Genomic DNA, 112,674 nt, shown 5'->3' with positions numbered 1-112,674 from the left:
GCGGAGCTCTTCAGCCGCATCGAGGCGCTGCCGTCGGGTGACAAGGATCGCAAGGTGTACGCCGACCAGGCCACGAGGGAGCTGGTGCGGCACTCGGTGGCCGAGGAGGAGTACCTCTACCCGGCCGTGCGTGAGTACCTGGTGAACGGAAACACCATGGCGGACCGGGAGATCGAGGACCACTCCGAGGCCGAGCGGATCATGAAGGACCTGGAGGGGTGCGAGGCGGGCGACCCCGAGTTCGACCGGCTCGTCGACAAGCTGATGGGTGAGGTCCGCGCCCACATCGCCGACGAGGAGGAGAATCTCTTCCCGCAACTGCGGGTGGCCTGCTCGGCGGAGGTTCTCGACGACCTGGGTGACAAGGTGCGGATCGCCAAGAAGTCGGCGCCCACCCGTCCGCATCCGTCCGCTCCGGACACCCCGCCCGCCAACAAGCTGCTGGCCCCCGGGGTCGGGTTCATCGACCGGCTGCGGGACACCCTGAGCGGACGCGGCAAGCACGACTGATCCGCCCCCGGGCCCCAGACCGTCAGCGCCCGCACGCCGTCCGCCTCAGACGGTCAGGGGCTGCCCGGGCCGGAGACGTTCCACCAGTTGGAAATGGTGGAGTGCGGCCACGGGAGCCAGCAGGTCGGGGTGGCGCAGCAGGACCGCGGCGTGCCGGTCCGCCTCGTCGGGTGCGAGCAGTCGGCGGAACCCGGCAGGGAGGGCGGTCGTGGGGCTGCCGTCGGCGAGCGCGGCGACCGCCCGCCCGGCCAGGTCCGGGTCGGTGAGCAGACAGGCCGCCCAGCTCGCCACGACCTCGTCGACCCAGGTGCGCCAGGCCTGTTCGTCCGCGTCGCGGACCAGGGCCTCGTCCACGCCGGTGATCCGGTCGAGCCGGGCCGAGCCACCGGGTCCGGCCAGGGCGACCAGGGCGGCGTCCATCTCGGTCGGGTACCTGAGCCAGGCGGCGACCGTCACCGCCTGCCGGGCCTGTGCCTCGCACAGGGCGGCCGCCAGGGCGCCGCCGCCCGACGGGTAGGAGCAGGTCAGCCACTGGGCGGTCGCCGCGATGAGCGGGGAGAGATCTGCTGGCACTGGCGGGCCGCCCGACGCGTGTGGTGGGACACAGGAGTGCGGACGACGGTAGCCCGCACCTCATGCCGTACGACATGGCCCGGGTCTCCCCGGTGACGTGGCTTCGACCACATCGCGCTGCGACCCGATCGGGTCCACCGCGTCGGGTCTCCCCCTCTCGGACTGCCACCACCCCGGCACCACCGCGACCTCATATTTCGACACAATTCCCGAATGTTGCGGAACGGGAGGGGACGCAGAGACGGAATACCGGGATCGTTTTCGCCGCCCAGGTGCGGTCAGGGCCCGTCGTGGCGCATTCTTGCTGTGTCGCCCGCGTGATGGCGCACGGACGAGGTAGGACCGATGACTGGGAGTTCCCAGGACGCACAGCCGAAGCCCGGGCGGCTGGCGGCGCTGCTGATCGATGCCTCGACCGAGGCGGTCAGCACGGCCGGCGGCCACGCGGGAGGGGTCTATCTGCGCTCCGCCACGCCCGGACTGCTGCGACTCGCCGTGCTCGCCGGGCTGCCCGGACCGCTGTTCCGGCCCTGGTGGCGGCTGCACGTGGAGAGCCCGTTCCCCGTGGCGGACGCCCACCGGCTCGGCGTCCAGGTGGTGCTGCCGAACGCCACCGAGACGATGCGCCGCTACCCCCAGTTCGCGGCCGGTCTGCCGTTCCAGTTCGGCTCCCTGTACGTGCCGGTCATGGCCGGAGCCGAGACGTACGGCGTGCTCACCGTGCTGCGCCCCGCCGTGGCGGACGCCGCCGAGGTGCTGTCCGAGCGGGACCGCCTGACCCGGCTGGCCCAGGACCTGGGCGCGGCCCTGCGGAGCCTGGACGACGACAAGGCCGGCCCGGTCGCCTGGGAGCACGATCCGCTCTGTGTCCGGCCGCCGGTCGGACGTCCGCCGCTCGCCCGCATCGGACGGTTCGTGTGGTCGCCGCGGACGGACGCGGTCACCGGCGACCAGGGGCTCGACATGACCGGCACGGCCACGGGCGACGCGGGTCCGCACGTGACCGGCACGGTGACCGGGGACGAAGGGCTGCACGTCCTGCTGGGCGTGCCGTCGGCGGAGTTCGCCGGCACCCCGGAGGCGCTCGCCCACGCCGTGGCCCCGAACGAGGCGGAGCGGATCCTGCTCGCGCTGCGGGAGACGGCCGTCGGCAGGCCCCCGCCGCTGCCCCTGTATCTGCGGGGGGCCGACGGTGAGCTGCGGCTGATGGACCTGTGGAGCCCGTACGAGGCCACCGGGTGGAACCCGATGGACCCGGCCGCGCCGGACGCCGCGCCGCACACCGCGGGTCCGGTGCGCGGCATCGTCCTCGACCCGGGTCTCGGCGCGACCGCCGACGCGGCGGCCGACCTGCTGCCGGACGGGGTGTTCTGCCTGGACCGGGAGGGCCGGGTCGTCTACGCCAATCCGCGCGCCGCGCACCTGCTGGACCGGCCCCGCACCGAACTCCTCGGCCGGGCCCTGTGGGACGCCGTGCCCTGGCTGGGACAGCCCGACGTCGAGGACCATCTGCGGGCGGCGCTGCTGTCACCGGACCCCGTGCACTTCCATGCCGAGCGGCCCGCCACGGGCGGCGACGGCACCGGGCCCTCCTCGGAGCGCTTCGAGGGCGACTGGCTGGCCCTCTCGGTCTATCCCGGACCGGACCGGCTGACCTGCACGGTCCGTCCGGCGACCCGGGTCGCGGAGACCGTTCCCGCCGCCCTCGCCACCGGCACCGGCTTCGCCCCGCCCGCACCCGAGTACCGTCCGATCGTCCTCGCCATCGCGCTGACCGAGGCCGTCACCGCCCGCCAGGTGTCCGCCGTCGTGATGCGGGAACTGCTGCCCGCGTTCGGCGGCAGGCGGCTCGCCATCTACCTCTTGCAGGACCGGCATCTGTACCTGGCCTGGGAGAGCGGCTTCCCGCCGGGGTTTCTCGCCCCCTTCGAGGGGGTGGGGCTGGATGCGCGGCTGCCCGGTGTGGAGACACTCACCACCGGCCGGCCACTGTTCTTCGACTCCATGCAGCAACTGGCCGCCGCCTACCCCGGCATCGAACTGGACGCCGAGGAGGGCGCCCGTGCCTTCCTGCCGCTGATCGCCTCCGGCCGCCCGGTCGGCTCCTGCATCCTGGGCTTCGACCGGTCGCGCAGCTTCAGCACCGAGGAACGCACGGTGCTCACCGCGCTCACCGGACTCATCGCCCACGCCATGGAGAAGGCACAGCGCTACGAGACCGAGGCCGCCCTCGCCCGTGGGCTGCAGCAGGCCCTCCTCCCCCGGCGGCTGTCCTCGCACCCGCTGGTCGAGACGGCGGGACGCTATCTGCCCGGCACCCTGGGGATGGACGTGGGCGGCGACTGGTACGACGTCGTGGAGTCCGGCGACGGGCTCGCCCTGGTCATCGGGGACGTCCAGGGGCACGGGGTGCAGGCGGCGGCGACCATGGGTCAACTGCGCAGCGCGGTCAGGGCGTTCGCGCTCGGTGACCGGCCGCCCGACGAGGTCATGAGCGGCACCAACCATCTGCTCATCGACCTCGATCCGGGGCTGTTCGCGAGCTGCTGCTACATCCGGCTCGACCCCGCCACCGGCCGGGCCCTGGCGGTCCGGGCGGGACATCCGCAGCCGCTGCTGCGGCAGCCGGACGGCCGCACCCAGGTCCTGGACCTGCCCGGTGGAGTGGTCCTCGGCGTGGACCCGCGCGCCCACTACCCGGTCACGGAGCTGCGGATCGAACCCGGTGCCGTCCTCGCCCTGTACACCGACGGACTGGTCGAGAAGCCGGGCGGCGACATCGACGACGGCATCGGCGCGCTGCGGGTGGCCCTCGCCAAGGCGGCGTCACCGGCCTCCCGCCCCGGCGGCCGGGCCCTGGCCGGCGTGGCCGACCGCCTGACCGCCAAGGCACGGCACGCCGTCGACCGCCCCGACGACATCGCCCTGCTGCTCGCCACCCGCCGTACGACACGGTAGGCCCGGCGGCCCAGGACACGGCTCCCGTGCGCACCCCCGCCTACCGCCGACAGGGCCACCACCGCGTACACCGTCCCGCGCACCCGCGCTCACCCCTACGCGTCCCTCGGCCGCCGCGAGCGCCTCCGGAGGCCTCCGTCATCGGGAGCGCGGCCCGTCACGCTCTGTGACGCCCCTCGCCTCCTGAGGCGCGGCAGTGTAGACATGGGCACATGGTCCGGCTCTTGGGTCGATCCGGGGCCCGTTCGACCCGTCGCCCCAGCGGTCCGCGCCCTTCGTATGCGCCTGACCGCGCTCAAGGGGCGCTCGACGGCCGGCCCCGGCATGCCCGGCGGGCGCCGGGTGACCCCGCCCGGCCGCAGCGCGGCGCGGGCCGGCCGGGGTTGCGGTCGGCACTCGGCGGACGCAGCGTCGCCGGACAGGTGTTCGTCCTCCAGGTCGTGATCGTGCTGCTGCTGGTCGTCGCCGCGGTGGGCGCCCTGGTGCTCCAGGTGCGGCACGACAGCACGCAGGAGGCCCGCAACCGTTCGGTGGCCGTCGCCGAGGCGTTCGCCAACGCGCCCGGCACCCGTGAGGCCCTGGGTGACCGGGACCCGTCGGCGATCCTCCAGCCGCGCGCGGAGGCGGCCCGCCTGGCGACGGGCGTCGACTTCCTCGTCGTCATGAACACCGAGGGCGTCCGCTACAGCCATCCCAAGCCGGACCGCATCGGCAAGAAGTTCGTCGGCACGATCGCCCCCGCGCTGGCCGGGCGGACCGTGACCGAGGAGATCACCGGAACCATCGGCCCGCTGGTGCAGGCCGTCGTCCCGGTGAAGGCGGACGACGGCAAGGTCGTGGGACTGGTCTCGGCGGGCATCACCACCGAGAACGTGGGCGGCGCCGCCAACCAGCAGCTCCCGCTGGTGCTGATCGCCGCCGCGGCGGCGGTCGTCCTGGCCATCGCCGGCACCGCGCTGGTGAGCAGACGTCTGATGCGGCAGACGCACGGCCTGGGACCGCACGAGATGACCCGGATGTACGAGCACCACGACGCGGTGCTGCACTCCGTACGCGAAGGCGTCCTCATCGTCGGCGGCGAGGGCACGCTGCTGCTCGCCAACGACGAGGCGCACCGGCTGCTCGACCTGCCCGAGGACGCCGAGGGACGGCATGTGCTCGACCTCGGGCTCGCCGCCGACACGGCCGGTCTGCTGGACTCCGGGCGGGTCGCCACGGACGAGGTGCACCTGGTCAAGGACCGGCTCCTGGCGATCAACCAGCGGACCACCGACAGCCAGGGCGGTCCGCCCGGCACCGTCGCCACCCTGCGCGACTCCACCGAGCTGCGCGCCCTGTCGGGCCGGGCCGAGGCGGCACGGGAGCGCCTGAACATGCTGTACGACGCCGGGGTGGCCATCGGGACCAGCCTGGACGTGACCCGGACCGCCGAGGAGCTGGCGGAGCTGGCCGTCCCCCGGTTCGCGGACTTCGCCACGGTGGACCTGTTCGACGCCGTGCTGAGCGGCGGGCAGCCGGAGACGACGACCGCGCTGCGCCGCACGGCCGTGAACGGGATCCGCAAGGACGCCCCGCTCTATCCCGTGGGCGAGCAGATCCGGCTCGTGGACACCTCGCCGCAGGCGCGCGGGCTCGCCGCGGGAGCGGCCGTCGTCGAACCGCGGCTGAGCGAGGCGCCGGGCTGGCAGGCACAGGACCTGGAGCGTTCCGCGCAGGTGGTGGCATACGGCATCCACTCACTGATCGCCGTGCCGTTGCGCGCGGGCAGCCTGGTGCTCGGGGTGGTCAGTTTCTGGCGGGCCGAGAAGCCGGAGCCGTTCGACCTGGAGGAGGTGGCCCTCGCCGAGGAACTGGTGGCCCGGGCCGCGATCTCCATCGACAACGCGCGCCGCTACACGCGCGAGCACAGCATGGCGGTGACCCTGCAGCGCAGTCTGCTGCCGCGCAGGCTGCCCGAGCAGGACGCCCTGGAGATCGCCTACCGGTACCAGCCCGCGCAGGAGGGGGTGGGCGGCGACTGGTTCGACGTCCTGCCACTGTCCGGCGCCCGGGTCGCGCTGGTGGTGGGTGACGTCGTCGGACACGGGCTGCACGCCGCGGCCACCATGGGACGGCTGCGCACGGCGGTGCACAACTTCTCGGCCCTGGACCTGCCACCGGACGAACTCCTCTCCCTGCTCGACGAGTTGGTCGGGCGGATCGACCAGGACGAGACGGAGGAGGGCGCCAACGCCCCCGTCACCGGCGCGACCTGTCTGTACGCGATCTACGACCCGGTCTCCCGGCGGTGCACGATCGCCCGGGCCGGCCATCCGCCGCCCGCCCTGATCCGTCCCGACGGCAGCGTCGAGTACCCGGAGGTGCCGGCCGGTCCCCCGCTCGGGGTCGGGGGCCTGCCCTTCGAGACGGTCGACCTCGAACTGGCCGAGGGCAGCCGCCTCGTGCTCTACACGGACGGGCTCGTCGAGGACCGGGAACGGGACATCGACGAGGGTCTGGAACTGCTGCGCACCGCGCTGGAGCAGGCCGGCGGCTCGCCCGAGGACACCTGCCGGGCCGTCCTCGACTCCCGGGTCACGGCCCGTGCCGTCGACGACATCGCGCTGATCGTGGCGCGTACCCGGGCGCTGCCCGCCGACCGGTTCGCCGAGTGGCGGGTACCGGGCGAGCCGGCCGCGGTGGGCGAGGTGCGCGCCTCGGTCAGCCGCCAGCTGTCCCGCTGGGGCCTGGACGAGCTGACGTTCACGACCGAGCTGATCCTCAGCGAACTGGTCACCAACGCGATCCGCTACGGCGGCGACCCCATCCGGGTCCGGGTGCTCTACGACCGCACCCTGATCTGCGAGGTCTTCGACAGCAGCAGCACCTCGCCCCATCTGCGGTACGCGGCCATGACCGACGAGGGCGGCCGCGGCCTGTTCCTCGTCGCGCAGCTCTCCGAACGCTGGGGGACCCGCTACACGCCCGAGGGCAAGGTCATCTGGGCCGAGCAGCCCCTCCCGCCGGGTTGATCCACTGCGGATTCACTCATAAAGCGCGCTTATGGGCTCATAGACCGGACCCGGGTACAAACTAAGGCTTGCCTTAGCTTAGGCTTCCCGTCGAGTCGCTTGTCACCGCTCGAAGGGAACCTGATCATGCCCCGCCCCCTGCGGGTAGCAATCGTCGGAGCCGGTCCCGCCGGAATCTACGCCGCCGACGCCCTGCTCAAGTCCGACGTGGCCGCCGAACCCGGCGTGTCCATCGACCTCTTCGAGCGGATGCCGGCCCCGTTCGGGCTGATCCGCTACGGCGTCGCCCCCGACCACCCCCGCATCAAGGGCATCATCAACGCCCTCCACCAGGTGCTCGACAAGCCGCAGATCCGTCTCTTCGGCAACGTCGACTACCCGACCGACATCAGCCTGGACGACCTGCGCGCGTTCTACGACGCCGTGATCTTCTCCACGGGCGCGACGGCCGACCGCGAACTGTCCATCCCCGGCGTCGAGTTGAACGGCTCGTACGGCGCGGCGGACTTCGTCTCCTGGTACGACGGCCACCCTGACGTGCCCCGTACCTGGCCGCTGGAGGCGGAGAAGGTCGCCGTGCTCGGCGTCGGGAACGTCGCCCTCGACGTGGCGCGCATCCTCGCCAAGACCGCCGAGGAGCTGCTGCCGACGGAGATCCCGCCGAACGTCCACGAGGGACTCCGGGCCAACAAGGCGCTGGAAGTCCACGTGTTCGGCCGTCGTGGCCCGGCGCAGGCGAAGTTCAGCCCGATGGAGCTGCGGGAGCTGGACCACTCCCCCACCATCGAGGTCATCGTCGACCCCGAGGACATCGACTACGACGCGGGCTCGATCGAGACCCGGCGCGGCAACAAGCAGGCCGACATGGTCGCCAAGACCCTGGAGAACTGGGCGATCCGCGACATCGGCGAGCGTCCGCACAAGCTCTTCCTGCACTTCTTCGAGTCGCCGACGGAGATCCTCGGCGAGGACGGCGAGGTCGTCGGCCTGCGCACCGAGCGCACCGCGCTGGACGGCACCGGCAACGTCAAGGGCACCGGCGAGTTCAAGGACTGGGACGTCACCGCGGTCTACCGCGCGGTCGGCTACCTCTCCGACAAGCTGCCGAAGCTGCCCTGGGACATCGACTCGGGCACGGTCCCGGACGCGGGCGGCCGGGTCGTCCAGGAGAACGGCGAGCACCTGCAGTCGACGTACGTCACCGGCTGGATCCGGCGCGGCCCGGTGGGTCTGATCGGCCACACCAAGGGCGACGCCAACGAGACGGTCTCCCACCTGCTGGACGACTTCTCCCACGGCCGTCTGCAGACTCCGGGTTCGCCCGAGCCCGAGGCGGTGGACGCGTTCCTGGCGGAGCGCGAGGTCCGCTTCACCACCTGGGAGGGCTGGTACAGGCTGGACGCCGCCGAGAAGGCGCTGGGCGAGCCGGAGGGGCGCGAGCGCGTGAAGCTGGTCGAGCGTGAGGACATGCTCAGGGCGAGCGGCGCGTAGTGACGCCGGGGCGGTGACGCCCGGTACGACGACGGCCTCGACGGTGCCGGATCTCCTTCCGGTCCCGTCGAGGCCGTTCTCCGTGGCCGCTCTCCCCGGCCGCCGCTCAGCGCACGGCCAGATCCCTGCCGCCCACCACGGCAAGGGCCGCGACCAGCAGGGCGAGCACGCCCGTCTGGCCGAGGGCGCCGCCGAGGTATCCGGCGGGCATCGGGACGTCGAGCCAGGGGTACACCGCGGCGACCCGTACGGCGAGGATCAGCAGGCCGAGCGCGGCGAGCGCGACCCCGCCCGCCCCGCCGATCGCGGTGCCGTGGTCCGTGCGACGGCTCTGCCACAGCAGCCAGCCGAGCGCGCCGACCGCGAAGCAGGTGGCCGGCGCCCAGACCGCGTCGGCCGCGATGGGCAGCAGCACGACGGAACCGCCCATCACCACACAGCAGGCCAGGAGGACGAGCCCGGGCGAACCGGCGGGCAGCACGGCCGGCGGGGCGTCGCGGTGGTGGCCCGCGCAGAGCGCGAGTGCCGACAGCCAGGCGAACAGCGCGACGGCGCCGGCGTACCACGGATCCGGCAGGAGCGTCTCGCTCACCAGGGGAGCGAGGAACGGCCACAGCGTGGGCAGCGCGGCGAGCAGGACGGCCGTCCGGGCGAGGCGCGCGCGGTCGTGCAGCAGGGCGAAGTAGCCGGCCGTCCACAGCAGCGGCAGGATCCACTGGGCGCCCGCGACGACTCCGGTGGGCAGTCCGCCGGTGGTGAACTCCGACAGGAAGATGTCCCACTGCGTGGGTCCGTGGGTCGAGGCCCAGGTCAGCGACAGGATCCGGTCGGCGACCGCGGACGCCGCCTGGAGCAGCACGGCGAAGAGGGCGAAGAGGCGGACGGCCGAGCCGAGGCGCTCGTAGGACGGTGGCGCGCCGGCCGCGCCCAGCCTGCTGCGCAGCGCGAGGGCGGCGATGCTCGCCACCTCGCCGAGGGTGGGCCGGCTCTGGTCCTGGGTGTCCCGGTCGACGTCCCAGAGGTAGATCTCGACCATCTCCTCCTCACGCTCCCGGCGGTAGTAGGCCGGCAACAGCCTCAGGACGGTCCGGTAGCGCGTTTCGAGCAGTGTCGTCATGCGAGGCCTCCCGCGAGTCCCGGTCCTGCGGCGGGTCCGGGGGCGCGGCGGCCCTCGGCGATCCGTTCCCTGGCCGCGCTGGCGCCGGCCGCCATCCGCTCCGCCTCGGCGGCGAGGGCGCGCACACCCTCGTCGGTGAGGCGGTAGTAGCGCCGGAGCCGGCCGTCGTGCACCTCTTCGCGGTCGAGGACGATCAGCCCGTCGGCGGTGAGCCGGTCCAGCACCCCGTACAGCGTGCCGACGCGCAGGTGCACGGTGGCGTCGGACAGGTCCTCGACCTCCCGCAGGATCCCGTACCCGTGCCGCGGCCGGTCGGCCAGGGCGGTCAGGACGAAGAACGCCGCCTGGGTCATGCTCTTCTTCGGTGCCATGCGGACAGGATATATCGGCTCCCGATATATCTCAGCCGGGTGAGCCATCCGGGCGTGTCACCGAAGACGTCGTCGAGGACGGGAAGGCGGCCCTCGTCACGGTGGAGGCCTTCGACCGGAACGGCCCGGGACCCTTGACCCGGGGCTGAGCCCCGGCGCCACGACGACCAGGGCCCGCCCCGATGCGGATGGTGGGCGGACCCTGCTCGACGGGTCATTCTGGCGGTCGGACCGGACCGGCGGCACGGGTGAACGCCGGTCGTCGTGGGTGCCGCGCGCACACCCCGTGCGCGGTACCCACGCGGGACCGGCACTACGGCAGGATCGAGTCGACGTATCCCCCGTCGACGCGCACCGCGCCGCCGGTCGTGGCGGAGGCCTGCGCGGAGCTGAGGTAGACCACCAGGTTGGCGATCTCCTCGGGTTCGATGAGGCGCTGGAGCAGCGACTGGGGGCGGTGCTCGCGCATGAACACCCGCTGGGCCTCCTCCCAGGGCAGGTCGCGATCGACCAGCTGGTACACGAAGTCCTCGACGCCCTCGGTGTGGGTGGGCCCGGCGATCACCGAGTTGACCGTGACCCCGCTGCCGGCGGCCTCCTTGGCGAAGCCGCGGCTCACCGCGAGCAGGGCCGTCTTCGACATGCCGTAATGGATCATCTCGGCCGGCACGACGACGGCCGAGTCGCTGGCGATGTACAGGACCCGGCCCCAGCCCCGGTCCCTCATCCGGGGCAGGTAGGCGCGGGTCAGCCGGACCCCGGCCAGGACGTTCACCTCGAAGTAGCGGCGCCATTCCTCGTCGGTGATCTCCAGCGCGGGCTTGGGCCCGAAGATGCCGAGGTTGTTGACGAGGATGTCGGCGTCGGGGAGCACCTCGACGGCCCGGGCCGCGCCGTCCTCCGTGGCGACGTCCGCGGCGACGGGGACGAACTCCCCCTCCGGCACCCGTGAGCGCAGCGCGTCGACGCTCTTGTCCAGGCGGCCGGCGTCCCGCCCGTTGACGCCCACCCGTGCGCCCGCGCGGGCGAGACCGGCGGCGATGGCCGCGCCGATGCCCTGGGAGGAGCCGGTGACCAGGGCGGTGTGGCCGGTGAGGTCGAGGTGCATGCGTCACTCCTTGCTTCTGGTCCTGCGGTCCGGTCGGTGCACGCTGTGCTCCTGCCCACGATCGCCGACGCCGCACGTCGCCGCAGACCGGCCCGATCCCCGAGGCCCACTTGATCTCGGGTGGGGGTCGGCGGTGATACTGGCCGGGCACGTGCCCCCACACTCAGATGGACTCATGCCGACCTCCCGCACCGCCCGCCGCACGATTCCGCCCACCGTATGGCTGGCCCGTGGCCGCCACACCGGGCCCGATCCGCAGGACGTCGTCCGGCACCGTCTGCGACGGCTCCAGGACGACGGGACCATCGACGACCACCACGGACCGATCGAGACCGAGGGCTCCGACGAGCCGGTGTTCGAAGCGCGCTGGCGGGTCGCCGGGGACGTGACCGTACGGGCCCGGCTGTCGCTCGCGGTGTCCTCGGACACCGGACAGGAGTGGGTGCTGGTGGCGGAGGCGGAGCGTCCGTGGGACCCGTCGTGGCTCTCCCCCGCCACCGTGTTCTGGCCCGCGGCACCCGATACGCCCTGGGACCACGAGACGGCCACCGGTCTGCGCCTGCGGGCCGCCAACCGGCTCCCGGAGGACGACAAGGAGATGCGGCGTCTGTTCAAGGACGCGGCCCGCGGCAGCTGGGCGATCAACGTCGTCGTGCACGAGGCGATGACTCCGGACGAGCCCGGCCGGCAGCCCCTGTCCGGGCTGCTGCCCGCGGGACTGCGGCACCGGGTGGTGGAACACCGCGCCGCACCGCAGCAGTTGCGGGCCGTGAACTGGGCGCTGCGCCCCTTCGACGTGGAGGTGCCGCGGGGCGGCGCCGTGGTCCTGCCCGGGACTCCGGTCCCGCCCGACCTGGCGGCGGACGACTTCTCCGTACGCAGTGTCTTCCTGGACGGCTCGGAGCCGGCCGAACTCGTCGACGTCCTCACCCGGTACGCCGCGGCCCCGATACCGCTGCCGGAGGGCGCCGAGGAGGCCCTCACCGCGCTGCGCGAGCAGTGGCGGCTGCTGACGCTCGAAGAGGAACTCGCCCGTGAACGCGAGCTCGTCGCCGGCTACGTCGAGGCACTCGACGCCATGACGCAGTCCCGGGACCTGTACCGGGAGGCCGCCGAACGGGCCCACGAGGCGCTGGCCGCCTACCGGGAGTCCGCGGCCGGCGACCCGCCTCCGCTGCCGGCCGGCCCTGCCGGGTCGCCGCGCCGGCAGCTGACCCGGACCCTGGAACGCCTCAGGGACACGGCCAAGGGGCTGCGCCCGGCGCCCGCCCCGGACAGCGGGCCGGAGCGCGACGGCTCCGGCGACCGCTGACCCGGAACGGGCGTCGGGCGCAGCCCCTCGGGGTTGTGTCCGGTCAGTCCGCCATGTGGCCGGTCCCGGCCATCGGCCGGGCCGCGGCGGTACGCGGCGACTGCCAGGCCAGTCGGGCGAACAGGGCCGTCAGCGCCGACAGCGCGGCACAGACGGCGACCGCGCCGACGAGCCAGGCAGGGGCGAGGGCGAGGTCCAGCGCCCGGGCCAGTCCGGCCGAGTGCAGCAGCCTGCCCTCGAACAACTGGCCCGCGGCCAGCCCCGCCGGTACGACGACCGCCGGCAGCAGGGTCGGCACGGTCGGCCGGACGGTGACCAGGAGCGCCAGGAACACGCACAGGACGGACACGCCGAGGGCGAGGCCGTAGACCCGGGCGGACGCGCCGTCCCGGTCCAGCGGGAAACTGAGCACCCCGCACACGACCAGCACCAGGACGGTGACTCGGGCCGGCCGCAGCGCGGGCCCGTTGCGCCGGTACCGGGGCGCCGCGGAGCGGTCGCGTGCGCGGGCCGGGTCGGCCGGCGCGGCCGGTAGGCGGAGTCCGGCCGGGACGCCGTCCGTTCCCGGCTGTTCCCCGGTCGCGGCCGCCCACCGGCCCAGTTCCGTCTCCGGCGGCTCGGCGTGGAGGTTCTTCTCCTCGGCGAGCCGCCCGATGAGGTCCACGAGTTCCGCGACGGGCCGGCCGGCGGCCGCGGCCCGCACGGCCTCCTCGCCGCAGTGCGGTTCCAGGGGGGTCCGGTGCAGCAGGGCCAGCAGCCGGGTGACCTCCTCCACAGGGCGGCACTCGGCGGCGGCACGGATCGCCTCGTCCGCGCTGGCGGCGTCACGTGGCGGCCGGGTCAGCAGGGTGACCAGCCGGGTCACGTCCTCCACGGACCGGCCGACACCGACCGCGCGGAGAGCGGCGACCGTGGCCTCGGCGTACTCCGGCGACTGCTCCAGCAGCGTGATGAGATGAGCGATGTCCTCCAGCGGCCGGTCCGCCACGGCGGCACGCACCAGTTCGCCGACCGGATCGCCGTAGGACGACGCGACCCGGTCGTCCTGGGGGCCGGTCTGTGCTGTGGGAGGTATCGCGACTGGGTTCGATTGGGCTGATGACGAGCCGGTGGTCATGCTCTGCTCCAGGGGAAGAGTGCGGCCGTTTCGATGTCACCGACGTGCGGCACGCGACGTTACGAGACCATTACTAAGCGCACCGACCGGGGTGTGCCACCCGGGCGACCCACGAGGATGACGGACGGCTCGCCCCCTGACGCGCGTGCCGCCGGTTCCCGTCGCCGGCCCGTTCCGCGTGCGGCGGGCCATATCGGGGCCGCATCCGGGAATCCGACAGGAAACGGCGCGCGAGGCCGCGCCGGGAAGAGGGGGGCGGGTCATGGACTCGACCACGACGGCGATCGTCGTCTTCGCGGTGCTCGCGGCACTGCTGCTGACGGTCGCCGTGTTGCTGCTGGTGCGGCTGGTGCGGGTGCGCCGGAGCCTGCGGCAGGCGGGACTTCCGACCGGGTCCCGCTGGGTCTTCTGGGGTGCCCTGGCGTACTTCGTGCTGCCGACCGATCTACTGCCCGACCCGGTGTATCTGGACGACATCGGCGTCCTTCTTCTGGCACTGCGCTCGCTGCGTGCGGCCCCGGCGGACCCCAAGTCGCTGAGCCGAACGGACCGCGATTACACACCGTAAGGAAACCAATCACCCGTTCGATTCGTATAAGTCTCTGGAAGCCCGAGAGAGTCGGCGGACTGAGCAAGGCCGCGGGGTGACCGCCGTTTGATCGAGCAGCACCGGCGAGGGAGAGACGATGCAACCGTTCGCGCTCAACTACGCACGTCCGGCAGCGGAGTTGGAGGCCACCACTCCGTACGTCTATGACTCCGGACTGCAGTTGAACGTGCTTCTCGACGGGCGGATAGCCGCCCGCGACCACGGTCTGATGAGGGAACTGGGCACCACGACCTCCACCGCGGGTTCCAAGACGCACTTCGACGACTGAACACGGCGCCGACGATATGACCGTGTTGATTCTTACCTGCGAAGAGGACGTGACCGCCGACATGGTGGTCGTGCACCTCAACGCGACGGGGGTTCCGGTGGTGCGCCTGGACCCGGCCGAGCTGACCGACGGGGTGGCGCTGTCCGGGGAGTTCGTGCACGGCAGGTTCCGGGGCCATCTGTCGGCCGGGGGGCGCCTGGTGAGCATCGGCGGGCTGCGGTCCGTCTGGGTGCGCAGGCCGGGCGTCCCGGCCGCGCGGGCGGCCACGCCCTCCGCCTGGCTGACCGAAGAGGCCTCCCAGGCGCTCTACGGCCTGCTCCGCGGCTGTGACGCGCGCTGGATGAACCATCCCGACGCGGCCCGCCGGGCCCGGCACAAGCCCTGGCAGCTACGGCTCGCCCAGCGCTGCGGTCTGCCGGTGCCGGCCACTCTCATCACGACGTTCCCGCAGGCCGCCCGCGAGTTCGCGGAGCGCTACCCGGACCTGGTGGTCAAGCCGGTCTCCGGGGCGCATCCGCAGGACCCGCCACGGGCGGTGCCGACCAGCCGGGTGGCCCCGGACACCGACTTCTCCGCCGTCGCGTTCGGTCCGACGCTGCTGCAACGGCGGGTCGCCAAGCAAGCCGACATCCGTCTGACCGTCGTGGGCGAGCGGATGCTGGCCGCCCGCAAGTTCGTCGCCGACGGCGCGGACCCGGCCGAGGTGGACGTCCGGTTCGCGCCGGACACCGGCCCCTGGCAGCCCGTCGAGGTGCCGACGTGTGTCGCCCAGGGGGTGCTGGCGTTTGTCCGGGACGCCGAACTGGCCTACGGCGCCTTCGACTTCGCCGAGGAGGCGGACGGGACGTGGTGGTTCCTGGAGTGCAATCAGTCGGGGCAGTTCGGATTCGTGGAGGTGGACACGGGTCAGCCGATCGCGCACAGCGTCGCCGAGTGGCTCGCCCGGCCCGGGCCGCAGCCGCAGGCCCATGCCAACGGCGCGGGCTCGGCGGTGCGCTGAGGGCGGGTCAGTAGGGGCGCGGACCGGGCAGGGCCGCCCGCTGCCAGCCGGCGCCGGGGGCCGCCTGACGGTCGGTGGGGAGGGAGGAACCGAGAGAGGGGCCGAGGGAGGACTGCAGCGGACGCATGACGTACTCCAGCTCCCTGCTCACCCGCTCGGCCTCCCTGCGTGCCTGGGCGGGAACGTCGCCGCGCTCCGCGACGAGTCGGTCGTAGATGGGGGAATCCTGAAACACCCGTCAACGCGCCTTTCGTGTCACTGCCCATGCACTTGGGCACGACTGTCGAGTGTAGGCGCCCCCGCCCACCGGCACGCACATTCCGCCGGAGGGCTTGACGCCGGCCCCGATCGCTGTTCCGCGCTCAGGCTCCGGTCGTGGAGCCGGGCCGGACGATCATCAGGACGGTGACGGTCGCCCAGAGCAGGTTGAAGATGCCGGTGAACATGGCGAGTTGCACGGTCCCGGCGCGCTCCACGGGCCGGTGTTCGCCGAGCTCGCCGAGGAGTTCCTGCTGGCGGGGCAGCACGAAGGCGACCAGGACACCGGCGGCAGCGGCGGTCAGGGCCATGGACGTGGTGAGCCAGCCGTCGCCCAGGACGCCCATCGCGGCCGCGGTGGCGAGCCCGAGGACGGGCACCGCGAGGCCGATGCCGGAGTAGACCCGGCAGATGCGGTGCAGCAGGCGTACGGTGCCGATCCCCGCGATGTCCCCTTCCGCCGCGTCCACCTGGACCCGGCGGGCGGCGGGCGGGAACATGCTGGCCGCCACGGTGACGGGGCCGACGGCGACGATGGCCGCCAGGACGTGCAGGGTCAGCAGGAACTTGGTCATCGGGTGCGCTGTCCTTCAGGGTGCGGTTCGACGGTGCCCGCTCACCCTAGGAAGCGCGTCCGTGATCACACAGGGGCAGAAACGACAGCTTCCAACGGGTTCTCGCCAACGCCTCCTTCAGGCATCGGACCGCCGCACCGCGGGTCGGGCCGGGGCTCACGCTGTTGGCGGGAATCCGCCTATCGTGGCGGTCATGCACACGGTGGCGATCCTGGTTCTCGATCATGTGGTGCCGTTCGACATGGCGGCGCCCATGACGGTCTTCGACTGGACGCGGCTGCCCGACGGGCGCCGCCCCTACCGGGTACGGCTGTGCGCGGAGTCGCCGGAGGTACGGGCCGACGGCGGTTTCGGCCTGCGTGTCGAATGGGGTCTCGACTCCCTGGTGGACGCCGACACCATCATCGTGCCGGGCTGCTCCGAGGCGGCCGGTCCGCCCTCCGCCGCCGTGGTGGCCGCACTGCGCCGGGCCGCCGCGTCGGGCACCCGGATCGCGTCGGTGTGCGTGGGCGCCTTCGTGCTGGCGGAAACGGGCCTGCTGGACGGGCTCGCCGCCACCACGCACTGGGTGGCCGCCGATACGCTGGCCCGCCGTTTTCCGCGCGTGGAGGTGCGGCCGGACGTGCTCTACGTCGACAACGGGCAGATCCTGACCTCGGCCGGGGCCGCCGCGGCCCTCGACATGTGTCTGCACATGATCCGCCGGGACCTGGGCTCGGCCGTCGCCGCGCACGCCGCCCGGATGTCCGTGATGCCGCTGGAACGGGAGGGCGGGCAGGCCCAGTTCATCGTGCACGCGTTCCCGCCGGTGCCGCAGGGCTCGACCCTCGAACCGCTCCTGGAGTGGATCGAGGACCACCTGGCCGACGAGATCACCCTGACCGCGATGGCGGCCCGCTCGGGGATGAGCGAGCGCACCTTCAGCCGTCGTTTCCGTGAGCAGACGGGCACCACGCCGTTGCAGTGGTTGCTGCGGGCGCGGGTGCGCAGGGCGCAGTACCTGCTGGAGAACAGCGACCATCCGGTGGAACGGCTCGCCCGCCAGGCGGGGTTCGGGTCACCCACCGCGTTCCGCGAACGGTTCCGCCGGGTCGTCGGCACCACTCCGCAGGCCTACCGCTCCGCGTTCCACGCGAAGACGGATGCCCACGCGACGACGGATGCCGTCCCGGCGGCACACTCCTAGGCCCTGTCGGCCCAGCCCGCCGGCCACCGGGACGGCACGGCGTCACACGGCCAGCCGCAGACCGATCTCCTCGTCCGCGTCAGCGGCGGTGGGCGGCGTGCGCCCGGCGTCCGCGAGCAGACCGTCCGCCTTCTCGACCGCGTCGTGGATGTCGGCGGTGCCCATCATCACGCACAGCGTGTAGCTGACGTCCTCCAGTTCACGTGCCGTGGCCTCCCTTTCCCGCTCCGCCTGGGCGATCCTCAGCGATGCGTAACGAGTCAGCAGCTTCCTGACGACCTTCGTGTCCGGAACGAGCACGTAGCGCCCCTCTCTCGATTTTTCGCTGCGTATGCCCGAACCACGGCGAACCATTCACATCTACCGCCGACAGGGGCGCATTTGGCGTGAATCCGTTACGTTCCGTCCTGCGCCCCCACCTACGCGGTCGTCCAGGGCCGTGCGCCGTCAGGCGACCGGTCCGCTGTGCGGCGCCGTGTACGCCCCTTCCCCGCGCGGGAGTTCCTCGGCGGTGCCGGTCTCCGGTCGGGACGGGTGCGGGCCGGTCGTCACTCGCCGAGCGTGCGGGCGAGTTCCGTGGTCGCGCGCGCGATCTCGGTGTCCTCCTCGGCCATCAGCCCCCGCAGGGCGCCGCGCCGGTCGTGGACGGCCTGGCGCGCCTCGCGCTCCCACACCACGGGGTTCTCGCGGTGGTTGAGCAGCTTGGGGTAGACGGCGGCGGTGCTCTCCCACTGCCGGGCGTCGGCGATGTTGTTGAGCAGCTGGATGATCTCGGCCCGGCAGGCCACATGGGGCAGTTGGGCGAGTTCCCAGAGGAAGGGGACGGTGGCGGCGGTGGCCTGCTCGACCACGAAGCCGTACTGGCAGATCCGCGTCCGCAGATCGGCGAGCGCGGCCTTGGCGGTCCGGGGATCGCCCCAGGCCACGCTGCTCAGCAGCAGCGGGATGGCCGCCGCGCAGCCGGTGGAGTCCTGGATGTCCCGCCACGGCACCCGGTCCAGCGCCATGAGGGGCGCGGTCCGGGCCACCCCGGTCTTCGACCCGTGGTGGTCGTTCCGCTCGGTGCTCGGTCGGTGCGTCGGAGCGGTGGGCATGGCGTGGGGCCTTTCCGCGGCAGTCATCTCGGACGGTCTCAGGGGGGAGGGCAGGTCGAGAGCCTGGCCCAGACGGTCTTGCCGGCCGGGGACTTGAGGATCCAGCCCCACTCCTCGGCCAGGGCGTCGACGATGCACAGCCCGCGGCCGTGCTCCAGCAGGTCCGTGGCGTCGGCGTCGGTGACCTCGGGCGCGTTGTCACCCGGGTCGGAGACGGTGACCACCACATGGGCGGGGTCGAGCAGGAGCCCCAGCCACACCTCGGCCTCGCCCGCCGGAAGGTGCGGCATCGCGTGCGCCACGGCGTTGGCGGCGAGTTCGGTGATCACCAGGACGGCGTCGTCGCTGCGGTGGTCGACCGACCAGCAGCGCAGCGTGTCCCGGGTGAAGGCCCGCGCCAGGGCGAAGCCTTCGCCGCTGCATCTGATGCGCAGGGCGGCGGAACCCGCCGCGGCACTCGGGGGCGCCGGCCTCGGGGTCGGTCGGGCGTCAGGGACCACCGGTCGCGGCCACGGTGGAGCACCGACGGCCATGGCTGCTCCACCTGCTCCCGGCGCAGCCTGGTCCGGCTCCCGGATCACATGGTTCGCAGGTGCTGACACGGCATCTCCTTGATGCGACGTCAAGACGAAGCGCCTCCACGGGGGTTGACGCCGCGGCTATTATCCACCCTGAAGGCGCTCTCGTGCAATTGCACGAGAAATTGCACGGGATACGGGTGGGGCGGGAGGGGCCCGACGCCACCCCGCCCCGGCCCTCCGGGGCAGCCGGGCACAGAGCCCGGCGAAGAACGTGAACAGCAAGGAGAGTGCGGTGCCACCAGTGCAGAACGGAGTGCGGGCCAGTTCGTTGGACGCCCGCTGGATCAAGAGCCGGCACAGCAATGCCGAGGGCAACTGCGTCGAAGTGGCCACTCTGGTCGAGGGAGGCATCGCCGTGCGCAACTCCCGCTTCCCCGACGGGCCGGCGCTCGTCTACACGCCCGCCGAGGTGGCCGCGTTCGTCGCGGGTGCGAAGGAGGGCGAGTTCGACCACCTCTTGTGAGGTCTGCGACCGGGAGGGATCAACTCCCTTCCGTGTACGGGTGGATGCGCAGTGACACGGTGGAGTGAGATAGTGTGAGTCGTCTCTATGCCGGTTCACTGGGAGTCTGGATGTCCCCCGAGTCGCAGCGCATCTCCCGACTGCAGCCTTACCTGGACCGGCCCGAGCCGGCTCCCACCCTGCTGAAGATGCTGGTCGGCGTGCAGCTCGCGGGTTTCCGCGAGGATGCCGGCCTTCCGCAGGAACAGGCCGCCCGCAAGCTCGGATTCAGTGCGGCGAAGCTGTCCCGCATCGAGTCAGGAAAGGGCCGCAGGCCTCCCGCGGAGGCCGACGTCCGCGCGCTGCTGACGTTGTACGGCACCGAGGAGTACGAGGCGTCGGTGCTGCTGCAGTTGCTGCGGCGCGCCGGTGAGCCGGGGTGGTGGCAGCGTTACGACAAGCGGCTGATGCCCGAGTGGTTCGACCGGCTGGTCGGCCTCCAGGAAGCGGCGGCCTCGATCCGTACGTTCGAGATCCAGCACGTTCCGGGTCTGCTGCAGACCCCGGACTACACGCGGGCGGTGGTGGAGCGCGGTCTGCCCGCGGCCGCCGCGGGCGAGGTGCGTCGCCGTGTCGAACTGCGCACCCGGCGGGCGGAGCTGCTGCTGCGCGCGGACGCCCCGCAGCTGTGGGCGGTCATCGACGAGTCGGTCCTGCTGCGTGTGCTCGGCAGCCGGGACGTGATGCGCAAGCAGTTGGAGCACCTCGTCGAGATGGCCGGGCGGTCCAATGTGACCGTGCAGATCGTGCCGTTGGACGTCACCAACGCCTCGGCGCCGTCCATGCCGATCACGTATCTGCGCTTCGGCGGCCTGGATCTGCCCGACGTCGTCTACCTCGAACACATCAAGAGCGCGAACTTCCTTGAGGACCGCGACGAGACGGAGGAGTACCGGCTGGCGCTCGACCGGCTGGCCGACGAGGCGCTCGAACCGCGGGACTCCCTGGAACTGCTGCGCGCGACCTTGAAGGAGCGCTACGGCGGCTGAGGCAGGCCTCTTTCGATCCACGGACGGCAGCGCCCCTCACGAGCGGGTCTCGTGAGGGGCGTTCCTGTGTGTCGGGCCCTGATGCCGTGGACCCTTGATGTGCGACGGGCCCTACGGAAGGCGGCCCACGCCGCCGAACTCGATCCACTCATGGGTGAGCTGACGGGGCGCCACCTCGGAGTCCGGACGCCAGGTGGAGACCTCGACCAGGCCCGGCTCAAGGATCTCCAGACCCTCGAACCACTCGGCGACGTCCTTCGGCTCCCGCACCCGGCCCCAGTGCCCCTGGGTCGCCTGGTCCATGAAGTCGGTGACGAACTTGCGGACCTCGGGGTCCTCGCTGACCAGCTGGCACATCACCAGGAAACTGCCCGGTGCCAGACGCTCCGCGACCCGGCGGGACACCGCGAGGGGGCCGTCCGTGTCGCTGTCGGGAATGCAGTGCATGACCGAGTTGAAGAGCACCGCGACCGGCTGGTCGAAGTCGATCAGGCGCTGCGTCTCGGCGTGCGAGAGGATCGCCTCCGTCTCCCGCATGTCCGCGTGGATGACGGCGGTGCGCTCGTCCTGCTCCAGCAGCGCGCGGCCGTGCACCAGCACCATGGGGTCGTTGTCGACGTAGACCACGCGGGTGTCCGGGTCGATGCGCTGGGCGACCTGGTGGACGTTGTCCTGCGTGGGCAGGCCTGAACCGTGGTCCAGGAACTGCCGGATGCCGTGGTCCGTCGCCAGCGTCTTGACGACGCGCTGGAGGAAACGCCTGTTGTTCACGGCCAGCCGACGGGTGCTGGGGACGACCTTGTCCAGTTCCTCGCACGCGGCCCGGTCGGCCGCGTAGTTGTCCTTGCCGCCCAGATAGTGGTCGTACATCCGCGCGGCCGTCGGGACGGTGGCGTCGATCGACGTGGACAGCTTGTTACCGGTCTCCATCTTTCCCCCAGCTTCGCGCCACGCCAACTGGCCTGGCAGGACAGGGAGTCCATCCTAGGGACCCTTCGTTCGCCAATGCCAGTCCGTGCCGCTTCCCGATCTCAGACGGCGTCCAGTTCGGCGTGCTCGTCCGCGCTGAGGACCAGGTCCACGGCGGCGGCCGAGTCGAGGATCGTCTCGGGGCGGCTCGCGCCCGGGATCGGGACGACGACCGGGGACTTGGTGAGCATCCAGGCCAGGCAGACCCGGTGCGGACTGACCCCGTGGGCCTCGGCGATCCGCGCGAACGGGGCGTGGGAGGAGCCCAGTTCACCGGCCCGGGAGATACCGCCGAGCGGGCTCCAGGGCAGGAAGGCGATGCCGAGTTCGTCGCACAGGCGCAGTTCCGGTTCGCTGGAGCGGAAGGCCGGGGAGAACTGGTTCTGCACGGAGACCAGTCGGCCGCCCAGGATGTCACTCGCCAGCCTGATCTGATCCGGGTCGGCGTTGGAGATCCCCGCCATCCGGATCTTCCCCTCGTCGAGGAGGTCGCGGATCGCGCCGACGGACTGGGCGTACGGCACCGCCGGGTCGGGCCGGTGGAACTGGTAGAGCCCGATGGCCTCCACGCCGAGCCGACGCAGCGAGGCCTCGCAGGCCTCCTTGATGTGGCCGGGGCTGCCGTCGAGCGTCCAACTGCCGTCACCGGGGCGCAGATGCCCGCCCTTGGTGGCGACCAGGACATCCCCGCCCCGTGCGTGGGAGGCGAGGGCCTTGGCGATCAGGGACTCGTTGTGACCGACGTCGTCGGCGTGCAGGTGGTAGGCGTCCGCGGTGTCGATCAGGGTGATGCCGGCGTCGAGTGCGGCGTGGATCGTGGCGAGGGAGCGGGCCTCGTCCGGCCGTCCCTCGATCGACATGGGCATGGCGCCCAGGCCGATCGCGCTGACTTCGACGTCACCGATGCGGCGAGTGTTCATGGGCTCGTGACCTCTTCCGGCTGTCGCGCGGTACCGATGGCGACCGACGCGCCGGACAGGGGCTCGCGGCGGCGCCGGACGCTCTCCAGCCTCGCTGGCCCGCCCCCGGAGGTCCAATAGAAGAACGAGAACGGATTCAGCACCGGGGGCGCTGAATCCGTATCTCCGTGCGCAGGCGCGAGGCCGGGAGGCGCGCGTCCGGGTCAGGAGGTGCGCGAGGCCAGGTACTCCTCGACTCCGGGGGCGCGGTGCGCGTCCTCCACCGCGACGAGTCCGCCGGCCGCCGCGCCGTCGGGCCGCAGCACGTACGTGGACAGGCTCGCGGGCCGGGCCACGTCGGAGAAGTCCTGCGGGCTGCCGAGGCCGGTGTCGGCGTTCTTCTGCGCGCGGTGCGCGGCGACCACGTCCTCGCGGGCCAGGCTGCCCGCCGCACACGCCTTCTTCAGGTCGGCGCCCAGGAGTTGAGCGGCGTTGTACCCGGACAACACCCCGGAGTCGACCGGGGAGCCCGGGTACTTCTTCCCGTACGCGGCGACCATCCGGCGCACCCCGGGCAGGTCGGAGCTGACGGCCGGCGCGGCGCTCACCACGTGCAGCATGGCCTTCAGCGCGGCGGCGGCGGGCGTCTTCATCAGCTGGGGGGCGAAGCCCGGCGCGCTGCTGACGATCGGCACGCGCAGCCCCCTGGAGGCCGCCACCCCGGTCAGCGAGGCCGTCTGGGCGGGTCCCGCGCTGATCAGGACCGCCTTCACACCGGCCTTGCGCAACGCGGTCACCTGCGCGGACAGATCCGAGTCGGTCGCCTTGATCTTCTGGCCGACGACCTTCATCCCCGCCTGTTCCGCGGCCCAGCGGGAGCCTTCCAGCGCGTTGGCCCCGTAGTCGCCCTCGAAGTAGACGTGGCCGATCGTGTCGCCCTTGGCCAGGCCCTTGGTCCGGGTCAGGAAGTCGACGGCGGCGATCATGTCGACGTCGTAGGTGGTGCCGAGGACCTGTACGGCGTCCTTGCCGAGGAGGGAGGCGGCCCAGGCCTGCGGGAAGGTCAGCAGCTTGTCGCGCTCGATGTCGTCGAGGAGCGCGGCGACCACGGGCGACCCGATGACCTGGGGCAGCGCCACCACGTCCGCGGAGATGTCGGCGTAGGCGGCGACGGCCTTCTGTACGTCGTAGCCGTGGTCCTTGACCACGATCTCGACGTCCCGGCCGCAGACACCGCCCTTGGCGTTGGTCTCGTCGGCCCACATCTTCTGGGCCTGCACGATGCTCTTGCCCAGGGTGGCGTAGGGCCCGGTCAGGTCGGTGAGGGCGCCCAGCCGGACGGTCGTGTCGGTGACGCCCGGGCCCGTCTTCACGCCGTCGGCGCCGTCGCCGGTGTCCTGACCGTCGGCCTTGGCGCTGCAGCCCGCCAACAACAGGGCGACGGCCGCGGCGGCGAGGCCGGTGAGGGGTTTCCTGCGGTGCGTGACGTTCACGGGGTGTGCTCCTTGGCTCGTACGGCTGAGGGGTCGGCGGTGGCTCCGGGGGACGAGGTCGCGCTGTCCGGTGGGCGGTGCGGCGGGCGCCGGGTGCGCAGGCGTCGGCTCAGTCCGCGCAGTCCGTCGGGTGTGTACAGGAGGACCAGGACGATGGCCGCGCCGTAGAGGTAGCGGGCCGCCTCGGTCGGGCCGACCCCGGCGTCCGTGGATCCCGGCGCGGCCACCAGGGGCAGTTGGTCGGCGTAGCGGGTCATCAGCAGCGGCAGCGCGGTGACGAAGACGGCTCCGGCGGTGGCTCCGGTCACGGAGCCGAGGCCGCCGATGACGATCATGGCGAGGTAGTCGACCGACAGGGCCAGGGCGAAGTAGTCGGGCACGACCCGCCGGAAGGCGAGGGCCAGGAGCACTCCGGCGAGGCCGGCGTACATCGAGGACACGACGAAGGCCGCCGAGCGGTACCGGGCCACGTGCACGCCCATCACCGCGGCCGCGGTCTCGCTGTCGCGCAGCGCCGTCAGGGCACCGCCGGGGCGTCCGCGCAGCAGGCCGCGTGCCGTGAACCAGCTGAGGGCGAACAGTGCCAGGCCGAGGTACCAGAGCCGTTCCTCGGCGCCGAACGGCACGCCCAGGAGGACGAGTCGGGGATCCGCGTCGGTGAAACCGGGCAGCGGGGGGACCGAGCGGCCGTTGAAGCCGCCGGTGACGGAGTCCGCGGTGAGCAGGACGTGGTGGCCGAGGAAGACGAGGGCCAGGGTGGCGACGCCCAGGTAGATGCCGCGTACCCGGCCCGCGACGGGGCTGAAGAGGCCGCCCGCCGCCCCGGCGAGGAGGACCGCCAGGACGAGGGCGAGCGCGGGCGGGAGACCGGGTCCGGGCTCGCCGGCCAGCCAGACGTACCCGTACGCGCCGACGGCGAGGAAGAAGGCGTGGCCGAGGGAGAGTTGGCCCGCGGTGCCGGTCAGCAGGCCGAGGCCGATGGCACCGATGGCGGCGGCCAGGGAGAACAGGCCGATGCGCAGCCAGAAGGCGTCCAGGTAGAAGGGCAGGACGCACAGGACCACGACGGGCAGACCTCGCCCGCCCCAACGCGCCGCGCGGGTGCGGGCCGTGGAACCGGACACGCTCGCTCGGGTGCGGGCCGTGGAGTCAGACACGGACCGCTCCTCTCGCGCCGAAGAGCCCGGTGGGGCGTACCAGGAGCACCAGCACCATCACGGCGTACGGGGCGACGTCACCGAACCCCTCGCCCAGGACGTGCAGTTCGGACTGGTAGCCGGCGACCAGGGCCTCGGTGAGGCCGATCAGGACACTGCCGGCGAGGGCGCCGCCCGGGGAGGTCATGCCGCCGAGGATCGCGGCGGGGAAGGCCTTGAGGGCGATCTGGCCGGTGGTGCGCTCCAGGCCGGGCGCCGGGAACGCGACGAGGAAGACCGCGGCCAGCGCGGCGAGGGCACCCGCCAGGCACCAGGCGAGGGTGCGCACCCTGACCAGCCGGACGCCCATCAGGGCGGCCGCCTCCAGGTCCTCGGCCGCCGCCCGCAGGGACAGTCCCCAGGCGGTGAACCGGAAGAGGGCGAAGACCGCGCCGATGACGACGGCCGAGACGGCGATGGCGGCGAGCCTGCTGTCGGCGACGGTCACCGGCCCGAGGTCGTGCACCGAGTCGCCCCAGGGGTCGCCCAGGGTGAGCAGGTCGCCGCCGATGCGCCGGGCCAGATCGGTCACCAGGAGGATGTCGATGCCGATGGTCACGATGGTCTGCACATGGGCGGCGTGCGGGTCCGGATCGCCGCGCTGGAGGAGGAAGCGGTCGATCGCGCCGGCCACGGCCGCCGTCGCCAGGACGGCGAGGGCCAGGGCACCGGCGAATCCGAGGTCGTCGTGGAGGACCGCGGTGAGGTAGCCGCCGAGCAGGAGCAGGGAGCCGTGGGCGAAGTTGAGCACGCCCGACGCCTTGAAGATGACGACGAAGCCGAGGGCGACGAGGGCGTAGACCGAGCCGAGGGCGAGTCCGTTGAGGAGGGTGTCGAGGAGGGCGCTCATGCCACGTCCTCCTCGGGTGCTCCGGTGCCGAGGTAGGCGCGCAGCACTTCGGGGTCGCGCCGGACCTCGCCTGGGGTGCCGTGGGCGATGCGGCGGCCGAAGTCGAGGACGGTGACCTCGTCGGCGAGCCGCATGACCAGGCCCATGTCGTGCTCCACGAGGACGACGGACAGGCCGAGTTCGGCGCGGACGTCCCGGACGGCGTCGGCGGTCCGTGCGCGTTCGGCGGCGTTCATGCCGGCGACCGGCTCGTCGAGCAGCAGCACGCTCGGCTCCAGGCACAGGGCGCGGGCGAACTCCACCCGCTTGCGGTCGCCGTACGACAGCAGAGCAACCGGTGTGTCGAAGTGGCCGCCGATTCCCGTGAGTTCGGCTATCTCGCGGGCCTTGGCCAGGTGCTCGCGCTGTTCTCCGACGACCCGGGGCAGGCGCAGGGCGCTGGCCGTGAAGCCCGCGCGGGAGTGCACGTGCCGGCCGAGCATGAGGTTGTCGGCGACGGTTCCCTCCGTGGTGACGATGTTCTGGAACGTCCGCGCCACGCCGAGGGCGGCGATCCGGTGCGGGGCGAGCCGGGACAGTTCGGCGTCGCCGAGCGTGACGGTGCCGGCGGCGGGGCGGCACAGGCCGGACAGGACGTTGAAGCAGGTGGACTTGCCGGCCCCGTTGGGTCCGATGAGGGCGTGTACCGATCCGGGGACGACGGTGAAGGACACGTCGTCGAGCGCGGTGAGCCCGGCGAAGCGCACGGTGACGTCCCGTACGCGCAGTACGGGAGGTTCGGCGGCACGCGGGCGCGGGGCGGAGCGGGTCACGCGACCCCCTGCCCGGCGTCGGACGGCCGGTCGGTGCCGGACAGGTCGGTACCGGTCTCCTCGCCGAGGTAGAGGCGGCGTACCGCGTCGGTGCGGGCGAGTTCGTCGGCGGGCCCGGACAGCCGGATCTCGCCCACCTCCAGGACATGGGCGTGGTCCGCGAGCGAGAGCGCCAGGCCGGCGTTCTGTTCGACCAGCAGGACGGCGGTGCCCTGGGCGTTGATCTCGCGGACGACCTGGGCGATCCGGTACACCATCTTCGGCGCGAGACCCAGCGAGGGTTCGTCGAGCAGGAGCAGCCGGGGCGCCGCCATCAGGGCGCGGCCGATGGCCAGCATCTGCTGCTCTCCCCCGGACAGCAGGCCGGCCGCCTGGTGGGTGCGTTCGGCGAGCCGGGGGAAGAGGGTGAACACCCGGTCCCGGCCCTCACGGACCGCTGCCGGGCCGCGCCGGCCGAGGCCGAGGGCGCCGCTGCGCAGATTCTCGTCGACGGTGAGTCCGGCGAACACCCGGCGGCCCTCGGGTACCTGGACGACTCCGGCGCGGACCGCGGCGACCGGGTCCCGGCCGTCGAGGACGGTGTCGCCGTAGCGGATCCGGCCGCCGGTGATCGCCCCGCGGTGCAGCCGCAGGGTGCCCGACACCGCGCGCAGCAGGGTCGTCTTGCCGGCGCCGTTGGCACCGAGCAGGGTGACGACACCGCCGTGCGGGACGGTCAGGGTCACGGAGCGGAGGGCGGACAGGGCACGGCCGTAGGTCACGTCGAGCTCCCCGACGTACAGGGCGGGTTCCTCGTCCGGTGGTCTTGCGGGCATCGCGGCGGCTCCTCGTATCCGTGCCGGGCGGCACGGGCTGCGGGGGAAGGGAGCCCACGACAGCACGGGCGTCGGCAGCCGGTACAGGACTTGGCGCGCGCTCGCTGCGCCGTCCCAGTGCCCGCCCGGAGAGCCTGTGCGGATGCCCAGGGGGTACGGGGACGGCGGGTGTCCTCAGTCGCGCAGCAGCCGGCGGGCGGTGAGGGCGAGGCTGATCTCCACCACGTCGGCGGGACGGGCCAGGGAGCGTCCCGTCAGGTGCTCGAAGCGCCGCAGCCGGTTCAGCACGGTGTTGCGGTGGCAGTAGAGCCGCTCGCCGGCCCGTTGCGCGGAACCGTCGCAGGCCAGCCAGGCGACCAGGGTCTCCAGGAGCACCGCGCCGTCGGCCGGCTCCAGTCGTCGGAGCGGGCCGAGCACCCGGTCGGCGAGGGCCCTGCCGAGTTCCGGGGCCAGGACGACGAGGGCGTCGGGCAGGTGCTCGGACAGCCGGACCGCGCCGCCCCCGGCCGGACAGAGGCCGAGCGCGGTGTCGGCCTGCTGGCGGGCGTCGCCGATGCCGGCCAGCCCCTCCACGGCGCCGCCGACGCCGATCCTGGCGCCCGTCGCGGGGCCCGGAGGCCGGGGCGCGGGTTCCGGCGGGCCGCCGCCGCCGACCAGGACGATCGCGTAGTCCACCTCCACGCCGGTGTGCCAGTGCACGCGCAGCCCTTCGGGCACGGCCGCGGTCCGGGCGGCGGCGGATCCCGAGGGGTCCTCGCCCGCGACCGCGACGACCGCGTACCGCCCGTGCTCGGGCAGGTCCAGCGCCTGCGCGGTCTCGGGCAGGTCGGCGATCCGGCTGGTCCCGTCGAGGAGGGCCGCGGCCAGCAGCCGTACCCGGTTCTCGCGCCGCCAGGTCAGCTGCCGCTCGACCTGCCGGTAGGCGTCCGCGACGAGGGTGCAGTGCTCGTCGACGAAGTTCCAGACGTCGGACGCCACGTGGACGAGGAGGCGTACGTCCTCGGGGGCGGTCCGGGAGGTCTCCTCGACCAGCCCCTGCCACACCAGCGACCCGCCGAGGCGGAACGCGTGCAGCAGGGCGTCCAGCGGCAGGCCCTGTTCGGCGCGGGCGGCGCCGATCTTCCACGAGCAACGGCGGGCGGCGTCCCGGGCGTTGCGGGGGTCCATCAGCGAGGCCACGCTGTGCCGCAGCGACCGGTGCACCTCCTGCCAGGTCCCGACGGGGTCGCCCTCCAGGGCGGCCCGGTAGGCCGGCTCCTGGTCCTGCAGAACGGCCACCAGCCGGTCCGTCAGGTCGGGCAGGTCGTCCAGCAGTACGCGGGCGGCGCGGTGCAGGGCATGCAGCGCGTCGGCGTCGGTGAGGGACCGCACCCGCCGGGTCCGCGGATGCGGAACGGGCACCGGTCCCGGGCGGAGCGCTGTTCGTGGCCGTACGGCATGGTGCATGACGGTCCTCCCCCAGGTTCGGCGGCGCGGCACCGCGCCCGCGGCGGACCCCCTGCCGGTCCACGGCTCTGGCCGCGGCGCCCGCCACCCGAGTCGTCCTGCCCCGAAGGATGGCATACCGTCCGGTCGGTCCCTAGGGTCGTGCACCGGTCTGTTCCCCGGCCTCTCCCGTCCGGTCGACCAGCCGCGCCAGTTCGATCCGGGAGCGCAGACCGAGGGCGGCGAAGACGTTCCGCAGGTGGCAGTCGACCGTGCGGGTGCTCACGGCCAGCCGCAGCGCCACCTCCCTGTTGGTGGCACCCTCGGCGACGTACCGGGCGATGCGCAGTTGCTGGGGTGTCAGACGGGACAGCGCGTCCGGGCCGCTCGGGCACGGGGCGGTTCCGTGCGCCCGCAGCTCGGCTCCGGTCTGCCGCGCCCACACCCGGGCACCGCAGCGGTCGAACCCGACGAGTGCGGCCCCGAGGCGGTCCCGGGCCTCGCGCAGCCTGCGTCTGCGGCGCAGCCATCTGCCGTACAGGAGGTCGGTGCGGGCCCGTTCGAAGTCGCCGCCCGCCTCGTCGTGCAGGACCAGGGCCCGTCGGTAGAGCGCGTCCGCGTTCTCCGGGACGGCCAGCAGGGCGCGGCAGCGGGCCAGTTGGGCGGGGGCCTGCGGGTCGGCGCCGAAGGCCGCCCACCGGGCGAACTCCTCGACGAGCGTCGGGGTGTCGTCGCGGCATCCGGCGAGCACGGCGGCCTCCACATAGCAGGGCACGGCGAGCATCCACACCGCGAAGTGCCCGCGCCGGGGGCCGGGTCGCACCAGTGGGCCGAGCCGGTCGGCGGCGTCGAGGGGACGGCCGCCTCCGAGGTCGGCGCGCGCGGTGGCCCACTGCGCCAGGGTGGCCGCCTGGGCCAGCCCGTGCCGGCGGGCGATGGCCAGCGCGGCGGCGGCATGCCCGGCGACCGCGCCGGTGTCCCCCTCGATCGACGCGGCCAGGGCGAGCACGGCGTGGTGGTGGGCCGCGGTGTTGCGCTGCCCGGCCCGCAGCGCGATGCGCAGACCCTTGTGGGCATGGGTGCGGGCCTGCGCGTGCCGGCCCGCACGCAGCTCGGCGTAGGCCAGGTACTCCAGCGCCTGCGGCACCAGCGCCGCCGCACCCCTGCTCCGGGCTCCCGCGAGGGCCCGGGCGCCGGCCGCGCGGGCCGCCGCCATGTCACCGAGCAGAAGTGCCGCGGACGCCGACCGCAGCAGTCCTTGCGGTTCCTCGTCGGTACGGGCGTGCTCCACCACGCGGCGCAGGGGTACGGCCGCCCGGTCGAAGCGTTCCTCCAGCAGGCCGCGCATGCCGAGGGCGTGGTCGCGCACCGGGTCGTGTCCGTCGCGCTCTGGCCGTGGTCCGGCATGCCCTGGTCCGGCGGTCCCCGGCGGGCGGGCCGGGGCAGGTGCGCCGTCGGCGCCCGCGAGGGCGAGCGCCTTGAGACAGGCGGCCCGGTCACCCGCGGCCCACGCGGCGTGCGCGGCGGCGAGGGCGGCGTGCGCGGACCGCTCGGGGGTGCCGGCGTCGAGCAGGGCCGCGGCGAGCAGGAGGGAGGCATGGGCGTCCCCCACCGGGCCGTCGCGCAGTTCGGCCAGCCCTCGCACGAGCGCGTCCCGTCCACGCGTGGCGACTGACGCTGGTGCTGGTGCTGGTGCTGGTGCTGGTGCTGGTGCTGGTGCTGCGAGGGTGTCGCGGGCCTGCCGGTCCGGGCCCGCCGTCGTCGGCCGGTCCGACAGGGCGGCCGAGGTCGGCGCGGGCCTCTGTCCGGTCATTCCCGCGACGTTACGGACCGCTGTCGAGAGGCGGAAGGCGTGCGTCCGAAGGGAGGGACGGCTTGTGCCGGTGCCCAGCGTCACCGGTCGACGCCCGTGCACCGGCACAAGGCCGTCGGAAGGGTCAGGAACAGTCAGGAGCGGTCAGGAGCCGTGCGGGCAGTTCCCGCGGTACTCCTCGATCGTCACGCTCGGCCGGGGCAGCGGGCACAGGAACTGCTCGTAGCGGGTGTCGTTGTCGATGAACCGTTTGAGCCAGGACACGCTGTACTTGGCGATCGTCGTGTTCGACGTGTTCGGCGAGAAGTGCGTGGCGTTGTTCAGCTCCAGATAGGCCCGGTCGGTGGACGCGGGCAGGCTGTCGTAGAAGGGCTCGGCGTGGCTCGCGACCGGCGCGACGGTGTCGCCGTCCGCGCCGACGATCAGGGTGGGTGTGCTCACCTCGGGCCAGGACTTGTCGATGTTCCAGGGCGTCAGGGGGATCGCCGCCTGGAGCGCGGGGCGGGACTTGGCGGCCTCCAGGCTGCCACCGCCGCCCATCGAGTGCCCCATGACGCCGAGCCTGCTGCCGTCGACGCGACCGCGCACCGAGCTGCGTTGGGTGAGGTGGTCCAGGGCGGCGAGCAGTTGGCGGCCTCGTGAGTCCGGCTGGTCGAGGGTGGTGAGGGTGTCGATGGTGAAGACGACGAACCCCTGGGAGGCCAGGCGCGGTCCCAGCCAGGAGATGGAGGACTGGGTGCCGGTGTAGCCGGGTGAGACGACCACGGCTCCGAAGGTCCCGTCGGCGGTGCTGGTGGGGTAGTAGACGGTGCCGCCGCCGAACCCGGTGACGGTGGCGCGGGAGACGGTCGTCTCGGAGACCGCGTAGGGGCCGCGCGGTGCCTCGATGGAGGCGTCGGTGGGTGCCGGGCCGCGCTCGTAGGGGTTCTCCGCCGCCTGGGCACCGGGAGCGGCGAGGGTGCCGAGGCCCACCGTCGCGACGATCGCCGCGAGGGCGCCGGTGAACCGGTGGGCCCTGGGGCGGCCGTGCGGGGCGGGCCGGGTGGCCCGGGGAAGGGGGCCGGGCCGCGGGTGCGGGTGCGCTTGCCGGTGTTGGTGCTGGTGCGCTTGCTCGTGCACGACGAGTCGTCCTCTCGGTCGTGGCGAGCCGCCCGGCCGGGCCCGGCGCACGTGCGCCGCCGGGGCCTGTGGGGGGACGGCCGCCGCTTGCCTGCCGTGCCACTGTCGGGGGGCGACCCCGCGTCGGGGATCGGCAATGTCACCGGTCTTGTGACGCAGCCCCAGAGACGTGCGCGGTGCCCGGTACCTCGTTCCCGAGCCGGTCGCACGTCCGTCCGGTGCGTGTGGCACGCTCACCCCGACCGGTCGGCCGTCCGCCACCGGTCGTGACGAGGTCGTACGGCATGGAGAGGCGACGGCATGCGCATCGGACTGCTCGGTACCGGACCCTGGGCCCGGATGGCCCACGCCCCCGCTCTCGCCGGGCACGCGGGACTGGAGTTCGTCGGGGTGTGGGGCCGCCGCCCGGACGCGGCCGGGGAACTGGCCGATCTGCACGGCACGCGCGCCTACGACGACGTCGACGCGCTGTTCGCCGAGGTGGACGCGGTGGCCGTGGCCCTGCCCCCGGCCGTACAGGCGGACCTCGCGGCACGGGCCGCGCGGGCGGGGTGCCATCTGCTGCTGGACAAGCCCGTCGCCACGACCGTGGAGCAGGGGCGGGCCGTGGTCGAGGCCGTCGAGGCGGCGGGCGTCGCCTCGGTCGTCTTCTTCACCGCGCGCTTCCAGTCGGAGATCGACGCGTGGATCACCGAACAGGCGGCTGCCGAGGGCTGGTTCACCGGGCGGGCCGAGTGGCTCGGCTCGGTGTTCACCAGCGACAGCCCCTTCGCGGACTCGCCGTGGCGGCGTGAGAAGGGCGCCCTGTGGGACGTGGGCCCGCACGCCCTGTCCGTGCTGCTGCCGGTGCTCGGCGATGCCCGGCGGGTGTCGGCCGCCGCGTCCGGCCCGGGTGACACCGTGCACCTGGTCCTCGACCATGTGAGCGGCGCGTCCAGCACGCTGACGCTGAGCCTGACGGCTCCGCCCGCGGCGTCGGGGGCCGGCGTCGAACTGCGGGGCGCGGCCGGGGTGGCACTGCTCCCGGAGAGTTCCGAGGAGGTCGGCACCGCCCTCTCCCGGGCCGCCGACGCGCTGCTCGACTCCGCCCGCACCGGCCGCCCGCACCCGTGCGACGCCCGGTTCGGCCTGCGGGTCACCGAGATCCTCGCGGCGGCCGAAGCCGCGCTGGAAGGCAACTGACCCGCGGCGAGGCGCCCCTCCCCCGCCCGCTGCTCACCCCTGGTCGTCGAACGGCTCCTCGCTCCACCGGAACCAGGCCCGGTCGCCCTCGATGTGCAGCAGGAACTCGGGCACCGGGCCGTCCGGCGAGGACAGCGTCACCCGGCGCCGGATCTCGTCGCAGACGGTCTCCCACTCCTTCCAGTGCCCCTCGTCGTCCTGCCCCGCCAGGGCGAGTTCACGGGCGAACAGCTCCTGGAGGGCCGGGTACACCGGACCGGCGGTGAACCGGCCGGCCGGCCACGGGAAGTCGGCGTCGTCGATCAGGATCTCCCCGACCGTCTCCGTGCCGCTGCGCACCCGCCACACCTCGCCGTCGAACCCCACCGTGCCTCCGTCCCCGTCTGCCACCACCGGACCGCCTGTCGACCGGACCGCCTGTCGATCCGCCCCGTGATCCACCCGCCGATCAGCATGCCACCCGGCGCCGACAGACGGCACGAACCGTCCGCCGGCGCCGGGCATCAAGCACGAGGCACCACACAGGTCAGGTCAGATCAGGTCAGGTCACCGAGTGCGCGGGACCTGGAAGTTGAGGCGTTCGCGTACGACGGGGAAGCCCGCCCGGGTGAAGTTCGCGGCCATCGGGAAGTTGCCCTGGTCGGTGGCGGCGGAGACGACCTCCGCCCCCTGTTCGACCAGGAAGTGGGTGCACTCCGCGAGGAGGTCGTAGGCGTAGCCACGCCCTCGCTGGTCCGGCAGGACCCCGATGAAGCCGACGCAGGGGCCCGACGGGTTGTGCACCGGGATGTGGATGCCGACCGGGTCTCCCTGCGGGGTGTGGGCGATCCGCCACCACTCCCGCGGCGACGGGCACCAGTGGAAGAAGTCGAGTTCCTCCTGTGCCGCCTTCTCGACTCCGCCCTCCTCGATGGCGAGCAGGCTGTGGGCGTCCAGGGTGACGGAGTGGATGCGGCGCAGGGCGGCGCGGAAGACCTCGTCGTCCGGTTCGGGGCGGAACACGAGTCGGCCGGGCCGCTCGGGCAGTCCGCATGCGGGTGTCCACCGGTAGATGAAGCGTTCCACCAGAAGTTCGTATCCGGCCCGGCGGGCGGCCTCGAAGCGGGTCTCGGCGGCGGCGCGCACGACGGGGTCCTCGCGCCGGCCACCGGGCAGGTTCAGTTCGAGTTCGACCTGCCAGGGTGCGCTGCGCAGGAGTTCGGCGCCCGCCTCCTCCTCGCCCTCGGCCACGTCGAACCAGTTGATGTTGAGGGGTTCGGTGTCGTCGGGGCCGCCCCACCAGGCGCCGCGCGCCACGACCTCGCCGTCGCGCAGGGCGACCCGCTTCCAGTCGGGGCGGTGCCGGGTGAGCCGGTGCCCCTCACGGGCGCCGAGCGGATCGGGCAGGGCGTCGAAGAGAGAGACGTCGCGCTCGTCGAGCGCGCGGATGACCAGATCGGTCATGAGTATGTCCTTCGGGATGCGTACTGCGTGGAGCGCTCCCGGTCAGACGAAGCACGCCGGGACAACGGAGAGGGAGCGCTGGATAAGGGTGAACTGCACGGCACTCGCCTCCTTCCGTCGGTCTCGGGGCGTGAGGCCTCACCGTACCCCGATCACGCGGTCCACAGGGCCGAATTAAACGCGCGCGGGCCCATGGGACCCGGAAGCCGCCGTCCGTGACATCGAGGTCGACCACTTCGCCTTCTCCGTCCAGGGCCCGGCACCCACGGGGACACGTCGGACGCCGACCCCGTTCCAGGGCGCTTCCCACGCTGCTGCGTCGGCCCTCCGCATGCGCCGCGGGGGCCGACGTAGCAGCGTGGGACGGGTGAACACAGTGCGCGGCCGGGACCGGCGTGGCTGGCTGCGCGGGGCGCCGCCGCCGCTCTGGGTGCGGGTGCTGCCCGCCGCGCTGCTGGTGGGTGTGTGCGCGGCGACCCTCGTGAGCGGTGAGGCGCTCGACATCGGGTTCGTGCTGGGTGCCATCCCGCCGCTGGCCGTGCTGTCGTACGGCCCGGCGGCGACGGCGGTGCTCGGTGCCCTGGTGGTGTCGGTGCTGTTCGTCCCCGCGCTGCGGCTGAACGACCCCGGCAGCACCGACCTGCTCACCGTGTGTTTCGTGGCCGCGCTGAGCGTGTTCGTGTCGTTCGTCCGCAGCCGCCGGGACGCCCAGCTGGTCACCGAGCGGGCCGTGGCCCGGGCCGCGCAGCACGCCGTGATGCCGCCGCTGCCGCCCTGGGTGGGGCCTGTGCGGTGTGCGGGGCTGTATCGGGCGGCCGAGCGCGGGACGCTGGTCGGGGGTGACTTCTTCGACGTGCGGCAGGGGCCCTTCGGGGTGCGTGCGGTCATGGGGGACGTGCAGGGGCACGGGCTGTCGGCCGTCGCGACGGTGGCCTCGCTGCTGGGGGCGTTCCGGGAGGCGGTGCTCGACCAGCCGGATCCGGAGGCGGTGGCCGCCCGGCTGGACCGCAGGCTGGTCCTGGACGCGGCCGGGGTGCCGCACTCGGAGCTGTTCGCGACGGCCGTGCTGCTGGAGTTCGCCGCGGACGGGCGGGCGGTGCGGATCGTGGCGTGCGGGCATCCCGCTCCCCTGCTGCTGCGGGACGGGCGGGTGGTCGAGCCGGCGGTCCCGGTGGGCAGTCCGCTGGGGCTCGGGCTGTCCGGTACCGCGCCGCCGGTCGGCCGCACGGTGCCGTTGTCGCCCGGGGACCGGCTCTTCCTCGCCTCCGACGGGGTCACCGAGGCCAGGGACACCACCGGCGCCTTCTATCCACTGACCGAGCGGCTGGCGGCCTTCGGCGTGCCGGGTGCCGACGACGACCCGGCCGCGCTGGCGTCGCGGGTGTGGGCGGACCTGCTCGGGCACAGCAGGACCCTGCACGACGACGTCACGATGCTCGTCCTGGCTCCCGGGCGTCCGCGGGGGCCCTGAGGTTCTCCTGCTCCCCCTCGGTGTCGATGTGCGGGAGGAACCGGTCCAGCGTGCGGGGTGTCCACCAGGCGTGGTTCCCGAGCAGGGTCATCACCGCGGGCACCATCAGCAGGCGTACGACGGTGGCGTCGATGAGCACGCTGACCGCGAGGCCCAGGCCCAGCATCTTCACCACGATGTTGTCGCTGACGACGAAGGCCGCGAACACGCTCACCATGATCAGCGCGGCGCAGGTGATGACCCGGGCGGTGATCTCCAGGGCGTGGGCGACCGAGGCCTTGGCGTCCCCGGTGCGCAGCCAGGCCTCGTGGACGCGGGACAGCAGGAAGATCTCGTAGTCCATGCTCAGCCCGAAGATGATCGCGAACATCATCATCGGCACATAGCTCTCGATGGGCACCTTTCCGGAGACGCCGAGCACGGGCCCGCCCCAGCCCCACTGGAAGACGGCGACGACGACACCGTAGGACGCGGTGATCGAGAGGACGTTGAGGACGGCGGCCTTGAGCGCGACGAGCAGGCCGCGGAAGACGACGAGGATGATCAGGAAGGACAGGGCGACGACCACGCCGATGATCAGGGGCAGCCGAGCGGCGACGATGTCCCGGAAGTCGACCTGGGCCGCGGTCGTCCCGGTGACATAGCCCTTGGCGTCCGTGCCGGAGACCGCGTCGGGCAGGGTGTCGTCGACCAGCCGGTTGGTCAGGTCGGTGGTGTCGGCGCTCTGCGGGGACTTCGCGGAGTAGACCGTGGCGATGAGGACGTCGCCGTCCTTGGTGGGGGTCAGCGGGGTGACCGTGGTGGCGCCCGCGACGGCGTCGAGGGTCTTCTGCGCCTGCGCGGAGAGGGTGTCGCGCTGTGCGGACGGCACGGAGGTCTGGTCGATGACGACGGTGAGCGGGCCGTTGGAGCCCGGCCCGAAGGCGTCGGTCATCAGGTCGTAGGCCCGCCGGTCGGTGAACGACCTGGGGTCGGCGCCGTCGCCGATGTGGCCGAGCTGGATGGACAGCACCGGGAGGGCGAGGACCACGACGGCCGTGACTCCGGCGGCCAGGTAGCGCCACGGCCGCCGCTCGACCCGCTGGGCGTAGCGGTGCCAGGTGCCCTGCGGTGTCTCGCCGCCGGCGGCGTCGGTCTCGGCGACGGGGCGCCGGACCCGGTAGCGGTCGATGCGGGTGCCGATCAGGCCGAGCAGCGCCGGGACCAGGGTGAGGGCGCCGAGGGCCGCCGAGACGACGGTGACGGCCGCGGCCAGCCCGAGTTTGCCGATGAAGCCGACGCCGGACGCGGACAGCCCGGCGAGGGCGATGATCACGGTGCAGCCGGAGACCAGGACGGCCCGGCCGCTGGTGGCGGTGGCGTGCCCCGCGGAGCGCACCGGGTCGGCGCCGTCGATGAGTCCCTGCCGGTGACGGGTGATCAGGAAGAGGGCGTAGTCGATGCCGACGCCGAGGCCGATCATCGTGGCCAGGGTGGGCGAGACGGTGGCGAAGGTGAACGCCGCGGCGAGCAGGCCGAGACCGGCGAGCCCTCCGATGACGCTGATCAGCGCGGTCAGCAGGGGCAGTCCGGCCGCGACGACACTGCCGAAGCCGACCAGCAGGACGACGATCGCCACGCCGAAGCCGATCAGCTCGCTGACCCGGTCGTCGGCGGCGGGCCGGGCCAGTTCGCCCAGCGGACCGCCGTACTCGACGTCGGCTCCGGCGGCGCGCAGCGGCTCGACGGCGTCGTCGACCCCGTGCAGGTAGTCGTCACCGAGGGTCGAGGGCTGTACGTCGAAGCGGACGGTGAGGTAGGCCGTCTTCCCGTCGGACGAGAGCGGGCCGACCTTCGACGACTGGCCGGACAGCGGGTTCTGGACGGCGAGGACGTGCGGCAGTTTCTGCAGGTCCTCGACGGTGGTGGACATCTGTGAGGTCAGCGAGCCGAGGGACTTCTGCCCGTCGTGCAGGACGATCTGGCTGCTGTAGCCGCCCGCCGCCGGGTCGTGGCTCTTCAGGACGTCGAGGCCCTGCTGGGACTGTGCGCCGGGAAGGGAGAAGTTGTCGGAGTAGGTGCCGCCCCGGGTGTGGTTGAGGACCTGCAGCGCCGCCAGGGCGACGAGCCAGGCCACGATCACGATCACGAAGTGGCGTGCGCACCACTCCCCCAGTCGCCGCAGTCCCCCCGGAGCGGCGGTTTCCCCTCCCGCTTCGCTGGATCCCGTGGGTGACATGGGCCTGGTCTTCCTGGTCGGCCGGGTCGTCCGGTCCCCCCATTAGACGCCCGGGTGATCGCCCGGGCATCCCGGGCCGGACGGGCGTTCAATGGTGGTGTCGGGCCCGGTGCGGGAAGGCCGGGGCCGTGCACCCGATCCGGATCCGAGGAGCTGCCATCATGCCGACGTCACAGCCCGACGCGACCGGGCCGGCCGAGGACCGTGCCACCCCGGACGCCCTGCTCCACACCCGCACCGGCACGGACGTGTCGCCCGAGGACGTGGTGCTGGCCGCCGGCCGGGACCTCACCCCGCGCAACCTGGAATGGGCCCGCCGCAAGCTGGAGGCGGAGGGGCCGGCCGCACTGGAGAAGCTGCTGCCCTAGCGGTTTCGCCCGGGCAGTTGCCCGGGCGCCCTATCGAAGCGGGCACCGGGACTGACAGACTCCCGAGGGTGCCCGACTTCGACATGCTCGTCATCGGATCAGGTCCCGGCGGCCAGAAGGCCGCCATCGCCGCGGCCAAGCTCGGCCGCCGGGTCGCCGTCGTCGACCGCCCCGACATGGTCGGCGGCGTCTCCATCCACACCGGCACCATTCCGTCCAAGACCCTGCGCGAGGCGGTGCTGTACCTCACCGGCCTGACCCAGCGCGATCTGTACGGCCAGAGCTACCGGCTGAAGGAGGACATCACCGTCGGCGACCTCACCGCGCGCACCCAGCACGTGGTCGGCCGCGAGGTGGACGTCATCCGCAGTCAGCTCTCCCGCAACCACGTCTCCCTGTTCGCCGGCACCGGCCGGTTCGTCGACGACCACACGGTGGCCCTGCGCGAGGTGACGGGCCACGAACGGCTGCTCAGCGCCAAGCACATCGTGATCGCCACCGGCACCCGGCCGGCGCGGCCCGACAGCGTGGAGTTCGACGGGCGGACCATCATCGACTCGGACAACGTCCTGGCCCTCGAACAGGTGCCGCGGTCCATGGTCATCGTGGGCGCCGGTGTCATCGGCATGGAGTACGCGTCCATGTTCGCCGCCCTCGGCAGCAAGATCACGGTGGTCGAGAAGCGGGCCGGGATGCTCGACATGTGCGATGTCGAGGTCGTGGAGTCGCTCAAGTACCACCTGCGGGACCTGGCCGTGACGTTCCGGTTCGGGGAGACGGTGGCCGCGGTCGAGCGGCATCCGCGCGGCACGCTCACCGTGCTGGAGAGCGGCAAGAAGATTCCGGCCGACGCGGTGATGTACTCGGCGGGACGACAGGGCCTGACCGACGAACTCGACCTGGACAAGGCCGGGTTGGCGGCGGATCCACGCGGCCGCATCACGGTCGACGAGCACTACCGGACCCAGGTGCCGCACATCTACGCCGTGGGTGACGTGATCGGGTTCCCGGCGCTCGCCGCGACCTCGATGGAACAGGGAAGGGCGGCGGCCTATCACGCCTGTGGTGAGCCGGTCGCGCAGATGCACAACCTTCAGCCGATCGGCATCTACACCATCCCCGAGATCAGCTTCGTGGGCCGGACCGAGGACCAACTCACCGAGGACAGTGTGCCGTTCGAGGTGGGCGTGGCCCGCTACCGCGAGCTGGCCCGGGGTCAGATCATCGGCGACTCCCACGGCGTGCTGAAGCTGCTGGTGTCCCCCGAGGACCGCAGTCTGCTCGGGGTGCACTGCTTCGGCACGGGCGCCACCGAGCTCATCCACATCGGCCAGTCCGTGATGGGCTGCGGCGGCACGGTCGACTATCTGGTCAACGCGGTGTTCAACTACCCGACGCTCGCGGAGTCCTACAAGGTCGCCGCCCTGGACGCGACCAACAAACTCCGCCTGATCGACCGGATCGGGGACTGAGAGCCTGAAGGTCTCGTCCTCAAGCGGCTTAACGGAGTGCGGTGTTCGGCGACCTCGGGAGGTTACTTCCCAGCCGATCCCGGAAGGTCGAAGAGTGCCGCTATCATCACACGCACACGCGGTGTGACCGTCCGTCCACGCAGCGACCGCACGGTATCCGCCATCCCTGCTTTTCCACCGCCCCCGGCGCGAGGCCACCCTTCTCCCGCCGGGGGCGGAGCAACCCCCCACTCTCCAGCGCCGCCCGGGCACCACCGTCCTCGCGTCGTGCACGACGGAAAGCAGCACAACCATGAGCAACTTCAGGGGCCGAGGGCTGCAGGCCAACGCCCTCGGCACGTTCGACACGGTGGTGATGGCCGTCGCGGGCAGCGCCCCGGCCTACTCGTTGACCGCGACGACCGCGGTTCTGGTCGGCGCGGTGGGCCTGGCGAGCCCCGCCGCCCTGTTGTACTGCGCGATCCCGATGCTCGGGATCGCGCTGGCGTTCAGCTACCTCGGCCGCATCGACGTGAACGCGGGCGCCAGTTACTCCTGGGTGGGGCGCACGCTCCATCCCTTCCTGGGCTTCCTCAGCGGCTGGGCGCTGGTGATCTCGACGACCATCTTCATGGTCGCGGGTTCGCTGCCGGCCGGGTCGATGACGCTGTCCCTGTTCGACGAGCAGCTCGCGGAGAACACCGCGCTGTCCACGGCGGTCGGCGCGGCCTGGTTCCTGGTCATGCTGTCGGTGGTCCTCGGCGGGGCCCGGCTCACCGTCCGGGCGCAGCTCGTCATGTCCGGGGTGGAGCTGGCCGTCCTGGCGCTGTTCGCCCTGCTCGCCGTCTTCCACAGCGACAACGCCCGGGCCTTCGACTGGTCGTGGCTCGGCTTCGGCCACTTCGACGGTGTGGCGGGCTTCGCATCGGGTGCGCTGATCGCCGCGTTCTACTACTGGGGCTGGGACGTCACCAGCAACCTGAGCGAGGAGACCCGCAACAGCCGCCGCACGACGGGGCTCGCCGGCCTGATCGGCCTCGGTGTCGTCTTCCTGCTGTTCGAGGCGTTCACCATCGCGGTGAACGTGATCCTGTCCTCGCCGCAGATCGAGAGCAACGACGCCAATGTGCTGGCGGTGCTCGGCGAGGAGCTCTGGCCGGGCTGGGGCGGCAGGCTGCTGGTCGTGGCGGTGATGCTGTCGACCATCGCCACCCTGGAGACCACCCTGATCCAGGTCACGCGCTCGCTGTTCGCGATGGGCCGCGACCGGACGATGCCGTCCGCGCTGGGCCGGGTCCACCCCCGCTGGAACACCCCGTGGGTGGCCGTCGTGGTGGTCGGCACGGTGGCGGTGACGATGCTGATCGCCTCCAACGCCCTGGGCACGGTCGGCGACATCCTCTCCGACGCGATCTCGGCGATCGGTCTGCAGATCGCCGTCTACTACGGTCTGGCCGGGCTCGCGGCGGTCGTCGCCTACCGCAAGCTGCTGCTGAAATCGGCCGCGAACTTCTTCTTCGGCGGCGTCTGGCCGCTGTTCGGCGCCCTGTTCATGTTCTGGGTGTTCGTCGAGTCGCTGAGCGAGCTGAGCGGCGCCGCGATCACGATCGGCATCGGCGGTCTGGCCGCAGGTCTGGTCCCGATGCTCTGGTACTGGCACCGGGGCAGCGACTACTACCGGCCCGCGAAGCTCGACGCCAGCCGTACCGTCGAGACGGACTACGTCCTCGTCGACGGCTCGACCACGCACTCCCGTGCCTACGAGGGTCCGTCCACCGACTTCTGAGGGAGACCCCGATGGCGCGAGACCGCTTCGCTCCTGATTTCGATCCCGACTGCGGGGACAGTGCCCTCAGTTCCTCCAAGCACGACATCGTGATCGGCCGCTGGCAGGGGCTGCGCGACCTCCTGCGGGTGACCGGCCCGGACTGGCTCGCCCGCGGACACCGGGTGCGGACGCTGGCGCAGGCCTGTACGGGCAGTTCGACGTCGGAGTCGTGGCTGGCCGCCGAACCGCACGGCGCCGACGCGATGGTGCTGTACGCGGCGACCGAGACGGCCCGGGCGTTCAACCTGGCCATCGCCGCGGGCCGGGGCGTGCCGATCGACCGGCGCCGCGTCGACGCGGCGGTCACGGCGTGTCTGCGCGCCGCCGACTCGTACCCGGACGACCCGACGCCGTGGATCTCGCTGATCTCGGTGGCGCGGCTGTACGAGTCCGGGGTGCGCCGGCAGGAACTGGCGCGCTGGTGGGACGAGTTGCACGGCCGGGACCCGTACAGCGTGGAGGGCCACCTCCAGGTGCTGCACTACTACGCGGCCCGCTGGCACGGCTCGCACGGCCTGATGTACGACTTCGCCCGTGACGCGGCGGGTGTGGGGCCGGCCGGCTGCGCACTGCCGGTGCTGGTGCAGTACGCGCGGGTCGAGGAGTTCCGGCACTCCCAGGAGGCGGTGGAGGGAGGCCGCCGGGCGTCGGTGGGTCTGGGCCAGCACTGGACCAACGACGGCGCGGTCGGCGACATACGGCGGACCTGGCAGCGCTGGATCATGGGACGGACCCGGGACGTGATCGAGCCGGGCGAGCTGCGGGACGTCAACTACCTGACGCACGCGGCCTGTTGCGCGGGCCTCGCGGATGTCGCCCCGCCGCTGCTGCGGATGCAGGGGCGATGGGCCACCCGGACGCCGTGGTCGTACACCGGGGAGCCGGAGAAGCAGTTCGCCAAGTGGCGCAAGGAGTTCAAGCTGCGCACCTGACCGGGTCCGGGAACCCGGAGGGCCTCAGGAGACCCGGGAACACGGAGTGCTCCGTACCGTCCGGGGCGGGACGGTACGGAGCACGGTCGTGGGGTCGGCGCCCGCTCGTCAGCAGGTGCGGCCCACGTAGTGGGCGCCGTTGATCTTGCCGGCCGAACCCAGCCAGGTCTCGCCGGGGTAGACACAGCGCTCGTAGTCGGGCGCGAAGGCGACATCGACCTTGATGACCACGTGGGAGCCGTCGGAGGTGCAGTGGTTGTAGAAGGCGTCCGAGCCCGTCTTGTAGAACCCGCAGGGGTTCGCGGCCGCCGGGGTCGCAGTGGTGGTCGCCACTCCCAGGGAGGCGACCACGAGGGCGGCGGCACCGAGGGCGTTGGTGAACAGACGACGAGTACGCAAAGGAATCTCCTTGGCCGGTGAAGGGGGGATCGGACTGCCGCCCCAGGATGGCCCCTGCCTCCGCCGTCGTTGATCACCTGCCGTGCCCGTTCACCCGGCGAATCGTTCTGTCACTGGGCCACTGGGATGATCTTGCCCGGTTCGCCTCGTCAGGAGCGCGCCCGGCCCTCCTCCGCCCGCGCCGCGAGGCCGGCCGTCCACTTCTCCTCGATCCGGGCGAACCGCCACACGCCCAGGGCGATGATCCAGGTGGCGACGAACAGGCCGACGATGGCGAAGCCGAGGACGCCCAGGTCCAGGCCGGCGATCCAGTCCCAGAACACGCCGTGCAGGCCGAGCCTGTCGGCGAGCAGGCCGAGGAGTTCGACGGTGCCGATGAGGAGGGCCACGGCGACGGACAGACCGGTGATGGTGAGGTTGTAGTAGACCTTCCGGACCGGCTTGGAGAACGCCCAGCCGTAGGCGAAGTTCATGAAGGTGCCGTCGATCGTGTCCAGCAGGGACATGCCGGCCGCGAACAGGACGGGCAGGCACAGGATCGCGTACCAGGGCAGGCCGGAGGCGGCACCCGAGCCGGCCAGGACCAGCAGGGCGATCTCGGTGGCGGTGTCGAAGCCGAGGCCGAAGAGCAGACCGAGCGGGTACATCTGCCAGGGGCTGGTGATCGACCTCATGACGCGGCCGAGGAGCCGGTTCATGAACCCGCGGCTGTTGAGCTGCTCCTCCAGGGCGGCCTCGTCGTAGTGGCCCGAGCGCATCCGGCGGAACACCTTCCAGATGCCGGCCAGGACCACGAGGTTGATGCCCGCGATGACGTACAGGAAGGTCCCGGAGACCGCCGTGCCGATCAGACCGGTGACGTCGTGCAGTCGGGAGCCGTCGTCGCGGACCGGCCCCGCGAGGGCCTTCACCCCGAGCGAGAGCAGCAGGGCCAGGACGAAGACGACACTGGAGTGGCCGAGCGAGAACCAGAAGCCGACCGACAGCGGCCGCTGTCCCTCGCCCATCAGCTTGCGGGTGGTGTTGTCGATCGCCGCGATGTGGTCGGCGTCGAAGGCGTGCCGCATGCCGAGCGTGTACGCGGTCACGCCGATGCCGATACCGAAGGACTTCTCACCGATGCTGTAGTGGTGCGGCGCGACGATCGCGACCAGCGTGACCCAACCGATCACATGGAGGGCCACGATCACGGCGGTCATCCCGCCCACCCTGATCCACTCCTGCCGCGTCATGGAGCCAAGAACGCGGCGCCGCACCGAGCCCCTCTCGGGGGCGGTCGCGGGGAGGAGGGGCGGAGCGGAGTCAGGGGCGGCCGTCATCGGGAGGAGAACCTTCTTCTGGTCGTACGGCCGCGTCCAGCAGCCTTGTGCCATCCTCCGGCAGCTGCAAGTGATGTGCAGTAAAGCCCGTGACAGGTCTTCCCCACGACTGGGGAAAGCGCCCTGTCACAGGGCCGCGGTCACGCCGTGGCGTACGGCCGTCCGGCCGGCCCCGGCGCTGCTCGACCCTTTCGCGGCTGAGGAAGGACGACGACCCCGGGGTGAAGAACTCCGCTCCCAGCCGCCCGTCGGTGCCGTTCCCCGTCATGGCCCCCTCGTCCGTGAACCGGCCATCGGAGTCCTGCCAGAAGTGGCCGGACGGGAATCCGCCCGCGCGGCAGGCGTCTCACAGTGCCTTGCGTCGGACGAGGATCGCGAGTGTCAGGAGGCCCGGGAGCAGCGGCAGCCAAACGGTCAAAAGGCGGTAGCCGAGCACGGCGGAGGCGGCCGCGGCGGCCGGTGCTCCGGCGGCGGCCAGGGCGAGTCCGAGCGCGGCGTCGAGGGAGCCGAGGCCGCCAGGAGTGGGCAGCAGGGCGGCGGCGCTGCTCGCGGCGAGGTAGAGCAGGGCCACCAAGGCCGGGGACAGGGGCAGCGCGACGGCTCGGGTGACGGCGATCAGCACGAGGGCGTGCAGCCCGGCGGACGCCAGCGAGCCACCCCACAGACAGGCCGCGCGGCCCGGTCGGGCGTGGACGGCCGCGATGTCCGCCAGCACCGCGCCGAGGGCGCGGCGGCCTCGGGGCCGGCGCCGGACGCCGAGCAGGACGGCACCACCGAGGGTTACGCCGACGACGGCCGCCCCTCCGCCCCAGCCGGGCGGCACCCGCAGGACGCCCGGGCAGGCGGCGGCGAGCACGGCGATCAGGGCGGCCTTCGCGAGCCCGCCGGCGGTGGCCTTGACCGCGACAGCGGTCGCCGAACGCCCGGCCGGCAGCCCGCACCGCATGAGGAAGCGGAGGTTGACGGCGCCCGCGCCGAGCCCGGCGGGCAGCACCTGCCCTGCGGCGCAGGCCGCGAACTGGGTGGCGACGAGCCGCCTCCGGGGCAACCGCCGGAGCACGGCGCCCTGCAGGGCGAGCGCCGAGCAGCACCAGGTCGCGACCGCGGCCGTGGCGCCGGCCAGCAACCAGCCCTGGTCGGCCACGGCGAGCCGCAGCGCGCCGGTCTCCAGCACGGACCAGTGGCGCCGGACCAGCCAGAGGGCGGCTGCCAGGGCGCCGAGAGCCAGGACGGTCGGCCAGTAGACGCGCCCGCGGGCGGGGGCGACGACGACCTGCTCGGACGTCATACGACCGGTCCGCCTCGCCGCTCACCGACGACCATGGCGTCCGTGCCGTGGGTCATCGTCCACCCCTCACCCGGTGTTCGTCGTGGTGCTTCCCGGGCCCCGCGGCCGGTCACGCCGTGGGTGATTCCGGGGAAAGCATGGTCAAAATAACCCGCTTCGGACCGGTGCGCAGGGCGCCGCTGGGCCAGGTGCCTGAAGGCCCCGGGCGATCAGCGGGTACGTCGAAGGGGGTGCGGGCGCCGGCGTGCGCGGTCCGATGCCAGTCGTGCGTAGTCCGTGTCAGTCGTGCGGGAACGAGTGGTGTTCGTGGGCCATCAGCCAGTGGCCGCCCTGCGGCCTCCCCCGTGCACCAGACTGCCCCGCGAACCCGAAGTCATCGACTCGGCGCCGGATGGCACACTCGGACGCGTGCCGCCGACCTTCGACGACCTCCTCCGCCGCGCCGACGCCCTCACCCGCCACGGCCACCGTGCGCTCCTCGGCATCGCGGGCAGCCCGGGCGCGGGCAAGACGACGCTCGCCGAGCAGCTGGTACGGGCCCTCAACGGCGCCGGTGAGCCGTGGGTGGCGCACGTTCCCATGGACGGCTTCCACCTCGCCGACGTCGAACTGGACCGGCTCGGCCGACGTGACCGCAAGGGGGCGCCCGACACCTTCGACGCGGCGGGATACGCGGCACTGCTGCGGCGGCTGCGTCTCCAGGAGCCGGACGGCGACCTCGTGTACGCGCCCGGCTTCGAACGCGTGCTGGAACAGCCGATCGCGGGGGCGATCCCGGTGCCGCCGACCGCCCGGCTGGTAGTGACGGAGGGCAATTACCTGCTGCTGGACACGGACGTCTGGGCGCGGGTGCGGGGCGAGCTGGACGAGGTGTGGTTCTGCGAGGTCGACGAGGAGGAGCGGGTACGTCGACTGGTGGCCCGGCACGAGGAGTTCGGCAAGGGCCCTGACGAGGCGGTGGCCTGGGTGCTGGGCTCCGACCAGCGCAACGCCGAGCTGGTCGCGGCGACCCGGGAGCGGGCCGACCTGGTGGTGCGGGGCGCCGTGGGGTGGCCGGATGGGGTCGGACATCACCGTGCCGGCGGTGGACCGGGAGCGGTGGGAGCGGACGCCCGCGGCTGAGCGGGAGGACGTGCCGCACGAGGCCGCCTGTCCCGAGGGCGACTTCGGCACGGCCGCGGAACCGGAGGCGGGTTGAGGGTTCCCCGCTGCGCCCGGGTTCCGTGGAGCGGCGGTACGGGTTCCGCGGCGCCCTCGGTCGGTACCAGCCGCACTTCTGGGCGACGGAGGGCTGGGGCAGGGCCCGGGAGGTCGTCCCGCCGGCGCTGGGCGAGCGCCTCGACGCCTCTCTGCCGGGCCTGTTCCGGTGGGGCGTGGACGGGGACGGCGGGGAAAACAAGGACGGCGAACCGGAGGCCGGGCACTTCCGCTCGGACGCCGAGCCCTGGCGCCCGCTCCGGGCACACGTCCGTCCGCCGCCCGTCGTGGCCGCGCTCGGCACCCACTGGGTCCGGACCGAACCGCTGCTCGAAGAACCGCGCGGGATCCACGACACCCGCGCCTCGCAGCCACGGGGGCGGGTGCCGGACGTCGACGCGGTCGACACCCTGGTGCGTCAGTGGGCCGAGGCGGTCGACGGGACCGCGCGGCGCGACTGGGGGCTGCCCGTCCGACACGGACGGCCCCGGGCCCGAGGGTCCCTCAGCGGCGCAGTGACAGCGTCGGTTCCGCGTGCGCGTCCTCGGCACCGAGGACCGCCGTGAAGGAGTCCGTCCGGATGGTCAGGCCTGCCTCGTCCCGCTCGACGGACACCGTGAACGGCTCCTCGGTTCCGTAGCGCACCGCGAAGACATGCAGGTCCTCCGGTGCGTCCGGGACCGGACCGGCCTCCAGGGCCGACGAGGCGACCAGGTGCCGCCAGCCCGCGTCCGGGTTGCCGTAGCCGCGCGGGTCCTCGGCGAGGGCGAACGCGGCCTGCTGCTGGGTGAGCTCGGCTCGGGTGTCGAAGAACTCCGCGCCCTCGCCGTCCGGATGGGTCAGGCGCAGGGTGCCCGCGGAGGACACCGCCGCGTGTGCCGTACGCCGGACCTGGTCGCCGTCGTCCTCGGCGTACGGCAGGCCGGCCAGCAAGTACGGTGTCCCGTCGAGGCGTTCGACCGCGACCGTCGTCCACAGGGTGGTGCCGTCGGTGACGTACAGGGAGCGCACCCGGCGCAGGACGTGGTCGCGGCCGACGACCGGCTTGGTGACCAGTTTGGCCGTGAGGCCGTCGGCGCGGACGTCGCGGACGCGGACCTGGCCCATGGGGCGGCAGAACAGGAAGCCGTCGGTGACGGGGCCGAAGCCGTGCTGGCGGTCGACGGCCGCGGCCAGGCAGTACGTGCCGGCGGCCTCGATCACCGCCGGGGTCATGTGGTCGTCGAAGGCCACCGAGACCGTGCCCGCGCGCAGTTGGTGCCGGGTGGCCGCCGGGGACGGCTCGCGGTGCCAGGGCGTGGTGTCCTGGATCTGCCAGACCAGCATCCACGCGAAGTGGCCGTCGACCCCGCCGTCCGCCTTCACCGCGTGCCGGGCCCAGCGGCTGTCGCCCCGATAGCGGCCCAGGTCGGAGCCGATCCGGGCGCCGAAGTAGCGCAGGCCGAGGACCGACTCGAAGGCGGAGTGCTGCTCGCTGTAGCGGGGGCCGCCGTTGTCGAAGCCGCCGCCGGTGAGGCGGGCGTCGAGGTAGCGGGCCAGCGCGTCCCCGTCCTCGGCGAACACCTCCTCACCGCTGACCAGATGGGCCTGGGCCAGGAACGACAGGGAGATCGGGCCGTAGTTGTTGTCGTAGGCGCCGCCGTGCTCGGGGGGCAGCAGGGCACCCCGGTCGCGGACCCGGTGGGCGCGGATCTCGTCGGTGTACAGCTGGAGCGCCCGCGCGCGGACCGACTCCCGCTCCGGGGAGGGGAGATGGCGGGCCAGCATCAGGCCGCCGACGACGCAGCCGATCGCCTGGTTGCCCGCCTCCTGGGGGTTGAAGAAGGTCGCCCCGGTCAGCCAGCTCCAGTAGCCGCGCGCCGTCTCCACGAGCCGGGTGCGCTGCGCGTCGTCGACGAGGCCGTCCGCCGCGTCCAGCACGTTGACGGCCTGGAGCAGCGCCCACACCGTGCTCGGCCAGTCGCCGATCGGGTGGGCGCCCGCCGCGAGGGTGTAACGGGCGTACGGCAGCCGGGAGTCGCGCACCGTGAGGTTCGGGTAGCCGGGGTTGTCGTCGACGTACACCCGCTCGTCCAGGTGGAAGGCGAGGCTGCGGCGCACCGCCTCGGGCAGGCGGGGGTCCTTGGTGCGCTGCCAGGCGAACGCCAGCAGGGAGGTGATGCCCAGCGAGGTGTCGCCGATGTCGTCGACGCAGTCGGGGTGTTCGAGGTTTCCCTCGGGCGTGATGCGCGCGAGGGCCTGCTCGATGACGTCGGCGAGGACCGCGTCGTACGCCTCGGGGCTGTCGGGCAGGTCGTGCAGGGGGCCGCGCTGGTGCGTGAGGTGCACGGGAGGGGACGTGAGGTCCACGGGGATCAGCCCTTCATGCCTGGGACGGCCATGGCGTGGTTCGTCGGGGTCACACGACGGGGGCGGGCCGGCGGGCGCGCAGCGCGACGGTCAGGGTGTGCGGGCCGAGTCCACCGATATGGACGCGGTTGCCGGTCGTCGCGTCGGTGCCGCCCACCACCGTGTAGTCCTGACCCGGGTCGTACCGCAGTACGTCGCTCCGGTCCGGCCCGGCGAGCGGTTCGCCTGCCTCCAGGGCGGCCTCGACCCGGATCTCGTCGTCACCGACCCGGTAGGTCATCGGCCCGCCCGTCAGGCACCAGCGGTCGTCGCCGATCGGTAGGGCGCCCTCAAGCACGCCGCCCGGCCGGAAGGTCAGTTCGAGGGCCCAGGGCACCCGGGGACCGCTGATGTCGATCCGCAGGTCGGCGCCGTCCTCCCGCAGGTCCACCTCGACACGGGTCGTGTGGGAGACCTCGTCCCGAGGCCGGTCGGGGAAGGCCATCGAGGCCGAGAAACGTCCGTCGTCCACCAGCCGGTAGACGCCGTCGTCCCGCCTCTCGTCCTTCGGGAGCGGCTGGTAGTAGGCGGCCGTGAGGGTCTGGGTGAGCCGGTACCGGTTGTCGGCGGGCCGTCGCATGTCGGCGGCGCGGAACGGGCCCAGGTCGAAGAAGCCCCGGGAGAGGCGGACGGCGTCGAGGACGGCGTCGCCGGCGAACAGGCGCAGGAAGGTGGGGTTGCAGGCCAGGCCCGAGCGGATGCGCCGGTGTTCGGGCACGTCGGAGCCGCCGTACACCACCGTGTGCGCGGTGGCCGAGGCGCGTGCGGCGAGGCCTGCGGTGGAGAGGTACCGATCGCGCGGAAGTGTCTGAGCCGCCGGAGCCGGCAGGGGGCGGCACAGGTCCGGGGTGAGGAGGGTCTCGGCGAGCAGGTCGGGGTCGTCGACACCGCCGGCCGCCGCCAGTCGCGCCGCCCGGGCGAAGTCGCCCCGGCCGGTGCGGATCGCGAGCAGCCGGTAGTGCGGCAGGTAGGGCGCCAGCGGGAACGGGTGGTTCTGGTCCTGCCGTCGCGAGTGGACGGTCTCCACCGTGCCGTCCGGCCTGATGAGGTCCAGGGTGGTGGCGAGATTGCGTTCGACGGCGTCCAGCAGGTCGGCGCGGCCGAGCACGCCGGCCAGCAGCAGCAGCGACGGGTTGGACACGTGGGCCGCGTAGTTGGCGCTGCGTTCCGAGTACAGGCCCTCCGCGTCGATGTCGACGCCCTCGGAGAGCCACTCCTCGACGCGGTCGAGCAGCCGGCCGTCCGGGAAGGACCGGTGCAGCCGGGCCAGCGCCGCGCACAGCTCCCAGCGGTGGTTCGGGGTGTGCACCCCACCGGTCAGGAGACTGCCGGTGGTGGCGCCGGCGATCTCGGCGAGCGCGGCCGTGACCTCGCTCAGTTCCGGCCCCCCGCCGGCGGCGAGGACGTGGGCGTCGCACACGTCGTTGACGGTGAAGCCGGAGTCCGGCGGCGACTGCACGTTGTCGCCGCCGGCGAAGAGGCCGCTGGTGGTCTGCGCGGCCCGCAGGGCACGCAGGTGGGTCATCGCGGCGGCGACGGCCCGCCCGCTGCCGTGCAGTGCCGAGTCCGGGGACCGGTAGGCCGCGACCAGGGTCTTCACCCGGCGTGCCAGACCACGGTGCGGCACACCGGCGGGGTCCTCGTCGGGGCCGGCCGCCAGTGGGACGGCCGTCCGGTCGGCGGCGTCGGCCACCGCGCGGACGAACTCGTGGTCGAGCACGGTGGGCACGGTCAGTCCTTCAGTCCGGCGTTGATGTCGGCGCTCATCACGTAGCGCTGGAAGACCAGGAAGATGGCGATCAGGGGGATCATGGAGATCACCGACGCACCGAGCAGGACCGACCAGTTGATGTTCTGCGCACCCACGATGCTCTGGATGCCGATCTGCACGGTGAACTTGTTCGGGTCGTTCAGCATCAGCAGCGGCCAGATGTAGTCGTTCCACCGCCACTGGAAGGACAGGATGGCGAGGGTCAGCATGATGGGCCGGGAGATCGGCACCATGATCCGCAGGAAGATCGACAGTTCGCGGGCGCCGTCGATGCGTGCCGCTTCCACGAGTTCGTCGGGAACCGTCAGGAAGAACTGGCGGAACATGAAGCATCCGGTCGCGGTGAGCACGGCCGGGAGGATGATGCCGGCGAACGAGTTGTAGAGGCCGAGGTTGCGGACCACCAGGAACTCGGGGGCGAGCATGACCTCGGACGGCAGCATCGTGGTGGCCAGGATGCAGATGAAGAAGGCCTTGAGCCACCTGTTGTCGTACTTGGCCAGCGCGTACCCGGTGCAGCAGCTGACTCCCACGGTGAGGATCGTCGTGATCACGCACACGATGGCCGTGTTGATGAAGTACTGGGAGAAGTTGGCACTGCGCCACGCGGCCTCGTAACCCGACAGGGTGGGGTTGTGCGGTACCAGCGTGAGCGGATACGAGAACAGGTCGCTGGCGGGCTTGAGGGAGCTGAGGATGAACCACAGCACCGGCAGCCCGTACAGGCACGCCAGGATCCACAGCAGTGTCGTCGCGGGCACCGCCCGCCGGAGCCCACCGCTGCCCGCCTTGTAGGGCCGATTCTTGGAGACGGGCCGTCCGGCGTCGGCGTCGACCGGGCGCGGCATGTCTGTGGTTGTCATCGGTTCTCCACCCGCCGGTTGACGATCAGCTGGATGATCGCGACGGCCATCAGGATGAGCATGAGCGCGAAGGACGCGGCACTCGCGTAGCCGATCTGGCCCCGTTTGAAGCCGGTCTCGTAGATGTACTGGACCAGCAGGTTGTTCGACGTTCCGGGTCCGCCGTTGTTGAGGGCGACGAACACCGGGTATTCCTTCATCGCGTTGATCGTGTTGAGCAGGATGACGATGAACGAGGTGGGCGCGATGCTCGGCAGCGTGATGCTGATGAACTGGCGCCAGGGGCCGGCGCCGTCGAGCGAGGCCGCCTCGTAGTACGACACCGGCACGTTCTTGATCGCCGCGATGAACAGCAGCATCGAGAAGCCCGTCCAGGCCCAGGACGCCGCCATCACCACCACGATCAACGACAGGTCCGCGTTCGACTGCCACGGAACGGCACTGCCGCCGAGCTTCTCGATGACGTAGTTGACCAGTCCGAAGTTCTCACCGAACAGCCATCGCCACAGGACACCCACGACGATGGGCGACAGAAGCCACGGGATGAAGAAGATGACGCGGGCGACCGACGCGCCCTTGGCGTGCTTGCTCACCAGCAGGTTGGCGGTGAGCAGCGAGACCGCGAAGTTCAGCGGCACGAAGAGCACGGCGTACAGCAGCGTCCGGGTCAGCGCGTCGTAGAAGGTGGAGTCCCCGAACAGGTTGTGGTAGTTGTCCAGTCCGATGAACTGGAACGCCCCCACCCCCGTGTAGTTCGTGAAGGAGTAGACGAGCCCGATCACCGCCGGCCAGACGAAGAACAGCGCGAAGAGCACGACGTTGGCCGCGATGAGGACCAGTGGCGCGAGGGTGTAGGTGCTGCGTCTCCTGCGCGGGCTCACGGACACGTCCGAGGCGCGTTTTGTCATCTTCCTGACTCCGTGCTGTGGAATGGATTGCTGTGGGCTCACGCCATGAGCCCGCCATCACGTGGCGTCCACGGGCCGGGCGGCGGTGTACCGACCCCGCCGCCCGGCCCGGTCGGCCTACGATCCGCCGCCGACCTGCTGGTTGTAGCCGGCCACGATGTTCTCCAGGGCCTTGTCGGCCGACTGCTGGCCGTTGATCGCCTTGCCGAGCTCCGTCTTGGTCGGGTCCTCGGTGAGGCTCTTGCCCTTCAGCACCCACTTCGTCTGCGCGCTGTTGAAGTACCCGGAGATCGGGGCGTAGAGCGGGATCGACTCGTTGTAGAGCTTGAACGCCGCCTGCGCCGCCTCGGACTTGAAGGGGTACTTCGGGTTCAGACCGCTCTCGACCGGCAGGAACCCGGACGCCTCGCACAGCGCCTGGTAGTGGGCCGGCTCGTACAGCCAGGACAGGAACTTCGTCGCGGCACCGGCCGCGTCGGCGTTGTTGTTGAAGCCCACCGTCATGCCGCCGCTGTTGACGTCACTGGCCTGTACCGGCTGGGCGGGAGTCGGGACGCTGGCCCAGTCGAACTTCTTGATGCTGTCCGCGAAGGCGGGAACCTGCCACACGCCGGACCAGTAGGCGACGACGTCACCGCTCTGGAACATGGCCGACGGGTCGGCGCCGCTCGTCCACACCGACTTCGGCATGGTCTTGTCGTCGTTCCATCCGACGAAGGTGTTCACGGCCTTCTTGGTCGCCGCGTCCACCGAGAACGTGCCGGAGGAGTCCGCGTGGACGTACTTGCCGCCCATCTCGTACACCATGGCGCGCAGCCGGGACGGCGACTGGTCGAACGTCAGGGAGTACTTGGCGCCGGTCTTCTCGCGGACCTTGTTCGCCGCGGCGATGAAGTCGGTCCAGGACCAGGTCTTCTGGGGCGAGGCCGGGACGGAGACGCCGGCCTTCTTGAAGAGGGTCTCGTTGATGAACAGGCCGGACGCGGTGACGTCCGAGGGGATGGCCAGCACCTTCCCGGACGAGTCCTTGGCGAGGAAGTTGGCGTTGATCTTGTTGGTCTTGTTGTTGGCGATGGACTTGAGGTCGATCAGCTTGTTCGACCAGATCGGGTCCAGCGCCGGGACGGCCGCCACGTCGGGCAGGGAGTTCGCCTGCGCGGCGTTGTGGAGCTTCGTCGCGTAGCCGTCGTAGGGGATGTTGACGAGCTTGACGTTGACGCCGGTTTCCTTCTTGTACTGCGCCACCATCTTCTTCCAGCCCGCGTCCTGCCCCGGAACCGTGGAGATCCAGAACGTCAGCGACTTGGAGGTCCCGCCCGAGTCGGATCCCCCTCCGCAGGCGGAGAGCAGCATGACGCCTGCCGAGGCCACGGCAGCGAGGGGAACCAGGCGGCGGATGCCGCCACGGCCGAGTCGGCGAGAGCGCCGCACACCTACAGTGGTCATCTTCGATCCCTTTTTCGTCGTAGGGGACGGGGCACGGCGCCGACCGAGGCGGCACGGGTGCATTTTGTCAGGAATGTTCGCTTTCCGAGGGCGCGGCCTCGCCCGGCCGCGTCATCCACGCGGGGCTGGCTCCCCGGCCGTCATGGCCGTCACCGCACGGGCACGCCCTCGTGCGGTTGCCGTACGTCGAGTACAGGCGGGACGCTCGCCCCAAGTCGGCGTCCCGGCCGACTTAGAAAGCGCTTGTCCGGACATTGGCAGACCGAGTCGGAGGCCGTCAATCCTTCGCTCGCGCGGCTTCGGTCACGGTTTGGACTCCCCGGGCGACCGCGAGCCGGGAAGCGCCCACGACCGTGCCGAGATCGCCCACCGTGCTGCTGACCACTTCGGTGGGCCAGCTCAGCCGGGCCAGCTCGGCCCGCACACCGGGCACCACCTGCGGGTCCGCGCCCGTGCTGCCGCCCAGCACGATCAGCCCCGGGTCCAGTACGGCGGTCACGGCGGCGGCCAGGCGCCCCACGTCGGTGGCGTGCCGGCCGATCACGGCACAGGCCGCGGCATGGCCCTGACGTGCCAGGGCGAAGAGCTGCTCGGCGGTGCCGGGGCAGGGCCCGTCACCGGCCGGCCAGGCCTCGGCCGCTCTGAGCAGCAGGGAGCGGGCACCGATGTACTCCTCCAGTGCCTCGTGGCGCGGCTCGCGGCCGTCGTCCCAGGGGTAGGGCAGCCGGGCCAGCTCACCGGCGGCCCCGTTGGCTCCGCGCAGCACCTGGCCGCCGACCACGATGCCGAGGCCGATGCCCACGCCGATCCGCAGGTAGCCGAAGATGTTCCGGCCCCGGGCGGCCCCCTCGTGCAGTTCCGCGAGCGCGGCGCAGTTGACGTTGTTCTCAAGGTGCACGGGGACGCCCGGCGGCAGCGCGACGGCCATCGCGTCGAAGACCGGGCCCGCCTTGGCGGTCGCGGGGCGCTCACCGGTGCCGTCCTCGTGGGCGGTGACGTCGCCGACGGCGACGACGATGCTGCGCAGCGGAGCGTCGTCGGGCAGCGCGGCGAGCGCCTCGCGCACCACGTCCGCGGCCTCCTGCCGGGACCCGGCGGTCTGGGCGAGCAGGGTGCCGTCCAGGGCGCAGCCGCGTACTCGGGTGAGGGCGGGGCCCAGGTCGACGGCGAGGGCGGTGCCGGCGGCCGGCCCGAGCCCGTAGACGGCGGCGGAGCGGCCCGTGCCGCCGGAGGCGGTGCCCCAGTGGGCGGCGAGCCGGGCGCCCTCCAGCTCGGCGACGGCGGAGGACACCGTCGGTTTGGACAGGCCGGCCAGGCTCGCCAGCTGGGGCCGGGTCGCGGTGCCCGCCCCGGCCAGTACGGCGAACACCGCGCTCGCGCTCTCGGTCAGGCGTGGGGCGTTCGCCACGTCGTGTTCCACAGTTCTCCCACACAGGTCGAGGGCCGTGCTCCCGGGGTTCTCCGGTCTCCGCGGGGTGCGGTGAGGGGATGCCCTGACGTCGCGGCCGACCGCCCGTCGGCGGCCTGTCCGGGACGCCGCGGTGGTCGGGTGCGCGATTCTCTTGACACGCACTGTACTTCGTTAGTTAACTTCCTAACGAACGTCACGGTACTCGCCTGCCGTGCTCCGTCAGAGGCCCGTCCCGGGGCTTCCCTAGCACTTCCCCTGTCTCTTCCCGCCGGCACGGTTCGCCCACCGTCGCAGCCCCGCGCAACGACGAAAGAGGATCCGTGCAGGACGCTTCCCCCGCCGGCCCCGTGGTGGTCGGTATCGACGTGGGCGGCACCAAGACCCAGCTGCGCGCCTTCGCGGGCGAGCACTCCGTCGCCGATCACGTCCGCCCCAGCAGCGGCTGGCGGCCGCACGACCCGTTGGCCGCGGCCGGCTGGCTGGCCGCGCTGGTCGCCGAGGCGCTGCCGGTGGGCGCCCGGCCGTCCGCCGTCGCCGTGGGCGGGCACGCCTGCGAGACCCCCCGGCAGTGCGCCCAGATCCGCACCGCTCTGCAACTCCACTTCGACGCGCCCGCACTCGTCATGGGCGACGCCGAACTCCTCGTACCCGCCGCGGGTCTGCTGCGGGGCGTCGGCCTGGTGGCCGGCACCGGCTCGGTCGCGGTCGGCCGGCTCGACGACGGCGACCCCGTCCAGGTCGGCGGCTGGGGTGCGGCACTCGGTGACGAGGGCGGCGCGGCCGGCCTCGTCCGCGAGGCCGCACGGGCCGTGTGGGCGGCGCACGACCGCGGCGCGGAACCGGACGCCCTCGCCAAGGGCCTGATCACCGCGTTCGGTGTCGCCGAGGTTCCGGCGCTCGGGGCGGCGCTGGAGAGCGCGCAGGACATCTCCGCCGAGTGGGGCCGCCACGCACCCGTGGTGTTCGCCGCCGCGGAGGCCGGCTCCTCGCTAGCCCGCACGGTCATCACCGCGGGTGGCCGGTCGCTGGCCGCGCTCGTCGAACGGCTCGCCGCGCGTGGAGCCTTCGTCGACGACGTCGTGGTCGCGGGCAGTACCGTCCTCGCCCAGCCCGTCCTGTACGACGCCTTCGTGTCGTCGCTGGCCGAGCGGGTGCCGGGCGCCCGGCCGAGGCCCCTCGAAGTGCCGCCGGTCGAGGGCGCGGTGAGGATGGCCCGTTCACTCGTATGACATGTGGCGGACGTCGTGTCCTTCCCGATCCGACACGACTCGCCCGTAGATCTACGCTCGTACGGCCACGGACAGCGCGTTCGGCCCCCGCCTCACGCGCCGCCCCGCGAGCCGCCCCCGATCCGCACCACCCCTTCTCCGGCCGCAGGGCCGATGAACTCAAGAGATGAACTCGAGAGAGGCAGACGCATGCCGTCACCAGCCGGGCACCGCTCCCCTTCGTCGGTCCGTGGACACGCCGTGAACCGAAGGGGGTTCCTCAAGACGTCCCTGGGCGCCTCGGCCGGTGTGCTCGCCGCGCCCACCCTCGCCACCTGGCTGACCGCCACCGACGCGAAGGCGGCCACGGCCTTCGCCGCGTTCGTCGACGACTACAAGACCAACGTCATGACGAACCTGACGCCCGAGACCAACGCCGTGGTCCGGATCCTCGGCGGCTTCGCCAAGGTGTGGAAGACCGGCGACGCCTGGAACACCGGCACCCCGCTGCTGCCCGAGGTGCTGCGCGCCAACATGCGCTACTGCGCCCGGCTCACCTCCGCGCGCACGGAGGCGCAGGCCAAGGAGGCGTTCGTCTACGACCGCCAGCACCAGAGCTACGCGATGATCGCGGCCCTCGGCCCGCTGACCGACCTGTACAAGACCGGCGCCAAGGCGGTCACCTCGATCACCGAGGCCCCCGAGGGCACGCCCGCCACCACCATCAGCGACGCCGTCCCGGCCGGCGCCCCGGCCGGCTCCGCGATCGGCGCGGGCTCCTACGACTCGGCGCTCGGCCAGGTCGCCAAGCTGGTCGACACCGTGCGCGGCCCGTTCGCCTCCGGCAACCCCGGCAAGTACGCCTTCCAGTACCCGCGTCCGTGGCGCATGAACGAGCGCAGCGAGGTCGTCGACACGGGGGCGAAGGACGCGCTCGGCTACCCGGTGTACGACTCGGACGTGGTCGTCGTGACGCAGCTGCTGCGGCAGCGCAGCACCTCCCCGGTGGACGACGGCGGGTTCCCGAGCGGTCACACCAACGCCTTCCACCTGGCCGCCCTCGGCCTCGCGTACGCGGTGCCCGAGCGGTTCCAGGAGCTGGTGACCCGTGCCTTCGAACTGAGCCACACCCGGATCATGTCCGGCATGCACTCCACGGTCGACGTCCTCGGCGGCCGGACCATGGCCACCGCCCTGGCCGCCGCCACGCTGGCCGACCCGGCCAACGCCGACCTCAAGGCCGCGGCACGCGCCCAGGCACTGGCGTACTTCCAGGAGAAGACCGGCACGACGGCGGACACCCTGTACGCGTACGCCCACTCGGACGCCTCCGACGCGTACGCCGACCGGGACGCCAACGCGTGTGCGGTCAAGCCCCGGTTGACGTACGTGCTGACCCGGCGCGGGCGTGACGAGCCGCTGACCGTGCCGAAGGGCGCGGAGGTGCTGCTGGAGACCCGGCTGCCGTACCTGGACGCGGCACAGCGTCGCGCGGTGCTGCGGACGACCGCGCTGCCCGCGGGGTACGTCCTGCTGGACGGCTTCGAGCAGTGGGGGCGGCTCAACCTGTTCGCCGCGGCGGACGGTTACGGCTCCTTCGAGTCCGATGTGAGCGTCACGCTCGACGCGGCGGCCGGCGGCTTCAAGGCGGCCGACAGCTGGCGCAACGACATCGACGGCGACGGCGGTCTCACCAAGCGGGGCACCGGCACGCTGACCCTGACGGGCCACAACCGGTACACGGGCGGCACCGTGCTCAAGGACGGTGTGCTGGTCGCCGGTTCGGCGCACGCCCTCGGCCACGGCGAGGTCCGGGTGTCCGGCGGTACGCTCCGGCTGGGCAAGTCGCTCCAGGTCCACGGCACGTACACCCAGGAGTCCAGCACCCTGGAGGTCACACTGCGGTCGGGCCAGGAGCCGGTCCTCGAAGTGACGCGCCGGGCGGTCCTCGGCCGGGGCAGCAAGCTGTCGCTGCGTGTCGACCCGAAGAAGCCGCCGACCGCGGGCCGCACGGTCCGGGTCCTCGGCGCCCCGGTGCTGCGCGGCCAGTTCGACCGCGTCGAGCTGAACTCCGACACGCTGCGGGCCGTACCCGTCTACACGGCGGAAGGTCTGTCGGTACGACTCCTGAAGCGGTAACACCCTCGGGGGCGGGAGCTGATGCAGAGTAGGCGCATGAGACGCCGCCGCATCGCTCCCGCCGCCGCCCGTCCGGTGTCGCCGCGGGGCGGACGATGACGCACGAACGGCACTCGGTCCTGGCACCGGCCCCGCTGCCCGAGGTTCCCGACACCCCGGCGCCGAGGCGTCCCTGGCTCCGCCGCCGGCTGGTGCCCCTGCTCGTGGCGGTGCTGCTCGCCCAGATGGCCGCCGTCATGGTGACCACCGCCGTCCAGCAGACCCCGACCATCGACGAGCCGGTCTACGTGGGGACGGCCGCCGACTACCTCCACACACACCAAGTGCGCCACAACCCCGAGCACCCGCCGCTCGGGAAGCTGGTGATCGCCGTCGGCGTGGCGCTGGCCGACCCGAAGGTCGACCCGTCCTTCACCGGTGGCCAGAGCCTCCTCGGGCAGCACCTGTTGTACGAGTCCGGCAACGACCCCTGGCGGCTGATGCTGTGGGCGCGCCTCCCGGTGATCGCGCTGACCCTGCTGTTCGGGCTGGTCGTCTTCACCTTCGCCCGTGAACTGACCGGCCCGGCGGGCGGGTTGGTGGCGCTTGCCCTCTACGCCTTCTCCCCCGACGTCATCGCCCACGGCTCGCTGGCCACGCTGGACGTGCCGATGGCCGGGTTCCTGCTGACGTCGGTCTGGCTGCTGTGGCGGGCACGCGTGCGGCCCCGGCTGTGTCTGCCGCTCGCCGGAGTCGCCCTCGGGGCCGCCCTCGCCACGAAGATGAGCGCGCTGGCGGTACTCCCGGTGCTGCTGGTGCTCGCCGCCGTGTCGGTGTGGTGCGCGGGCGCGGGCACGCCGGACCGGCGGGCGCGCCTGCTCCGGGCGGCCGGGGGAGCCCTCGTGGTGGCGCTGGTCGCGGTGGCCGTCGTGTGGATGTCGTATCTGGCCGTCGATCCGCGGCTGCGCTGGTCGCCCGAGCAGTATGTGCCGGTCGTGCACGGGAAGCGGGGGCTGCTCGTGCGGCTGCTGCCCTTCCCGGAGGCGTACCGGGACGGGATGCGTATCCAGTTCGGCCTGGAGAACTACCCGTGGGAGGGCTTCCTGTTCGGCCGGGTGTACACCGGGTCCCTCTGGTACTACCTGCCGGTCGCCCTGCTGGTGAAGACCCCGCTCGGGATGCTGGCGCTGTGGGCGGCGGGCGCCGTCGTGGTGGTGTCGGTGCGACGGCTGCGTCCGGTGGCGCCCTACCTGCTGCTGCCGTCCGGGGTGCTGCTGGCGGCGGCCATGGAGGGGGCGCGGGACTTCGGCACCCGGTACGCGGTCTTCCTGCCGATGTTCCTCGCGGTGGCGGCGGGCTGTGTCCTGGCCTTACGGGGCCGGTGGGTGCCGGTGGTGACCGGGGCGCTGGTGCTGTTCGTCGCGTTCAGCTCGGTGCGGACGTTCCCCTACTATCTGCCGTACTCCAACGAGGCGTTCGGCGGGCCGTCCCAGACCCGGCTGCGGCTGCACGACTCCAACGTCGACTGGGGACAGGACCTCGGCCGGCTCGCCGACCGGCTGCGCGAGCGGTACCCGGGACAGCGGATCTGGCTCGTGTACAAGGGCAGCGGGGTGCCGTCCGCCTACGGCATCGACGCGTCCGATCCGCTCCGGGTGCCCGTGCGCGAGGTGCGCGGACTGCTGGTGGTGTCGGACTCCTCGGTCGCCAAGGCGAAGGGGCGGCTGGCCGAGTTGATCGACAGCGGTCGTCCGGTCGACCAGGTCGGTCATTCGATCACGATCTATCGCCGGTGATGTCCGTCCGACGGGGCGGTGTGCCGGAAGCCGTCGGCGCTCACATGCGCCATCACGCCACTGGCCACCCGGTAGCGGCCGTTGGGCACCTGCGTCGACCTGGTGATGTGCACGGCGAGGGGGCCCGCCCACTCGTACCCCTTGTGTTCGGCGTGCCGCATCAGAGTGTCGGTGAGCACCTGGCCGATCGGGGTGTCCCGGCGCGTCAGTTCGTCGTGCACGGAGTCGGCGAGTTCGACGTCGTAGGCGTTGGGGACCACGACACGGGTCTCGCTGCACACGACCGCGTTGCTGTCGCATGCGTGCCGCAGCGCGTCGAGCAGTTCGACCGGCCCCTTGTCGACGACCCGCGCCCACAGCGCCTCCCACCGGTTCTCCAGAGCCTGTTCCACCGTGCTGAGCGCGCTCATTCGCCTCTTCACCTGCCGCGGGATCGGGGTGCGCGTGCCGAACGTGAGAGTCGCCGTCGGCCGTGCCGAAAGGTTGCCGTGGGGGCGGGTTCCCGCCCTGCGCCCGGGTATCCGCGCCGATGACGCGCGGCGGGCCGGACCGTCGTCGCGGCCTGTCTGCTGGCCGGTCCTCGGGCTGGTGCGACAGCCCTGGTCACGACGGTGTGTGAGCTATGTTGAGGCACTGTGGAAGACAAAGGAGGCGCAGCCGTGCCATCGCCGCAGCAGGCGCGCGCCCAGGCATCCGCGATCACCTCGGGGAAGACCGCACCGGAGACGGAGGCCTCCCCGACTTCCCAGCTCAGGGGCCTGTTCGACCGGCCGCGACTGTCGCCCGGGCAGCGCCGCATCGCCCAGTACCTGATCGAGCACATCACCGAGGCGGCCTTCCTCTCCATCACCGATCTCGCCGAGCGGGTCGGCGTGAGCCAGCCGTCGGTGACCCGGTTCGCCGCGGCGGTGGGCTTCAGCGGTTACCCCGCGCTACGGGAGAAGCTCCAGTCGATCGCCCTCGGCGCCCTCGCCGGCGGTGCCCTCGCGGCGGAGGAGAACGGCAGCAACGAACTCCAGGCGGCGGTCGACGCCGAGATCGACAACCTGGAGAACCTGCGCCGCGACTTCGGTGACCCCGACCAACTGATCGATATCGGCCGCCAGTTGTCCCGCTCGACCCCGCTGACCCTGCTGGGCCTGCGCATCTCGGCGTCCCTGGCCGAGTACTTCGCCTACGCGGCCCGCCGCGTCCACCCGGACGTCCGGCTGGTGACGCGCGGCGGCAGCGTCGCCTACGACGCGCTGCTCCAGTCCCGCGAGGCGGGTGGCACCTGGGTGCTGGCCTTCTCGATGCCCCGGCACGCCCAGGAGACCCTGACCGCGGTACGGGTGGCGCGGAGCGCCGGGCTCAAGGTCGCGCTGATCACCGACCTGGCGCTCGGGCCGGTGGCCGACGAGGCGGACGTCGTCTTCGCCACCGGCACCGGGTCCCGCCTGGTCTTCGACTCCTACGCCGCGCCCGGCGTGATGGCCGCCGCGCTGTTGCAGGCCATGACGGACGCCGACCCGGAGCGCACCCAGGCCCGGCTGGAGGACTACGAGCAGATCTCCGACCAGCACCAGTTCTTCCTGCGGGACTGACTCCACCCCCTCCCCCACATCGGGACACAGGGGGATCATCCGTCCCAAACCCCGCATGAATGTTTTCATGCTCCTTGCAAACCGGACGGCATATATAAATACTGCTCACGGATCGCTCCCCCGGCCATTCCGGGACAGACGGTCCACCGCCGCATCCGCCCGCACAGAGACAACGGTCCGCCCATGCGCACGCCGCACCACACGCCGCGCGGGGACCGTCTGCCGTCGCGGGCTTCTGCACGGACACCCGGGGCCGCCGTCTCCTACCCGCGTCGGCGCCCGGGGTGTTCGGTCGGGCGCCGCCTGTGCGAGCGCCCGTGGCGGCCCCGGTCATCCCCTAGGCCGGGGCCGCCCCACCCCGTCGGACCACCCCGCACGACGCCGCACACCCGGGAGCGACGACCATGCCCCTGACGACCACGCGAACCGCCACACGGATCGACTCGGACTGGCCCTGCCAGGTCAAGTCCCCCGGCAGCTACGACTGGGAACGCTCGGCCGCCAAGTGGCTGCGCGAGCTGGTGCCCGCCCGCTACGCCAGCTACCCGGCCCTGATCCGCCACCCCGTGCTGCTCGCCCGGCACGCGCAGCTCCAGGTCCAGCAGGAGGTACGGGTCGCCCGCACCGCCCTGCAGACCGCGCGGGCCGATCTTCCCGGGCTCGGTCTGCCGGAGTCGGTCATCGAGCACACCATCAAGCTGTACGCGGCGGAGGTCATGCAGCTCCAGCACATCGCCCGCAGCGTGCGGGCGGTCACCCAGGCGCTGGTCGAACAGGGTCACGGACGCTGACCCGGCGCCTGTCCGAGGGGCGGGCACGGGGCCCGGGCGCCACCCGGCGCGGTGTCACCGATACGTGGGATCCGCCTCCACAAGACCGCGATCGAAACCTGCCGTGTGTGCGATGCTCAACGCGTGACGAGCGAGCCCTCCAGCCCCGCCGAGCCGGGTGCCGCGCCCGACATGGCAGCGCTGGCGAAAGTCGTTGCCCGGCAGCGTGCCCAGATGGACCGGCTGCGGGACCAGGCGGCCACGTCCGCCGTCCTGGAGCGGGCCAAGGGCGCACTGATGGCGCTGACGGGATGCACTTCGGAGGCCGCGGGCGGACAGCTGCGGAAGCGCGCCGAGGCCGCGAACCGCACGCTGCTGGAGGAGTGCCGGATCACCCTCGGTGACCTGGTTCCCTCGCCGTACCGTGCCGCACCGGGGGCCGGGTCCACCGGTTCCGGACCCACCGGGCGACTCGCCGGCTCCCCCGCGCCCGGCGTACCGGCCACCAGGGAGGCCCTCGCCACGGACCGCACCGACGCCGCGGACGGTACGGACGGCACCGGCGGCGTGGACGACGGCTTCGACACGCTCGGCCGCATCGGCGAGGCCCTGGTCCGGGTCGGCACCCCGCGGGATCTCGCCGGGTGCCTCCTTGAGCGTCTGGCGCCCGAGGTGGACGCCGACGCGGTCATGCTGTTCCGGCGCCTGCCCACCGGGGGGCTCGAACTCATCGGGCACGCCGGAATCGACGACGACCTGGCCGCCCAGTGGCACCAGGTGCCCCCGCTGGCCGGGATAGCGGCCCTGGACGCGCTTCGCACGCGCGAGCCGCGCTGGTTGGAGGACCTCGCCACGGACCGGGACCGGTACCTCCTCATCGGGGACCCGCCCGAACGCTGGCGTTCGCGTGCCTGGCTGCCCGTGCCGGCCGGGGACTCGACCGAGGTCTGCATCGGTGTGCTGCGTGGCCGCGCCGGGCCGTTCACCCCGCCGGTCCGTCGGCTCCTGCGGGCCGTCGCCCGGTTGTGCGCGGGCCGGCTGCGGGCGTTCGGCGCCCGGCGCGAGCAGTCCACCGACAGTGCCACCCAGGCGTTGTTCGACGCCCTGCCGGGCGCCGCGATGCTGCTCTCCCCGCTGACGGCCCCCTCGGGAGAGGTCGAGGACTACCGCATCGACGCGGTCACGGCGGACGCGGTCGACGTCGTCGGCCGTAGTGGCCGCGCACTGGTCGGCCGCCGCATCCTGGAGTCCTTCCCGGGCATGGCCGGCGAGGAGGTGTGGCAGGGATGCCTGCGCACGCTGTCGACGGGAGAGCCGTTCGAGGGGCAGCCGTTCGCCCACCAGGGGTTCGCCGACGGCACCGCGGAGCTCTCGACGTACTCGCTGCGCGCAGCACGACTGGGCGGCGATCTGGTCGTCGCCTGGATCCGGCAGGACTCCTCGGACCGGCAGGAACAGCGGCTGGCGGACGTCCAGCGGCTGGGCAACCTGGGCTGGGTGAACTGGAACCTGGTGACGTACGACGTCAACTGGTCGTCCCAGGTGTTCGACATCTTCGACCGGGACCCGGCTCTCGGCCCGGTGCCGCTGGCCGACCTCCCGCGCCTGGCGCTGTCCGAGGACGGGCCGACGCTGATCCGCTCCATCCGGGAACTGGTACGCGCCGGACGCCCCTTCGACATCCCGTTCCGGATCACCGCGGCGGGCGGGGTCCGGCATCTGCGGGCCGTCGCCGAGGCCGTGCTGGACGTCGACGGCACGGCCGTCGAGGTGCACGGCTTCGTGCAGGACCTCACCGCGCAGCGCAACGCCGAACTCGCCCTCGTGGAGAGCGAACAGGAAGTGCTGGCGCAGCACGGTGTGCTGCGCGCCGAACGGACCCTGGCCGCCCGGCTCCAGCACGCGCTGCTGCCGCTGCCCACCCGGCCCCAGCAGTTGGCGGGGCTGCGCGTCGAAGTGGCCTATCTGCCCGCCCAGTCGGGGATCCACGTCGGCGGCGACTGGTTCAGCGCCATCGAACTGCCCGACGGGGACGCCCTGTTCGTGGTCGGCGATGTCGCCGGGCACGGTATCGGTGCCGTCGCGACCATGGCGCAACTGCGCTTCACCGCCAAGGGCATGGTCATCACCGGCTCCTCGCTGACCGGCGCGCTGGCCCGTCTCAACACCCTGCTGCTGCACTCCCGCGACTCCCACGGCACCGCGACCATCGTCCTGGCCCGCTACAACGCCGCCGAGCGCCGACTGGTGTGGGCACAGGCGGGTCATCTGCCGCCGTTGCTGCTGCGGGCCGGCTCGGCGCGCTATCTGCCCCGCCCCCGCGGCATGCTGCTCGGGGCGAGCTCCTCGCCGGTCTACGAGGAGGCGGAGTGCCACCTGGAGCCCGGAGACCGCCTCATCCTGTACACGGACGGGGTGGTCGAGCGCCGGGCGGAGGGCATCGACTCGGGCCTCGCGCGGCTCGCCGAGGTGGTCGTCACCCGCGACACGGACGCGTCCGGCTCCCTGAACCGGCTGCTCGCCGGGATGCTGGAGGGCGAGCCGCTGGACGATGTCTGTGTGGTCGACATCCGGGTGCCCGACCGGGCGGAGTGACCGGCTCACTCGTCCCCGCGATGCCTCCAGTACCAGAACGCGCCCACGACCAGGGCCAGCAGGAACACGGTGGGCAGTACCAGGCCCGGGATACGGGAGCCGCTCATCGGCGTGGCCTTCGTTCGGGGCGGTGCGGGGTCCCTCGTACAGGGAGCTGCCCATGCTGACGGCAGCCGCTCCGGGGCCGCCGCGCACTTTCCCGACCCGTTGCGCTGTGTTCGAGCACCGGGGCGGAACGTCAGTCCACCGGGTGACCGGGTTCGATGGAGAGGGCCTCGCCCAGGCGCAGCAACGGACTGTCGCCCGTGCCCGGACGCTCGCCCCGGGCCACCGGATCGAGGACGAACCCGACATGGTCGCCCCCGTCGACGCTGCGCAGGACCGCGCCGACGAACCAGGCCGCCGCGTCCTCCAGGACGACCGCCCCGCCGTGCCCCTCCCGCAGGGTCAGGTGCCGGAACTTGTCCGTGGTGTCACCGGTCCGGCCCCCGAACAGCTCGGCCAGTTCATGCTGTTCGCGGGTGAGCAGATGCACGGCGAGGAAGCGGGCGTCCCGCGCGACGCGGCAGGTGCGGTTCACCTCGGACAGCCACACGACGAAGCGTGGCGGCCGGATGGAGCACTGCGAGGCGAACCCGACCAGACAGCCCGCCCGCTCCCCGTTCGCGGTGGCGGTCACCACGCACATGTCCGGGTCCAGCCGGTCGAAGAACGCGTCCATGTCCGCCATGCTCATGCCGCTTTCCGTTCGGTGGGTGTCACCGGCCGGGTACCCCGGTCCCAGCCGACCACGACACGGCCACCCCTGCCATCCGGGCCCGTGCCGGATCCATGGCCGACCCCTGCGGACCGGGGCCGGGCCCGCAGGGGCGGTTCCCGTTCATTCGCCGGTACGGGCCTCCAGGGCGAGTCGGGTGTCGTCGCCGTAGACGCCGGACTCGTCGCCGCGAATGCCGTACCAGACCTGGAAGCGGGCCACCGCCGCGGTCAGGGTGGCGTCGTAACTGCCGTTGGTGGAGCCGTCTTTGTAGACGTCCGGGATGCGCAGCAGCCGTTGCTGGAGGTCGGTCACCTCGGCGCCGGCGGCTCCTTCCCTGAGGGTGCCCGCGCCGTCGGGGTCGGCCGAGGGAGCGGAGGGGGGAGCGGCCGGGGCGGAAGCGGACGCGGACGGGACACTGGGCCGGGCCGAGTCGGCCTCGCTGCGGCCGGGCAGCAGGAAGGCGCAGCCGAAGCCGATCACGGCCGCCGCCGCGACGGCGCCCGCGAGGGTGGTACGGCGCAGGCCGTGCACCCGGCCGACGGGCGCGTCACTCCGTACCAGGTGGCCGCCGCCAGGCGCCGCGTGGCTGCCGTGCCGGGCCGGACGGGCCCCGTACCGGGCCGGTCGGGCGCGTCGCGGTGCCACCCGGCCGCTGTCGGTGACGGGCGGCAGTTCCTGTGTCTCCGGCTCGGGCGGTGGCAGCGGCACCACTTCGTAGTCGCCGTGGAGGTTCTCCGGACGGTCGCCGCTCAGCTCCCGGAACTCCCTGATCAGCTCCGCGAGGGCGTCCGTGTTCCGGGGGCGCAGTACACGCACCGGCTCCAGAGGCAGGTCGTCGGGCCGTTCGGGCGACGGCCCACGGTCGGTCGGTGTCGGCATTCAGCTCTCCTTCCGTCCCCTCCCCGGGGCCCTGCGGCTTTCCCCCGGGGAGTGATACGCGCCTGCCGCACGAGGAGTTCAGTTCCCCGGCATCGGTGATCGGCGCACCACGGCGAGGAACCGGTGCGGGGAGGTCTCCATCACGTCGGTACGGGGGCTTCTCGGCTCCGGGCGGCCGAACGTGGGCGACGGGTGTTCGTCAGGAACCGGCCGCCACCATGCACCCGCAGAGCACTCAGTACCCCCTGATCACTGCACTGAGTGCCATCGCTCCCGGTCGGGTGCTACTTTCCCGTCCATGAGCTCCAGCAGCGCGGCACCCCGTCCCGACCTGAAGGCAGGGACCGCCGCCGCGGCCTCGAAGCCGCCCATGCGGGACGCGCTGGTCGCGGCGGCCTTCCGGCTGTTCCTGGAGCGGGGTTACGAGCAGACCACCGTCGACGACATCGTGGCGCTGGCCGGGGTGGGCCGGCGGTCCTTCTTCCGCTACTTCCCCTCCAAGGAGGACGTGGTCTTCCCCGACCACGAGCGGTGCCTGACGGACATGACGGAGTTCCTGGCCGCCGGCGACGACGGGGACGAACCGGTGGGCCGGGTCTGCGACGCGGCCCGGCTGGTGCTCCGAATGTACGCCGAGAACCCGACGTTCTCCGTGCAGCGCTACCGCCTCACCAAGAAGGTGCCGGGGCTGCGAGCGTACGAGTTGTCGGTGGTGTGGCGTTACGAGCGGGCCCTCGCCGAGTACCTGCGGGGCCGCTTCGCCGGCCGGCGCGACGGGACCCTGCGGGCCGACGTCATCGCCGCCGCGGTCGTCGCGGCGCACAACAACGCGCTGCGCTCCTGGCTGCGTTCGGACGGGCGGGACGACGCGGGCACCACGGTCGACCACGCCCTCGGTTACGTGCGGTCCGCCTTCGGCGGCCCGCACGTGTCCCTCGTCGGCGGGCAGGGCGCCGAAGAGGTGGTGGTCGTGGTCGCCCGGCGCGAGGCGCCCCTGTGGCGGGTCGTCCAGGAGATCGAGACCACGCTCGGGCGCGACTGACCCAGATCAGGGGTACGCAGTGCCTTTACGCGTGGCACTGAGTGCCATACCCTGAGGGCGTGCACGGTGGCACGGCGACCGGGCACGTGCGTGCACGGTGACCCGCGCACGTCGGATTCCGTCCGAGCGCAGGGAGTTGACCAGCGTGTACCACCCCTCAGGAAGCGTCGATCGTCAGTCAGTCGGCTCCGCGACGGGGCTGCTGGAGCCCGGGAGTCCGCAGCGCCGGAGCGCGGACACGGACGCCGTCCTCTTCCAGCGCTGTACCTGGTGCGGCACCGCCATGTACCACCGGCTGCTCTGCCCGGTCTGCCAGGGCAGTGACCTGCGGACCGAACGCAGCGACGGCACCGGGACGGTCCGCCACTCCACGGTGGTGCACCGCAACACCCCCGCCGCCCGGAACGTGTCCCTGATCGAGATGGCCGAGGGCTTCGTCGTGCGCGGCCGGGTCATGGGACCGCTCATCGGCATCCACAGCGGGGACCGGGTCCGGTTGTCCACCGCGAAGGACCCGGTCCGGGGCGAGCCGGTCTTCCAACTGCTCGACGAGCCCTACCGCGCCTGGAACTGACGGAACGCCCACCCGACTCCCACCGGCGTCCGCGCCTCACCTCGACGGCCGTGTCACCGCGCGGCGCGCCGATGCCGGAGCTGACCCGGATCCGGGACGGCCGCCGACGGCACGCCTCGACCTCCGGTCCCGGTCGGCCCGCGCCGCCGTCGAAGGAGCAGAGGGCGGCTGCCCGGTAGGCGGGGCGTTCGGCGAGGGCCCGCGTGAACATCTGGGCGCGCCGGCCAGTGGCGGCGCGGTGGTGGGTGGATCGGCTCATGCACAGCCCCACCCCGCCGGCGGATCCGCGCACTCCTTCCGCCCCGGTCCCCGGTGGCCTGATCACGTCCTGCGCCGTCGGTCGACACTCCTTCACAGACAACCCACAGCCCGCCCCTTCCGTCCTCTGTGACGCGAGAGGCTCCCGGGACCAACGGGACGCCTGCGCCTGGTGTGTTGAGGAGGGGACCATTGATCCGTGCCCGGCGAATATGTGTGACCGCCGTGGCGGTGCTGGCGGCTCTGGCGGGATCGCCAGGACCGGCACAGGCCCAGCAGCCGTCCGAGACGAGACCGCCCGGGGCGAACGCCGACAACGGGCTGCCGCCCGGCTGGCGGGTCGTCGGGGAGGACGGGACGCGTGAGCTGCTCTGGCGTGCGCCGAAGCCCGTGCGGATGGGGGACGCGCGCGTCGAGTTCCATGCCGGGGGCCGGCTGCTCGGGGTGCCGACGGCCGGGAAGGACGGCCGGACGTTCCGGCTGGACCTCGACGAGGCCCGCTCCCCTCGGCTGACGGACCTTCAGGTACTGGCCGGTGGACGCCGGTTGGACGAGAGGGCGACCAGCGGGACCGCCCGGTCCCGCGCACAGGAGTCCCCGGCAGCCGCGCGGCTGCCGGCGAACGGCGTCGACCCCGGGAAGCCGGGTTCGTACCGCACGGTCACCGGCGAGTACACCCTGGATCCGGTGCGGCTGCCCGGGTTCGCCACCCCGATCGAGATGCGCGCCGAAGTGGTCGCCCCGCAGGGCGCCACCGGCAAGCGGCCGCTCGCGCTGTTCCTGCACGGCCGCCACCCGACCTGCTACAAGCCGGGCTCCGAGGACGACGTCACCGGTGACTGGCCCTGCCCGACCGGCCTGAAGTCCATCCCCAGCCACAAGGGCTACCTCAAGGACCAGAAGCTCCTGGCCTCCCAGGGCTATGTGACGGTGTCGATCTCGGCCAACGGCATCAACGCCCAGGACGCGGACGCCGAGGACGCCGGCGCACAGGCGCGTTCGTCGCTGGTACGGCAGCACCTGGCCCGCTGGGCCGACTGGTCCGCCCACCCGGACACCGCCCCGGCCGCCGTACGCAAGGCGCCGAAGGCGGACCTCTCCCGGGTCCTGCTCGTCGGCCACTCACGCGGCGGCGAGGGCGTGAACCGGGCGGCCATGGACAGCCTGTACCCGCCGCCCGCCGCCCAGGACGGCTATCGGGGCCCGGTGCGCTGGAAGATCCGCGGCACCGTGCTCGTCGGACCGACGATCTTCGGCCAGAATCCGGTCGCGGACGTGCCGTCGGTGACGATCCTGCCGGGCTGCGACGGCGACGTGTACGACCTCCAGGGCGAGGTGTACGTCGACGGGACCCGCGGCGTCAGCCGGGGCAACGCCCTGCACAGCGCCGTCTACATGGTCGGCGCCAACCACAACTACTTCAACAGCGAGTGGACCCCGGGCCAGGCCGAGGCGCCCGCCTGGGACGACTTCTGGGAGGACGAGGAACAGCCGGACCCGGTGTGCACCGCGAGCGCCCCGACCCGGCTGACCGCCGACCAGCAGCATCAGGCGGGTGCCACCTACGTAGCCGCCGCGGCCCGGCTGTTCGTGGCCGGCGACGACCGCGTGCGCCCGCTTCTCGACGGCTCCGGGAAGCGGGCCCCCTCGGCCGACCCGGCCCGGGTCCTCACCCACGCGGTCGGCGCCCGCCGGACGGCCGGTTTCGTCCCGGACGACGGCCCGGTGAAGGTGACCGGCGGCAGGCTGTGCGCGGCCGTCGACCCCGAGCCGGCCACGGCCTGTCTGAACCCCGAGACCCCGGGGCGGTCCCCGCACTTCGCGGGCTGGGACACGGAGAAGGAGACCGGCCGCAGCGCGATCGCGCTCCAGTGGTCGGCGCCGGGCACGGCGACGAAGGTCACCCCTTCCGCACCGCGCTCCCTCTCCGGCGCCAAGGACCTGACGCTGCGCGTGATGGTGCCGCCCAACACCACCGGCACCCGGCTCGACGTCTCCGTCACCGACACCTCCGGCCGCACGGCCACGCTCGGCCGGGTCCGCGTCGACGGGCTGCCCGGCACCGAACTCACCGCCTCGTACTGGGCCCAGGAGGTCCGCGTCCCGCTGGCCGCCGCCACCCGCGCCGGTCTCGACCTCAGGCATGTCAAGTCCCTGCGGCTGACGCCGCGTTCACCGTCAGGGCAGGCCTGGCTGATGGACGCCTGGGGCTGGACCCCCGGCACCCCGGCGGTCAGGGCGGCGGCGCTGCCGCGCGTCGACGTGGGCCGGCTCACCGTCAAGGAGGGCGACTCGGGCACCCGCACCTACCGCATCCCGGTGAAGGTGTCCGGCCACGGCAGCGGCCGGGTCCGGATCTACGTCCTCGACCCGGACACCGAGCGGCCCGAGAGCAGGGTGGTCACGGTGCGACCGGGCAGCCACGCCATCGACGTCCCGGTCGAGGTGAAGGGCGACACGAGCTACGGCTACGACGAGCAGCACGACCTCCTGGTCAAGGCCGTGCACGGCACGGTCGTCGGCGCGCACCGGGGCGGGGTCACCGCCGAGAACGACGACCCCGAGCCCGTCGTGACCCTGACGCCGGTCACCGACCGGGTGTCCGAGGGAGGGACGCTGACCTGGCGGATCTCGCTGGACGCGCCGACCGACGTGGAGATCTGGCAGCCGGTCCGGGTGCTCCCGGTCACCGAGGGCGCCGAGTTGTCCACCAAGGACGTGGACCCGCAGTGGCTGGCGGACTACTCCGGTGACTCGCCCGACCCGGAGCGGGCGCTGTCCCAGGCGAACCTGTGGGTGTGGACGGGCATCCCGGCAGGGGCCACGAGCGCCGACTTCATCGTGCCGACGGTACGGGACCAGGTGGCCGAGCCGACCGAGTCGACGAGCATCGCGCTCACCGACTTCGACGCCGAACCACTGCCCGGCGCCCCGGCGTTGACGGGCACGGTGCTGGACGCGCCGTAGTCCCTGACAGGTGCGGGGCACGGACCGGTCGCGGTCCGTGCCCCGCACCTGCGTCAGCCCGGACCCGTGTCAGCCCCTGCGTGCGTCAGCCCCTGCGGGTGTCAGAGCGTGACACGGATCCCGACCGTCCCGTCCAGGCCCCGGCGCAGCCGGCTGCCGAAGAGGGTGAGGCGGCCGGCGAGACCGTACTTGCGGGCCAGCAGCCGTCGGTAGCGGGCCGTGGTCTGCGGGTCGCAGATCTCGGCGGTGGCGGGCTTCTGGTCGCCGGTCGGATGGCCCCGCACATCACAGGGACCGACCAGGACGTCACCGCGGGCCCGGATCCGCTTCACCTTCCAGGCGTCGGCGACCGACCAGACCCCGAGCGCGTCACCGTCGCGCACCACCCACACCGGGGTGGCGACCGGGGTGCCGTTCTTCCGGTAGCTGGTGAGCAGCAGGTACTTGCCCGACGCGAGTCGCTCCAGCAACGTGTCGTCCATGTCGGGCAGTCTAGGCGGCCGCACCGGTCCCGACCGGGTCAGCGCAGCGCCGACGCCATCCGCCGTACCGCCTCCTCCAGGATCTCCGGCGATGTCGCCAGGTTCAGGCGTACGTGCCCCTGCCCGCCGGTGCCGAACGGGATCCCCGGGCTCAGTGCCACCCGGCCGCGGCGGAGGAAGGCGTCCGCCGGGTCGTCACCGAGGCCGAGCGCACGGCAGTCCAGCCAGGCGAGGTAGGTGGCCCGGCCGGGGCGGTAGGTGATCGCGGGCAGGTGCTCGGCGAGGAGGGCGGTGAGCAGACGCCGGTTGTCGTCGAGGGCGCCGAGCAGGGCGTCCAGCCAGGCGGTGCCGTCGCGCAGGGCGGCGGTGTGGGCGATGACGCCGAGGTGGCTCGGGCCGTGGCCGACCTCCTCGGGCAGCCGGGCGAGGTCGGCGGCGGAAGCCGGTCCCGCGACGGCGAGCCCGGCCTTCAGCCCGGCCAGGTTCCACCCCTTGGACGCCGACATGAGCGACAGCCCGCTGCCGCCGCCCGGCACGCTCAGATACGGCACGAACTCCGCGCCGGACGCGACGAGGGGCGCGTGGATCTCGTCGGCGACGACCCGCACGCCGTACCGGTCGGCGAGGGCGGCGACCTCGGTCAGTTCGTCGGCCGTGTGCACGGTCCCGGTCGGGTTGTGCGGGCTGCACAGCAGATACGCGGCCCGGCGACCGCCCGACACCGCCTGCCGGAAGGTGCCCTCCAGGATGCCGAGGTCGAGACGCCCCTCCGGCCCGAGCGGGGCCTCCACGACCCGGCGGTCCATGTGGTCGACGAACTGGAAGAACGGCGGGTACACGGGCGGGTTCACCACGACCGGGTCGCCCGGTCCGGTGACCAGTCTGATCATCTCGACCACACCGAGCATCACGTCCGGAACGATCGCGGTACGCTCCACCGCCAGTCCGCCCCAGCCCCACCGCTTGTCGGCGAAGGCGGCGAGCGCCTCGGCGTACGCGGTGCCCGCCGGGTAGCCGGTGTCACCGAGTGCGAGCGCGTCGGTCACCGCGCGCACGACCGGTCCGGCGAGGGGTACGTCCATCTCGGCGACCCACAGCGGAAGGACGTCCTCGGGGTAGGTCCGCCATTTCATGCTCGTACGACATCGCAGGCGGTCGAGGGTGAGTGCGCGCAGGGGATTCGGTTCACCGGACGATTCGTGCGGGATCCTGGTCATGGGGCACAAGATTAGGGGGCTGTGGTGTGACCGGGAATCGTGAGGACGGGGTGCCGGGGGCGCGTCCGGGGCGGGCCGGCGGGGTCGTGGAGATCGCCTGCGACGAGTCGGGTTCGGACGGCGAGAACCTCACCGCGGGGAACACCGACGTGTTCGCGCACGGGAGTGTGCGGCTGCCCGTGGCGACGGCCGCGGGGCATGTGCAGGAGGTCCGGGACCGGATCCGTTCGCCCGCGGAGGAGTACAAGGCGAACCATCTACTGCGGGAGAAGCACCGGGCCGTCCTGGAGTGGCTGCTCGCCCCCGCGGGCCCGCTGCACGGGCACGCGCACGTGCAGCTGACGGAGAAGACGTTCTTCGTGGTGGACCGGGTCGTCGACCTGCTGCTCGACGACGGGGCGGCCCAGGCGCTCGCGCTGTTCCGGGCGGGGCGGCGGGTCCTCGGGGAGCAGCGGTGGCGGGAGTTCCTCGCCGCGGCCAACCAGTTGTTGCGGGTCAGGAACGACGGGGCGCCCGAGGAGCCCGTCGACGCCTTCTTCCGGCAGGTCGACAGCGCGCGGCAGGCGTGTCCCGGTACGGCCGTGGCGGGCGTCCTCGGCGCACTCGCGGCCACCCGGCCGCGCGCCGCCTCCTACCGGGCGGCCGTCGCCGCCGGCCCCACGCTGGTCCCGGTGCTCAATCCGCTGCTGCCGTCCATCGTCGCGACGGCCGCCCACTGGAGTGCGGGCGGCCGTACCGTGCGGCTGGTGCACGACCGTCAGAACATGCTGACGCCGGAGCGCATCGCGTGGATCGAGGAGACCGCGCGGCGGGCCGGGACCGGCCTCGACGGGGTGCGGCTGGTGGTGGCGCGGGAGGATCCGCGGGTGCAGCTAGCCGACTTCCTCGCCGGGACCGCCCGCAGGATCGCCTCGGACGAGTTGAACGGACACGGCGACCGGGTGCTCACCGAGCTGCTGCGCCCCTATGTGGGGACCGCGTCCGTGTGGGGCGACGAGCTCAGTTGGTCCCGGCTCACGCCGGCACCGGACGGCTCGCCGCACGGCTCACCGGTCGACTCGGGTGCCGGATTCGCCGGTTGACGCAGGTGGACGCGGGTAGGGCGGGCCCGTCGGCCGCGCGGGGCGAGTAAAGATCACCCCTGTCGTGAACACCCCGCTCCTCGGCCACGTATGGAAGGTGGGCGCTCAACGACCGGAGGGCCCCGCGGTGTTGACGCCGCACATTCGGGTTCGGGAGCCATGCATGAGGCACGCACGACGACGGGTCGTCCGGCGAGTGACACGGCTGGCGGCCGTCGGCGGCCTCCTCCTGGGGGGCACGATGGTCACGCGGGCCATGGCGAGCGAGCCTCCAACCGCCTCCGCGGTCCCGCGGACGTACGCCCAGGAGGCCGCCGCCACGGGGACCGGTCTCGTCTCGCGGCTGGGCGGCTCCCGCACGGCGGGTACCTGGATCGACGCCGACGGCCGGCCGGTCGTGGCGGTCACCGACCAGCGGACAGCCGCCGAGGTCCGGGACGCGGGCGCCCGGGCGAAGGTCGTGTCGCACAGCATGAACGAGCTCAAGTCGGCGACGGCGACGCTGCGTTCGGCACCCCGGGTGCCCGGGACGGCCTGGGCGATGGACTACCGGACCAACCAGGTCGTGGTGCGCGGCGACAGCACCGTCTCGGCCGCCGACTGGTCCGAGATGACGCAGGTGGCGGGCGGCATCGGCAGCTTCGTCCGGATGGAACGCACCGAGGGCACGTTCACGCCCCGTCTGAACGGCGCGCTGCCGATCCTGTCGACCGCCGGACGCTGTTCGGCCGGCTTCAACGTGACCGACGGAAAAAGCGACTTCATCCTGACCGCCGGGCACTGCGGGCCCACCGGGTCCGTCTGGTTCGCGGACAACGGGGGCACCGAGCAGGTGGGAAAGACGGTCACCCAGAGCTTCCCGGGCAACGACTACTCCCTGGTGCAGTACGAGGAAGGCCGGGCGGGTGACGGCGCGGCCGTGGTGGCCATCGGCGACGGCAAGGGCGTACAGATCACCTCGTCGGCCGATCCGTCCGTGGGGCAGCGGGTGTTCCGCAGCGGCAGCACGAGCGGTCTGCGCGACGGACAGGTGACGGCGCTCAACGCGACGGTGAACTACCCCGAGGGCACCGTGACCGGTCTGATCGAGACGAACGTGTGCGCCGAACCCGGGGACAGCGGCGGTCCGATGTTCTCGGAAGGGGTCGCGCTGGGGGTGACCTCGGGCGGCAGCGGGGACTGCCAGTCGGGCGGTACGACGTTCTTCCAGCCGATCACGAAGGCGCTGGCCGACCTCGACCTCCAGCTGATCGTGGCGGCCCCGGCCGCGGGCGGCAGCGCCGCGCCGACGCCGTCGGCCGCGGCGACGCAGAGTTCGGCCGCGCCCGGTGCGGCCGCGCCGGGTGCGTCGGCTCCGGTGGCGGGCGGCACGGCGGGCGAGCCGCTGCTGTCCCGGTTGACGGACCGCAGGAACCTCGGTCCCGGTTTACTGGTGATCGCGGGCAGCCTGGTCGCGCTGGTGGCCACCCGGTACATCCGGGCGGAGCAGGACCGTAAGGCGTACCGGCGGTACTACTCGGCGACCTGGGGGTGACGGCCCGGGCCGGGTGCCGGAACCGGCACCCGGCCCGGCCGCGGGAAGGGAACGGGGGAAGCCGGGAGGCCGGGAGAGGTGGACGTCGGTCGAGGACGGCGGACGTCAGGGGTGGCGGTCGTCGAGGTGTGCGACGGCGGGCCTTCGAGGAGCGTCAGGCCGCTTCCGCCGGCTGCGGGGCCGCGGCGGCCCACTCCAGGACGAGCCGCCGGTATTCCTCGCGCTGCTCGCCGGTCAGTGTCCCGCCCGACCGGAGCCACAGGGCCCTGATCTCCTCGTTGACCTCGTCAGCCGAACGTTCGGTAGCGGGTTCAACACTGGTGGACATGATGTGAAGCATACGGCCGTGCACGTGAAGGCGATGTGAGTAATCACGAGCTAATCGGACATATCGGACCGTGTTACTGATCACGTCCATCTGTCAAGCCCCGCGCAGGAATTCAGGCCTGTGCCGCCCCCAGCACCAGCACCTGGATCGCCAGCACGGCGGCGCCGCGCGCCCAGTCGTGAAAGTCGGACACCTTGGTCTCCAGGTCGATCGGGTCGGCCAGCGGGTGCCGGTGGGCTCGGATGGTCTCCTCGACCGTCTTGCCCGCCACGTCCATCAGACCGACGCCCTCGCCCGCGAGGAGGATCTTGCGGGGCATGGCGAAGTTGGCGATCTGGGCGACGAGGGTGCCCAGTGCGCGGGCAGACTCGTCGATGACGCGGGCGGCCATGGGGTCCGCCGCGGCGGCGAGGGCGAGGATCTCCTCGTAGGTGTGGTCGCGGCCGGTGGCGGCCCGCACCTGGTAGCGGATGCTCGGGATGGTCAGCAGGGAGACGGCGCTGCCGCGTTCGCCCTCGGGGGTGAGGGGGCCGTTGGGGTTCACGATCCAGTGCCTCCCGAAGCCGCGGTCCTCCTCGACGTACGGCACCCGCCTGCCGCCCAGGACCAGGCCGTAGCCGATGCCGGCGCCGATGGTGAGAACGACGAACCGGTCGAGGCCTCGGCCGGCGCCGAACCACGTCTCGGCCTCCACCAGGGAGGCGACGTCGTTCTCGACGACGACCGGCAGTCCGGTGCGCTCCTCGACGAGCGCGGCCAGCGGGACCTCGCTCCACTGGAGGAACGGGGACTCCCCCACCACGGTCCGGTCCCGGACCAGGCCGCCGACACCGATGCCGACACCCGCGATCCGGGGGTGGCTACGGGCCATCTCGTCGGTCATCCCGGCCAGCAGGTCGGCGACCGCGGCCGGGTCGTGGGTGGTGAGCGGCCGGTCGTGGCGGGCGACGATGTCGCTGCGGAGGGTCGTGACGACGCCGTAGACCATGTCCTCGGTGATCTTGAATCCGAGGAAGGAGCGGGACTCGGCGACGACGTCGAGGGGCTGTGAGGGGCGCCCCTGGCGGACCTCCACCGGGACGCCCGCCTCGGGGACCTCGACCAGCAGGCCGGACTCGATGAGCGGTTTGGTCAGCCGGGTGAGGCTGCCGGCCGAGAGGTCGAGGCGGCGGGCGATGTCGGTGCGCGATAGCGGGCCGTGCACGAGCACCTCGATCGCCACCGAACGTTCGCCCTGGCTCAGGGGAAGCCAGCTGGCGGCATCTGCGGTCATGTCGGTCGGACCCCCCACAAAGATTTCTTTCGCCGTAAAACCAACATGACCACTCTACGACGTTCGGGGTGGCTCGGAAAAGATGTTTGCGCACCTCTTGACGCATGGATTCTTCCGCCACAAAAGTAAGTGCCGAGGATGAGCCGCCGCGGACAAGGGAGTCTCCCGATGACCATCGCCTCCAGTAGTCCCCCTTCGCGTCTGCCCCTGGGCGACGCGAAGGGGGCACGGACGAAGTCGAGGAAGGGCAGGCAGGGGGCCGGCGAGAGCCAGGGCGACGGGCGGCTGGCAGCGGTGTTCATCGCGCCCGCCCTGCTGGGCTTCGTGGTCTTCCTGCTCTGGCCCACCCTGCGGGGCATCTATCTGAGCTTCACCCGCTTCAACCTGCTCACCCCGGCGGAGTGGGTGGGCCTCGACAACTACGTGCGGATGGTCCACGACCCGATCTTCTGGGACTCCCTGACGATCACCGTCGAGTATGTGCTCATCAACATCGCCGTGCAGACGGTCTCCGCCCTCGCCATCGCCGTACTGCTCCAGCGGCTGACACAGTCCGCGGTGCTGCGCGGGATCGTGCTCACGCCGTATCTGATGTCGAACGTGGTCGCGGGCATCGTCTGGCTCTGGATCCTGGACACCCAGCTCGGTATCGGCAACGAGATCATCGCGGCGGTGGGGGCCGACCGGATCCCGTTCCTGGCGGACGAGACCTGGGCCATCCCGACGATCGCCCTGATCAACGTGTGGCGCCATGTCGGCTACACCGCGCTGCTGCTGTTCGCGGGACTCCAGGCCATCCCGGGTGACATGTACGAGGCCGCGCGGGTGGACGGCGCGAGCGAGTGGCGGATGTTCTGGCGGATCACGATGCCGCTGCTGCGGCCGGTCCTGGCGGTCGTGCTGATCATGACGGTGATCGGTTCGTTCCAGGTGTTCGACACGGTCGCCGTGACGACCGGCGGCGGGCCGGCGAACGCCACCAACGTGCTGCAGTTCTACATCTACGGTGCCGCCTTCGGCCGCTTCCAGTTCGGCTACGCCTCCGCGATGTCGGTGGCCCTGCTCGTGGTGCTCAGCGCGATCACCGTCCTCCAGTACCGGCTCACCCGAGCCGGTCAGACCGACCTCGGCTGAGCGGAAGGAGTCGCCATGTCCGCCGTGACCGTCCCGACGACATCGACACGCGTACGACCTCTCAGGCGCCGGCCCTCCCCCGGGCGGATCGTGGCCTGGGTGGCGATGGTCGCGATCGTGCTCGTCACCCTGCTGCCCTTCTACTGGATCCTGCGCACCGCGCTCTCCTCGAACGCGGGGCTCGCCGCCCATCCGGCCGACCCGCTCCCGGTCGACATCACCACCGGCGGATTCGAGCGGGCGCTCGGCCTGCAGTCCACCAAGGAGGCCATCGCCCAGGGCGGTGCGGGCGGCGGGCTGAAGTTCTGGCGCTATCTGCTCAACTCGGTGGTCGTCTCGACCCTGGTCACCGTCTGCCAGATCTTCTTCTCCGCGATGGCCGCCTACGCCTTCGCCCGGCTGCGCTGGCGCGGCCGGGACAAGGTCTTCGCGCTGTTCCTGGCCGGGCTGATGGTGCCGACCATCTTCACGCTGCTGCCGAACTTCGTGCTGATCAAGGAACTCGGCCTGGTGGACTCCCTGTTGGGGATCTCCCTGCCGACGATGTTCATGACGCCGTTCGCGGTGTTCTTCCTGAGGCAGTTCTTCATGAACATCCCGCGGGAGGTCGAGGAGGCCGCCCTGCTCGACGGTGCCGGGAAGGTGCGGATCTTCTTCCGGGTGCTGCTTCCGATGGCGTCCACACCGGTGCTGACCCTGGCCGTGCTGACGTACATCACGTCCTGGAACGACTACTTCTGGCCGCTGATGGTGTCCTACAGCGACAGCTCGCGGGTGCTGACCGTGGCACTGGCCGTCTTCCGGGCGCAGACCCCGCAGACCGGCACGGACTGGTCGGGCCTGATGGCGGCGACCCTCATCGCCGCCCTGCCGATGCTGGCGCTGTTCGGGCTCTTCGCGCGGCGCATCGTCAGCACCATCAGCTTCACCGGAATCAAGTAAGGGGCTGACATGCGGATTCGGCTGCACACGCGGATACGTCCGGCCGTGGCCGCGACCGGGGCGCTGGCACTCGCCCTGGTGAGCGGTTGCGCCCAGGGCGACGGCACGGGGGCGTCGGCGAACACGGTGACGTACTGGATGTGGGACGCCAGCCAGCAGCCCGCCTACCAGGCCTGCGCCAAGGACTTCGAGAAGCAGAACCCCGGCCTGAAGGTGAAGATCACCCAGATGGGCTGGGATGACTACTGGGCCAAGCTCACCGCGAGCCTCATCGCCGGCACCCAGCCGGACGTGTTCACCGACCACATCCAGCGGTTCGGTCAGTTCGCCGACCTGAAGGTCCTGGAACCCCTGGACGACCTGGGCATCGACGACGCCGCCTACCAGCCGGGCCTGGCCGCCAACTGGATGGGCCAGGACGGCCACCGCTACGGCTCCCCCAAGGACTGGGACACCGTGGCGCTCTTCTACAACCGGAAGATGGCGAAGGAGGCGGGCCTGACCGCCGACCAGCTGGGCGACCTGGCCTGGAACCCGAAGGACGGCGGCACCTTCGAGAAGGCCATCGCGCATCTGACCGTCGACGACAAGGGCCGGCGGGGTGACGAGCCCGGCTTCGACAAGAACAACGTCAAGGTGTACGGCCTCGCCTCCAACGGCGGCGGCGACGGCGACGGTCAGACCCAGTGGAGCAACTTCGCCGCCTCCGCGGGCTGGTCCTACACCGACCAGAAGCGGTGGGGCACGAAGTACCGGTACGACAGCAAGACCTTCCAGTCGGTCATCACGTGGTACTTCGGGCTGGCGAAGAAGGGCTACCTGGCCCCCTTCACCGACTACAACTCCCAGTCCAACCAGGCCAACACGCAGGTCGCCGCGGGCAAGGCGGCCACCGCCTTCGACGGGGCCTGGATGATCTCCTCCTACGACGGCTTCAAGGGGCTGGACATGGCCACCGCCGTCACCCCCGTCGGCCCGACCGGCAAGCGCGCCACGATGATGAACGGCCTCGCCGACTCGATCACCAAGGACGCCCACAACATGCCGGGCGCGAAGAAGTGGGTGCGGTACCTGGCCTCCGACGAGTGCCAGAAGACCGTGGGTGGTTACGGCATCGTCTTCCCGGCCACGCCCGACGGCACGAAGGCCGCGGTGGCGGCGTACGCGAAGAAGGGCATCGACGTGTCGGCGTTCACCGAACCGGTCGACGACAAGAAGGACTTCGCGACCTTCTCCTACCCGATCACCAACTACGCGGCCGACGTGTACGCGTTGATGCATCCGGCCATGCAGGACGTGTATGGGGGCGGCAAGTCCGTGGGCAGCCTCGACGCGACCAACGACCAGATCAATCTCATCCTCGACCAGTGACATCGACCGGTGACATCGACCGGTGACATCGAACAACGACATCGATCAATGGGGCGGTCCATGGGCCGCCCCATGAGATGAAGGGCACGCCATCCATGACGTTCTCCCTCGGCATCGTGGGCGCCGGACAGTTCTCGGGCCAGTTCGCCAGGCTGTTCCTGGCCCATCCCGGCGTCAGTGACGTCTACGTCACCGATCTGCTCCCCGAACGGGCCGGGCAACTCGCCGCCGACGAAGGCCTGACCGGCACCTTCCCGTCCTACGAGGCGATGCTGGAGTCGACGGCGGTCGACGCGGTCGCGATCTTCACCCAGCGCTGGACGCACGGGCCCCTGGTGGTCAAGGGCCTGAACGCCGGCAAGCACGTGTACTCCGCGGTCCCGATGGCGATCACCGCCGAGGAGATCGCGGCGATCATCGACGCGGTCAGGACGACCGGACTGACGTACATGATGGGTGAGACCAGCCAGTACAACCCGGCGACCGTGCACGCCCGCAACCAGATCGCCGAGGGCGCCTTCGGACGGCTCTTCTACGCCGAGGGCGACTATGTGCACGACATGGATCTGGGGTTCTACGAGGCGTACCAGTACAGCGGCGGCGAGAACTGGAAGGCGACCGCCAGCTATCCCCCACTGCTCTATCCGACGCACTCGATCGGCGGGGTGCTGGGCGCCTGGCAGACGCACGCGGTGAGCGTGTCGGCGATCGGGGTGGTCGACGACCGCCCGGACGGGGTGTTCGACAAGGAGGTCAGCCAGTTCGGGAACGATCTCTCCAACGCGACCGCGCTGTTCGAGGTGGCGGGCGGCGGGTCGTTCCGTACGAACGAGTTCCGGCGGGTCGGCTACCCCTCCCACATCCGGGAGTCGCGGTTCCGGTTCTTCGGGACGGAGGGGAGCATGGAACAGCTCGCCACGTTCGCCCTGTGGCAGGACAAGAACGGGGTGAAGGACATCAGCGAGCTTCTGGAGCCGAAGCCCACCATGTCCCCCGACGATCCCTCCCTCCGGCACATCGCGCCGGATCTGCGGGCCGCCTTCACCTCGGGGTCGGCGCCGGTGCACGACCGGGCGCGGCTGCCGCGGGAGTTCGACCACCTCCACAACGGCCACGAGGGCAGCCACCACTTCCTGGTGGACGACTTCGTGACCGCCGTGAACACCAGGTCGATGCCGTCGGTCAACGCGTGGGTGGCCGCCCGCTACACCCTGCCAGGCATCGTCGCGCACGAGTCGGCGCGGCAGGGCGGAGTCAGGCTGGAGATCCTGGACTTCGGGGACGCGCCCCGGTAGGCGCGGGGCGGGCCGGGTACCTGTCAGGTGCCCGGCTTACGGCCGTACACGAAGACGTCGTCGCCCTTCTTGAGCAGCGACCAGTACTTCTTGGCGGTGGTCTTGGTCATGTTGACGCAGCCGTGTGAGCCCGGCGGGTTCCACATGCTGACGCCGACGGAGTGGAAGGCCTGGCCGCCGTCGAAGAACTGGCTGTAGGGCATCGGCACGTCGTAGATGGACGAGACGTGGTCGATGTCCCGCCAGTAGACCGTCTTCAGACCGGTGCGGGTCTCGTAGCCGTTACGGCCGGTGCGGACCGGGACGGGGCCGTAGACGAGCTTCTTGCCGTCCTGGATCCAGCTCAGCTGGAGGGTCAGGTTGACGCAGGCGATACGGCCCTTGTTCACCGGACACTTGCCCGCCTTGTTGGGGTTGTTCCCGACGGCCTTCTGCTTGTTCATGAGGTCCATCACGCCCCAGGTCACAGAGCCCGCGTACCCGGCGTTCGGGGTGATGCCGTGCTTGTTCTGGAAGGCCTGGATGGCCTTGCAGTCGGCGGAGGACTGCTTTCCGTCGACCGGTCGGCCGAGGAACTTCTCCACCTGCTTCTGGTGGGGGCCGGCCTGTGTGGTGCAGCTCGCGGCCTGCGCGGGCGTGGTGCCCAGCGCGAGCGCGAGCGGCGCCACCAGTCCGGTGATCCCCAGTGCGACGGCTCCCCGTCTGCGTATGTCCCCCATGGCGGCCTCTCCCTGCGCGTGTCCGGTGTGTCCGAACTGATAGACAGGCCCGCGGGGCTTTCGGTTGTAGCGTCGGCCGGGCTGTGACCGAATGGTGAAGTTCGGCGCCTTCAGGGGTGGCCGGTCCGCCTACGCTGCCGGGCATGCATCCTCACCTCACCGACGATCTCGCCCGGCTTCCCGGGCTGCTGCAGTCCGCCCGCGACCTCGCCGCCCGGGAGCTGGCCGGTCTGGACGGACGGCCGGTCGCCCGTCTCGACCGGGCACCCGCACCCAGCGCTCTGCCCGCCGGGGGCGCCGGCGGCGAGGGTGCGCTGGCGCGGTTCGCCGAGCGGTGGGCGCCCGGGTTCTCCGGCTCGGCGGGCCCGCGCTACCTGGGCTTCGTGACGGGCGGGGCGACACCCGCGTCGGTCGCCGGGGACTGGCTGACGAGCGCCTACGACCAGAACGGGTCCGGGGCCGCCGGTTCCTGGGCGACGGCCCTGGAGCGGGAGACGCTGGCATGGCTGCGGGACCTGTTCGGGCTGGGCGAGGCGCACGGCGGGGCCTTCGTGACCGGGGCGACCGTGTCGAACACGGTGGGGCTGGCCATCGCGCGGGAGTGGCTGGGCGAACGGCTGGGGGTGTCCGTGTCGCGGGACGGCGCGAGCGCGCTGGGCCCGGTCGAGGTGTTGTCCGGCAGCCCGCACTCCAGCATCGGCAAGGCACTGTCCGTGCTGGGGGTCGGCCGCGACCGGCTGCGGCCCGTGCCGGTCCTCGCCGGGAACCGCGAGGCCGTGGACGTCGGCGCGCTGGACGCGGCACTGACCGCGCTGGCGGGGCGGCCCGCGATCGTGGTGGCGAACGCGGGCACCGTGAACACCGTCGACTTCGACGACCTGCGGGCGATCGTCGCCCTCCGGGAGCGGCACGACTTCTGGCTGCACGTCGACGCCGCGTTCGGCGCCTTCGCCGCGCTCTCCCCCGCGTACGCGCATCTCGTCGCCGGCCTCGACGCGGCCGACTCCGTCTGCGTCGACCTGCACAAGTGGCTGAACGTGCCCTACGACGCGGCCGTCCAGTTCACCCGCCGCCCCGATCTCCAGGTGGCGGTGTTCCACAACGCCTCGCCGTACCTCGGCCTGCCCACCGGCGAGCCCGACTTCCTGCATCTGACGCCGGAGAACTCACGGCGGCTGCGGGCCCTGCCCGCCTGGTTCTCCCTGGTGGCGTACGGCCGGGACGGGCACCGCGAGATCGTCGAGCGCAATGTCTCTCTCGCGCGGGTGCTGGGTGAGCGCATCGCCGACGTCGAGGGGCTGCGGCTGCTCGCGCCGGTCCGGCTGAACGTCGTCTGCTTCACCCTGGCCGAGGAGCCGACCCAGGAGCGGGTCGACGCGCTGGCCCGGGCGGTGGCCGCGTCGGGCGAGACGTTTGTGACGCCGACCGTGTACGACGGGGTGCCCGCGCTGCGGGCGGCGTTCAGCAACTGGCGTACGACGGAGGGCGACGTGGAACGGGTGCTCGCGGCTCTCATGACGGCCCGGGTGCGCTGAGCCTGTCCCTGTCCCCGGGCTTCCCCGACCTCGGCTCCGACTCCTGGCGCGGGAGGTCCCTGCGGGTGCGGACGGGCGAGAGGAAGACCGGCAGGAAGGCCACCGCCAGGAAGGCTCCGCCCACCCACAACGTCGCACGGACACCGGCCAGTTCACCGAGCAGGCCGGACACGGCGGCGCCGACGGCGAGTGCTCCGGTGAGCAGGAAGCGGAAGGTGGCGTTCATACGGCCGAGGAGGCCGTCCGCCGTCATCCGCTGGCGCAGGCTCACGCCGAGGACGTTGTCCACTCCGGTCTTGAACATGGCCAGCGTCCAGCCCGCCCCGGCGATCCACAGCCAGGGGCCACGGTCGATCAGCGGCACCAGCAGTCCGGCGGGCGCCAGGACGAGTCCGCCCAGCCCCAGGGTCCGGCCGTGCCCGAGACGGGCGGCGAGGGGGCGGGCACAGCGGGCGCCGAGCAGGAGGCCGACCCCGCCGGCCGCCCAGTACAGGCCCAACGCGCCCGCCGACAGGCCGAGTTCGTGGACGAACAGGATGGGCAGCATGGTGTTGACCATCTGCGAGCCCTGGTTGGTGAGGGCACCGGTGAGGGCGAGCGCGCGCAGTTCCCGGTTGCCGAGGACGTGCCGCAGGCCCTCGGCGATCCGCGCGACCAGCCCTTCTTCCCGCACCGGTGGGGACGGGGCCTCCTCGCTCCGGACGAAGGCCAGTTGGACGGCCGAGGCGAGGTGGGTGACCGCGGTGCAGAGCACGGCCACGGGTGCGCCGAGGAGTTGGACGAGGCCGCCGCCCGCGCCGCGTCCCGCGACGTTGCCCACGGCCTGGAGGCCTACCATCGCGGCGTTCGCCGGTACCAGGGCGTCACGGCCCACGAGCCCGGGCAGCGTGCTCTGCGAGCCGACGTCGAAGAACACGGTCGCACACCCGCCCAGCAGGACGACCGCGTAGAGCTGGCCGAGCGTGAGGACGTCCAGCCACCAGGCGAGCGGGATCGAGACGAACAGCACGGCACGCGCGAGGTCCGCCACGATCAGGACCCGGCGGTGCCGCATCCGGTCCACCCAGGCGCCGGCCGGCAGCCCGATGAGCAGGAACGCCAGGGTGCCGAGCGTGGCCAGCAGGCCGACCTGCCCGGGACCGGCGTCGAGGGCGGCGACGGCCACCAGGGGGATGGCGACGTAGCCGATGTTGGTGCCGAGCTGGCTGAGGGCGGTGGCGGCGAACAGGGCGCGGAAGTCGGCGGTACGCCAAGGGGATTCGGGCTGCACAGGAGAACGCTGCCCCGAGCAACGCATCAGGACAAGTGAAAAGATCTACAGGGAAACCTAAGCATCGCTACCCGTTCTCGGTGGCATCGCGGTCGAGGGCACGGCGGAATCCGGTGTTGACCGCCGTCAGGCCTCCGTCGACCGTGAGGGTGGTGCCGGTGATCCAGGACGCGTCGCGCGAGGCGAGAAAGGCGACGGCCGCGGCGATGTCCTCGGGCTCGCCGACCCGGCCGAGGGGGTAGAGGCCGCGGGCCGCTTCGAGGTCGTCGTCGCGGCCCTCCCAGGCCGAGGTGCGGACGGTGCCGGGTGTCACCAGGTTGACGCGGACGCCCCGCGCCGCCGCGTGTCCGGCGAGGGTGCGGGTCAGGGAGGCCAGCCCGGCCTTGCCGGCGCTGTAGGCGTGGTTGCCGAAGTCCTGGAGGCCGTTGACGGAGCCGACGCTGACGATGGCGCCGCGTCCGGAGGCCACCAGGTGCGGGAGGGCGGCGCGACAGCAGCGGTAGGCACCGGTCAGGGTGACGTCGAGGTCGCGCGCCCACGTCTCGTCGAGGTCGTCCTCGAAGAGCGGGGCGTCGGGCGTGCAGTGGGCGGCGCTGTTGACCAGGACGTCGAGGGAGCCGAAGGTGCGGGCCGCGTACGCGACGGCCGCCCCGACGGACTCCCGGTCGGTCACGTCACACGCGAACGCCCGGGCGCGGAGACCCTGTTGGCGCAGGGCGGCGGCCGTTTCCTGTGCCGTCGGCGGGTCCGCGTCGGTGACCAGGACCTGGGCGCCTTCCTCGGCGAACCGGCGGGCGGTGGCCGCGCCGATGCCTCTGGCGGCGCCGGTGACGAGGACTCCGTACCCCTCGAAGCGCTGTGTGTGCGTCATGGGCCGACGGTAGTGCCGCGACGATCAACAGGGCAGGTACCGTGCGGCCATGTCCGCGTTCCTTCAGCAACTCCCCGCCCTCTTCGGCGTCGTGATCGGCGCGCTCGGTTCGTACCTCGCGATCGTGCGCAGCGACCGGGCCCGCTTCCGGCGTGAGCGGGCGGCCCGCTGGGAGGAACGCAAGCTCTCCGTGTACGCCGACTACGCGCGCGCGTTGAAGAAGTCCGTCACCCTGACGTACCGGGTCGCCGCACATCTGGGGAACGACCCGCACCCGCATCCGCTCTCCCCCCAGGAGGCCGCCCCGCTGATGGCCGAGGCGACGGTCGCCCGGGATCCGTCCGGGGAGGCACTGATCCTGCTGGGCAGTCCCGAGGCGGTGGAGCGGGCCCGGGCGTGGGTGGTCGCCGTGATGGAGATGGAGCGGTTCCTGCGCGAGGGGACGCGTGATCCGCAGGCCTGGCAGGCCCTGTTGGAGCGGCAGCGCCGGGGACGCGAGGGCTACTACGCGGCCGTACGGGACGATCTGGCGCTGCCGCCGGGCCACTCCGCGCGCTGGCCGCTGCCGCCCGCCGGGGAGACGGGACCTCAGGGGTAGGCGGCCGGGCGGTGGCCGGGCGGCACCGGACCGGGCCTCCGGGGAAGCCGGGGCCCGGGCACCGGAGTTCAGCGGTAGCCGGCCGTGTCCGCCGGCTTGTCGGCGTCCTGGACCTCGACCAGGTAGCGCCAGGCGTCCGGGCGGCTGCCGTCGAGGTCGGTGAAGCCGTACACGGGGGCCAGTCCGCCGCTGGAGAGGGACGCGCCGTTCCAGCGGGCCACGTCCGGGTCGGCGGCGAGGGCGGCGACGGCCCGGCCGACGTAGCGGGGCGTCTCGGAGATCGCGAAGTGCGGAACCCGGGTGGTCGCGTCCCGCCAGTTGTCCTCGCGCACACCGAAGTTGTCGAGCATCATCTCCGACCGCAGCCAGCCGGGTGTGAGGGCGAGCGCGGTGGCGCCCCGCGGTCCGAGTTCGTGGGCGAGGGCGAAGGCCATCCGCAGGACGGACGCCTTGGCGAGGTCGTAGAAGAAGTTGACGCGGTAGGTGTCGCGGTTGTACTCGGCGGTTCCGTCGGTCATCTCGACGACCAGCCCGCCGGGGTGGCGCAGCAGCAGGGGCAGCGCGTGGTGGCTGGTGATCGCGTGGGTCTCGACGGCGAGCCGGAGCAACCGGAGGCCGTTGTCGAGGTCGTGCTCCCAGAGGGGGGTGTCCCAGGCGAAGAGGTTCTCGCCGCCCCAGACGTCGTTGACGAGGACGTCGAGGCGGCCCTGTTCGTCGGCGACGCGGTCGACGAGCGTACGGACCTGTGCCGGGTCGAGGTGGTCGGTGGGGACCGCGATGCCGTGGCCGCCGGCTTCGGTGACGAGGTCGGCGGTGTCCTCGATGGTCTCGGGGCGGTCGTACTCCGAGCGTTGCTCCCGTGTGCTGCGGCCCGTGACGTACACGGTGGCGCCGGCCGCCCCCAGCTCGACGGCGATGCCCCGCCCGGCTCCCCGGGTCGCCCCGGCGACCAGCGCGACTCTGTCCTTCAGCGGCTTCAGTGGTTCCGGCATGTCCGGCCTCCCGTTTCCCTGTGTGCGAGGGGTCGTGCGATCGGTGGAGCCGATCGCTCTCGCTACGAGGGTGCCGGGTAAGCCGGACATCTTCTGTCGTCATTCGGTGCGGGATCACCCGGCTGCCCGCACGTTCCCGTCCAGGACGGTGTCAGTGGCCCCGGGCGATCCACTCCTCCAGGTGCGGGGCCTCCACGCCGATGGTCGTCGGGTCGCCGTGGCCGGTGAGGACCTTGGTCTCGGGCGGCAGGGCCAGCAGGCGGTCGCGGATCGAGTCGATGATCGTCGGGAAGTGGGAGTAGGAGCGGCCTGTGGCGCCGGGGCCGCCCTGGAAGAGGGTGTCGCCGGTGAAGACGGCGGCGAGGGCCGGGGCGTACAGGCAGACCGCGCCGGGCGCGTGCCCGGGGGTGTGCAGGACCCTCAGGTCGGCACCCGCGGTCTCGATGACCTGGCCGTCCTGGAGCCAGGCGTCGGGGTCGCGGTCCGGGTGGGTCTGCTTCCACAGGGGCAGGTCGTCCGGGTGGAGCCAGACGGTGGCACCGGTGCGCTCGGCGAGGGCCGGCGCGGCGTCGATGTGGTCGTTGTGGGCGTGGGTGCACACGATGGCGGCGAGCCGGCGGTCGCCGACGGCTTCGAGGATGGCGTCGGCGTCGTGGGCGGCGTCGATCACGATCGCCTCGTGGTCGTCGCCGACGATCCACACGTTGTTGTCGACGTCCCAGGTTCCGCCGTCGAGGGTGAACTGGCCGGAGGTGACGAGGCGTTCGATGCGCGTGGTCATCAGAGCATCACCACCGAGCGCAGGACGTCGCCGTGGTGCATGCGCTCGAAGGCCTTCTCCACGTCGGTGAGTTCGATCGTCTCGCTGACGAACGCCCCCAGGTCCAGGCGCCCTTGCAGATGGAGGTCGATCAGCATCGGGAAGTCGCGGCTCGGCAGGCAGTCCCCGTACCAGGACGACTTGACCGCGCCACCGCGCCCGAACACGTCGATCAGGGGCAGTTCGAGTTTCATCTCCGGCGTCGGGACGCCGACCAGGACCACCGTGCCGGCCAGGTCCCGGGCGTAGAAGGCCTGCTGGAAGGTCTCCGGACGGCCGACCGCCTCGATGACGACGTCGGCGCCGAACCCGCCGGTCAGTTCACGGATCGCCTCCACCGCGTCGCTCTCGCGGGAGTTGACCGTGTGGGTGGCGCCCATCGCACGGGCCGTCTCCAGCTTGCGGTCGTCGATGTCGACCGCGATGATCCGCGCGGCGCCCGCCAGGTTCGCCCCGGCGACGGCCGCGTCTCCCACGCCGCCGCAGCCGATGACCGCGACCGTGTCGCCCCGGCCCACCTGCCCGGTGTTGATCGCCGCACCGATACCGGCCATCACACCGCAGCCCAGCAGCCCCGCCACCTGCGGGGCCACCGAGGCGTCCACCTTCGTGCACTGCCCGGCCGCCACCAGCGTCTTCTCCGCGAACGCCCCGATACCGAGCGCCGGGGACAGTTCCTGGCCGGTGGCCGCGAGGGTCATCTTCTGCCCGGCGTTGTGCGTGTCGAAGCAGTACCACGGCCGCCCCCGCAGGCAGGCCCGGCAACGCCCGCACACGGCACGCCAGTTGAGGATGACGAAGTCCCCCGGGGCCACGTCGGTGACGCCCTGGCCGACCGATTCGACGACACCGGCCGCCTCGTGCCCGAGCAGGAAGGGGAAGTCGTCGCTGATGCCGCCCTGCTTGTAGTGCAGGTCGGTGTGACAGACCCCGCAGGCCTGGACCTGGACCACGGCTTCGCCAGGGCCCGGGTCCGGCACCACGATCGTCTCCACCCGCACCGGCTCGTCCTTGCCCGGTGCGATCACGCCGCGTACTTCCTGCGCCATGGTGTCGGCCCCTTCACTTGCGTCGACTGGTGTCCGTCCCTGTTCCCGACCCTACGCGTGACTGATCGGTAACGGCACGGCGTCCGGTGACGGGAGAACACGGAGGGATCTCACGGGGGCCCGGGGCCTCTCACCTGAGGAACTTCCGCACGGTCAGGGCCAGCCGCTCCTCGTCCAGCGCGTCCGCTCCCCCGACCGCCAGCAGGCGATGCGGCACATGCAGCAGGGTGTCGGCGACCTGCCGGGCGGAGGTGCCGGCGGGGACCGGTTCGGCCAGGACGACATCGGCGTGCCCGGCGGCCAGGACGGCCGTGCGCAGGGAGACCTCGTCGAAGGGGCGGATGGTGGAGGTGTAGAGCACGGCGAGGTCGAGTCCGGCGGTGGCGCGGAGTACCGGGTCGAGGGTGGCACCGACGGCCAGGACGACGCCGGTGAGCCCCTCGCGGACGAGTTCGAAGCCGTCCGTCGTGCCGTGCGGTTCGGCGTTGGACTGAGGTGACACATGGACGTAGGCACGGTCGCCGCGGCGCACGGCCTCCAGGATCGTGCGGCGGACCTCCGCGGGGTGGCCGGGGACGTGCAGGGTCCAGTCCGGGGCGGCGGCGAAACGGGTCACCTCGGCATCGGCTCCGTAGCCCACGAGGACGGTGCCGGCCGTCGCGGACCCGGGGAGGGCCTCGGTCACGGCGAGCAGCATGTCGGTTTCCACGGATGGCCTCCTCGGCGGCGAGGTTCCCCGGCCGCATCAAGAAAATGACAAGAATTTCCGACGCCCATCAATATCGCCCCGGATTCCCGACTCTAAGCGCTTTCCGGGCCGCGAAATTCAACCTTTAGGAACCCCACAGGAACGTGGACACCTCTTTGCCCTGTCCAGACCGCCGCCTGGTTCTTGATCTTGGTCCGGATGCGTAGGTTGGCGCTCGTCTTTCCCTGCACGAAAAGCGGAAGGGGACACCGCCATGACTCAGCGGGAAACAACTCGCGACATCGGGCCGCTCGTCCATCTCATCGCCGGACCGACCGGCGTCGGCAAGAGTGCCGCGGCCGGCGAACTGGCCAGGGCGACCGGAGCCCCGGTCGTCGTCGCCGACCGGTTGCAGTGCTTCACGGACCTGGCCACGACGAGCGCCCGCGCCGGGGCCGAGGAGCCCGACGTGCGCAGGCACTGGCTCGGCGACCGGACCTTCGCGGACGGCGACCTGCCGGCGTCGGTCGCGACGGACGCACTGGTCACGCTCGTGGAGGCACTCGGCGCACGGCATCCGCTGGTGATCGTCGAGGGTGGCTCGATCTCGCTGCTGCGGGAACTGTCGGCCCGCCGACCGCGGCTGCGCTGGCGCCTGTCGGTGCGGGTGCTGCCCGTCCCGGCGTACGACGAGTACGTCGCCGCGCTCACCCGGCGGGCGGACACCATGCTCGCCCCGGCCGCGCCGGGCACCAGCCTGCTGCGGGAGCTGGCCGCGCTCTGGCGCGATCCGGCCAAACGCCGCCTGGCCGCCTCCGTCAACGGTTTCGAGGCGGTACTCGAATGCTGTGCGAAGTACGGGATCGACCCGGAGACGATCGGCGAAGGGGAACTGTCAGAAAGGGTACTGTCCCGAATGGCGGCGCTCATCGCGGAACGCCATGCGGAACACGGCATTCTTCAGCATCACGTGTTCGGAAACATTTTCGAAGAACAGGTCACGGGACCCGAATTCGATCTGGCCGCCCTGGTGCGTGCCGCGTGAAGGAAATGTCGGGACTGGTTCCCTCTCGGGGAGATGTCGCGGACGTGCCGGGTGCCGCGGACGACTTCGGACACATCGTCGCCTCCCGCCCGCTGGGCGTTCTCACCGCGCGGTCCGCGGACGCGGTCCGGGAACTCGTCGCCCACGCCGGTCCCCGCGAACTGCCGGTCGCCGCGCGCGGCGGCGGACACGCGCTCTACGGCCAGGGGCAGGCGGGCGGCGGCTACGTCGTCGACATGCGGGCGCTGAGCGAGGTGCGCTGCGCTCCGGACGACCGCACGCTGAGCGCGGGGGCCGGCGCGACCTGGAGCGAGGTGCTCCGGGTCGCCCTCGCGGAGGGCCTGGTTCCGCCGGTCGTCCCCGACCATCTGGGCGCGAGCGTGGGCGGGGTGCTCAGCACCGGGGGCTTCGGTGCGACCAGTCACCGCCACGGCCTGGTCGCGGACGCGGTGACGGAACTGGACGTCGTCACGGGCACGGGCACCCTGGTCACCTGCTCCCGGCAGCGGGACCCGGAGCTGTTCCACGCCGTGTCGGCGGGGCTCGGCCAGTGCGCCCTGATCGTCCGCGCCACCCTGCGCCTGGTGCCCGCCCCGGCCCGCGTGCGGCACTTCCGCCTCAGCCACGCCGGCCCTCGGAGCTACCTCGCCGACCAGCGACGACTGTGCCGCGACGAGCGTTTCAGCCATGTCTGCGGCCAGGTCAGGCCCGCGCTCGGCGGCGGTTGGACCTACACGATCGAGGCGGTGGCCCCACACGCACCCGAACTCCCGGGAGACGTCGCCCTGTTGCCCGGACGCCCGGTGACCGGCACTCCCTCCACCGACGACCTGCTCATCGGCGACTTGGACCACGATCCGGACACCGTGGAGATCGAGGATCTCTCCTACGCGGAGTACCTGCACCGGCCGGAGCGCGACGAGCGCCTCCTGCGGGTCACCGGCGAGTGGCAACGGCCGCACCCGTGGCTGTCGCTGCTGATCCCGGAGGACGCGGCGGCCGACTTCGTCCCGGCCGTGCTGGCCGACCCGGCGCAGCGGGGACTGCGGACCTGCGGTGTGGTCCAGCTGCGTCCGCTGACGGGGCGGACCCTCGGGGCCCCGCTGTTGCGCAGGCCCGCGGGCGACCGCCTGTGCCTGCTCACCCTGATGCGCACGGCGCCGCCCTCGGATCCGGTCGCCGCGGAGCGCATGGTCGAGGCCAACCGTGCGGTGTACGCGCGGGCCGTGGCCGTCGGCGGGGTCCTGCATCCGGTGAGCGCGCTGCCGATGGCGCCCGCCGACTGGCGGGCCCACTTCGGCCCGCTGTGGCAGGACCTGGTCCGCGCGAAGGACCGGTACGACCCGCACCGCGTCCTCACCCGGGGGTACGGGCTGTGGGCGTGACCGCCGTGACCGTCTTCTGCGGTGCCTCCCCCGGGCGCGGCCCCGGCCATCTGCGCACCGCCGCCGAGCTGGGCGGCGCTCTGGCCGAGGCGGGGCTGCGGGTCGTCTACGGCGGTGCCCGCACCGGTCTGATGGGCGCGGTGGCGGACGCGGCCCTGGCCGCCGGAGGCACGGTGACCGGGGTCGTGCCGCGGCGCATGCTGCCGTACGAGATCACGCACAACGGGCTCACCGAGCTCGTCGTCGTCGGGGACCTGCACGAACGCAAGGCGCGCATGGGCGAGTCGGGGGACGCGTTCGTGGCACTGCCGGGCGGGCTGGGGACGGCGGAGGAGCTGTTGGAGGTGGTGTCGTGGGCGCAGCTGCGGATCCACCGCAAGCCGTGTCTGCTGCTCGACCCGACCGGTTTCTACCGTCCGCTGCTCGCGTTCCTGGAACACGCGCGGGACGAGGGGTTCCTCCATCCCGGGGACCTGGAGCGGATCGTGGTGTGCGGGTCGGTGCGGGAGGTGGTCGACCGGCTGACGCGACCGCCCGCCGAACCCGCCCCACCGGCGCCCTCGGTGCGGCTGCCGACGGGCCGACGCGTGTTCCTGTTCTCCGGCGCCGGTTCCCAGCAGCCGGGCATGGGACTCGAACTCCACGCGAGGTTCCCGGTGTTCGCCCGAGCGCTGGACGAGGTGTGCGAGCACCTCGACCCGTATCTCGACGTGCCGCTGCGCGATGTGATGTTCGCCGAGCCCGGGAGCCGCACGGCCGCCCTGCTGGACCGCATCGTGTTCGGCAGTCCGGCGGTGTTCGCGCTCCAGGTCGCCCAGTTCAGACTGCTGGAGAGCTGGGGTGTGCGCCCGGACACGCTGTTCGGGTACTCGGCCGGACGCATGGCCGCGGCCCAGGCCGCGGGCGTCTTCTCCCTCCCCGACGCCTGCCGCGCGGTCGGCACGCTGTCCCGCCTGATGGGCACCCTTGCGGGCACGGGGGGCATGGTGGCGGTGGAGGCGACCGAGGAGGAACTGCGGCTGGGGTCCGCTCTGGTGGTCGCCGCGGTCAACGGCCCCCGTTCCCTGGTGGTTTCGGGCGACCGGAAGGCGGTGGAGCGGCTACACGAGGAGTGGGCGGCGCGCGGGCGGCGGTCCCACGTACTGCGCGTCGACCTGGCGACGCACTCTCCGCAACTCGACCCGCTGCTGGACGACTTCCACCGGACGCTCGGGACCATGGAGCTGCGGCCCCCGCGCCTCCCCCTCGTCTCCGCCGTCACCGCGCGACCGGTCGGGGACGAGGCCACCGACCCGGAGTTCTGGGTACGGGAGTTGCGCGAACCCGTGCGTTTCGCGGACGCCGTCGCGCGGATGCGGCGGGACGGTGTCGCCGGGTGGCTCGAAGTGGGCCCGGGCGAGGTGCTGGCGCGGATGCTCGACGACGTCCCACGCGACACGCGGGAGCGGGCCCCGGCGCTCGCGACGGCCCGGGACTGGCGGAGCCTAGTCCCGGCCCCGACGCGGCCCGAGCGCTCCGACGTAGCCTGAACCCTCCGACCGCAGCAGGCCCGAGGGAGCGCCGTGAGCATCACCGAGACCGAGTCCGGCCCGCCCGCGTGGCGGCTGCTCCTCGGATACGTACGGCCGCACCGATGGGCCCTGCTGACGGGCGCCCTGCTCTCGCTCGCCACCGGCGCCACGGGGCTGATGCTGCCGCTGGTGGCACGGGAGTTGATCGACGATCTCTCGCACGACCGGGCCATCACCGGCGCGTTGGTCCTCATGTCGGGGCTGGTGATCACCAACGCGGCGCTGGGCGGTCTGGGTTCGTACGTGCTGCGGCGCACCGCGGAGTCGGTGGTGCTCGGCGCGCGGCGCACCCTGTCGTCGTATCTGCTGCGGCTGCGGATCGCGGCCGTGGACCGCAGCGAGCCGGGCGACCTGATGGCCCGGATCACCTCGGACACCACCCTGCTGCGGGAGGTCACCACCGACTCCCTGGTGGGGCTCGGCACCGGCGGGCTCACGCTCGTCGCGACGGTGGTGATGATGGGCCTGGTGGATCCGGTGCTGCTCGGGGTCACCATGGCGGTGATCGTGTGCGCGGGTGTCGTCCTCGGTGTGATCGTGCCGCACATCAACCGGGCGAGCCGGCAGGCGCAGGACGCCGTCGGGGTGATGGGCGCGTCCCTGGAGCGGATCCTCGGCGCGCTGCGCACGGTCAAGGCCTCCGGCGCCGAGCACCGGGAGGAGCGGACGCTGCACGCGGCGGCCGAGGAGTCGTGGCGGCAGAGCGTACGGGCCGCCAAGTGGTCGGCGGCGGCGGGCAACACGGCCGGGCTCGCCATGCAGATCGCGTTCATCACGGTGCTCGCGGCCGGCGGGGCCCGGGTGGCGACCGGGGCGATCGACGTGGGCACGCTGGTGGCGTTCCTGCTGTTCGTGTTCTACCTCATGTCGCCGATCCAGCAGGTCGTCGGCGCGGTCACCCAGTACCAGACGGGCGCCGCCGCCCTCGCGCGCATCCAGGAGGCGCTGCGGCTGCCCGCCGAACCCGCGGCGGCACCGGCGCCCCTGCCCGCCACGGGCGCGCGGCCGGCGTCCCTCGCCTTCGACGACGTGCGGTTCCGGTACGCCGACGACCTGCCGTACGTGCACCACGGGGTGACGTTCACCGTGCCCGCCCAGGGCATGACGGCGTTCGTCGGACCGTCCGGCGCGGGCAAGACCACCGTCTTCTCCCTCATCGAGCGGTTCTACGACCCCGAGTCCGGGACCATCACGCTGGACGGCCGGGACCTCGCGGACTGGGATCTGGCCGGCCTGCGTTCCGCGATCGGCTATGTGGAGCAGGACGCCCCCGTCCTGTCGGGGTCGCTGCGCGACAACCTGCTGCTGGGCCACCCGGAGGCGGACGAGGACGCCGTCACCCGGGTGGTGAAGACGACCCGCCTCGACGGTCTGGTCGCCCGGCTGCCCGCCGGACTCGACACGCTCGTCGGCCATCGCGGCACCAGGCTGTCGGGCGGCGAGCGGCAGCGGGTGGCCATCGCCCGCGCCCTGCTGCGCGGCCCCCGGCTGCTCCTCCTCGACGAGGCCACCTCGCAGTTGGACGCGGTGAACGAGGCGGCGCTGCGCGACACCGTCGCCGACGTCGCCCGTACGACCACGGTGCTGGTGGTCGCGCACCGGCTGTCCACGGTGACGATGGCCGACCGGATCGTGGTGATGGACGCGGGGCGGGTGCGCGCGGTGGGCACCCATCGGGAGCTGGTCGCCGCGGATCCGCTGTACGCGGAGCTGGCCGCCACGCAGTTCCTGGCGACGGCCGGGTGAGGCGGCGGGTGACGTGCCGGGTGACCTGCCGGGTGGTCAGCTCTCCAGGCGGCGCAGGCGTTCCGCGTCGCCCGTGCGGGGGCAGGTCCCGCAGGCCTCGGCGGGCCTGATCGCGTAGAACATGCAGCAGCCTGCGCGGGTGCGTGTCGCGTGCCGGCGGCCGTCGTCACCCACCAGGTGGCGGAAGTCGGCGCCGGAGGGGTACGGCGGCACCGGGGCCGGCAGCACCTCCGTGGCGGCCCGCAGCGCGTCGCCCTCCTGGCCGAGCATCCGGCCGAGGTACCAGATCCCGGAGACCAGGTCGTCGGAGACCATGCCCCACAGGGTGCGCCCGCCGCGTCGTACGGTCGGGCCGATCGCGGCCAGCAGCGGACGCATGTGGTCGGCGACCGTCATCCTCAACGCGGCCCGCAGCTGCTCCTCCTGGGGAAGCGCCGACACACCGGGGAGGGTGGCCACGGGGTCACCGGGCAGACAGGCGAGTTCGGTGCCGGGAGTGATCGCGTAGACGCCGGTGACGAGGTCCAGCCGCAGATCCTCGGGCCGGACGATCGGCACCCGGCGTTCGAGATACCAGGCGCCGCCCATCAGCAGTCCGACGGACCAGGCGTAGTCGTGCAGGGCGCGGGAGGCGGCGACGTGGCGGCGCGGGACCACCCCGTAGCGGGTCTCGATCCGGGCGGCCTCGGCGTCGACGAAGGCGTCGAGCGCGCCCTGGTCCGACGTCAGTTCCGCCGCCGACACGCCCACTCGCGCGCCCTCCCCGCCCGGTTCCGCGACCCGCACGGTGAGCGCTTCGCAGACCTCGGCCAGTCGCCCGTAGACATCGGCGAGGGCGCGGGTGACGGCGCTCTCCGGCGGGGTCTTCAGGGCCACGGACATCGGCGCTCCAGGACGGGGGGCTCGGCAGATTCAGACTAGGCAAGGCTTACCTTACCCATAGGATCACTGGGAGACGATCAAGGGGGTTCCCGTGCGCGTTCGCAAAATCCGCACGTCACAGCAACACCACAGTCGGTTGAAAACTAAAGCAAGCCTCACCTAAGCTCGCCCCTCGTGACCGTGACCCAACGGGACGCACCCGCCACAGGTGTGCCCTTTCGTGCCGTCCAGCACATACCGCTCCTTCTCGCCGGTCTCGGCGCCCTGGTGGTCTGTGCCGCGCTGAGCCTCGCCCTCGGGGCCCGCCCGGTGCCCCTGTCCACCGTGGCCGACGCGCTGACCGGACACGCCCACGGGCGGGAAGCCCTGGTCGTGACCGGGCTGCGGCTGCCGCGCACGGTCATCGGCCTCGCGGTCGGCGCCGCGCTCGGGGTCGCCGGAGCCGTCGCGCAGGGCATCACCCGCAACCCCCTCGCCTCGCCCACCACCCTGGGCATCAACGCGGGCGCCGGATTCGCGGTGGTCGTCGCGATCTTCGCCCTGAAGCTCACCAGCCCCGTCGAGTACGTGTGGTTCGCGTTCGCCGGTGCGACCGGTGCCGCCCTCTTCGCCCAGGCACTCGCGCGCCGGGCCGGTGACATCGATCCGGTACGGCTCGCGCTCGGCGGCACCGTGCTCCAACTCGTGCTGCTGTCCTGGACGTCGGCGGTGATGCTGATGAACCAGCGCACCCTCGACGAGGCCCGCTTCTGGCTCGCCGGATCACTGTCGGGCCGGTCGCTGGACGTCCTGTGGCCGGTACTGCCGACCCTGCTGCTGGGACTGGTGGTCGCGCTCGCCGTCTCCCCCGCCCTCAACGCCCTCGCCCTGGGCGACGATACGGCCCAGGCGCTCGGCGTGCCGGTGACCCGGATCCGCCTCGCGGGCGGCATCGCGGTCGTCCTGCTCGCCGGTTCGGCGGTCGCCGTCGCCGGACCGATCGCCTTCATCGGCCTCGCCGCACCCCATCTCGTACGTCCGCTGCTCGGCGGCGACCACCGGCTGCTGGTGCCCGGCTGTCTGATCGCCGGCCCGCTGCTGCTGCTCTCGGCCGACGTCCTCGGCCGGGTCGTGATCCGGCCCTCGGAACTGGAGGTCGGCATCGTGACGGCGTTCCTCGGCGCGCCCCTGCTGGCACTGCTCGCCCGGAAGGTGACCCGATGACCGGCCTCACCCTCTCCGTCCCGGCACGGTCCACGTCCCGGCCCCGGGTCCGCCGCCGTGTCCTGCTGTTCGCCGCGACCGGCCTCGGCACCCTCTTCGTCCTGCTCACGGTGTCCCTGACCACGGGTGAGATGTCGATCCCGGCCGGCACCGCACTGCGCGCCCTGGTCGGGCTCGGGGATCCGGGCGACGTCCTCGTGGTGCAGCAGTTCCGGGCCCCGCGGACCATGGCCGCCATCGCCGCCGGTGCCGGACTCGGGGCAGCGGGCTGCGTGCTGCAACGGCTGTTCCGCAACCCCCTGGCCTCTCCCGACGTCATGGGCGTGACCGGCGGGGCGTCCCTCGGCGCGGTCGCGCTGATCGCGGCCGGAGCCTCGCAGTCGCTGATCCCGGCCGGGGCGCTGGGCGGCGGTCTGCTCGCCGCCCTGCTGCTGGGCGTGTTCGCCTGGCGCTCGGGGCTCGCCGTCACCCGGCTGGTGCTCACCGGCCTCGCCGTGCAGGCCGGGCTCGCCGCCGCCGTGAACCTCATGGTCGTGCGCTTCCCCGCCGAACTCGCCGGATCGGCGCTCCAGTGGACCACCGGCTCCGTCTACGGCCGTACCTGGACGGAGGTGTGGGGCGCGGGCATCGCCCTGCTCCTCGCGTTCGCCGTCACCTTCGTCCTGCACCGGAGGCTGGCCGTCCTCGACCTCGGGGACGACTCGGCGGGCTCGCTCGGCCTCGACACGTCCAGGGCCCGTCTCCAACTCCTCGTCGTCGCCGTCGTGCTGGCGTCGCTGGCCGCCGCGCTCGCCGGGCCGGTGACCTTCGTGGCGCTGGCCGTGCCGCACATCGTCCGGTTCGTCACCGGCCCGCCGACCGCCGTGTCCCTGGCGTTGGCCGGCCTCACCGGGGCGGTCCTGCTGCTCGCCTCCGACCTGGTGGTGCAGCACCTGCTGCCGGTCGAGGGCCTGCCGGTCGGCGCGGTCACGGCCACCCTGGGCGCCCCCTGGCTGCTGGTCCTGATGTTCCGCCAGAGCTCGCCCGTCCGCAGGAGCCAGGCATGACCGCCGTACGGAAAGAGCCGCAGGAGCCTCCCATGACCACCGCCAACCAGCTCGCCACCGAGGGCCTCGATCTGCGCTACGGCGACCGACTCGTCGTCGGCGGGCTCGACCTGACCCTGCCCGGCGGCGCCGTCACCGCGATCGTCGGCCCCAACGCCTGTGGGAAGTCCACCCTGTTGAGAGGGTTGAGCCGGCTCCTCGCGCCGGCCGCCGGCACCGTGACCCTCGACGGCGCCGACATCCACCGCATGTCCGCCCGGGCGCTCGCCCTGCGGATGGGGCTGCTCCCGCAGCAGCCGGTCACGCCCGAGGCGATCACCGTGGAGGCGCTCGTCCGGCTCGGCCGGTATCCGCACCAGCGGCTGCTGTCCCCCTGGTCGGCGGCCGACCAGAGGGCCGTCGACGAGGCGCTGGAGCGCACCGGCACCGCACCCCTGCGCGACCAGCCGGTGGACCAGCTCTCCGGCGGGCAGCGCCAACGCGCCTGGATCGCGCTGGCGTTGGCACAGGACACCGAGCTGCTCCTGCTGGACGAACCGACCACCTTCCTCGACCTGCGGCACCAGCTCGACGTCCTCGATCTGGTCGCCGCCCTGCACGCCGAGGCGGGCCGCACCGTGGTGATGGTGCTGCACGACCTCGGACAGGCCGCCCGCTACGCGGACCACATGGTGGTCCTCAAGGACGGCCGACTCGCCGCCACCGGCGCCCCGGCCGACGTCCTCGACGCCGACCTGGTCAAAACCGTGTTCGACGTGGACTGCCGGGTGATCCCCGACCCGGAGACCGGCACCCCGCTGGTCGTCCCGAGGAGCAGCGCGGTACGGCACTCCGCCGCGACCGCCTGACCCGCACCACCCGTACGCCCCCGGGCCGTACGCCTACCAGAAAGACCGACCCCCCATGCTCCAGCGCTCTCCCCTGCGCGGAATCGGCCGGCTCCTCGCCGTGCTGCTCTCCGTCCTGCTCGGCTCGGCCGTCCTGGCCGCCTGCGGCACCGACAGCTCCTCCGACCCGGCCGACCCCGCGAAGGCGGGCGGCGCCGCGTCCGCCGGCTTCCCTCGGACCCTGAAGACCGTGATGGGCGACGTGACGATCCCGTCGCAGCCCAAGCGGGTCGTCGTACTGGACACCGGCGAGCTCGACGACGTCACCCTGCTCGGCATCGACCCGGTCGGCGCGGTCGCCCCGCACTTCAAGACCGAGGGCGGCTTCCCGACGTACCTGAAGGGCGAACTCGACGACACCACCGACGTCGGCCCGCTCCTGGAGCCCAACCTGGAGAAGATCGCCTCGCTCAAGCCCGACCTGATCCTGTCCTCCAAGGTCCGCCACGAGAAGGTCTACGACAAGCTCGGCGCCATCGCCCCGACCGTCTTCACGGAGACCACCGGCGGTGTCTGGAAGGACAACCTGAAGGTCCACGCCGAGGCGCTCGGCCTGGAGACGCAGGCCGCGGCCAAGCTCAAGGAGTACGAGACGCGGGCCGCCGCACTCGGCGCCGCGATCAAGAAGAAGGACGGCGGCACCATGCCGACCGCGTCCGTGGTCCGCTTCATCGCCGGTCCGACCCGCCTGTACCAGTCCAACTCCTACAGCGGGGTCGTCCTCGACGACATCGGCTTCGAGCGGCCCTCCTCGCAGGTGTCCGACGACCCCGAGGTCACGATGAAGGACGTCAGCCCGGAGGAGATCGACCAGGCGGACGCCGACCTGATCTTCGTCACCTCCGCCGACGCCGACGACAAGACGCAGAAGTCCGAGGTCGTCTCCAACCCGGTGTGGAAGGACCTCCCGGCCGTGAAGGACGGCAAGGTCTTCGAGGTCCCCGACGAGACCTGGATGTCCGGCATCGGTGTGCAGGCCGCGGAGCAGATGCTGAAGGACGTGGCGAAGGCCACCGGCGTGGCACTCCCGGCGAAGTAACTCCCGCGTACCGGGGCGGGCCGCGACCACGAGCGCGGCCCGCCCCCGCGACCCCCCACCCGCGAGCGGAAGTTGTCTTCCCGTCATGCGCCTGTACCTGCTTGCCCTCAACCCGACCGACTCCGTCACCGAGGGGTTCCTGCCCGCCGCCGCCCGGCTCGGCCTGGACCTCACCGTCCTCACCGACCGGCCCGACGCGCACCGGGCCGCGTACCGCGACATCGGGATCCTGCCGGACGTCGAGATCCTGGAGTGCGACGTCCGTGACTTCCGGGCCGTGATCACCCGGATCTCCACGCACCACCGCCCCGACGCCGTGTTCACCAACAGCGACCACCTCCAGACCCAGTCCGCCCTGGCCGCCGGCTACTTCGGCCTTCCCGGCAAGGACTGGCGGGCCGCCCTGCGCACCAAGGACAAGGCCGAGATGCGCCGCCGGCTCGCCGCGTCCGGCGTGGACAGCGTGTGGTCGGCCGAACTCACCGAACCCGCAGCGCTCGACGCCCCCTACCCCTGCGTGGTCAAACCGCGCGAGGGCGTGGCCAGCGAGGACGTCGTCCTCGTCCACGACGCCGAGGAACTGGTCGGCTGCGCGAAGGAGATCCTGGACCGGCGTCCCGGTGCCGTGCTGGTCGTCGAGGAGTACCTCCCCGGCGAGCTGTACACCCTGGAGACCCTCGGGGACGGCCGTACCCGCCATGTCCTGGGCGGCTTCCACACCGAGCTGTCGCCGCCGCCGTACTTCATCGAGGAGACCCTGACCTTCGTCCCGGCCCACCCCGAGCCGGTGCTCGCGCAGGTGCTGGCGCAACTGGACGCGCTGGGCGTCGGGTTCGGCGCCTGTCACACCGAGTTCGTGGTGCACGCGGGCCGGGCCCGGATCATCGAGGTCAACTACCGTGCCATCGGCGACCAGTGCGATCTGCTGCTGGCCCGGCTGCTGGAGGTGCCGCTCTTCGAGCACATCCTCCGCACCCACCTCGGCGAACCGCTCCCGGCCGACCTGGACGCCCGCCGGGACGGGGCCGCGCGCCTGGAGTACCCGTGCGCCGACCGCGCCGGAACCCTTCTCGACGCGCCCGCCGCCACCGAACTCACCGTCGACGGAGTCCAGCTGACGTACCGTCCGCTGCGGCCGGTGGGCGAGCGGCACCCGCTGTACCACACCAACCGGGACTACCTCGGTGTCCTGCGGGCCACCGGCACCGACCAGTCGACGGTGGACCGCGCCGCGGCGGAGTTCCTGGCCGCCCGGCACTGGGAGATCCAGCCGTGACCGCGCCGACCACCGGCCCGGCCACGACCGGACCGGCCGGCGAACCGACCGTCCACGCGGGCCGGACCACCGTGGACGCCTGCGAGGCCGAGCTGCTCACCCGGGTGCTGAGCGCCCTCCTGCGCGAGGACGTCGTCGGGCTGCGCAGCCGGAGCACGCTCACGCACCGGCCGGACGGCGACTGGCTGCGGCTCCCGGCCCCGCGGGGCGACGCCCTGTGGCTGCCCGTCGCCGAGGACGGCTACCAGTGCGTGTACGCCGCGCGGCTGCCGCTCCTGGTACGCGAGTCGGACGGCGTCGAGCTGGCCTCGCACGAGCGTGTGCTCGGCGCGCTGCGCGCGCTCGCCGAGCCCGCGGACCAAAGCGGCTTCGACGCGTTCGCCGAGGAGTGCCGTCAGACGCTGTCGACGATGCGCCTGCACGAGGCGACGCGCGAGGAGGTGGCCGGGCTGCTGACCGCCCGGCACGGCGAGGACCCGGCGCGCTGGACCGGCCAGGCCGCCGGCCTGGCCTACGACACGCTCGCCGCGCGGCTGGACCATCCCGTGTATCCGACCGCGCGCGGCCGTTCGGGGCTCACCGAGACCCAACTCCGGTCGTACGCACCGGAGTTCCATCCGCGTTTCGCACTGCGCTGGCTCGCCGTGCCCCGGGCGGCGGTCACGCGGACCGGCACGCTTCCGGAGTTCTGGCCCACGCCGGCCGTGCTCGGTCTGCCCGAGCTGGAACGCACCCACCTCACCCTGCCCGTCCACCCGTCGACCGTCGGCGCACCGCTCGACGAGGCGCTGCGGTCGGCCGGTCTCGCGGAGAGCGCCGTGCTCTTCGAGCGGGCCCGCCTCGAAGTGGTCCCGACGCTGTCGATGCGTACGGTGGCGACGGCCGCGGACCCGTCCGTGCACCTCAAACTGCCCCTGGCGACCGCCACGTTGGGCCTGCGCAACAAGCGCTCCATCAAGCCCGGCACGCTCGTGGACGGCGCGGCCGGGCAGCGGCTGGTCGAAGCGGTGATCGCCCGTGAACCCCGCTTCCGGGACACCGTCCTGCACGCCGACGAGACGACGTACGCGCACGCCGGGCACGAACTGCTCGCCGTCCTGTGCCGCCGCTACCCGGCCGGACTCGACGACGCGGTGATCGTCCCGATGGCCGCCCTCCTGGCCGAGGCGCCGGACGGACGGCCGGTGCTCGACCACCTCGCCGACCGTTTCCACGACGGGAACCCGCTCGCTCTCCTCGACGCCTGCCTGACGCTGCTGTTCGACTGGCAGACCACGCTGTTCGGGTACGGCATCGCGTTGGAGTCGCACCAGCAGAACATCTCGCTCGTGCTGCGACCGGGCAGTGTGCGGCTGCTGTTCAAGGACAACGACGGGCCCCGGATCAACACCGGGCGACTGGACGCCGTGCTTCCCGGCCCGTGGGGCTTCGACGACATGCGGACCTTCGGGCGGGACGACGGGCCGGTCGCCGACCTGTTCGCCACCATCACCGTCCATCTGTGCGCGGGTGCCTACGCGTTCGGGCTCGCCCGGCGGGGCCGCGCCCCGCTGCCCGCCCTGCTGGGGCTGGTGCGGGACCGGCTGGCGGAGGCGGTCGGCCGGCTGGGCGGGGAGGCCGGGGACGCGCTGCGCGCCCGGGTCCTGGACGCGCCGAGCCTGCCGGTGAAGGCGATGGTGAGTGCCGGGACGCTGCTGTCCAAGGAGCGTTCGGGCGCGGCCGACATCAACAAGCACTACACGACGGGTCCCAACTACCTTTTGCCCTCCGGAGGTTCGGTATGAGCGCCGAGACCCTGCGGATGCCGAACTCCTCCTCCTTCGGCCGGAGCCGGGTGCACGCGGTCGCGGGCTGCTACTTCGTGGCGTCCTTCGCTGCGCTCGGCCTGCCGCCGTATCTCACCCAGATCCTCCCGGAGCTGGGCGACAAGGACGCCCGCTGGGCGGGGATCCTGTATGTCGTCCCGACCGTGTTCGGCGCGCTGGCCGCCCCCCTGTGGGGACGGCTCGCGGACCGCTACGGCCGAAAACGGCTCCTGCTGCGCGCCCAGTTGGGGCTGGCCCTGTCCTTTCTGCTGGCGGGCTGGTCGGACTCGCCGGTCACCTTCACCGTGGCGCTGGTCCTCCAGGGCATCCTCGGCGGTACGTTCGCCGCGTCCAACGGATATCTGGGCGCCGCCCTGGAGGGCCCGGCCCTGTCCAGGGCACTGACGCTGATGCAGGGCAGCGCGCGGGCCGCCCTGGTCGTCGCGCCGATCGTGGTCGGTTCGCTGTCCGGCTGGCTGTCACCGCACCGCCAGTACGCGCTGCTCGCCGTACTGCCGCTGACGGCGGCACTGCTGCTGTCGGCGCTGCCCGAGCCGGACCCGGCCGACCAGGTGCCCGAGCAGGAGCCCGCGACGGCGCCCGTGGCCCGCCCGGTCGTGTCGCTGAGGACCCTGTACGCCCTGGAGTTCGCCTTCGTGTTCTCCACCGTCGTCTCCTTCCCGTACCTGATCGCCTTCGTCGACGAGCGGCTCCCCGGTACGTCGCCGCTGCTGTCCGGGATGCTCTTCGCCCTGCCCCACCTGTGCTACCTGGTGGTGGCGCTGGCGGTGCACTCCGGGTTCCGGGACCGCCCCCGCACCGGGATCGCCCTCGGCTTCGTGTGCATAGCCGCCGGCCTCGCCGGTCACGCCGCCGCCGAGTCGCTGCCCACGCTGATCGCCGTGCGGCTGCTGCTGGGCGTCGGGCTCACCCTCGGACTGGTCTGCCTCCAGGTACTGGCCGCGGAGTGCGTCCGGGGCCGGGCGCCCGGCGGGCTGTTCGGCGCCCTGGAGTTCTTCTCCAAGGCCGGCGCGGTCCTCGCCGGCGTGACCGCGGCCGCGGGCAGCGCCCGTTTCGGTCCGGCCGCACCCCTGCTGACCGGCGGTGCCGCGGCCGCCGTCACCGCCCTCGCGATCACTCTCCCCTCGCTGAAGTTCCGCACCCGCTGGAGCCGTTGATGCCCTCGCTGACCCATTCGCCCGGGAGTTCCCCCCAGCTCTCGGCCTCCTTCGAGCCCGGAAGGACGCCTCTGGCCCCCGCCGATCTGCCCACCGCCGACGAGGTGGTGGCCCACACCCTCCTCAACTGTCTGCTGCGCGAGGTGTCGGGACCCGAGCGCCAGTCCGTCGTCACCGACGGCAGGCTGCTGCTGCGCCTGCCCCGCCGCGGGGTCCTGCTGCGGGTCGCCCTGCGCCGCACCTCACTGCTCGGCGCCCACCGGTTCGCCGGCCCGGTCGCCGAGCGGCACGAGGACGGCTGGGCGGAGGTGGACTGGCGGCGCCTGGCCGCGTACACGCACGACGAGTTGTGGCTGCGCACCGGCGTACGCAACGAGGAGTTCCTGGAGCAGATCGCCTCCAGTCACGACGCGATCACCACCGCCCTGTCCGGCGTACGCACCGAACAGGTGCCGGACGACCGGCTTTCGGCGTACCTCGCCTCCGAGCAGTCACTGGTGTTCGGGCACCGCTTCCACCCCACGCCCAAGGCCCGCACGGGTGACCCGCGCGCCTGGTCCGCGTACGCCCCGGAGGCGGGCGCCGTCTTCCCCCTGCGGCATCTCGCGGTCCGCGAGCGACTGATCGCCGAGGAGTACACCGACCCCGCGGCCGTCGCCGTGCTGGACCGGCAGCGAGCCGACGTACCGGAGGGCTACCGGCTGCTGCCCGCCCACCCCTGGCAGTTCGAGACGCTCCGCGAGCACCCGGCGCTGCGCGCGGCCCTCGCCGCCGGTGACGTCCTCGATCTCGGCCCGGGGGGACAGCCGTTCGCCGCCACCGCGTCCGTGCGCACCCTGTACGACGGCGAGACGTTCCTCAAGTTCAGCCTCAATGTGCGGATCACCAACTGCCTCCGCAAGAACAGCAGTTACGAGCTGTCCGGCGCGGTCGCCCTCACCCGTGTGCTGGCCCCGGCACTGGCCGACCTGGCCGAGCGCTTCCCCGGCAGCGCCGTGCTCCGCGAGCCCGCCTACCGCACGCTCGCCCTGCCCGGCCCCGACGGGACACCGGACCGCGCGCTGTTCGAGGGCTTCGGTGTCATCGTCCGCGAGGGGCTGCCGTGCCGTCTCGCGCCGGGCACCACGCCCCTGCTCGCCGCGGCCGTCGCCGACGAGTACCCGACCGGCGCCGCCCACATCTCCCACCTGCTGGCCGGCGCGGACGAACAGCGGGCCCTGGACTGGTGGTCGGCCTACCTCGACCTCCTTCTCCCGCCGGTCCTGGCCGCCTACTTCGACCACGGCCTGGTTTTGGAACCGCATCTCCAGAACGTCCTGATCGGCGTCGACGGCGACGGCCGGCCCAGCCAGGTCCTGTTCCGTGACCTGGAGGGCACCAAGCTGGTCCCCGAACACCACGGGGAGACCCTGGCCGCCCTGCCGCCCGAGGTGGCCGGGCCGATGACGTACGACGCGCAGCGCGGCTGGGACCGGGTGGTGTACTGCCTGCTGGTCAACCATGTCGCCGAGCTGCTCGCCGCCGTGGCCGACCTGCACCCGCGGGCCGAGGCGGCGCTGTGGGGCCGGGTGCGGGACACCCTGCGCACCTACGCCGACCGCAGCGGCTGCCCACCGCGCCTGGCCGCCCTGCTCGCGGGGGTACCGCTGCCCGCCAAGGCCAACCTGCTCACCCGCTGGGAACGCAAGGCCGACCGCGAGGCCGGATACGTCCGGCTGCCGTCCCCGCTCGGCGAGGACATCCTGCGCGACACGACCGGGAGCACCCGATGACCGACCCCACGCCCGCGGTCCGTGACCTGGTCCGGTCCGCCCCCTCCACCGACCTCCCCGCCTACGTCTACGACTTGACGGCACTGCGCGCGCACGCCGCCGTCGTGCGGGACGCGCTGCCGGAGCGTGTCGAGCTGTACTACGCGGCCAAGGCCAACCCCGAGCCGGAGATCCTCGCCGCGCTCGGTCCGTACGTCGACGGCTACGAGGTCTCCTCGGGCGGCGAACTCGCCCATGTCGCCGAGGCGGTGCCGGGCCGGCCGCTCGCCTTCGGCGGGCCGGGCAAGACGCCGGACGAGGTGACGGCCGCCCTGGAACGGGGAGTCGAGCGCTTCCACGTGGAGAGCGAGTACGAGCTGCGCATGCTCGCCGAGTTGGCCCGCCGATGTGCGCCGGGGCGGCGGGTGGCGGTCCTGCCGCGCGTCAACCTGCCGGTCGCCGACGGGTCGTTGGCGGGCAGTTCGCTGGCGATGGGCGGCCGGCCGACGCCCTTCGGCCTGGACCCGGAGCGGGCCGGGGCGATGGTCCGCGCCCTCGCCGACGGCACCTACCCGCAGCTCGAACTACGGGGCATCCACGCCCATTTGGCGAGCGGTCTGGCGGCGGCCGAGCAGTTGTCGGTGGCCGAGACCGTCGTCTCGTGGGCGACGGGCCTCGGTGTGCCGCTCGCCGAGGTGAACGTCGGCGGCGGCATGACCGTCGACTACGCCCGCCCCCAGGACCGCTTCGACTGGGCCGCCTACGGCAAGGGGCTCGCCCGGCTGACCGAGGCGCACCCGGGGCTCACCCTGCGCATCGAGCCGGGGCGGGCGCTGACGGCGTACTGCGGCTGGTACGCCACCGAGGTGCTGGACGTGAAGCCCAGCCACGGCGAGGAGTTCGCCGTCGTCCGGGGCGGCACCCACCATCTGCGGACCCCGGCGACGAAGGGGCACGACCAGCCCTGTTCCGTCCTGGAGGTGGACTCCTGGCCGCACCCCTGGCCGCGACCGGCCGCCGAGGGCGGGCACGTCACCGTGGCCGGACAGTTGTGCACGCCCAAGGACGTACTGGCCCGGAACGTGCCCGCGCCCGGGCTGCGGGCCGGTGACCGGGTGGCGTTCTCGTTGGCGGGTGCCTACGCGTGGAACATCTCGCACCACGACTTCCTGATGCACCCGCGACCGGGCTTCCACTTCCTCGACCAGGACTGACCCCGCCGGGAACGACACGAAGGGCCGCCCGAGACCGGGCGGCCCTTCGTGGTCGTGCGCGTGGTGCGGGTCAGTACTCGACGGCGGGAACCAGGCCGGTGACCGGGGCGGCCAGGTCGGTGAGCTGGTGCAGCTGGCCCAGGTCGTTGAGGCGGCCGAGCTGGGTCAACTGCTGGGAGACCCGCGGGATCTCGGCCTTGTGCTCCTCGGGGATGTCGCTCACGGCGAGGGAGTCGAGCGTGGCGATGGGGTTCAGCTTGCCGGCGCTCGGGGCAGCCGCGTCGGCCGCGTTCGCGAGGGGAGCGGCGAGGCCGGTGACACCGACGGCGAGACCCACGGCGGCGGCGATACGTCGTGTTGAGATCATGGTCCCAACAACGCCCGCGGGGCCGTTCCGGACACGGGCGGGCGCCGTCCCTCACTCGTCAGGCTCAGCGCGCGGCCTGCGCTTGCCGAGTCCGCCGGGGCGGAGGAGTCTCGAAGGAGAGGCCCTTCGCGGCCCGCTCCTCGATGGGTCGCGGCCTTCGAAGGAGGTCACCATGGGCACGGCGGCACGCTCCGGCTTCGACACCGAGACCCTGCGCCGGGGCATCGAAGGACAGACTGCGGCGACTCTTCTGTCGCTCTACGCGGACGACGCCGAGATACGCGTCGTGGACCGCACCACCCAGCCGAGCCGACCCAAGGTCCTGCACGGCCGCAACGAGATCGGCGACATGCTGAACGACGTCTACAGCCGTGACATGACGCACAAGTTGGAGCAGTGCGTCGTCCAGGACGACCGCGTCGCCTTCAGCGAGTCCTGCCGGTACCCCGACGGGGTACGCGTGTTCGCCGAGTCGATGCTGTCGCTGCGGGACGGGAAGATCGTCGAGCAGACCATGATCCAGGCCTGGGACGAGCCGTAGGAGACGGGAGGTCACCCACCTACCGCCACTCCCGCACCCGGGACCTGTCCGCCGCCGTCCACGAGGCGGACATCGTGGTCGCCGCGGCGGACGGCCGCGGCTGATCCACGGCCGGGACATCAAGCCCGGCGCCGTGGTGATCGACGCCGGGAATGTCGGCCACCTCGACTTCGACTCCGCCGTGGAGCGGGCCTCGTTGATCACGCCGGTGCCGGGCGGTGTCGGTCCGATGACGATCGCCCCGCTGCCGGAGCAGACGGTGGACGCCGCCTGGCCGGCAACTGGGGCCGGTGTGAGAGGAGTTCTCAGCGCATCCAGACGTTGTAGTCCATGACGTCGCCGGCCCGGACGCCGTACCTGGGCTCGTCCGCCGTGAAGGTGGACTCCAGGCCGAGGACGGCACCGTCGGCCGGATCCATGATCAGCAGCTGGCGGACGCCGGAGCCGTCGTACACGTACGCCTGCCCGCGCCGGCCGAGCCGGTCGGTCACCTGGCCGGCCGGCCGCAGCCCCTCGGTGTCCGCGAGAAGGCGGGCGAGCGTGGCGTTCTCGCGGGCTCCGAGCGTCCAGTGGTCGAGCAACACGGCCACGGCGTCGAGGAGTTCGGGCGTGGTCAGCGGGGTGTCGTAGTGCTGCGCCTCCTGGAGATAGGCGCGCAGCCGCCTCACGTCGTGCGGCGGCGGGGACTGGGGCGGCGCGTCACTCCAGCTCGGCCCGAAGGTCCGCCGGCTGATGACATGGCCGTCCGCCACCGGGCGCGGTTCGCCGTCCTCGTCGGACAGGACCGGCCGGCCAGGGCGTCTCGGGTCGGTCGCCACGACCAGCTCCGTGTGGCTGTCGTCCGCCTTCCAGCGCACGATCCGCTCCTCGGCGAACGTGACCGGCGGCTCGTCGTCGGACATGCCCATGCTCCACGACAGCACATGCGTGCCCTTGCGCAGCCGGGGCGAACCGTCCGCGGCGTCCCGCCCGGCCCGCTCGGCCAGGAGCCGAAGGGGTACGGGGGTGGAATCGGCCCGCACGACCAGCGGGAGCGGGGCCGCGACCGCCGGCGGCGGGTTCGGGCCGCCCAGTACGAGGGTCAGCGCGAGGGCGGAGACGACGGTGGCGGCGAGGAGGCCCCAGGCCAGCCGGGCGCGGGACCGCGCGCGCGGGGTCTCCTCGTGCAGCAGCCGGTTGAGGCGCCGTTCGGCGTGGTGGTCCAGGGGGCCGTCACCGAAGGGCGGGCCGTCGGCCGGAACCGGGTTGGCGCGGCGCAGGAGTTCCAGTTCGTCAGCCATGGCCGGGCTCCTTGGACGAGTGGGACGGTGATTGCGGCGAGGACGACGGGGATGCCGGAGAGCGCGAGGGAGCTGTCGGCGCGGTCGCGGCGGGCCGGAGGCGGTCGATCTCGGCTCTCAGCCGGCGCCGGGCGCGGTGCAGCCGCATGGCGGCGGCCCGGTGTCCGCAGCCCAGGGCGACGGCGACCTCGTCGACGCCGAGTTCCTCCCAGGCGGTCAGGCGCAGCACCTCCCGGTCGGCCGGGGCCAGCCGGGCGAGAGCGTCGTGGACCCAGCCGCCCGGGGTTTCGGCCTCGGGGCCCGCCGCGATGTGCCGCCCGTGCGCGGCGTCGTCGTTACCGAGCCGGTCGACGAGCCGACGCCGGCGCCCCTGGCCGCGTACCGCGTTGGCGAGGCAGTTGCGTGCCACGCCGTACAGCCAGGGCAGTGCGGAGGCCGGCAGGTCGGCCCGGCGCCGCCAGGCGACCGTGAACACCTCGGCCACCACTTCCTCCACCTCGCCGGTACGCCCGTCCAACCGTCGCGCGACGTAGCGGCTGACCGCCCAGTAGTGCTCGCGATAGGCAGCGGCGAAGTTCTCGTCGTTGCTCATGTTCCGTTCGTGTCCGGCACGCTCGTGATCGTCACACCCTTCTCGGGTGATGCTTGTCGCCCCCGTCGAGTGTGACCGCCGGGCGGGGCGCGGACACAGGCGGGGCATGGGACATCTCAAGTGGCTCACCACCACTGACCACAAGACGATCGGGACGTTGTATCTGGTCACGTCGTTCGCGTTCTTCTGCATCGGTGGCGTGATGGCGCTG

The 112,674-nt window shown here is 72.5% G+C and carries 99 protein-coding genes and 2 pseudogenes (1 of these 101 only partly in view); 51 read left to right on the top strand and 50 right to left on the bottom strand.

The features are described 5' to 3' along the window. On the top strand, positions 1-510 hold the 3' portion of the coding sequence (locus tag ACZ5VD_RS32495; protein ID WP_468684252.1) for a hemerythrin domain-containing protein. 54 nt of this gene lie to the left of the window's left edge; the window shows 510 of its 564 coding nt (coding positions 55-564); its start codon lies beyond the left edge, outside the window; the stop codon is at positions 508-510. A 45-nt stretch (positions 511-555) separates the two neighbouring features. On the opposite strand, the gene ACZ5VD_RS32490 is transcribed toward ACZ5VD_RS32495, so the two are convergent. After that, complete coding sequence (locus ACZ5VD_RS32490; RefSeq protein WP_468684251.1) at positions 556-1,083, bottom strand: hypothetical protein; 528 nt, start codon at positions 1,081-1,083, stop codon at positions 556-558. Positions 1,084-1,428: 345 nt separating this feature from the next. Between ACZ5VD_RS32490 and ACZ5VD_RS32485 the strand changes: the two genes are divergently transcribed. The 3 genes from ACZ5VD_RS32485 (at position 1,429) to ACZ5VD_RS32475 (ending at position 8,543) form a co-directional block, all read left to right on the top strand. After that, the gene (locus tag ACZ5VD_RS32485; RefSeq protein ID WP_468684250.1) at positions 1,429-4,041 is read left to right on the top strand and encodes a SpoIIE family protein phosphatase; all 2,613 of its coding nucleotides are present in this window, start codon (positions 1,429-1,431) and stop codon (positions 4,039-4,041) included. Positions 4,042-4,253: 212 nt separating this feature from the next. Then, entirely contained in the window at positions 4,254-7,052 is a 2,799-nt protein-coding gene (locus ACZ5VD_RS32480) for a SpoIIE family protein phosphatase (protein ID WP_468551497.1), read from the top strand. Between the two features lie 126 nt (positions 7,053-7,178). Further along, a complete protein-coding gene (locus tag ACZ5VD_RS32475) occupies positions 7,179-8,543 on the top strand; it encodes an FAD-dependent oxidoreductase (RefSeq protein ID WP_468684249.1) in 1,365 nt (454 codons plus the stop codon). A gap of 106 nt (positions 8,544-8,649) precedes the next feature. Here the strand turns inward: ACZ5VD_RS32475 and ACZ5VD_RS32470 are convergent, their stop codons facing one another. The 3 genes from ACZ5VD_RS32470 to ACZ5VD_RS32460 form a co-directional block, all read right to left on the bottom strand. Next, the gene (locus tag ACZ5VD_RS32470; RefSeq protein ID WP_468684247.1) at positions 8,650-9,660 is read right to left on the bottom strand and encodes a hypothetical protein; all 1,011 of its coding nucleotides are present in this window, start codon (positions 9,658-9,660) and stop codon (positions 8,650-8,652) included. Then, a complete protein-coding gene (locus ACZ5VD_RS32465; RefSeq protein WP_468551615.1) occupies positions 9,657-10,013 on the bottom strand; it encodes a PadR family transcriptional regulator in 357 nt (118 codons plus the stop codon). Before ACZ5VD_RS32465 ends, ACZ5VD_RS32470 begins: the two co-directional genes overlap by 4 nt. Before the next feature lie 331 nt (positions 10,014-10,344). After that, entirely contained in the window at positions 10,345-11,139 is a 795-nt protein-coding gene (locus ACZ5VD_RS32460; protein WP_468684244.1) for an SDR family NAD(P)-dependent oxidoreductase, read from the bottom strand. A 175-nt stretch (positions 11,140-11,314) separates the two neighbouring features. Here ACZ5VD_RS32460 and ACZ5VD_RS32455 point away from each other — a divergent pair, with 175 nt between their 5' ends. Beyond that, positions 11,315-12,451 carry a hypothetical protein gene (locus tag ACZ5VD_RS32455; RefSeq protein WP_468684242.1) on the top strand — a complete coding sequence of 379 codons (1,137 nt, stop codon included), beginning with the start codon at positions 11,315-11,317 and terminating at the stop codon, positions 12,449-12,451. A gap of 43 nt (positions 12,452-12,494) precedes the next feature. Here the strand turns inward: ACZ5VD_RS32455 and ACZ5VD_RS32450 are convergent, their stop codons facing one another. After that, the gene (locus ACZ5VD_RS32450; protein ID WP_468551492.1) at positions 12,495-13,568 is read right to left on the bottom strand and encodes a hypothetical protein; all 1,074 of its coding nucleotides are present in this window, start codon (positions 13,566-13,568) and stop codon (positions 12,495-12,497) included. 262 nt (positions 13,569-13,830) lie between these two features. Between ACZ5VD_RS32450 and ACZ5VD_RS32445 the strand changes: the two genes are divergently transcribed. The 3 genes from ACZ5VD_RS32445 (at position 13,831) to tgmB (ending at position 15,446) form a co-directional block, all read left to right on the top strand. Further along, on the top strand, positions 13,831-14,136 hold the full coding sequence (locus tag ACZ5VD_RS32445) for a DUF1232 domain-containing protein (RefSeq protein WP_468551491.1): 306 nt from the start codon (positions 13,831-13,833) through the stop codon (positions 14,134-14,136). A gap of 118 nt (positions 14,137-14,254) precedes the next feature. Further along, a complete protein-coding gene (gene tgmA / locus ACZ5VD_RS32440) occupies positions 14,255-14,446 on the top strand; it encodes a putative ATP-grasp-modified RiPP (protein WP_468551490.1) in 192 nt (63 codons plus the stop codon). Between the two features lie 16 nt (positions 14,447-14,462). Beyond that, complete coding sequence (gene tgmB / locus ACZ5VD_RS32435; protein WP_468684241.1) at positions 14,463-15,446, top strand: ATP-grasp ribosomal peptide maturase; 984 nt, start codon at positions 14,463-14,465, stop codon at positions 15,444-15,446. 7 nt (positions 15,447-15,453) lie between these two features. Here the strand turns inward: tgmB and ACZ5VD_RS32430 are convergent, their stop codons facing one another. Together ACZ5VD_RS32430 and ACZ5VD_RS32425 are read right to left on the bottom strand one after the other, a co-directional pair. Beyond that, positions 15,454-15,681, bottom strand: a complete 228-nt coding sequence (locus ACZ5VD_RS32430) for a hypothetical protein (protein WP_468551488.1) — start codon at positions 15,679-15,681, stop codon at positions 15,454-15,456. Positions 15,682-15,808: 127 nt separating this feature from the next. Further along, positions 15,809-16,279 carry a hypothetical protein gene (locus tag ACZ5VD_RS32425; protein WP_468551487.1) on the bottom strand — a complete coding sequence of 157 codons (471 nt, stop codon included), beginning with the start codon at positions 16,277-16,279 and terminating at the stop codon, positions 15,809-15,811. Positions 16,280-16,472: 193 nt separating this feature from the next. Here ACZ5VD_RS32425 and ACZ5VD_RS32420 point away from each other — a divergent pair, with 193 nt between their 5' ends. After that, complete coding sequence (locus tag ACZ5VD_RS32420) at positions 16,473-17,465, top strand: GlxA family transcriptional regulator (protein ID WP_468684239.1); 993 nt, start codon at positions 16,473-16,475, stop codon at positions 17,463-17,465. A 42-nt stretch (positions 17,466-17,507) separates the two neighbouring features. On the opposite strand, the gene ACZ5VD_RS32415 is transcribed toward ACZ5VD_RS32420, so the two are convergent. From ACZ5VD_RS32415 to ACZ5VD_RS32405, 3 genes are all read right to left on the bottom strand, one after another. Further along, positions 17,508-17,765, bottom strand: coding sequence for a DUF5133 domain-containing protein (locus tag ACZ5VD_RS32415; RefSeq protein ID WP_468551485.1), 258 nt, complete (start codon positions 17,763-17,765; stop codon positions 17,508-17,510). A 248-nt stretch (positions 17,766-18,013) separates the two neighbouring features. Continuing rightward, entirely contained in the window at positions 18,014-18,559 is a 546-nt protein-coding gene (locus tag ACZ5VD_RS32410; protein ID WP_468551484.1) for a hypothetical protein, read from the bottom strand. A gap of 38 nt (positions 18,560-18,597) precedes the next feature. Further along, positions 18,598-19,092, bottom strand: coding sequence for an ATP-binding protein (locus tag ACZ5VD_RS32405; RefSeq protein WP_468551483.1), 495 nt, complete (start codon positions 19,090-19,092; stop codon positions 18,598-18,600). 280 nt (positions 19,093-19,372) lie between these two features. Here ACZ5VD_RS32405 and ACZ5VD_RS32400 point away from each other — a divergent pair, with 280 nt between their 5' ends. Beyond that, positions 19,373-19,603, top strand: coding sequence for a DUF397 domain-containing protein (locus tag ACZ5VD_RS32400; protein ID WP_468551482.1), 231 nt, complete (start codon positions 19,373-19,375; stop codon positions 19,601-19,603). A gap of 110 nt (positions 19,604-19,713) precedes the next feature. After that, positions 19,714-20,631 (top strand): helix-turn-helix domain-containing protein, encoded by a 918-nt coding sequence (locus ACZ5VD_RS32395; RefSeq protein WP_468551481.1) that lies wholly within the window; start codon positions 19,714-19,716, stop codon positions 20,629-20,631. A 111-nt stretch (positions 20,632-20,742) separates the two neighbouring features. On the opposite strand, the gene ACZ5VD_RS32390 is transcribed toward ACZ5VD_RS32395, so the two are convergent. The 10 genes and pseudogenes from ACZ5VD_RS32390 to bdeA all read right to left on the bottom strand — a co-directional run bounded on the left by ACZ5VD_RS32390 (position 20,743) and on the right by bdeA (position 32,022). Continuing rightward, entirely contained in the window at positions 20,743-21,561 is an 819-nt protein-coding gene (locus ACZ5VD_RS32390) for an SAM-dependent methyltransferase (protein ID WP_468551480.1), read from the bottom strand. A gap of 101 nt (positions 21,562-21,662) precedes the next feature. Beyond that, on the bottom strand, positions 21,663-22,520 hold the full coding sequence (locus ACZ5VD_RS32385) for an aldo/keto reductase (protein WP_468684238.1): 858 nt from the start codon (positions 22,518-22,520) through the stop codon (positions 21,663-21,665). A gap of 203 nt (positions 22,521-22,723) precedes the next feature. Further along, positions 22,724-23,992, bottom strand: coding sequence for an ABC transporter substrate-binding protein (locus ACZ5VD_RS32380; protein WP_468551478.1), 1,269 nt, complete (start codon positions 23,990-23,992; stop codon positions 22,724-22,726). After that, positions 23,989-25,065 carry a branched-chain amino acid ABC transporter permease gene (locus ACZ5VD_RS32375; RefSeq protein ID WP_468684271.1) on the bottom strand — a complete coding sequence of 359 codons (1,077 nt, stop codon included), beginning with the start codon at positions 25,063-25,065 and terminating at the stop codon, positions 23,989-23,991. Before ACZ5VD_RS32375 ends, ACZ5VD_RS32380 begins: the two co-directional genes overlap by 4 nt. Positions 25,066-25,141: 76 nt before the next feature. Beyond that, positions 25,142-26,038 carry a branched-chain amino acid ABC transporter permease gene (locus ACZ5VD_RS32370; RefSeq protein WP_468551477.1) on the bottom strand — a complete coding sequence of 299 codons (897 nt, stop codon included), beginning with the start codon at positions 26,036-26,038 and terminating at the stop codon, positions 25,142-25,144. Beyond that, positions 26,035-26,850 carry an ABC transporter ATP-binding protein gene (locus ACZ5VD_RS32365; protein WP_468684237.1) on the bottom strand — a complete coding sequence of 272 codons (816 nt, stop codon included), beginning with the start codon at positions 26,848-26,850 and terminating at the stop codon, positions 26,035-26,037. The genes ACZ5VD_RS32370 and ACZ5VD_RS32365 overlap by 4 nt, the downstream gene beginning before the upstream one ends. Beyond that, positions 26,847-27,665: an ABC transporter ATP-binding protein gene (locus ACZ5VD_RS32360; protein ID WP_468684235.1), complete on the bottom strand. Its 819-nt coding sequence runs from the start codon at positions 27,663-27,665 to the stop codon at positions 26,847-26,849. Before ACZ5VD_RS32360 ends, ACZ5VD_RS32365 begins: the two co-directional genes overlap by 4 nt. A gap of 174 nt (positions 27,666-27,839) precedes the next feature. Beyond that, positions 27,840-29,111 carry a PucR family transcriptional regulator gene (locus ACZ5VD_RS32355; RefSeq protein ID WP_468684233.1) on the bottom strand — a complete coding sequence of 424 codons (1,272 nt, stop codon included), beginning with the start codon at positions 29,109-29,111 and terminating at the stop codon, positions 27,840-27,842. Positions 29,112-29,244: 133 nt separating this feature from the next. After that, positions 29,245-30,930: pseudogene (locus tag ACZ5VD_RS32350) on the bottom strand (LuxR C-terminal-related transcriptional regulator); the annotation flags it as partial. 117 nt (positions 30,931-31,047) lie between these two features. After that, positions 31,048-32,022, bottom strand: coding sequence for a bis(hydroxyethyl) terephthalate hydrolase (bdeA, locus tag ACZ5VD_RS32345; protein WP_468551473.1), 975 nt, complete (start codon positions 32,020-32,022; stop codon positions 31,048-31,050). A 300-nt stretch (positions 32,023-32,322) separates the two neighbouring features. Between bdeA and ACZ5VD_RS32340 the strand changes: the two genes are divergently transcribed. Next, entirely contained in the window at positions 32,323-33,204 is an 882-nt protein-coding gene (locus ACZ5VD_RS32340) for a Gfo/Idh/MocA family protein (protein ID WP_468551472.1), read from the top strand. 33 nt (positions 33,205-33,237) lie between these two features. On the opposite strand, the gene ACZ5VD_RS32335 is transcribed toward ACZ5VD_RS32340, so the two are convergent. Next, positions 33,238-33,570: a hypothetical protein gene (locus tag ACZ5VD_RS32335; RefSeq protein ID WP_468551471.1), complete on the bottom strand. Its 333-nt coding sequence runs from the start codon at positions 33,568-33,570 to the stop codon at positions 33,238-33,240. A 180-nt stretch (positions 33,571-33,750) separates the two neighbouring features. Further along, on the bottom strand, positions 33,751-34,647 hold the full coding sequence (locus tag ACZ5VD_RS32330; RefSeq protein WP_468551470.1) for a GNAT family N-acetyltransferase: 897 nt from the start codon (positions 34,645-34,647) through the stop codon (positions 33,751-33,753). A 331-nt stretch (positions 34,648-34,978) separates the two neighbouring features. Here ACZ5VD_RS32330 and ACZ5VD_RS32325 point away from each other — a divergent pair, with 331 nt between their 5' ends. Further along, the gene (locus ACZ5VD_RS32325; protein WP_468551469.1) at positions 34,979-36,118 is read left to right on the top strand and encodes a PP2C family protein-serine/threonine phosphatase; all 1,140 of its coding nucleotides are present in this window, start codon (positions 34,979-34,981) and stop codon (positions 36,116-36,118) included. On the opposite strand, the gene ACZ5VD_RS32320 is transcribed toward ACZ5VD_RS32325, so the two are convergent. Further along, the gene (locus ACZ5VD_RS32320) at positions 36,075-38,336 is read right to left on the bottom strand and encodes an MMPL family transporter (RefSeq protein ID WP_468551468.1); all 2,262 of its coding nucleotides are present in this window, start codon (positions 38,334-38,336) and stop codon (positions 36,075-36,077) included. The genes ACZ5VD_RS32325 and ACZ5VD_RS32320 overlap by 44 nt on opposite strands. A 161-nt stretch (positions 38,337-38,497) precedes the next feature. Between ACZ5VD_RS32320 and ACZ5VD_RS32315 the strand changes: the two genes are divergently transcribed. From ACZ5VD_RS32315 to ACZ5VD_RS32300, 4 genes are all read left to right on the top strand, one after another. Then, positions 38,498-38,704 (top strand): hypothetical protein, encoded by a 207-nt coding sequence (locus tag ACZ5VD_RS32315; RefSeq protein WP_468551467.1) that lies wholly within the window; start codon positions 38,498-38,500, stop codon positions 38,702-38,704. Between the two features lie 68 nt (positions 38,705-38,772). After that, positions 38,773-40,176: a Si-specific NAD(P)(+) transhydrogenase gene (gene sthA / locus ACZ5VD_RS32310; RefSeq protein ID WP_468684232.1), complete on the top strand. Its 1,404-nt coding sequence runs from the start codon at positions 38,773-38,775 to the stop codon at positions 40,174-40,176. A 292-nt stretch (positions 40,177-40,468) separates the two neighbouring features. Then, positions 40,469-41,941 carry an APC family permease gene (locus ACZ5VD_RS32305; protein ID WP_468551465.1) on the top strand — a complete coding sequence of 491 codons (1,473 nt, stop codon included), beginning with the start codon at positions 40,469-40,471 and terminating at the stop codon, positions 41,939-41,941. Between the two features lie 11 nt (positions 41,942-41,952). Beyond that, the gene (locus ACZ5VD_RS32300; RefSeq protein WP_468684230.1) at positions 41,953-42,915 is read left to right on the top strand and encodes a hypothetical protein; all 963 of its coding nucleotides are present in this window, start codon (positions 41,953-41,955) and stop codon (positions 42,913-42,915) included. A gap of 108 nt (positions 42,916-43,023) precedes the next feature. Here ACZ5VD_RS32300 and ACZ5VD_RS32295 read toward each other — a convergent pair whose 3' ends face one another. The 3 genes from ACZ5VD_RS32295 to ACZ5VD_RS32285 all read right to left on the bottom strand — a co-directional run bounded on the left by ACZ5VD_RS32295 (position 43,024) and on the right by ACZ5VD_RS32285 (position 45,921). After that, the gene (locus ACZ5VD_RS32295) at positions 43,024-43,314 is read right to left on the bottom strand and encodes a DUF6355 family natural product biosynthesis protein (protein WP_468551463.1); all 291 of its coding nucleotides are present in this window, start codon (positions 43,312-43,314) and stop codon (positions 43,024-43,026) included. Between the two features lie 149 nt (positions 43,315-43,463). Beyond that, positions 43,464-44,633 (bottom strand): Nickel transporter NicT, encoded by a 1,170-nt coding sequence (gene nicT / locus ACZ5VD_RS32290; RefSeq protein ID WP_468551462.1) that lies wholly within the window; start codon positions 44,631-44,633, stop codon positions 43,464-43,466. A gap of 346 nt (positions 44,634-44,979) precedes the next feature. Continuing rightward, positions 44,980-45,921: a lysylphosphatidylglycerol synthase domain-containing protein gene (locus ACZ5VD_RS32285; protein WP_468551461.1), complete on the bottom strand. Its 942-nt coding sequence runs from the start codon at positions 45,919-45,921 to the stop codon at positions 44,980-44,982. Between the two features lie 408 nt (positions 45,922-46,329). Here ACZ5VD_RS32285 and ACZ5VD_RS32280 point away from each other — a divergent pair, with 408 nt between their 5' ends. Both ACZ5VD_RS32280 and ACZ5VD_RS32275 read left to right on the top strand, forming a co-directional pair. Further along, positions 46,330-47,043 (top strand): nucleoside/nucleotide kinase family protein, encoded by a 714-nt coding sequence (locus ACZ5VD_RS32280; RefSeq protein ID WP_468551460.1) that lies wholly within the window; start codon positions 46,330-46,332, stop codon positions 47,041-47,043. Between the two features lie 101 nt (positions 47,044-47,144). Further along, positions 47,145-47,684, top strand: coding sequence for a hypothetical protein (locus ACZ5VD_RS32275; protein WP_468684228.1), 540 nt, complete (start codon positions 47,145-47,147; stop codon positions 47,682-47,684). Here the strand turns inward: ACZ5VD_RS32275 and ACZ5VD_RS32270 are convergent. The 6 genes from ACZ5VD_RS32270 to ACZ5VD_RS32245 form a co-directional block, all read right to left on the bottom strand. Continuing rightward, positions 47,623-49,446 carry a hypothetical protein gene (locus ACZ5VD_RS32270; protein WP_468684269.1) on the bottom strand — a complete coding sequence of 608 codons (1,824 nt, stop codon included), beginning with the start codon at positions 49,444-49,446 and terminating at the stop codon, positions 47,623-47,625. The two genes, ACZ5VD_RS32275 and ACZ5VD_RS32270, sit on opposite strands and share 62 nt — an antisense overlap. Before the next feature lie 70 nt (positions 49,447-49,516). After that, complete coding sequence (locus tag ACZ5VD_RS32265) at positions 49,517-51,235, bottom strand: hypothetical protein (protein WP_468551459.1); 1,719 nt, start codon at positions 51,233-51,235, stop codon at positions 49,517-49,519. Between the two features lie 2 nt (positions 51,236-51,237). Next, complete coding sequence (locus ACZ5VD_RS32260) at positions 51,238-52,140, bottom strand: carbohydrate ABC transporter permease (RefSeq protein WP_468551458.1); 903 nt, start codon at positions 52,138-52,140, stop codon at positions 51,238-51,240. Continuing rightward, on the bottom strand, positions 52,137-53,048 hold the full coding sequence (locus tag ACZ5VD_RS32255) for a carbohydrate ABC transporter permease (RefSeq protein WP_468551457.1): 912 nt from the start codon (positions 53,046-53,048) through the stop codon (positions 52,137-52,139). Before ACZ5VD_RS32255 ends, ACZ5VD_RS32260 begins: the two co-directional genes overlap by 4 nt. A 117-nt stretch (positions 53,049-53,165) precedes the next feature. Then, complete coding sequence (locus ACZ5VD_RS32250; RefSeq protein ID WP_468551456.1) at positions 53,166-54,494, bottom strand: extracellular solute-binding protein; 1,329 nt, start codon at positions 54,492-54,494, stop codon at positions 53,166-53,168. Between the two features lie 277 nt (positions 54,495-54,771). Further along, a complete protein-coding gene (locus ACZ5VD_RS32245) occupies positions 54,772-55,902 on the bottom strand; it encodes an ROK family transcriptional regulator (protein ID WP_468684226.1) in 1,131 nt (376 codons plus the stop codon). A gap of 323 nt (positions 55,903-56,225) precedes the next feature. On the opposite strand from ACZ5VD_RS32245, the gene ACZ5VD_RS32240 reads away from it, so the two are divergent. The 3 genes from ACZ5VD_RS32240 (at position 56,226) to ACZ5VD_RS32230 (ending at position 61,027) form a co-directional block, all read left to right on the top strand. Then, complete coding sequence (locus ACZ5VD_RS32240; RefSeq protein ID WP_468551454.1) at positions 56,226-57,134, top strand: N-acetylglucosamine kinase; 909 nt, start codon at positions 56,226-56,228, stop codon at positions 57,132-57,134. Between the two features lie 189 nt (positions 57,135-57,323). Further along, positions 57,324-59,252, top strand: coding sequence for a phosphatase PAP2 family protein (locus ACZ5VD_RS32235; protein WP_468684224.1), 1,929 nt, complete (start codon positions 57,324-57,326; stop codon positions 59,250-59,252). A 95-nt stretch (positions 59,253-59,347) separates the two neighbouring features. Beyond that, the gene (locus tag ACZ5VD_RS32230) at positions 59,348-61,027 is read left to right on the top strand and encodes an ArnT family glycosyltransferase (RefSeq protein ID WP_468684222.1); all 1,680 of its coding nucleotides are present in this window, start codon (positions 59,348-59,350) and stop codon (positions 61,025-61,027) included. Here the strand turns inward: ACZ5VD_RS32230 and ACZ5VD_RS32225 are convergent. Beyond that, positions 61,015-61,437, bottom strand: a complete 423-nt coding sequence (locus ACZ5VD_RS32225) for a DUF3662 domain-containing protein (RefSeq protein ID WP_468551451.1) — start codon at positions 61,435-61,437, stop codon at positions 61,015-61,017. The two genes, ACZ5VD_RS32230 and ACZ5VD_RS32225, sit on opposite strands and share 13 nt — an antisense overlap. 249 nt (positions 61,438-61,686) lie before the next feature. Here ACZ5VD_RS32225 and ACZ5VD_RS32220 point away from each other — a divergent pair, with 249 nt between their 5' ends. From ACZ5VD_RS32220 to ACZ5VD_RS32210, 3 genes are all read left to right on the top strand, one after another. Next, complete coding sequence (locus tag ACZ5VD_RS32220; protein ID WP_468551450.1) at positions 61,687-62,610, top strand: MurR/RpiR family transcriptional regulator; 924 nt, start codon at positions 61,687-61,689, stop codon at positions 62,608-62,610. A gap of 404 nt (positions 62,611-63,014) precedes the next feature. Next, complete coding sequence (locus tag ACZ5VD_RS32215) at positions 63,015-63,401, top strand: hypothetical protein (protein ID WP_468551449.1); 387 nt, start codon at positions 63,015-63,017, stop codon at positions 63,399-63,401. Positions 63,402-63,572: 171 nt separating this feature from the next. Further along, the gene (locus ACZ5VD_RS32210; protein WP_468551612.1) at positions 63,573-65,975 is read left to right on the top strand and encodes a SpoIIE family protein phosphatase; all 2,403 of its coding nucleotides are present in this window, start codon (positions 63,573-63,575) and stop codon (positions 65,973-65,975) included. A 238-nt stretch (positions 65,976-66,213) separates the two neighbouring features. Here ACZ5VD_RS32210 and ACZ5VD_RS32205 read toward each other — a convergent pair whose 3' ends face one another. Both ACZ5VD_RS32205 and ACZ5VD_RS32200 read right to left on the bottom strand, forming a co-directional pair. Further along, positions 66,214-66,705, bottom strand: a complete 492-nt coding sequence (locus ACZ5VD_RS32205) for a flavin reductase family protein (RefSeq protein WP_468551611.1) — start codon at positions 66,703-66,705, stop codon at positions 66,214-66,216. A 150-nt stretch (positions 66,706-66,855) separates the two neighbouring features. Continuing rightward, positions 66,856-67,614, bottom strand: a complete 759-nt coding sequence (locus ACZ5VD_RS32200) for a peptidoglycan-binding domain-containing protein (protein ID WP_468551448.1) — start codon at positions 67,612-67,614, stop codon at positions 66,856-66,858. Between the two features lie 298 nt (positions 67,615-67,912). Here ACZ5VD_RS32200 and ACZ5VD_RS32195 point away from each other — a divergent pair, with 298 nt between their 5' ends. The 3 genes from ACZ5VD_RS32195 to ACZ5VD_RS32185 all read left to right on the top strand — a co-directional run bounded on the left by ACZ5VD_RS32195 (position 67,913) and on the right by ACZ5VD_RS32185 (position 72,455). Beyond that, positions 67,913-68,656 carry a TetR family transcriptional regulator gene (locus ACZ5VD_RS32195; protein WP_468551447.1) on the top strand — a complete coding sequence of 248 codons (744 nt, stop codon included), beginning with the start codon at positions 67,913-67,915 and terminating at the stop codon, positions 68,654-68,656. 145 nt (positions 68,657-68,801) lie between these two features. Further along, on the top strand, positions 68,802-69,230 hold the full coding sequence (locus ACZ5VD_RS32190) for a Zn-ribbon domain-containing OB-fold protein (protein WP_468551610.1): 429 nt from the start codon (positions 68,802-68,804) through the stop codon (positions 69,228-69,230). 450 nt (positions 69,231-69,680) lie between these two features. After that, a complete protein-coding gene (locus tag ACZ5VD_RS32185) occupies positions 69,681-72,455 on the top strand; it encodes an alpha/beta hydrolase (protein ID WP_468551446.1) in 2,775 nt (924 codons plus the stop codon). A gap of 101 nt (positions 72,456-72,556) precedes the next feature. Here ACZ5VD_RS32185 and ACZ5VD_RS32180 read toward each other — a convergent pair whose 3' ends face one another. Both ACZ5VD_RS32180 and ACZ5VD_RS32175 read right to left on the bottom strand, forming a co-directional pair. After that, positions 72,557-72,937, bottom strand: a complete 381-nt coding sequence (locus tag ACZ5VD_RS32180) for a PPOX class F420-dependent oxidoreductase (protein WP_468551445.1) — start codon at positions 72,935-72,937, stop codon at positions 72,557-72,559. Positions 72,938-72,975: 38 nt separating this feature from the next. Further along, positions 72,976-74,154 carry a MalY/PatB family protein gene (locus ACZ5VD_RS32175; protein ID WP_468551444.1) on the bottom strand — a complete coding sequence of 393 codons (1,179 nt, stop codon included), beginning with the start codon at positions 74,152-74,154 and terminating at the stop codon, positions 72,976-72,978. 26 nt (positions 74,155-74,180) lie between these two features. On the opposite strand from ACZ5VD_RS32175, the gene ACZ5VD_RS32170 reads away from it, so the two are divergent. Next, positions 74,181-75,236 carry a hypothetical protein gene (locus ACZ5VD_RS32170; RefSeq protein ID WP_468684220.1) on the top strand — a complete coding sequence of 352 codons (1,056 nt, stop codon included), beginning with the start codon at positions 74,181-74,183 and terminating at the stop codon, positions 75,234-75,236. A gap of 163 nt (positions 75,237-75,399) precedes the next feature. Further along, a complete protein-coding gene (locus ACZ5VD_RS32165; RefSeq protein WP_468551442.1) occupies positions 75,400-76,770 on the top strand; it encodes a S1 family peptidase in 1,371 nt (456 codons plus the stop codon). Between the two features lie 154 nt (positions 76,771-76,924). Here ACZ5VD_RS32165 and ACZ5VD_RS32160 read toward each other — a convergent pair whose 3' ends face one another. Both ACZ5VD_RS32160 and ACZ5VD_RS32155 read right to left on the bottom strand, forming a co-directional pair. Then, positions 76,925-77,110, bottom strand: a complete 186-nt coding sequence (locus ACZ5VD_RS32160) for a hypothetical protein (RefSeq protein WP_468551441.1) — start codon at positions 77,108-77,110, stop codon at positions 76,925-76,927. A gap of 100 nt (positions 77,111-77,210) precedes the next feature. Next, complete coding sequence (locus ACZ5VD_RS32155; RefSeq protein WP_468551440.1) at positions 77,211-78,371, bottom strand: ROK family protein; 1,161 nt, start codon at positions 78,369-78,371, stop codon at positions 77,211-77,213. 168 nt (positions 78,372-78,539) lie between these two features. On the opposite strand from ACZ5VD_RS32155, the gene ACZ5VD_RS32150 reads away from it, so the two are divergent. From ACZ5VD_RS32150 to ACZ5VD_RS32135, 4 genes are all read left to right on the top strand, one after another. Next, positions 78,540-79,505, top strand: coding sequence for a carbohydrate ABC transporter permease (locus tag ACZ5VD_RS32150; RefSeq protein WP_468551439.1), 966 nt, complete (start codon positions 78,540-78,542; stop codon positions 79,503-79,505). Between the two features lie 15 nt (positions 79,506-79,520). Continuing rightward, positions 79,521-80,447: a carbohydrate ABC transporter permease gene (locus tag ACZ5VD_RS32145; protein WP_468551438.1), complete on the top strand. Its 927-nt coding sequence runs from the start codon at positions 79,521-79,523 to the stop codon at positions 80,445-80,447. Between the two features lie 9 nt (positions 80,448-80,456). Continuing rightward, positions 80,457-81,818 (top strand): ABC transporter substrate-binding protein, encoded by a 1,362-nt coding sequence (locus ACZ5VD_RS32140; RefSeq protein WP_468551437.1) that lies wholly within the window; start codon positions 80,457-80,459, stop codon positions 81,816-81,818. Positions 81,819-81,913: 95 nt separating this feature from the next. Then, the gene (locus ACZ5VD_RS32135; protein WP_468551436.1) at positions 81,914-83,113 is read left to right on the top strand and encodes a Gfo/Idh/MocA family protein; all 1,200 of its coding nucleotides are present in this window, start codon (positions 81,914-81,916) and stop codon (positions 83,111-83,113) included. 23 nt (positions 83,114-83,136) lie between these two features. On the opposite strand, the gene ACZ5VD_RS32130 is transcribed toward ACZ5VD_RS32135, so the two are convergent. Continuing rightward, positions 83,137-83,832, bottom strand: coding sequence for a L,D-transpeptidase family protein (locus tag ACZ5VD_RS32130; protein WP_468551435.1), 696 nt, complete (start codon positions 83,830-83,832; stop codon positions 83,137-83,139). Positions 83,833-83,975: 143 nt separating this feature from the next. Here ACZ5VD_RS32130 and ACZ5VD_RS32125 point away from each other — a divergent pair, with 143 nt between their 5' ends. Next, positions 83,976-85,367: a pyridoxal phosphate-dependent decarboxylase family protein gene (locus tag ACZ5VD_RS32125; protein ID WP_468684217.1), complete on the top strand. Its 1,392-nt coding sequence runs from the start codon at positions 83,976-83,978 to the stop codon at positions 85,365-85,367. Here the strand turns inward: ACZ5VD_RS32125 and ACZ5VD_RS32120 are convergent. Both ACZ5VD_RS32120 and ACZ5VD_RS32115 read right to left on the bottom strand, forming a co-directional pair. Beyond that, a complete protein-coding gene (locus ACZ5VD_RS32120) occupies positions 85,345-86,637 on the bottom strand; it encodes an MFS transporter (protein WP_468551433.1) in 1,293 nt (430 codons plus the stop codon). The two genes, ACZ5VD_RS32125 and ACZ5VD_RS32120, sit on opposite strands and share 23 nt — an antisense overlap. A gap of 67 nt (positions 86,638-86,704) precedes the next feature. Further along, positions 86,705-87,508 (bottom strand): SDR family NAD(P)-dependent oxidoreductase, encoded by an 804-nt coding sequence (locus ACZ5VD_RS32115; protein ID WP_468551432.1) that lies wholly within the window; start codon positions 87,506-87,508, stop codon positions 86,705-86,707. A 49-nt stretch (positions 87,509-87,557) separates the two neighbouring features. Here ACZ5VD_RS32115 and ACZ5VD_RS32110 point away from each other — a divergent pair, with 49 nt between their 5' ends. Then, positions 87,558-88,106: a hypothetical protein gene (locus ACZ5VD_RS32110; protein WP_468551431.1), complete on the top strand. Its 549-nt coding sequence runs from the start codon at positions 87,558-87,560 to the stop codon at positions 88,104-88,106. Positions 88,107-88,174: 68 nt separating this feature from the next. Here ACZ5VD_RS32110 and ACZ5VD_RS32105 read toward each other — a convergent pair whose 3' ends face one another. The 4 genes from ACZ5VD_RS32105 to ACZ5VD_RS32090 form a co-directional block, all read right to left on the bottom strand. Next, complete coding sequence (locus ACZ5VD_RS32105) at positions 88,175-89,098, bottom strand: SDR family oxidoreductase (protein ID WP_468551430.1); 924 nt, start codon at positions 89,096-89,098, stop codon at positions 88,175-88,177. 151 nt (positions 89,099-89,249) lie between these two features. Next, positions 89,250-89,879, bottom strand: a complete 630-nt coding sequence (locus ACZ5VD_RS32100; RefSeq protein WP_468684216.1) for an MBL fold metallo-hydrolase — start codon at positions 89,877-89,879, stop codon at positions 89,250-89,252. Next, entirely contained in the window at positions 89,879-90,967 is a 1,089-nt protein-coding gene (locus ACZ5VD_RS32095; RefSeq protein ID WP_468684215.1) for an S-(hydroxymethyl)mycothiol dehydrogenase, read from the bottom strand. Before ACZ5VD_RS32095 ends, ACZ5VD_RS32100 begins: the two co-directional genes overlap by 1 nt. Positions 90,968-91,097: 130 nt before the next feature. Then, positions 91,098-91,676: a transketolase gene (locus ACZ5VD_RS32090; RefSeq protein WP_468551427.1), complete on the bottom strand. Its 579-nt coding sequence runs from the start codon at positions 91,674-91,676 to the stop codon at positions 91,098-91,100. 253 nt (positions 91,677-91,929) lie between these two features. Here ACZ5VD_RS32090 and ACZ5VD_RS32085 point away from each other — a divergent pair, with 253 nt between their 5' ends. Genes ACZ5VD_RS32085 through ACZ5VD_RS32070 form a run of 4 tightly spaced genes read left to right on the top strand, consistent with a single transcriptional unit; the run spans position 91,930 to position 97,402 of the window. Next, complete coding sequence (locus ACZ5VD_RS32085) at positions 91,930-92,700, top strand: isopentenyl transferase family protein (RefSeq protein WP_468551426.1); 771 nt, start codon at positions 91,930-91,932, stop codon at positions 92,698-92,700. Between the two features lie 44 nt (positions 92,701-92,744). After that, complete coding sequence (locus tag ACZ5VD_RS32080; protein WP_468684213.1) at positions 92,745-94,085, top strand: FAD-binding protein; 1,341 nt, start codon at positions 92,745-92,747, stop codon at positions 94,083-94,085. Further along, the gene (locus tag ACZ5VD_RS32075) at positions 94,082-95,614 is read left to right on the top strand and encodes a TIGR00730 family Rossman fold protein (protein ID WP_468684211.1); all 1,533 of its coding nucleotides are present in this window, start codon (positions 94,082-94,084) and stop codon (positions 95,612-95,614) included. Before ACZ5VD_RS32080 ends, ACZ5VD_RS32075 begins: the two co-directional genes overlap by 4 nt. Before the next feature lie 33 nt (positions 95,615-95,647). Then, a complete protein-coding gene (locus ACZ5VD_RS32070) occupies positions 95,648-97,402 on the top strand; it encodes an ABC transporter ATP-binding protein (protein ID WP_468684209.1) in 1,755 nt (584 codons plus the stop codon). A 36-nt stretch (positions 97,403-97,438) separates the two neighbouring features. Here the strand turns inward: ACZ5VD_RS32070 and ACZ5VD_RS32065 are convergent, their stop codons facing one another. Further along, positions 97,439-98,284 (bottom strand): (2Fe-2S)-binding protein, encoded by an 846-nt coding sequence (locus ACZ5VD_RS32065; RefSeq protein ID WP_468551422.1) that lies wholly within the window; start codon positions 98,282-98,284, stop codon positions 97,439-97,441. A gap of 210 nt (positions 98,285-98,494) precedes the next feature. On the opposite strand from ACZ5VD_RS32065, the gene ACZ5VD_RS32060 reads away from it, so the two are divergent. The 9 genes from ACZ5VD_RS32060 (at position 98,495) to ACZ5VD_RS32020 (ending at position 109,683) form a co-directional block, all read left to right on the top strand. Continuing rightward, positions 98,495-99,487 (top strand): FecCD family ABC transporter permease, encoded by a 993-nt coding sequence (locus ACZ5VD_RS32060; protein ID WP_468684268.1) that lies wholly within the window; start codon positions 98,495-98,497, stop codon positions 99,485-99,487. Further along, entirely contained in the window at positions 99,484-100,533 is a 1,050-nt protein-coding gene (locus tag ACZ5VD_RS32055) for a FecCD family ABC transporter permease (protein WP_468684207.1), read from the top strand. Before ACZ5VD_RS32060 ends, ACZ5VD_RS32055 begins: the two co-directional genes overlap by 4 nt. Positions 100,534-100,565: 32 nt before the next feature. Next, positions 100,566-101,381: an ABC transporter ATP-binding protein gene (locus tag ACZ5VD_RS32050; protein WP_468551420.1), complete on the top strand. Its 816-nt coding sequence runs from the start codon at positions 100,566-100,568 to the stop codon at positions 101,379-101,381. Positions 101,382-101,436: 55 nt separating this feature from the next. After that, entirely contained in the window at positions 101,437-102,459 is a 1,023-nt protein-coding gene (locus ACZ5VD_RS32045; protein ID WP_468551419.1) for an ABC transporter substrate-binding protein, read from the top strand. Positions 102,460-102,544: 85 nt separating this feature from the next. Next, positions 102,545-103,735 (top strand): ATP-grasp domain-containing protein, encoded by a 1,191-nt coding sequence (locus ACZ5VD_RS32040; protein WP_468551418.1) that lies wholly within the window; start codon positions 102,545-102,547, stop codon positions 103,733-103,735. A gap of 71 nt (positions 103,736-103,806) precedes the next feature. Then, positions 103,807-105,519 (top strand): IucA/IucC family protein, encoded by a 1,713-nt coding sequence (locus ACZ5VD_RS32035; RefSeq protein ID WP_468684266.1) that lies wholly within the window; start codon positions 103,807-103,809, stop codon positions 105,517-105,519. Then, complete coding sequence (locus ACZ5VD_RS32030) at positions 105,516-106,718, top strand: MFS transporter (protein WP_468551417.1); 1,203 nt, start codon at positions 105,516-105,518, stop codon at positions 106,716-106,718. Before ACZ5VD_RS32035 ends, ACZ5VD_RS32030 begins: the two co-directional genes overlap by 4 nt. Continuing rightward, entirely contained in the window at positions 106,718-108,490 is a 1,773-nt protein-coding gene (locus ACZ5VD_RS32025; protein WP_468684205.1) for an IucA/IucC family protein, read from the top strand. Before ACZ5VD_RS32030 ends, ACZ5VD_RS32025 begins: the two co-directional genes overlap by 1 nt. Continuing rightward, positions 108,487-109,683 (top strand): type III PLP-dependent enzyme, encoded by a 1,197-nt coding sequence (locus ACZ5VD_RS32020; RefSeq protein ID WP_468684202.1) that lies wholly within the window; start codon positions 108,487-108,489, stop codon positions 109,681-109,683. The genes ACZ5VD_RS32025 and ACZ5VD_RS32020 overlap by 4 nt, the downstream gene beginning before the upstream one ends. A gap of 70 nt (positions 109,684-109,753) precedes the next feature. Here the strand turns inward: ACZ5VD_RS32020 and ACZ5VD_RS32015 are convergent, their stop codons facing one another. Continuing rightward, positions 109,754-110,050, bottom strand: coding sequence for a hypothetical protein (locus tag ACZ5VD_RS32015; protein WP_468551414.1), 297 nt, complete (start codon positions 110,048-110,050; stop codon positions 109,754-109,756). A 172-nt stretch (positions 110,051-110,222) separates the two neighbouring features. Here ACZ5VD_RS32015 and ACZ5VD_RS32010 point away from each other — a divergent pair, with 172 nt between their 5' ends. Both ACZ5VD_RS32010 and ACZ5VD_RS32005 read left to right on the top strand, forming a co-directional pair. Beyond that, positions 110,223-110,591: a nuclear transport factor 2 family protein gene (locus ACZ5VD_RS32010; protein WP_468551413.1), complete on the top strand. Its 369-nt coding sequence runs from the start codon at positions 110,223-110,225 to the stop codon at positions 110,589-110,591. Continuing rightward, positions 110,561-110,925 (top strand): annotated as a pseudogene (locus tag ACZ5VD_RS32005) (hypothetical protein); the annotation flags it as partial. The gene ACZ5VD_RS32010 and the pseudogene ACZ5VD_RS32005, both read left to right, overlap by 31 nt. On the opposite strand, the gene ACZ5VD_RS32000 reads toward ACZ5VD_RS32005, so the two are convergent. Further along, entirely contained in the window at positions 110,897-111,871 is a 975-nt protein-coding gene (locus ACZ5VD_RS32000; RefSeq protein WP_468684201.1) for a CU044_5270 family protein, read from the bottom strand. The pseudogene ACZ5VD_RS32005 and the gene ACZ5VD_RS32000 overlap by 29 nt on opposite strands. Next, the gene (locus tag ACZ5VD_RS31995) at positions 111,864-112,463 is read right to left on the bottom strand and encodes an RNA polymerase sigma factor (protein ID WP_468551411.1); all 600 of its coding nucleotides are present in this window, start codon (positions 112,461-112,463) and stop codon (positions 111,864-111,866) included. The genes ACZ5VD_RS32000 and ACZ5VD_RS31995 overlap by 8 nt, the downstream gene beginning before the upstream one ends. Positions 112,464-112,674 lie beyond the last annotated feature (211 nt).

Source organism: Streptomyces sp. NPDC032822, assembly GCF_055578825.1.
Note: the sequence above shows the minus strand (reverse complement) of the source record. Positions and strands in the feature narration are given on the sequence as shown.

Excerpts from the sequence above, each read along its gene's own strand:
- ACZ5VD_RS32390 (WP_468551480.1), bottom strand. The coding sequence starts at position 21,561 with ATGGAGACCGGTAACAAGCTGTCCACGTCGATCGACGCCACCGTCCCG.
- ACZ5VD_RS32460 (WP_468684244.1), bottom strand. The coding sequence starts at position 11,139 with ATGCACCTCGACCTCACCGGCCACACCGCCCTGGTCACCGGCTCCTCC.
- ACZ5VD_RS32395 (WP_468551481.1), top strand. The coding sequence starts at position 19,714 with ATGTCCCCCGAGTCGCAGCGCATCTCCCGACTGCAGCCTTACCTGGAC.
- ACZ5VD_RS32465 (WP_468551615.1), bottom strand. The coding sequence starts at position 10,013 with ATGACCCAGGCGGCGTTCTTCGTCCTGACCGCCCTGGCCGACCGGCCG.
- ACZ5VD_RS32330 (WP_468551470.1), bottom strand. The coding sequence starts at position 34,647 with ATGACCGATCTGGTCATCCGCGCGCTCGACGAGCGCGACGTCTCTCTC.
- ACZ5VD_RS32140 (WP_468551437.1), top strand. The coding sequence starts at position 80,457 with ATGCGGATTCGGCTGCACACGCGGATACGTCCGGCCGTGGCCGCGACC.
- ACZ5VD_RS32160 (WP_468551441.1), bottom strand. The coding sequence starts at position 77,110 with ATGCTTCACATCATGTCCACCAGTGTTGAACCCGCTACCGAACGTTCG.
- ACZ5VD_RS32045 (WP_468551419.1), top strand. The coding sequence starts at position 101,437 with ATGCTCCAGCGCTCTCCCCTGCGCGGAATCGGCCGGCTCCTCGCCGTG.
- ACZ5VD_RS32480 (WP_468551497.1), top strand. The coding sequence starts at position 4,254 with ATGGTCCGGCTCTTGGGTCGATCCGGGGCCCGTTCGACCCGTCGCCCC.
- ACZ5VD_RS32165 (WP_468551442.1), top strand. The coding sequence starts at position 75,400 with ATGAGGCACGCACGACGACGGGTCGTCCGGCGAGTGACACGGCTGGCG.
- ACZ5VD_RS32235 (WP_468684224.1), top strand. The coding sequence starts at position 57,324 with ATGCCGTCACCAGCCGGGCACCGCTCCCCTTCGTCGGTCCGTGGACAC.
- ACZ5VD_RS32370 (WP_468551477.1), bottom strand. The coding sequence starts at position 26,038 with ATGAGCGCCCTCCTCGACACCCTCCTCAACGGACTCGCCCTCGGCTCG.
- ACZ5VD_RS32050 (WP_468551420.1), top strand. The coding sequence starts at position 100,566 with ATGACCACCGCCAACCAGCTCGCCACCGAGGGCCTCGATCTGCGCTAC.
- ACZ5VD_RS32145 (WP_468551438.1), top strand. The coding sequence starts at position 79,521 with ATGTCCGCCGTGACCGTCCCGACGACATCGACACGCGTACGACCTCTC.
- ACZ5VD_RS32125 (WP_468684217.1), top strand. The coding sequence starts at position 83,976 with ATGCATCCTCACCTCACCGACGATCTCGCCCGGCTTCCCGGGCTGCTG.
- ACZ5VD_RS32015 (WP_468551414.1), bottom strand. The coding sequence starts at position 110,050 with ATGATCTCAACACGACGTATCGCCGCCGCCGTGGGTCTCGCCGTCGGT.
- ACZ5VD_RS32105 (WP_468551430.1), bottom strand. The coding sequence starts at position 89,098 with ATGCCGGAACCACTGAAGCCGCTGAAGGACAGAGTCGCGCTGGTCGCC.
- ACZ5VD_RS32420 (WP_468684239.1), top strand. The coding sequence starts at position 16,473 with ATGCACACGGTGGCGATCCTGGTTCTCGATCATGTGGTGCCGTTCGAC.
- ACZ5VD_RS32175 (WP_468551444.1), bottom strand. The coding sequence starts at position 74,154 with ATGACCAGGATCCCGCACGAATCGTCCGGTGAACCGAATCCCCTGCGC.
- ACZ5VD_RS32110 (WP_468551431.1), top strand. The coding sequence starts at position 87,558 with ATGTCCGCGTTCCTTCAGCAACTCCCCGCCCTCTTCGGCGTCGTGATC.
- ACZ5VD_RS32260 (WP_468551458.1), bottom strand. The coding sequence starts at position 52,140 with ATGACAACCACAGACATGCCGCGCCCGGTCGACGCCGACGCCGGACGG.
- ACZ5VD_RS32485 (WP_468684250.1), top strand. The coding sequence starts at position 1,429 with ATGACTGGGAGTTCCCAGGACGCACAGCCGAAGCCCGGGCGGCTGGCG.
- ACZ5VD_RS32300 (WP_468684230.1), top strand. The coding sequence starts at position 41,953 with ATGGCGCGAGACCGCTTCGCTCCTGATTTCGATCCCGACTGCGGGGAC.
- ACZ5VD_RS32065 (WP_468551422.1), bottom strand. The coding sequence starts at position 98,284 with ATGTCCGTGGCCCTGAAGACCCCGCCGGAGAGCGCCGTCACCCGCGCC.
- ACZ5VD_RS32195 (WP_468551447.1), top strand. The coding sequence starts at position 67,913 with ATGAGCTCCAGCAGCGCGGCACCCCGTCCCGACCTGAAGGCAGGGACC.
- nicT (WP_468551462.1), bottom strand. The coding sequence starts at position 44,633 with ATGACGGCCGCCCCTGACTCCGCTCCGCCCCTCCTCCCCGCGACCGCC.
- ACZ5VD_RS32000 (WP_468684201.1), bottom strand. The coding sequence starts at position 111,871 with ATGGCTGACGAACTGGAACTCCTGCGCCGCGCCAACCCGGTTCCGGCC.
- ACZ5VD_RS32255 (WP_468551457.1), bottom strand. The coding sequence starts at position 53,048 with ATGACAAAACGCGCCTCGGACGTGTCCGTGAGCCCGCGCAGGAGACGC.
- ACZ5VD_RS32020 (WP_468684202.1), top strand. The coding sequence starts at position 108,487 with ATGACCGACCCCACGCCCGCGGTCCGTGACCTGGTCCGGTCCGCCCCC.
- tgmB (WP_468684241.1), top strand. The coding sequence starts at position 14,463 with ATGACCGTGTTGATTCTTACCTGCGAAGAGGACGTGACCGCCGACATG.
- ACZ5VD_RS32475 (WP_468684249.1), top strand. The coding sequence starts at position 7,179 with ATGCCCCGCCCCCTGCGGGTAGCAATCGTCGGAGCCGGTCCCGCCGGA.
- ACZ5VD_RS32455 (WP_468684242.1), top strand. The coding sequence starts at position 11,315 with ATGCCGACCTCCCGCACCGCCCGCCGCACGATTCCGCCCACCGTATGG.
- ACZ5VD_RS32030 (WP_468551417.1), top strand. The coding sequence starts at position 105,516 with ATGAGCGCCGAGACCCTGCGGATGCCGAACTCCTCCTCCTTCGGCCGG.
- ACZ5VD_RS32085 (WP_468551426.1), top strand. The coding sequence starts at position 91,930 with ATGACTCAGCGGGAAACAACTCGCGACATCGGGCCGCTCGTCCATCTC.
- ACZ5VD_RS32210 (WP_468551612.1), top strand. The coding sequence starts at position 63,573 with ATGGCAGCGCTGGCGAAAGTCGTTGCCCGGCAGCGTGCCCAGATGGAC.
- ACZ5VD_RS32115 (WP_468551432.1), bottom strand. The coding sequence starts at position 87,508 with ATGACGCACACACAGCGCTTCGAGGGGTACGGAGTCCTCGTCACCGGC.
- ACZ5VD_RS32285 (WP_468551461.1), bottom strand. The coding sequence starts at position 45,921 with ATGACGTCCGAGCAGGTCGTCGTCGCCCCCGCCCGCGGGCGCGTCTAC.
- ACZ5VD_RS32230 (WP_468684222.1), top strand. The coding sequence starts at position 59,348 with ATGACGCACGAACGGCACTCGGTCCTGGCACCGGCCCCGCTGCCCGAG.
- ACZ5VD_RS32100 (WP_468684216.1), bottom strand. The coding sequence starts at position 89,879 with ATGACCACGCGCATCGAACGCCTCGTCACCTCCGGCCAGTTCACCCTC.
- ACZ5VD_RS32450 (WP_468551492.1), bottom strand. The coding sequence starts at position 13,568 with ATGACCACCGGCTCGTCATCAGCCCAATCGAACCCAGTCGCGATACCT.
- ACZ5VD_RS32200 (WP_468551448.1), bottom strand. The coding sequence starts at position 67,614 with ATGCCGACACCGACCGACCGTGGGCCGTCGCCCGAACGGCCCGACGAC.
- ACZ5VD_RS31995 (WP_468551411.1), bottom strand. The coding sequence starts at position 112,463 with ATGAGCAACGACGAGAACTTCGCCGCTGCCTATCGCGAGCACTACTGG.
- ACZ5VD_RS32225 (WP_468551451.1), bottom strand. The coding sequence starts at position 61,437 with ATGAGCGCGCTCAGCACGGTGGAACAGGCTCTGGAGAACCGGTGGGAG.
- ACZ5VD_RS32320 (WP_468551468.1), bottom strand. The coding sequence starts at position 38,336 with ATGTCACCCACGGGATCCAGCGAAGCGGGAGGGGAAACCGCCGCTCCG.
- ACZ5VD_RS32445 (WP_468551491.1), top strand. The coding sequence starts at position 13,831 with ATGGACTCGACCACGACGGCGATCGTCGTCTTCGCGGTGCTCGCGGCA.
- ACZ5VD_RS32410 (WP_468551484.1), bottom strand. The coding sequence starts at position 18,559 with ATGCCCACCGCTCCGACGCACCGACCGAGCACCGAGCGGAACGACCAC.
- ACZ5VD_RS32055 (WP_468684207.1), top strand. The coding sequence starts at position 99,484 with ATGACCGGCCTCACCCTCTCCGTCCCGGCACGGTCCACGTCCCGGCCC.
- ACZ5VD_RS32360 (WP_468684235.1), bottom strand. The coding sequence starts at position 27,665 with ATGCCCGCAAGACCACCGGACGAGGAACCCGCCCTGTACGTCGGGGAG.
- ACZ5VD_RS32250 (WP_468551456.1), bottom strand. The coding sequence starts at position 54,494 with ATGACCACTGTAGGTGTGCGGCGCTCTCGCCGACTCGGCCGTGGCGGC.
- ACZ5VD_RS32095 (WP_468684215.1), bottom strand. The coding sequence starts at position 90,967 with ATGGCGCAGGAAGTACGCGGCGTGATCGCACCGGGCAAGGACGAGCCG.
- ACZ5VD_RS32385 (WP_468684238.1), bottom strand. The coding sequence starts at position 22,520 with ATGAACACTCGCCGCATCGGTGACGTCGAAGTCAGCGCGATCGGCCTG.
- ACZ5VD_RS32205 (WP_468551611.1), bottom strand. The coding sequence starts at position 66,705 with ATGGCGGACATGGACGCGTTCTTCGACCGGCTGGACCCGGACATGTGC.
- ACZ5VD_RS32215 (WP_468551449.1), top strand. The coding sequence starts at position 63,015 with ATGCCCCTGACGACCACGCGAACCGCCACACGGATCGACTCGGACTGG.
- ACZ5VD_RS32010 (WP_468551413.1), top strand. The coding sequence starts at position 110,223 with ATGGGCACGGCGGCACGCTCCGGCTTCGACACCGAGACCCTGCGCCGG.
- ACZ5VD_RS32340 (WP_468551472.1), top strand. The coding sequence starts at position 32,323 with ATGCGCATCGGACTGCTCGGTACCGGACCCTGGGCCCGGATGGCCCAC.
- ACZ5VD_RS32425 (WP_468551487.1), bottom strand. The coding sequence starts at position 16,279 with ATGACCAAGTTCCTGCTGACCCTGCACGTCCTGGCGGCCATCGTCGCC.
- ACZ5VD_RS32405 (WP_468551483.1), bottom strand. The coding sequence starts at position 19,092 with ATGGCCGTCGGTGCTCCACCGTGGCCGCGACCGGTGGTCCCTGACGCC.
- ACZ5VD_RS32025 (WP_468684205.1), top strand. The coding sequence starts at position 106,718 with ATGCCCTCGCTGACCCATTCGCCCGGGAGTTCCCCCCAGCTCTCGGCC.
- ACZ5VD_RS32305 (WP_468551465.1), top strand. The coding sequence starts at position 40,469 with ATGAGCAACTTCAGGGGCCGAGGGCTGCAGGCCAACGCCCTCGGCACG.
- ACZ5VD_RS32040 (WP_468551418.1), top strand. The coding sequence starts at position 102,545 with ATGCGCCTGTACCTGCTTGCCCTCAACCCGACCGACTCCGTCACCGAG.
- ACZ5VD_RS32315 (WP_468551467.1), top strand. The coding sequence starts at position 38,498 with ATGCCGACGTCACAGCCCGACGCGACCGGGCCGGCCGAGGACCGTGCC.
- ACZ5VD_RS32135 (WP_468551436.1), top strand. The coding sequence starts at position 81,914 with ATGACGTTCTCCCTCGGCATCGTGGGCGCCGGACAGTTCTCGGGCCAG.
- ACZ5VD_RS32130 (WP_468551435.1), bottom strand. The coding sequence starts at position 83,832 with ATGGGGGACATACGCAGACGGGGAGCCGTCGCACTGGGGATCACCGGA.
- ACZ5VD_RS32150 (WP_468551439.1), top strand. The coding sequence starts at position 78,540 with ATGACCATCGCCTCCAGTAGTCCCCCTTCGCGTCTGCCCCTGGGCGAC.
- ACZ5VD_RS32470 (WP_468684247.1), bottom strand. The coding sequence starts at position 9,660 with ATGACGACACTGCTCGAAACGCGCTACCGGACCGTCCTGAGGCTGTTG.
- ACZ5VD_RS32325 (WP_468551469.1), top strand. The coding sequence starts at position 34,979 with ATGCGCCGCGGGGGCCGACGTAGCAGCGTGGGACGGGTGAACACAGTG.
- ACZ5VD_RS32355 (WP_468684233.1), bottom strand. The coding sequence starts at position 29,111 with ATGCACCATGCCGTACGGCCACGAACAGCGCTCCGCCCGGGACCGGTG.
- ACZ5VD_RS32155 (WP_468551440.1), bottom strand. The coding sequence starts at position 78,371 with ATGACCGCAGATGCCGCCAGCTGGCTTCCCCTGAGCCAGGGCGAACGT.
- ACZ5VD_RS32180 (WP_468551445.1), bottom strand. The coding sequence starts at position 72,937 with ATGGACGACACGTTGCTGGAGCGACTCGCGTCGGGCAAGTACCTGCTG.
- tgmA (WP_468551490.1), top strand. The coding sequence starts at position 14,255 with ATGCAACCGTTCGCGCTCAACTACGCACGTCCGGCAGCGGAGTTGGAG.